This is a genomic window from Streptomyces sp. NPDC047002 (assembly GCF_040704505.1).
Lineage (GTDB): Bacteria > Actinomycetota > Actinomycetes > Streptomycetales > Streptomycetaceae > Streptomyces.
Genome location: NZ_JBEYWC010000003.1, coordinates 168,448 through 283,790 on the forward strand (window position 1 = coordinate 168,448; position 115,343 = coordinate 283,790).

97 protein-coding genes, 4 tRNA genes and 1 pseudogene (2 of these 102 only partly in view) are annotated in these 115,343 nt (G+C 73.1%); 18 read left to right on the forward strand and 84 right to left on the reverse strand.

Going from position 1 to position 115,343, the window contains the following annotated elements; all coding sequences use genetic code 11:
• Positions 1 to 234 carry the 3' portion of an MFS transporter gene (locus AB0910_RS05255; RefSeq protein ID WP_366743162.1) on the forward strand. 1,290 nt of this gene lie to the left of the window's left edge, so 234 of the gene's 1,524 nt are visible here — the last part of the coding sequence; its start codon lies off the left edge, out of view; its stop codon occupies positions 232 to 234.
• A 15-nt stretch (positions 235 to 249) separates the two neighbouring features.
• Here the strand turns inward: AB0910_RS05255 and AB0910_RS05260 are convergent, their stop codons facing one another.
• On the reverse strand, positions 250 to 1,182 hold the full coding sequence (locus AB0910_RS05260) for a helix-turn-helix transcriptional regulator (RefSeq protein ID WP_366743163.1): 933 nt from the start codon (positions 1,180 to 1,182) through the stop codon (positions 250 to 252).
• 102 nt (positions 1,183 to 1,284) lie between these two features.
• Here AB0910_RS05260 and AB0910_RS05265 point away from each other — a divergent pair, with 102 nt between their 5' ends.
• Entirely contained in the window at positions 1,285 to 2,793 is a 1,509-nt protein-coding gene (locus tag AB0910_RS05265) for an MFS transporter (protein ID WP_366743164.1), read from the forward strand.
• 116 nt (positions 2,794 to 2,909) lie between these two features.
• Here AB0910_RS05265 and AB0910_RS05270 read toward each other — a convergent pair whose 3' ends face one another.
• Positions 2,910 to 4,292 (reverse strand): glycine--tRNA ligase, encoded by a 1,383-nt coding sequence (locus tag AB0910_RS05270; protein WP_366743165.1) that lies wholly within the window; start codon positions 4,290 to 4,292, stop codon positions 2,910 to 2,912.
• A 139-nt stretch (positions 4,293 to 4,431) separates the two neighbouring features.
• Here AB0910_RS05270 and AB0910_RS05275 point away from each other — a divergent pair, with 139 nt between their 5' ends.
• The gene (locus AB0910_RS05275) at positions 4,432 to 4,857 is read left to right on the forward strand and encodes a Fur family transcriptional regulator (RefSeq protein WP_366743166.1); all 426 of its coding nucleotides are present in this window, start codon (positions 4,432 to 4,434) and stop codon (positions 4,855 to 4,857) included.
• Positions 4,858 to 4,973: 116 nt separating this feature from the next.
• Here AB0910_RS05275 and AB0910_RS05280 read toward each other — a convergent pair whose 3' ends face one another.
• The gene (locus AB0910_RS05280) at positions 4,974 to 5,585 is read right to left on the reverse strand and encodes a helix-turn-helix domain-containing protein (RefSeq protein WP_366743167.1); all 612 of its coding nucleotides are present in this window, start codon (positions 5,583 to 5,585) and stop codon (positions 4,974 to 4,976) included.
• A 160-nt stretch (positions 5,586 to 5,745) separates the two neighbouring features.
• Here AB0910_RS05280 and AB0910_RS05285 point away from each other — a divergent pair, with 160 nt between their 5' ends.
• Positions 5,746 to 6,480 (forward strand): SDR family oxidoreductase, encoded by a 735-nt coding sequence (locus AB0910_RS05285; RefSeq protein WP_366743168.1) that lies wholly within the window; start codon positions 5,746 to 5,748, stop codon positions 6,478 to 6,480.
• A 33-nt stretch (positions 6,481 to 6,513) separates the two neighbouring features.
• Positions 6,514 to 7,140: an NAD(P)-binding domain-containing protein gene (locus AB0910_RS05290; RefSeq protein WP_366743169.1), complete on the forward strand. Its 627-nt coding sequence runs from the start codon at positions 6,514 to 6,516 to the stop codon at positions 7,138 to 7,140.
• Between the two features lie 46 nt (positions 7,141 to 7,186).
• Here AB0910_RS05290 and AB0910_RS05295 read toward each other — a convergent pair whose 3' ends face one another.
• The 17 genes from AB0910_RS05295 to hrcA form a co-directional block, all read right to left on the reverse strand.
• Entirely contained in the window at positions 7,187 to 8,026 is an 840-nt protein-coding gene (locus AB0910_RS05295; protein ID WP_366743170.1) for an isoprenyl transferase, read from the reverse strand.
• A gap of 91 nt (positions 8,027 to 8,117) precedes the next feature.
• Positions 8,118 to 8,921, reverse strand: coding sequence for a DNA repair protein RecO (gene recO / locus AB0910_RS05300; RefSeq protein ID WP_366743171.1), 804 nt, complete (start codon positions 8,919 to 8,921; stop codon positions 8,118 to 8,120).
• Between the two features lie 60 nt (positions 8,922 to 8,981).
• Positions 8,982 to 9,674, reverse strand: a complete 693-nt coding sequence (locus AB0910_RS05305) for a TerB family tellurite resistance protein (protein WP_366743267.1) — start codon at positions 9,672 to 9,674, stop codon at positions 8,982 to 8,984.
• 233 nt (positions 9,675 to 9,907) lie between these two features.
• Complete coding sequence (gene leuA, locus AB0910_RS05310; RefSeq protein WP_366743172.1) at positions 9,908 to 11,656, reverse strand: 2-isopropylmalate synthase; 1,749 nt, start codon at positions 11,654 to 11,656, stop codon at positions 9,908 to 9,910.
• Between the two features lie 316 nt (positions 11,657 to 11,972).
• Complete coding sequence (era, locus tag AB0910_RS05315; protein WP_366743173.1) at positions 11,973 to 12,932, reverse strand: GTPase Era; 960 nt, start codon at positions 12,930 to 12,932, stop codon at positions 11,973 to 11,975.
• Positions 12,933 to 12,982: 50 nt separating this feature from the next.
• Positions 12,983 to 13,357: a cytidine deaminase gene (locus AB0910_RS05320; protein ID WP_366743174.1), complete on the reverse strand. Its 375-nt coding sequence runs from the start codon at positions 13,355 to 13,357 to the stop codon at positions 12,983 to 12,985.
• Between the two features lie 65 nt (positions 13,358 to 13,422).
• Positions 13,423 to 13,818 (reverse strand): MmcQ/YjbR family DNA-binding protein, encoded by a 396-nt coding sequence (locus tag AB0910_RS05325; RefSeq protein WP_366743175.1) that lies wholly within the window; start codon positions 13,816 to 13,818, stop codon positions 13,423 to 13,425.
• Entirely contained in the window at positions 13,815 to 15,119 is a 1,305-nt protein-coding gene (locus tag AB0910_RS05330; RefSeq protein ID WP_366743176.1) for a hemolysin family protein, read from the reverse strand. The genes AB0910_RS05325 and AB0910_RS05330 overlap by 4 nt, the downstream gene beginning before the upstream one ends.
• The gene (ybeY, locus tag AB0910_RS05335) at positions 15,116 to 15,613 is read right to left on the reverse strand and encodes an rRNA maturation RNase YbeY (RefSeq protein WP_366743177.1); all 498 of its coding nucleotides are present in this window, start codon (positions 15,611 to 15,613) and stop codon (positions 15,116 to 15,118) included. Before ybeY ends, AB0910_RS05330 begins: the two co-directional genes overlap by 4 nt.
• A 22-nt stretch (positions 15,614 to 15,635) precedes the next feature.
• On the reverse strand, positions 15,636 to 17,747 hold the full coding sequence (locus tag AB0910_RS05340; RefSeq protein WP_366743178.1) for a PhoH family protein: 2,112 nt from the start codon (positions 17,745 to 17,747) through the stop codon (positions 15,636 to 15,638).
• Between the two features lie 166 nt (positions 17,748 to 17,913).
• Positions 17,914 to 18,984: a PfkB family carbohydrate kinase gene (locus AB0910_RS05345; RefSeq protein ID WP_366743268.1), complete on the reverse strand. Its 1,071-nt coding sequence runs from the start codon at positions 18,982 to 18,984 to the stop codon at positions 17,914 to 17,916.
• A 183-nt stretch (positions 18,985 to 19,167) separates the two neighbouring features.
• Positions 19,168 to 20,079 carry a ribonuclease Z gene (locus tag AB0910_RS05350; RefSeq protein WP_366743179.1) on the reverse strand — a complete coding sequence of 304 codons (912 nt, stop codon included), beginning with the start codon at positions 20,077 to 20,079 and terminating at the stop codon, positions 19,168 to 19,170.
• Between the two features lie 2 nt (positions 20,080 to 20,081).
• Positions 20,082 to 20,441, reverse strand: coding sequence for a histidine triad nucleotide-binding protein (locus AB0910_RS05355; RefSeq protein ID WP_366743180.1), 360 nt, complete (start codon positions 20,439 to 20,441; stop codon positions 20,082 to 20,084).
• Positions 20,442 to 20,546: 105 nt separating this feature from the next.
• The gene (locus tag AB0910_RS05360) at positions 20,547 to 21,293 is read right to left on the reverse strand and encodes a 16S rRNA (uracil(1498)-N(3))-methyltransferase (RefSeq protein ID WP_366743181.1); all 747 of its coding nucleotides are present in this window, start codon (positions 21,291 to 21,293) and stop codon (positions 20,547 to 20,549) included.
• Complete coding sequence (locus AB0910_RS05365; RefSeq protein ID WP_366743182.1) at positions 21,290 to 22,363, reverse strand: nitronate monooxygenase; 1,074 nt, start codon at positions 22,361 to 22,363, stop codon at positions 21,290 to 21,292. Before AB0910_RS05365 ends, AB0910_RS05360 begins: the two co-directional genes overlap by 4 nt.
• Before the next feature lie 326 nt (positions 22,364 to 22,689).
• Positions 22,690 to 23,823: a molecular chaperone DnaJ gene (gene dnaJ, locus AB0910_RS05370; RefSeq protein WP_366743183.1), complete on the reverse strand. Its 1,134-nt coding sequence runs from the start codon at positions 23,821 to 23,823 to the stop codon at positions 22,690 to 22,692.
• Positions 23,824 to 24,840: a heat-inducible transcriptional repressor HrcA gene (gene hrcA, locus AB0910_RS05375; protein WP_366743184.1), complete on the reverse strand. Its 1,017-nt coding sequence runs from the start codon at positions 24,838 to 24,840 to the stop codon at positions 23,824 to 23,826. It abuts the gene before it with no gap.
• A gap of 352 nt (positions 24,841 to 25,192) precedes the next feature.
• On the opposite strand from hrcA, the gene AB0910_RS05380 reads away from it, so the two are divergent.
• Positions 25,193 to 25,942 (forward strand): MBL fold metallo-hydrolase, encoded by a 750-nt coding sequence (locus AB0910_RS05380; protein ID WP_366743185.1) that lies wholly within the window; start codon positions 25,193 to 25,195, stop codon positions 25,940 to 25,942.
• Between the two features lie 83 nt (positions 25,943 to 26,025).
• Entirely contained in the window at positions 26,026 to 26,859 is an 834-nt protein-coding gene (locus AB0910_RS05385; RefSeq protein ID WP_366743186.1) for a DUF3097 domain-containing protein, read from the forward strand.
• Positions 26,860 to 26,881: 22 nt separating this feature from the next.
• Here AB0910_RS05385 and hemW read toward each other — a convergent pair whose 3' ends face one another.
• The 4 genes from hemW to lepA all read right to left on the reverse strand — a co-directional run bounded on the left by hemW (position 26,882) and on the right by lepA (position 34,623).
• Positions 26,882 to 28,114 carry a radical SAM family heme chaperone HemW gene (gene hemW / locus AB0910_RS05390; RefSeq protein WP_366743187.1) on the reverse strand — a complete coding sequence of 411 codons (1,233 nt, stop codon included), beginning with the start codon at positions 28,112 to 28,114 and terminating at the stop codon, positions 26,882 to 26,884.
• 40 nt (positions 28,115 to 28,154) lie between these two features.
• Complete coding sequence (locus tag AB0910_RS05395; RefSeq protein WP_366743269.1) at positions 28,155 to 29,984, reverse strand: SpoIIE family protein phosphatase; 1,830 nt, start codon at positions 29,982 to 29,984, stop codon at positions 28,155 to 28,157.
• A 613-nt stretch (positions 29,985 to 30,597) separates the two neighbouring features.
• Positions 30,598 to 32,487, reverse strand: coding sequence for an AMP-binding protein (locus tag AB0910_RS05400; RefSeq protein WP_366743188.1), 1,890 nt, complete (start codon positions 32,485 to 32,487; stop codon positions 30,598 to 30,600).
• Between the two features lie 264 nt (positions 32,488 to 32,751).
• Positions 32,752 to 34,623, reverse strand: a complete 1,872-nt coding sequence (gene lepA, locus AB0910_RS05405; RefSeq protein ID WP_366743189.1) for a translation elongation factor 4 — start codon at positions 34,621 to 34,623, stop codon at positions 32,752 to 32,754.
• Positions 34,624 to 34,957: 334 nt separating this feature from the next.
• Between lepA and rpsT the strand changes: the two genes are divergently transcribed.
• A complete protein-coding gene (rpsT, locus tag AB0910_RS05410; RefSeq protein WP_366743190.1) occupies positions 34,958 to 35,224 on the forward strand; it encodes a 30S ribosomal protein S20 in 267 nt (88 codons plus the stop codon).
• Positions 35,225 to 35,667: 443 nt separating this feature from the next.
• Here rpsT and holA read toward each other — a convergent pair whose 3' ends face one another.
• From holA to AB0910_RS05440, 6 genes are all read right to left on the reverse strand, one after another.
• Positions 35,668 to 36,654 carry a DNA polymerase III subunit delta gene (gene holA / locus AB0910_RS05415; protein ID WP_366743191.1) on the reverse strand — a complete coding sequence of 329 codons (987 nt, stop codon included), beginning with the start codon at positions 36,652 to 36,654 and terminating at the stop codon, positions 35,668 to 35,670.
• Positions 36,655 to 36,702: 48 nt separating this feature from the next.
• A complete protein-coding gene (locus AB0910_RS05420; RefSeq protein WP_366743192.1) occupies positions 36,703 to 36,951 on the reverse strand; it encodes a hypothetical protein in 249 nt (82 codons plus the stop codon).
• Positions 36,952 to 37,000: 49 nt separating this feature from the next.
• Positions 37,001 to 37,903, reverse strand: coding sequence for a YceI family protein (locus AB0910_RS05425; RefSeq protein ID WP_366743193.1), 903 nt, complete (start codon positions 37,901 to 37,903; stop codon positions 37,001 to 37,003).
• A 164-nt stretch (positions 37,904 to 38,067) separates the two neighbouring features.
• On the reverse strand, positions 38,068 to 40,563 hold the full coding sequence (locus AB0910_RS05430; RefSeq protein WP_366743194.1) for a ComEC/Rec2 family competence protein: 2,496 nt from the start codon (positions 40,561 to 40,563) through the stop codon (positions 38,068 to 38,070).
• Between the two features lie 44 nt (positions 40,564 to 40,607).
• Entirely contained in the window at positions 40,608 to 41,561 is a 954-nt protein-coding gene (locus AB0910_RS05435; RefSeq protein WP_366743195.1) for a ComEA family DNA-binding protein, read from the reverse strand.
• Positions 41,562 to 42,007: 446 nt separating this feature from the next.
• A complete protein-coding gene (locus AB0910_RS05440; protein ID WP_366743196.1) occupies positions 42,008 to 42,868 on the reverse strand; it encodes an Lrp/AsnC family transcriptional regulator in 861 nt (286 codons plus the stop codon).
• Between the two features lie 57 nt (positions 42,869 to 42,925).
• Here AB0910_RS05440 and AB0910_RS05445 point away from each other — a divergent pair.
• Positions 42,926 to 43,057: pseudogene (locus AB0910_RS05445) on the forward strand (3-oxoacyl-ACP reductase); the annotation flags it as partial.
• A gap of 39 nt (positions 43,058 to 43,096) precedes the next feature.
• On the opposite strand, the gene AB0910_RS05450 reads toward AB0910_RS05445, so the two are convergent.
• From AB0910_RS05450 to AB0910_RS05655, 42 genes are all read right to left on the reverse strand, one after another.
• Positions 43,097 to 43,942: a DegV family protein gene (locus tag AB0910_RS05450; protein WP_366743197.1), complete on the reverse strand. Its 846-nt coding sequence runs from the start codon at positions 43,940 to 43,942 to the stop codon at positions 43,097 to 43,099.
• A 151-nt stretch (positions 43,943 to 44,093) separates the two neighbouring features.
• Positions 44,094 to 44,834 carry a hypothetical protein gene (locus tag AB0910_RS05455; RefSeq protein WP_366743198.1) on the reverse strand — a complete coding sequence of 247 codons (741 nt, stop codon included), beginning with the start codon at positions 44,832 to 44,834 and terminating at the stop codon, positions 44,094 to 44,096.
• 162 nt (positions 44,835 to 44,996) lie between these two features.
• Positions 44,997 to 47,882 carry a leucine--tRNA ligase gene (gene leuS, locus AB0910_RS05460; protein ID WP_366743199.1) on the reverse strand — a complete coding sequence of 962 codons (2,886 nt, stop codon included), beginning with the start codon at positions 47,880 to 47,882 and terminating at the stop codon, positions 44,997 to 44,999.
• A 270-nt stretch (positions 47,883 to 48,152) separates the two neighbouring features.
• Positions 48,153 to 48,225 (reverse strand) — tRNA-Ala (locus tag AB0910_RS05465).
• 117 nt (positions 48,226 to 48,342) lie between these two features.
• Positions 48,343 to 48,516, reverse strand: a complete 174-nt coding sequence (locus AB0910_RS05470) for a hypothetical protein (protein ID WP_366743200.1) — start codon at positions 48,514 to 48,516, stop codon at positions 48,343 to 48,345.
• 62 nt (positions 48,517 to 48,578) lie between these two features.
• Complete coding sequence (locus tag AB0910_RS05475; protein WP_366743201.1) at positions 48,579 to 48,740, reverse strand: hypothetical protein; 162 nt, start codon at positions 48,738 to 48,740, stop codon at positions 48,579 to 48,581.
• Positions 48,741 to 48,953: 213 nt separating this feature from the next.
• Positions 48,954 to 49,026, reverse strand: a tRNA-Ala gene (locus AB0910_RS05480).
• Between the two features lie 73 nt (positions 49,027 to 49,099).
• Complete coding sequence (locus AB0910_RS05485) at positions 49,100 to 49,774, reverse strand: histidine phosphatase family protein (protein WP_366743270.1); 675 nt, start codon at positions 49,772 to 49,774, stop codon at positions 49,100 to 49,102.
• Complete coding sequence (rsfS, locus tag AB0910_RS05490) at positions 49,771 to 50,199, reverse strand: ribosome silencing factor (protein WP_366743202.1); 429 nt, start codon at positions 50,197 to 50,199, stop codon at positions 49,771 to 49,773. Before rsfS ends, AB0910_RS05485 begins: the two co-directional genes overlap by 4 nt.
• 120 nt (positions 50,200 to 50,319) lie before the next feature.
• Positions 50,320 to 52,215, reverse strand: coding sequence for a LytR C-terminal domain-containing protein (locus tag AB0910_RS05495; protein ID WP_366743203.1), 1,896 nt, complete (start codon positions 52,213 to 52,215; stop codon positions 50,320 to 50,322).
• Positions 52,216 to 52,267: 52 nt separating this feature from the next.
• Complete coding sequence (gene nadD, locus AB0910_RS05500; protein ID WP_366743204.1) at positions 52,268 to 52,882, reverse strand: nicotinate-nucleotide adenylyltransferase; 615 nt, start codon at positions 52,880 to 52,882, stop codon at positions 52,268 to 52,270.
• Between the two features lie 37 nt (positions 52,883 to 52,919).
• Complete coding sequence (locus tag AB0910_RS05505; protein WP_345653439.1) at positions 52,920 to 53,069, reverse strand: hypothetical protein; 150 nt, start codon at positions 53,067 to 53,069, stop codon at positions 52,920 to 52,922.
• Positions 53,070 to 53,153: 84 nt separating this feature from the next.
• Entirely contained in the window at positions 53,154 to 53,312 is a 159-nt protein-coding gene (locus AB0910_RS05510) for a hypothetical protein (RefSeq protein ID WP_366743205.1), read from the reverse strand.
• Positions 53,313 to 53,485: 173 nt separating this feature from the next.
• Complete coding sequence (locus AB0910_RS05515) at positions 53,486 to 54,574, reverse strand: hypothetical protein (RefSeq protein WP_366743206.1); 1,089 nt, start codon at positions 54,572 to 54,574, stop codon at positions 53,486 to 53,488.
• Positions 54,575 to 54,673: 99 nt separating this feature from the next.
• Positions 54,674 to 55,312 carry a hypothetical protein gene (locus AB0910_RS05520; protein ID WP_366743207.1) on the reverse strand — a complete coding sequence of 213 codons (639 nt, stop codon included), beginning with the start codon at positions 55,310 to 55,312 and terminating at the stop codon, positions 54,674 to 54,676.
• Between the two features lie 99 nt (positions 55,313 to 55,411).
• Entirely contained in the window at positions 55,412 to 56,695 is a 1,284-nt protein-coding gene (locus AB0910_RS05525; protein WP_366743208.1) for a glutamate-5-semialdehyde dehydrogenase, read from the reverse strand.
• Positions 56,696 to 56,792: 97 nt separating this feature from the next.
• Positions 56,793 to 57,326, reverse strand: a complete 534-nt coding sequence (locus AB0910_RS05530) for a hypothetical protein (protein WP_366743209.1) — start codon at positions 57,324 to 57,326, stop codon at positions 56,793 to 56,795.
• A 154-nt stretch (positions 57,327 to 57,480) separates the two neighbouring features.
• A complete protein-coding gene (gene proB, locus AB0910_RS05535) occupies positions 57,481 to 58,584 on the reverse strand; it encodes a glutamate 5-kinase (RefSeq protein ID WP_366743271.1) in 1,104 nt (367 codons plus the stop codon).
• A 187-nt stretch (positions 58,585 to 58,771) separates the two neighbouring features.
• The gene (rfbC, locus tag AB0910_RS05540; RefSeq protein WP_366743210.1) at positions 58,772 to 59,374 is read right to left on the reverse strand and encodes a dTDP-4-dehydrorhamnose 3,5-epimerase; all 603 of its coding nucleotides are present in this window, start codon (positions 59,372 to 59,374) and stop codon (positions 58,772 to 58,774) included.
• 47 nt (positions 59,375 to 59,421) lie between these two features.
• A complete protein-coding gene (locus AB0910_RS05545) occupies positions 59,422 to 61,431 on the reverse strand; it encodes a glycosyltransferase (RefSeq protein WP_366743211.1) in 2,010 nt (669 codons plus the stop codon).
• A 298-nt stretch (positions 61,432 to 61,729) separates the two neighbouring features.
• On the reverse strand, positions 61,730 to 62,524 hold the full coding sequence (locus tag AB0910_RS05550) for a class I SAM-dependent methyltransferase (protein WP_366743272.1): 795 nt from the start codon (positions 62,522 to 62,524) through the stop codon (positions 61,730 to 61,732).
• Between the two features lie 92 nt (positions 62,525 to 62,616).
• Positions 62,617 to 63,519: a dTDP-4-dehydrorhamnose reductase gene (rfbD, locus tag AB0910_RS05555; protein ID WP_366743212.1), complete on the reverse strand. Its 903-nt coding sequence runs from the start codon at positions 63,517 to 63,519 to the stop codon at positions 62,617 to 62,619.
• Between the two features lie 120 nt (positions 63,520 to 63,639).
• Positions 63,640 to 64,626 carry a dTDP-glucose 4,6-dehydratase gene (rfbB, locus tag AB0910_RS05560; RefSeq protein WP_366743213.1) on the reverse strand — a complete coding sequence of 329 codons (987 nt, stop codon included), beginning with the start codon at positions 64,624 to 64,626 and terminating at the stop codon, positions 63,640 to 63,642.
• Complete coding sequence (locus tag AB0910_RS05565) at positions 64,623 to 65,690, reverse strand: glucose-1-phosphate thymidylyltransferase (RefSeq protein WP_366743214.1); 1,068 nt, start codon at positions 65,688 to 65,690, stop codon at positions 64,623 to 64,625. Before AB0910_RS05565 ends, rfbB begins: the two co-directional genes overlap by 4 nt.
• 290 nt (positions 65,691 to 65,980) lie before the next feature.
• On the reverse strand, positions 65,981 to 68,095 hold the full coding sequence (locus AB0910_RS05570) for a hypothetical protein (protein ID WP_366743215.1): 2,115 nt from the start codon (positions 68,093 to 68,095) through the stop codon (positions 65,981 to 65,983).
• Positions 68,096 to 68,230: 135 nt separating this feature from the next.
• Positions 68,231 to 69,730, reverse strand: a complete 1,500-nt coding sequence (locus AB0910_RS05575; protein WP_366743216.1) for a bifunctional cytidylyltransferase/SDR family oxidoreductase — start codon at positions 69,728 to 69,730, stop codon at positions 68,231 to 68,233.
• A 339-nt stretch (positions 69,731 to 70,069) separates the two neighbouring features.
• A complete protein-coding gene (gene obgE / locus AB0910_RS05580) occupies positions 70,070 to 71,509 on the reverse strand; it encodes a GTPase ObgE (protein ID WP_366743217.1) in 1,440 nt (479 codons plus the stop codon).
• 204 nt (positions 71,510 to 71,713) lie between these two features.
• The gene (rpmA, locus tag AB0910_RS05585) at positions 71,714 to 71,968 is read right to left on the reverse strand and encodes a 50S ribosomal protein L27 (protein ID WP_345653479.1); all 255 of its coding nucleotides are present in this window, start codon (positions 71,966 to 71,968) and stop codon (positions 71,714 to 71,716) included.
• Between the two features lie 14 nt (positions 71,969 to 71,982).
• A complete protein-coding gene (rplU, locus tag AB0910_RS05590; RefSeq protein ID WP_225017587.1) occupies positions 71,983 to 72,303 on the reverse strand; it encodes a 50S ribosomal protein L21 in 321 nt (106 codons plus the stop codon).
• Between the two features lie 293 nt (positions 72,304 to 72,596).
• Complete coding sequence (locus AB0910_RS05595; protein WP_366743218.1) at positions 72,597 to 76,541, reverse strand: Rne/Rng family ribonuclease; 3,945 nt, start codon at positions 76,539 to 76,541, stop codon at positions 72,597 to 72,599.
• Between the two features lie 236 nt (positions 76,542 to 76,777).
• The gene (locus AB0910_RS05600) at positions 76,778 to 77,569 is read right to left on the reverse strand and encodes a TIGR03936 family radical SAM-associated protein (protein WP_366743219.1); all 792 of its coding nucleotides are present in this window, start codon (positions 77,567 to 77,569) and stop codon (positions 76,778 to 76,780) included.
• A gap of 732 nt (positions 77,570 to 78,301) precedes the next feature.
• The gene (locus AB0910_RS05605) at positions 78,302 to 80,227 is read right to left on the reverse strand and encodes a TIGR03960 family B12-binding radical SAM protein (protein ID WP_366743220.1); all 1,926 of its coding nucleotides are present in this window, start codon (positions 80,225 to 80,227) and stop codon (positions 78,302 to 78,304) included.
• A gap of 142 nt (positions 80,228 to 80,369) precedes the next feature.
• Complete coding sequence (locus AB0910_RS05610; RefSeq protein WP_366743221.1) at positions 80,370 to 81,905, reverse strand: CYTH and CHAD domain-containing protein; 1,536 nt, start codon at positions 81,903 to 81,905, stop codon at positions 80,370 to 80,372.
• A 71-nt stretch (positions 81,906 to 81,976) separates the two neighbouring features.
• Positions 81,977 to 83,176 carry a rod shape-determining protein RodA gene (rodA, locus tag AB0910_RS05615; RefSeq protein ID WP_366743222.1) on the reverse strand — a complete coding sequence of 400 codons (1,200 nt, stop codon included), beginning with the start codon at positions 83,174 to 83,176 and terminating at the stop codon, positions 81,977 to 81,979.
• A 3-nt stretch (positions 83,177 to 83,179) separates the two neighbouring features.
• On the reverse strand, positions 83,180 to 85,423 hold the full coding sequence (gene mrdA / locus AB0910_RS05620; RefSeq protein ID WP_366743223.1) for a penicillin-binding protein 2: 2,244 nt from the start codon (positions 85,421 to 85,423) through the stop codon (positions 83,180 to 83,182).
• Positions 85,420 to 86,100: a rod shape-determining protein MreD gene (mreD, locus tag AB0910_RS05625; RefSeq protein ID WP_366743224.1), complete on the reverse strand. Its 681-nt coding sequence runs from the start codon at positions 86,098 to 86,100 to the stop codon at positions 85,420 to 85,422. Before mreD ends, mrdA begins: the two co-directional genes overlap by 4 nt.
• Positions 86,101 to 86,109: 9 nt before the next feature.
• A complete protein-coding gene (gene mreC, locus AB0910_RS05630; protein WP_366743225.1) occupies positions 86,110 to 87,183 on the reverse strand; it encodes a rod shape-determining protein MreC in 1,074 nt (357 codons plus the stop codon).
• Positions 87,184 to 87,328: 145 nt separating this feature from the next.
• Entirely contained in the window at positions 87,329 to 88,348 is a 1,020-nt protein-coding gene (locus AB0910_RS05635) for a rod shape-determining protein (RefSeq protein ID WP_225013313.1), read from the reverse strand.
• Between the two features lie 274 nt (positions 88,349 to 88,622).
• Positions 88,623 to 89,039: a nucleoside-diphosphate kinase gene (ndk, locus tag AB0910_RS05640; RefSeq protein ID WP_366743226.1), complete on the reverse strand. Its 417-nt coding sequence runs from the start codon at positions 89,037 to 89,039 to the stop codon at positions 88,623 to 88,625.
• 136 nt (positions 89,040 to 89,175) lie between these two features.
• On the reverse strand, positions 89,176 to 89,550 hold the full coding sequence (locus tag AB0910_RS05645; protein WP_366743227.1) for a DUF4233 domain-containing protein: 375 nt from the start codon (positions 89,548 to 89,550) through the stop codon (positions 89,176 to 89,178).
• Between the two features lie 9 nt (positions 89,551 to 89,559).
• Positions 89,560 to 91,083 carry a folylpolyglutamate synthase/dihydrofolate synthase family protein gene (locus AB0910_RS05650; protein WP_366743228.1) on the reverse strand — a complete coding sequence of 508 codons (1,524 nt, stop codon included), beginning with the start codon at positions 91,081 to 91,083 and terminating at the stop codon, positions 89,560 to 89,562.
• A 117-nt stretch (positions 91,084 to 91,200) separates the two neighbouring features.
• The gene (locus AB0910_RS05655; protein WP_366743229.1) at positions 91,201 to 93,822 is read right to left on the reverse strand and encodes a valine--tRNA ligase; all 2,622 of its coding nucleotides are present in this window, start codon (positions 93,820 to 93,822) and stop codon (positions 91,201 to 91,203) included.
• 141 nt (positions 93,823 to 93,963) lie between these two features.
• On the opposite strand from AB0910_RS05655, the gene AB0910_RS05660 reads away from it, so the two are divergent.
• Positions 93,964 to 94,977 carry a hypothetical protein gene (locus AB0910_RS05660; RefSeq protein WP_366743230.1) on the forward strand — a complete coding sequence of 338 codons (1,014 nt, stop codon included), beginning with the start codon at positions 93,964 to 93,966 and terminating at the stop codon, positions 94,975 to 94,977.
• A 126-nt stretch (positions 94,978 to 95,103) separates the two neighbouring features.
• On the opposite strand, the gene clpX is transcribed toward AB0910_RS05660, so the two are convergent.
• From clpX to AB0910_RS05685, 5 genes are all read right to left on the reverse strand, one after another.
• Positions 95,104 to 96,396 (reverse strand): ATP-dependent Clp protease ATP-binding subunit ClpX, encoded by a 1,293-nt coding sequence (gene clpX, locus AB0910_RS05665; protein WP_366743231.1) that lies wholly within the window; start codon positions 96,394 to 96,396, stop codon positions 95,104 to 95,106.
• A gap of 210 nt (positions 96,397 to 96,606) precedes the next feature.
• Entirely contained in the window at positions 96,607 to 97,281 is a 675-nt protein-coding gene (locus AB0910_RS05670) for an ATP-dependent Clp protease proteolytic subunit (protein ID WP_366743232.1), read from the reverse strand.
• Between the two features lie 46 nt (positions 97,282 to 97,327).
• Positions 97,328 to 97,933, reverse strand: a complete 606-nt coding sequence (locus AB0910_RS05675) for an ATP-dependent Clp protease proteolytic subunit (protein WP_366743273.1) — start codon at positions 97,931 to 97,933, stop codon at positions 97,328 to 97,330.
• Positions 97,934 to 98,400: 467 nt separating this feature from the next.
• Positions 98,401 to 99,828 (reverse strand): trigger factor, encoded by a 1,428-nt coding sequence (tig, locus tag AB0910_RS05680; RefSeq protein WP_366743233.1) that lies wholly within the window; start codon positions 99,826 to 99,828, stop codon positions 98,401 to 98,403.
• Positions 99,829 to 100,025: 197 nt separating this feature from the next.
• Positions 100,026 to 100,099, reverse strand: a tRNA-Pro gene (locus AB0910_RS05685).
• A 178-nt stretch (positions 100,100 to 100,277) separates the two neighbouring features.
• On the opposite strand from AB0910_RS05685, the gene AB0910_RS05690 reads away from it, so the two are divergent.
• A tRNA-Gly gene (locus AB0910_RS05690) sits at positions 100,278 to 100,348 on the forward strand.
• Between the two features lie 194 nt (positions 100,349 to 100,542).
• Here AB0910_RS05690 and AB0910_RS05695 read toward each other — a convergent pair.
• Positions 100,543 to 100,737, reverse strand: coding sequence for a hypothetical protein (locus tag AB0910_RS05695; protein ID WP_225022957.1), 195 nt, complete (start codon positions 100,735 to 100,737; stop codon positions 100,543 to 100,545).
• A gap of 662 nt (positions 100,738 to 101,399) precedes the next feature.
• On the opposite strand from AB0910_RS05695, the gene AB0910_RS05700 reads away from it, so the two are divergent.
• Entirely contained in the window at positions 101,400 to 102,464 is a 1,065-nt protein-coding gene (locus AB0910_RS05700) for an acyltransferase family protein (protein WP_366743234.1), read from the forward strand.
• A gap of 27 nt (positions 102,465 to 102,491) precedes the next feature.
• Here AB0910_RS05700 and AB0910_RS05705 read toward each other — a convergent pair whose 3' ends face one another.
• Positions 102,492 to 103,649, reverse strand: a complete 1,158-nt coding sequence (locus AB0910_RS05705) for a PP2C family protein-serine/threonine phosphatase (protein ID WP_366743235.1) — start codon at positions 103,647 to 103,649, stop codon at positions 102,492 to 102,494.
• A gap of 209 nt (positions 103,650 to 103,858) precedes the next feature.
• Between AB0910_RS05705 and AB0910_RS05710 the strand changes: the two genes are divergently transcribed.
• A complete protein-coding gene (locus AB0910_RS05710; protein ID WP_366743236.1) occupies positions 103,859 to 104,305 on the forward strand; it encodes an NUDIX domain-containing protein in 447 nt (148 codons plus the stop codon).
• Here AB0910_RS05710 and AB0910_RS05715 read toward each other — a convergent pair.
• Both AB0910_RS05715 and pepN read right to left on the reverse strand, forming a co-directional pair.
• Positions 104,294 to 105,340 (reverse strand): hypothetical protein, encoded by a 1,047-nt coding sequence (locus tag AB0910_RS05715; protein ID WP_366743237.1) that lies wholly within the window; start codon positions 105,338 to 105,340, stop codon positions 104,294 to 104,296. The genes AB0910_RS05710 and AB0910_RS05715 overlap by 12 nt on opposite strands.
• Positions 105,341 to 105,510: 170 nt before the next feature.
• Positions 105,511 to 108,087 (reverse strand): aminopeptidase N, encoded by a 2,577-nt coding sequence (gene pepN / locus AB0910_RS05720; protein ID WP_366743238.1) that lies wholly within the window; start codon positions 108,085 to 108,087, stop codon positions 105,511 to 105,513.
• A 194-nt stretch (positions 108,088 to 108,281) separates the two neighbouring features.
• Here pepN and AB0910_RS05725 point away from each other — a divergent pair, with 194 nt between their 5' ends.
• Together AB0910_RS05725 and AB0910_RS05730 are read left to right on the forward strand one after the other, a co-directional pair.
• Positions 108,282 to 108,914, forward strand: a complete 633-nt coding sequence (locus AB0910_RS05725) for a DsbA family protein (RefSeq protein ID WP_366743239.1) — start codon at positions 108,282 to 108,284, stop codon at positions 108,912 to 108,914.
• A gap of 148 nt (positions 108,915 to 109,062) precedes the next feature.
• Positions 109,063 to 109,653 (forward strand): biotin transporter BioY, encoded by a 591-nt coding sequence (locus tag AB0910_RS05730; protein WP_366743240.1) that lies wholly within the window; start codon positions 109,063 to 109,065, stop codon positions 109,651 to 109,653.
• A gap of 50 nt (positions 109,654 to 109,703) precedes the next feature.
• On the opposite strand, the gene AB0910_RS05735 is transcribed toward AB0910_RS05730, so the two are convergent.
• Positions 109,704 to 110,336 carry a TetR/AcrR family transcriptional regulator C-terminal domain-containing protein gene (locus AB0910_RS05735; RefSeq protein ID WP_366743241.1) on the reverse strand — a complete coding sequence of 211 codons (633 nt, stop codon included), beginning with the start codon at positions 110,334 to 110,336 and terminating at the stop codon, positions 109,704 to 109,706.
• 191 nt (positions 110,337 to 110,527) lie between these two features.
• Between AB0910_RS05735 and AB0910_RS05740 the strand changes: the two genes are divergently transcribed.
• Complete coding sequence (locus AB0910_RS05740) at positions 110,528 to 111,691, forward strand: FAD-dependent monooxygenase (RefSeq protein ID WP_366743242.1); 1,164 nt, start codon at positions 110,528 to 110,530, stop codon at positions 111,689 to 111,691.
• On the opposite strand, the gene AB0910_RS05745 is transcribed toward AB0910_RS05740, so the two are convergent.
• Positions 111,670 to 112,662 (reverse strand): helix-turn-helix domain-containing protein, encoded by a 993-nt coding sequence (locus AB0910_RS05745; protein WP_366743243.1) that lies wholly within the window; start codon positions 112,660 to 112,662, stop codon positions 111,670 to 111,672. The genes AB0910_RS05740 and AB0910_RS05745 overlap by 22 nt on opposite strands.
• Positions 112,663 to 112,877: 215 nt before the next feature.
• Between AB0910_RS05745 and AB0910_RS05750 the strand changes: the two genes are divergently transcribed.
• Positions 112,878 to 113,549, forward strand: a complete 672-nt coding sequence (locus AB0910_RS05750) for a DJ-1/PfpI family protein (protein ID WP_366743244.1) — start codon at positions 112,878 to 112,880, stop codon at positions 113,547 to 113,549.
• A gap of 70 nt (positions 113,550 to 113,619) precedes the next feature.
• Positions 113,620 to 113,937, forward strand: coding sequence for a hypothetical protein (locus AB0910_RS05755; RefSeq protein WP_366743245.1), 318 nt, complete (start codon positions 113,620 to 113,622; stop codon positions 113,935 to 113,937).
• A 55-nt stretch (positions 113,938 to 113,992) separates the two neighbouring features.
• On the opposite strand, the gene AB0910_RS05760 is transcribed toward AB0910_RS05755, so the two are convergent.
• Positions 113,993 to 115,343 carry the 3' portion of an amino acid permease gene (locus AB0910_RS05760; RefSeq protein WP_366743246.1) on the reverse strand. The gene runs 122 nt beyond the window's last position, so only the last 1,351 of its 1,473 coding nucleotides appear in the window; its start codon lies off the right edge, out of view — the gene reads right to left on this strand; its stop codon occupies positions 113,993 to 113,995.

The following is a 115,343-nucleotide window of genomic DNA, read 5'->3' on the forward strand; positions in this document are numbered from 1 at the left end:
CACCCGTCGGCCGCTTACCTCGCCTCGTTCTCCGAGGCGGCGCGGCCCGCCTGGTGGATCCTGACGGCGTGCGGCTTGGCGGTCCTCGTCCTCGGCATCGCCACCAGCGGGGACTGGGCGCGCCGCAGCGCGCAGCGCGCCGCCGCCCTCTTCGAGCAGCCGCAGGACGCGCCGCCGCAGGTGGCAGGGGCCACCGCGGCCCCGGCCCGCACCGGCCCTTCCCACCGCGTCTGACCCGCGGGCCCGGCCTCAGACCTCGGCGTACGCGCGCACCCCGTGCGGGCCGGGGCGCCGGGCGCGCAGGTCGCGCGCGTACGCCTGGAGCCGGCCGAGCCGCTCCCTGGTCTCCTCGTCCACGGGCATGTAACCGAGCAGCACGGGGCCCGCCTTGGGGCCGAGCCACAGCGGCGTCTGCTCCAGTTCGAGCCGCCCGACGACGGCGTTGTCGAAGCTCTTGCGGTAGCCGGTGTTGGTGTCGACCTCGTGCCGGTCCCAGGCCGCGCGGAACTCCTCCGAAGCGCACCGCAGCCGGGCGAGCAGCGCCTTCCACGCCGGGTCGCCGAGGTGCTCGGCCATCGAGGCGCGGAAGCGCGCGGCCATCGCGCGCTGCGCGTTCGCCCGGTCGACGAGCGCGGCGCGCCACGCGTCGTCGGTGAAGGCGAGCCAGAGGCAGTTGCGGTCCTCGGGCGGCAGCGCGTCGAGGTCGCGCATCAGCACGCCGTACGTGCTGTTGTAGGCGAGCAGGTCGTACCTGCTGTTCTGCACGGCGGCCGGGAAGGGTTCGAGCTGTTCCAGCATGCTCCGCAGCGCGGGGGTGACCTGGGGGCAGGGGGTCGTCGGGTCCGGGTCGACGCCGCCTGCCAGCGAGAACAGGTGGGCGCGCTCGACCGGGTCGAGCAGCAGGGCGCGGGCCAGCGCGTCGAGGACCTGCGCCGAGACCTTGATGTCCCTGGCCTGTTCGAGCCACGTGTACCAGGTGACGCCGACCGACGAGAGGTGCGCGACCTCCTCGCGGCGCAGCCCCGGGGTGCGGCGGCGGCTGCCGCGCGCCAGGCCCACCTGCTCGGGGCTGATGCGCTCGCGGCGGCTGCGCAGGAACTCCGCCAGCTCGCGGCGGCGCACGTCCGGGCTCTGGGCCCGGTGCGGCTGCCCGGAGCCGCCCTGGACGGTGGTCGTGGTCATGTGCTTCAGTCTCCCGCAGCGCTCACCCTGTTACCAGGTACTTCTTCTACCAGGATAAAGACACTCTGGTACCTGGCTGCGGGGCGCGCGATCGTCGGTGGCATGACCAAGGCATCCACATCCGCCGCCACGGGGGCGGCAGGGACCGCGACGGCGCAGTCCGCGGCGCCTCAGCCGGCGCCGCCGCGCCCCGGCGACCAGGGGGCGGCCGTCCACCGCCACGGCGCGGCGCTCGGCACGCTCGGCCTGTTCACGGTGCTGCTCGGCGCGGCGCTCCCCCTGATCGACTTCTTCATCGTCAACGTCGCCCTGCCCACCATCGAGCGCGACCTCGACGCGGGCGCGGCACTGCTCGAACTGGTCGTCGCCGGGTACGGCCTGAGCTACGCGGTGCTGCTGGTGCTCGGCGGCAGGCTCGGCGACATGTTCGGCCGCCGCAGGCTGTTCATCGCGGGCATGGCCGCCTTCGGCGCCACCTCGCTCGCCTGCGGCCTCGCGCCCGACGCCTGGTCCCTGGTGGCCGCAAGGGTCGCGCAGGGCGCGGCGTCCGCGCTGATGCTGCCGCAGGTGCTCGCCACCATCCACGCCTCCACGACGGGCCACCGCAGGGCCCGCGCCCTGTCGATGTACGGCGCGACGGCGGGCCTCGCCATGGTCGCGGGCCAGATACTCGGCGGCGTGCTGGTCGCCGCCGACATCGCGGGCTCCGGCTGGCGGGCGATCTTCCTGGTGAACGTGCCGGTCGCGGTCGTCGGCCTGTTCCTCGCCGTGCGCTCGGTGCCCGAGACCCGCTCGCAGGCGCCCGCCCCGGTCGACGTGCCGGGCACGGTGCTCCTCGCCGCGGCGCTCACCTCGCTGCTCGCGCCGCTCACCGAGGGCCGCGCGGCGGGCTGGCCGCTGTGGACGTGGGTGTCGCTCGCCGCGTTCCCGCTCCTCGCGTACGCGCTGTACGCGGTGGAGCGGCGCGCCGACCGCGCGGGCCGTACGCCGCTGGTGCCGCCGAGCCTGTTCGCGCAGGTGTCGCTGCGGCGCGGGCTGGTCCTCGTGGTGCCGTTCTCCATCGGCTTCGGCGGCTTCATGTTCGTCTTCGCCGTCGCCCTCCAGCAGGGCCTCGGGATGGGCGCCGTCGCCGCGGGCGTGGCGCTCGTGCCGCTCGCCGTAACGTTCTTCGCCGCGTCGCTCGCCGGTCCCCGGCTGGTGCGCGGGTACGGCAGCCGCATCGTGCCTGCGGGCGCGGTGGTCCAGGGCCTCGGCCTCGCGCTCATGGCGTACGCGGTGTGGCGCGACTGGCCCTCGGTCGGCACGCTCGCGCTGCTGCCGGGCACGGCGCTCGCGGGCGCGGGCCAGGGACTCCAGCTGCCGGTGCTGTTCCGGATCGTGCTCTCGGACGTGCCGCAGGAGCGCGCCGGCGTGGGCAGCGGCGTGATGGTCACCACCCAGCAGTCGACGCTGGCGCTCGGGGTGGCCACGCTGGGCTCGCTGTTCCTGACGCTGGCCGGCGCGGGCACGGCGCACATGGGCCACGCGCTGGTCGTGACGCTGCTGACGCAGCTGGGGCTCGTGGTGCTCACCGGCCTGCTGGCGCTGCGGCTGCCCCGCGCGATCTCCTGACGCGGCCCCGCGCCCGTACGGAGCCGGACGAGGCGCACACGGTGAAGGGCCCGCCCCCGGTCGGGGGCGGGCCCTTCACCGTGCCGTGCCGCGCGCGGCGCCCTCGGCCGCCGGCCTCAGCAGCCGAGCAGGCGTCCGCCCAGGTACGCCTGGATCTGGTCGAGGGAGACGCGCTCCTGCGCCATCGTGTCGCGCTCGCGCACGGTGACCGCGTTGTCGTCCAGGGTGTCGAAGTCGACGGTCACGCAGAACGGCGTGCCGATCTCGTCCTGGCGGCGGTAGCGGCGGCCGATGGCGCCCGCGTCGTCGAACTCGATGTTCCAGTTGCGCCGCAGGTCCTCGGCGAGGCCCTTGGCCTTGGGCGAGAGCTGCGGGTTGCGGGAGAGCGGGAGCACCGCGACCTTGACCGGCGCGAGCCGCGGGTCGAGGCGCATCACCGTGCGCTTCTCCATGACGCCCTTCGCGTTGGGCGCCTCGTCCTCGTTGAACGCGTCGAGCATGAAGGCGAGCATGCCGCGGCCGACGCCCGCCGCGGGCTCGATCACGTACGGCGTCCAGCGCTCGCCGGCCTCCTGGTCGAAGTACGACAGGTCGTGGCCCGACGCCTTGGCGTGCGAGGACAGGTCGTAGTCCGTGCGGTTGGCGACGCCTTCGAGCTCGCCCCACTCGCTGCCGCCGAACCGGAAGCGGTACTCGATGTCCGCCGTGCGCTTCGAGTAGTGGGAGAGCTTCTCCTTCGGGTGCTCGAACCAGCGCATGTTCTCCTCGCGCATGCCGAGCCCCGTGTACCAGCTCCAGCGCTGTTCGAGCCAGTACTCGTGCCACTTCTCGTCCTCGCCGGGCTTGACGAAGAACTCCATCTCCATCTGCTCGAACTCGCGGGTGCGGAAGATGAAGTTGCCCGGCGTGATCTCGTTGCGGAAGGACTTGCCGATCTGCGCGATGCCGAACGGCGGCTTCTTCCGCGAGGTCTGCTGGACCTGGGCGAAGTTGGTGAAGATGCCCTGCGCGGTCTCGGGGCGCAGGTAGGCGACGGAGCCCGAGTCCTGCGTCGGGCCGAGGTGCGTGGTCAGCAGGCCGGAGAACTGCTTGGGCTCGGTGAAGGTGCCCTTGTTGCCGCAGTTGGGGCAGTTGATGTCGGCGAGGCCGTTCGCCGGAGCCTTGCCGTGCTTCTCCTCGTACGCCTCTTCGAGGTGGTCGGCGCGGAAGCGCTTGTGGCAGTACGTGCACTCGGTGAGCGGGTCCGTGAAGGTCTCGACGTGCCCCGACGCCTGCCACACCTCGGTCGCCAGGATCACCGAGGAGTCAAGGCCGACGACGTCCTCGCGCGAGGTGACCATGGCGCGCCACCACTGGCGCTTGATGTTCTCCTTCAGCTCGACCCCGAGCGGCCCGTAGTCCCAGGCGGCGCGCTGGCCCCCGTAGATCTCGCTGGACGGGTAGACGAAGCCACGGCGCTTGCTCAGGTTGACGATGCTGTCGATCTTGTCGGCGGCCACGGTGCTCTCTTCATTACGATGACGGCGAACGGCGAATACCTCAGATTAGCGGCGGCCGCACCCCCCGGATCAAATCGGCGGCGGCTGGCAGAATGGAGGGAGCCGTGAGCCAGGTACCGATGACGCCGAGGAGGCATCTGTGACGACCGCGCACAGTGACGGACCCGCCGTACGCGGCAGGTCCACCCGCCAGCGTGCGGCGGTCGCGTCCGCGCTGGACGAGGTCGAGGAGTTCCGCAGCGCGCAGGAGCTGCACGACATGCTCAAGCACCGGGGCGACTCCGTCGGCCTGACCACCGTCTACCGCACGCTGCAGTCCCTCGCGGACGCGGGCGAGGTCGACGTGCTGCGCACGACGGACGGCGAGTCCGTGTACCGGCGGTGCGCGAGCGAGTCGCACCACCACCACCTGGTGTGCCGCAGCTGCGGCGCCGCCGTGGAGGTCGAGGGCCCCGCGGTCGAGCAGTGGGCCGAGACCGTCGCCGCCCAGCACGGCTATGTGGGCGTGGCCCACACCCTGGAGATCTTCGGCACCTGCGCGGACTGCGCGGCCCGCGGCAAGTAGCCCCCTCCCCGGCCCGTCGGCCCGCCGGACACGCACGGTGAAGGACCGGCCGGGTGCGGAGTCCCACGCCGGCCCGGCGTCTCCTCCCGTCGTCGGCCCGGCGTCTTCTCACGTCGTCAGCCCGGCGTCTCCTCCCGTCGGCGGTCGTCGCCCGCCGGGGCGGGGAGGGCGTTGTCGACGAGGACTGCGGCGACGGCGGCGGCCGTGGGGAAGGCGTCCGCGTCGAGGACCCGGGTGCGGGCCGCGGCGCCGTCGATGAGCAACGCGAGCTGCTCGCCGAGCTGTTCCGGGTCGGCCGCGCCGGCCTCGCGGGCGGCGTCGGCGAGCCGCGCGGCGACGGCCTTCTTGTAGTCGCGCGCGTACCGGGACGCGGGGTGCCGGGGGTCGTGCAGCTCCACGGCGGCAGCGATGTACGGGCACAGGGGGGTGTCCGGCGAGACGTCGAAGACGGCGAGGAGCCGTTCCCTGGGCGTGAGGTCGGTGCGGTCGAACACGCCGGACAGCACAGCGGGGTCGAACCTGCGCAGGTACTCGGCGACGAGTTCGTCCTTGCCCGCGAAGTGCTGGTAGGCCGTGCGCTTGGACACCTGGGCCGCGGCGCAGAGCTGGTCCATGCCGGTGCGGTTGATGCCCTGCTCGCGGAACAGCTGCTGGGACGCGCCGAGGATGCGCTCACGTGCGCCCCGGCCGCGGCGGCGGCCCGTGGGGCCCTTCTCCAACTCCGTCATGGGGTTCATCGTACCCCGGCGAGGTAACGGCCGGTGTACATAGCTTGCGCCCCGCCCACCCGCTCAGTACCGTGAGGAAACGGAGCGGTGTACATAACACTGTCGCCTCCTCCCCGTTCTCCACCGACCCACACGGCACCACCGACCCGAGGAAACGACCATGGGAAAGCTCGACGGCAAGGTCGCGGTCATCACCGGCGGCACCAGCGGCATGGCACTGGCAGGCGCGAAGCTGTTCGTCGACGAAGGGGCGCACGTCTTCATCACCGGCCGCCGCAGGGACGCCCTGGACGAGGCCGTGAAGCACATCGGCCGCAACGTCACCGGAGTCCAGGGCGACGCCGCCGACCTGGACGACCTGGACCGCCTGTACGACACCGTCAAGCGGGAGAAGGGCAGCATCGACGTGGTGTGGGCCAGCGCGGGAGGGGGCGAGCCCGCCCCGCTCGGCGAGATCACCGAGGCCCAGTTCGACACCTGGTTCGGGCTCAACGCCCGCGGCACCCTCTTCACCGTCCAGAAGGCCCTCCCGCTGCTCAACGACGGCGGCTCCGTCCTCATGACCGGCTCCAACGCCTCCCTCGGTGCCTTCCCCGGCTGGAGCGTCTACGCCGGCAGCAAGGCCGTCCAGCAGGCATGGGCCCGCGTCTGGCTCAACGAGCTCAAGGACCGCCGCATCCGCGTCAACGTCCTGACCCCCGGCCAGGTCGCCACCGCCAAGCAGGAAGAACTCTTCGACGAGGCCACCAAGCGCCACTTCGAGTCCCTCATCCCCCGCGGCCGGATGGGCGGCCCCGACGAAATCGCCACCGCCGCCCTCTTCCTCGCCTCCGACGACTCCAGCTACGTCAACGGCATGGAACTCGTCGCCGACGGCGGCACCACCGCCCTCTGAACCGGCCGGCACACCACCAGAGCGGAACACCTCATGAGCAGCATCAGCATCATCGGCACCGGGAACATGGCCCGCACCATCGGCGCACGGGCCCTGGCGGGCGGCAACACCGTCGAGATCATGGGCCGCGACCGGTCAAGGGCCGCCGACCTGGCCGAGGCCCTCGGCGGTGGCGCCACGACGGGAGCATGGGGCGCCGCCCCTGCCGGGGACATCGTCGTCGTGGCCCTGCTGCACGACGGCGTCGTGCCGGTCGTCGCCCACTACGGGGACGCGCTCGCCGGCAAGGTCGTCGTCGACATCAGCAACCCCTTCAACTCCACGCTCGACGGGCTGGCCCACCGCGGCGAGGAGACCTCGATCGCGCAGGAGGCCGCCAAGGCGGCCCCGGCCGGCGCCGACGTGGTGAAGGCGTTCAACACCGTCTTCCGCCATGTCCTGGAGAAGGGCAGGCCCGACGTCTTCATCGCCGGCGACAGCGCGCAGGCCAAGGCGCGCGTGGAGGCGTTCGTCAAGACCCTCGGGATGCGCCCGCTGGACGTCGGCGGCCTGGCCATGGCGCACTGGCTCGAAGGGGCGGGCGTCCTCACCGTGGGCCTCGCCGGCCACGGGGTGGGGGACGCGGACTTCGCCCTGGGCATCACCGAACTGCCCGCTTGAGCAAGGGGCGGACGCCCTGAGGACCGCGGGCCCGGGCCCGCGGTCCTCAGCCCCGCGGCTCCTCGGCGGTGCGCTCGCGGGCGGGCTTCGGCTCGTTCGGGAGGGCGCCGCCGAAGCGGCGGTCGCGCTGGGCGAACTCCAGGCAGGCGTTCCACAGATCGCGCCTGTCGAAGTCGGGCCACAGCACGTCCTGGAACACCATCTCGGCGTAACTGCTCTGCCAGATGAGGTAGTTGGACGTGCGCTGCTCACCGCTCGGGCGCAGGAACACGTCCACGTCCGGCATGTCCGGGTAGTACATGTACTTGGCGAAGGTCTTCTCGTTGACCTTCGACGGGTCGAGCCGCCCGGCCGCGACCTCCTCCGCGATGGCGCGCGCCGCGTCCGCGATCTCGGCCCTGCCGCCGTAGTTGACGCAGAAGTACAGGGTCATCGCGTCGTTGTCGACGGTCTGCTCCTGGGCGACCTGGAGCTCCTGCACCACGGACTTCCACAGCTTCGGCATGCGGCCGACCCAGCGGATGCGGATGCCGAGCTCGTCCATCTCGTCGCGGCGGCGGCGGATCACGTCGCGGTTGAAGTTCATCAGGAACCGCACCTCGTCGGGGGTGCGCTTCCAGTTCTCCGTGGAAAAGGCGTACAGCGACAGGTTCTTCACGCCCATCTCGATGCACCCCTTGAGGACGTCCATCACGACACCCTCGCCCACCCGGTGGCCCTCGGTGCGCGGCAGCCCGCGCTCCTTGGCCCACCGGCCGTTGCCGTCCATCACGATCGCCACGTGCCGGGGCACCAGCTCACCGGGGATCTTCGGCGGTACGGCACCCGACGGGTGCGGTTCCGGCGTGCTGTACTCGCGGCGGGAGCGCCCCATGAGTCGTGCCATGCCCCGTGATCTCCTGACTTCGCGAAAGGGATGCAACCCCGGAAACCGGCCTGACCTGTGCTTTCTCCATCGCGCACGCGCCGGGGTGCCGTCAGGGTATGTCGCCGCCCGCGCCCCGGGCCACTCGGGGCCCGGCCGTGCGGCCGTGGCCGGTGTCGACGTACTTCAGGGAGCGCAGGCCGCGCTCCAGGTGCCAGTGGAGGTACGCGGAGACCAGGCCGCTGCCCTCCCGCGCGTGCCGGGCCTCGCAGGCGTCGGCGGTGGCCCAGTCGCCGGTCAGCAGGGCGCCGAGCAGGGCGACGGCCTCGGTGGAGGGCACGACGCTGCCGGGGACGCGGCAGTCGCCGCAGACGATGCCGCCCGCAGCGACGGAGAAGAAGCGGTTGGGGCCGTCGAGGCCGCACTTGGCGCAGTTGTCGAAGCTCGGCGCGTAGCCGTTGACGGCGAGGGAGCGCAGCAGGAACGCGTCGAGGATCAGATGCGGCTCGTGCTCGCCCCGCGCGAGGGTCCGCAGCCCGCCGATGAGCAACAGGTACTGCTGCGTGGCGGGTTCGCCCTCGTGGTCGGTGAACCGCTCGGCGGTCTCCAGCATCGCGGTGCCCGCCGTGTAGCGGGCGTAGTCGGTGACGATGCCGCTGCCGTACGGGGCGATGGTCTCACTCTGCGTGCACAGCGGAAGACCCCGGCCCACCAGTTCGCTGCCCCGCGCGAAGAACTGCACGTCGACATGGGAGAAGGGTTCGAGCCGCGCCCCGAACTTCGACTTCGTACGCCGTACTCCGCGTGCGACGGCGCGGACGCGGCCGTGGCCGCGGGTCAGGAGCGTGATGATGCGGTCCGCCTCACCGAGCTTCTGGGTCCGCAGCACGACACCGTCGTCCCGGAACAGACTCATGGGCCCCATTGTCCCGCACGCCACGCCACGCCCCGCACGCGGCACCGGGCCGCGCGGCGGTCAGTACGGGGTGTGGGAGGCCGCGGCGAGCAGCCGCGCCGTGGCGTCGGGCGGCAGCTGGAGCGCGCCGCCGACCGTCGTCAGCACCTCGCGCTCGGCGGGGCTGTACGCGCCGTCGGCGAGCGCCACCCGCGCCGCGTCCAGCACGATCGACTCGCGGCCCGCTGCCGCCAGGTGCGGCGCGAGCGGTTCGAGCGCCTCGTGCAGCTCGATGGCGAGCGCGGCGCCGCAGGGGCCGGGGTCGACCACGAAGCGGCCCGTGTCGGCGGCGAGCGCCTCCACCAGCTCGGTCAGCTGGTCCTCCGTGCAGTCGTCGAACCCGGCCGCCCTGACCGTGACGACGGCGGCCTCCCTGACCGTGCGCGAGCCGGTGCCGCCCGCGGCGAGCACGGCCAGCGTGACGGTGTGGACCGCGTCCCGCAGCATCGCGGAGAACCGTGCGGTGGTGGGGTGGTCGAGGACGTCGAGACCGAAGTGCGCGTGACAGGCGCCGCACTCGACGACGGGGCCGGCGCTGCCGCGCGCCAGCAGGGGCACGCCGAGGAGCGTGAACCGGCAACGGCCCGTACGGCGCCGGTAGTTGCGGTCGCCGCCGCAGTCGGGGCAGAAGAACTCGCCGTCCCCCACGGTCGTCCACGACGTGCGGGTGCCGCAGATGCGCAGTTTCCGGCCGCTGTTTCCCTCAGCTCGCAGCACGTCGCGCACCTCCATAACGGTTCGGCATCGTCGCCGTGGACGTGATGTTAGCCACATCCCCGTAACTACGTCAGTACCCCTGAACCCAGTTCACCAGACATGGCCGAACCCCGCCCACCGGAGCCGGTGGACGGGGTTCGGGAAACCCTCAGGTCAGGGCGGGCGGACGCAGCGTGACAGAGAGGTCACTCACCAGAGTGTCACGGTGGGTGATCACCCGCCGAGTGTGCTCAGCGGCCCGCGCGGTTGACCGCGGAGACCACGGCCTTCAGCGAGGCGCGCGTGGTGTTCGCGTCGATGCCGATGCCCCACATCACCTTGCCGTCGATCGCGCACTCGATGTACGAGGCGGCCTGCGCACGGGCGCCCTCGCTCAGCGTGTGCTCCTGGTAGTCCAGCAGCCTCGCGTCGACGCCCACGGCGGCCAGCGCCTCGAAGAAGGCGGAGATCGGGCCGTTGCCCGTGCCGCGCAGCTCGTGCTCGTCGCCGTCGACCGTCGCCGTCACGGTCAGGGTGTCGCGACCCTCCGTGTCCACCGTGGACTGGCCGGTCCGCAGCTGGATCCGGCCCCACGGGTTGTCCGGATTCGGCAGGTACTCGTCCTGGAAGACCGCCCAGATCTCGGCGGGCGTGACCTCGCCGCCCTCGGCGTCGGTCTTCGCCTGGATGATCCGGGAGAACTCGATCTGCATGCGCCGCGGCAGGTCCAGGTGGTGGTCGTTCTTCAGGACGTACGCGACACCGCCCTTGCCGGACTGCGAGTTGACCCGGATGACCGCCTCGTACGACCTGCCGACGTCCTTCGGGTCGATCGGCAGGTACGGGACATTCCACTGGATGTCGTCGACGGTGACGCCCTGCGCGGCCGCGTCGGCCTCCAGCGCGTCGAAGCCCTTCTTGATGGCGTCCTGGTGGGAGCCGGAGAAGGACGTGTAGACCAGGTCGCCCGCGTACGGGTGGCGCGGGTGGATCTCCATCTGGTTGCAGTACTCGCTGGTGCGGCGGATCTCGTCGATCTGCGAGAAGTCGATCTGCGGGTCGACGCCCTGCGAGAAGAGGTTCATGCCCAGCGTCACCAGGTCGACGTTGCCGGTGCGCTCGCCCTGCCCGAACAGGCAGCCCTCGATGCGGTCGGCGCCCGCCATGATGGCCAGCTCGGCGGCGGCCACGGCCGTGCCCCGGTCGTTGTGCGGGTGCACCGACAGGCACACGTGCTCGCGGCGCGACAGGTTGCGCGACATCCACTCGAACCGGTCCGCGTGCGTCGACGGCGTCGAACGCTCCACCGTGGCGGGCAGGTTGAGGATGATCTCGCGGCCCTCCTCCGGCTGCCAGACGTCCATGACCGCCTCGCAGACCTCCAGGGCGAAGTCCAGCTCGGTGTCGGTGAAGATCTCCGGGCTGTACTGGTAGCCGAAGGTCGTCTCCGGGCCGAGGATCTTCTCCGCGTACTCCGTCACCAGCCGGGTGCCGTCCACCGCGATCTGCTTGATCTGGTCCTTCGTGCCGCCGAAGACGACCCGGCGGAAGGTGGGCGCCGTCGCGTTGTACAGGTGGACCGTGGCCCGGTGCGCGCCGCGCAGCGACTCGACGGTGCGCTCGATCAGCTCCTCGCGCGCCTGCGTCAGGACGGAGATGGTCACGTCGTCGGGGATCGCCTCCGGGTCCTCGATGATCGACCGTACGAACGCGAAGTCGGTCTCGCCCGACGCCGGGAAGCCGACCTCGATCTCCTTGTAGCCCATGCGCACCAGCAGGTCGAACATCTCGCGCTTGCGTGCGGGCGACATCGGGTCGATCAGCGCCTGGTTGCCGTCGCGCAGGTCGGTGGAGAGCCAGCGGGGCGCGACCGTGATCCGGTTGTCGGGCCAGGTGCGGTCGGGGATGTCCACGGCCTCGTACCGGCCGTACTTGTGGATCGGCATCCCGGACGGCTGCTGGGTGTGCGTCGCGTTCGTGATGGGCGTCTTGCGGGGCATGTGCGTGGCTCCTCGTGAGGTCCGCGGAGGTCGGTGGATGACCGGTGTCCGCTCGGGACGGGGACGGCCGACGGGGCGGGGATCACCGCAACACCGAACTCCGCGGGGAGGGGGCCGGCCTACGACAACAGACCCTCACCGCGGCAGCTAAGGAGAAGCAGCCCGTAACGCATGATGACGGAACTGTATCCCACGCCCGGCGCCGGCGGGACGCCCGTATCAGCATGCGGAAGCCGGGCATTGCGTCCGCAGGTCGGCGGCGTGACACGGGTCACCCCGGCGCGCGGCCGACCGGTGCGCGCCCCCGGCGCGCGGCTCAGAAGCCCAGCCTGCGCAGCTGCTTGGGGTCGCGCTGCCAGTCCTTCGCGACCTTCACGTGCAGGTCGAGGAAGACCGGGGTGCCCAGCAGCGCCTCGATGTGCTTGCGGGACTTCGTCCCGACCTCCTTCAGGCGGCTGCCCTTGGGCCCGATGATGATCCCCTTCTGGCTGGGGCGCTCGATGTACACGTTGGCGTGGATGTCGACCAGCGGCCGGTCCGCCGGACGGTCGGCGCGCGGCACCATCTCCTCGACCACCACCGCGATCGAGTGCGGCAGCTCGTCCCGCACGCCCTCGAGCGCCGCCTCCCGGATCAGCTCGGCGACCATGACCTGCTCGGGCTCGTCGGTCAGGTCGCCCTCCGGGTACAGCGGCGGGCTCTCGGGCAGCAGCGGCACCAGCAGATCCGCCAGCAGCCCCACCTGCTGGTCGCCGACCGCGGAGACCGGGACGATCTCCGCCCACGCGAAGCCGAGCTCAGCGGCCAGCCGGTCGACGGCGAGCAGCTGCTCGGCCAGGGTCTTCGAGTCGACCAGGTCGGTCTTGGTGACCACCGCGACCTTCGGCGTCTTCCTGATCCCCGCGAGCTCCTTGGCGATGTACCGGTCGCCGGGGCCGAGCTTCTGGTCGGCCGGCAGGCAGAACCCGATCACGTCGACCTCGGCCCAGGTCGTGCGCACCACGTCGTTGAGCCGCTCGCCGAGCAGGGTGCGCGGCTTGTGCAGCCCCGGCGTGTCCACCAGGATCAGCTGCGCGCCCGGCCGGTGCACGATGCCGCGGACCGTGTGCCGGGTGGTCTGCGGGCGGTTGGAGGTGATCGCCACCTTCTTGCCCACCAGAGCGTTCGTGAGGGTGGACTTGCCCGCGTTGGGGCGGCCGACGAAGCAGGCGAAGCCCGCCCTGTGGGGCGCTTCGGCCGTCTCGGACACTGGGGTGCTGACGCTCATGCCGGCCATTCTCCCCGATCGCCGCTGCCGCGCCGACCACCCGGGTGCCCGCGCCGCCGTCAGCCCGCCGCCACCACCGAGCGCACGGTGCCGTCGGCGGCCGCGAGGATCACCGGTGTGGCGGCGCCGCCCAGGTCGCGCACGGCCGCCAGATCCTCCTCGGCGACGGCGCCGGCCCCCGAGACCACGGCAGCGGCCTCGAGCGACGCCGCGCCACTCGCCACCGCCATCGCGACGGCCGTGCGCAGGGCGCTCAGCCGCAGCGAGTCGAGGGCGACCGTGCCCGCCACGTACGTGCGCCCGGTCTCGTCGCGGACCGCCGCGCCCTCCGGCACGGCGTTGCGGGCGCGCGCGCTGCGCGCCAGGGTGACGATCTTGCGGTCCTCGGGGCCGAGGTCCGCGGCTTCCTGCCCGGCTCCAGTGCTCTGTGTCATGCGCCCGAGCATAGGGAGCCGCCCCACCGGCGCGCTCGGGCGGCCCCGCCTCGGCCGCCGGGGCCTCACGGCCGGTCGAGGCGGAGGCGGGTGGCGCGCGGAAGACCCGCCACCACCAGGTCGTAGGAGTCCTCGACCAGCTCGCGCACCAGGCGCGGCGGCAGGGCGCCGACCATCACCGTGTTCCAGTGGCGCTTGTTGAGGTGCCGGCCCGGCGCGATCGCCGGATACACCTCCCGCAGCCGCAGGGCCTCCTCGGGATCGCACTTCAACGACACCGTCAGCGGCTCCTGCTCGGGCACGCAGAAGGCGAAGATCTTCCCCTCCACCTTGAAGACCACGAGGTCGGGGGCGCGCGGGAAGGGCCGCTCCTCGGCGGCCCCGGCGAAGCCCAGGCAGAAGGCGCGCAGCGCCCGCGCCGTCAGCGCGCCGCCCCCCGCGTCCCCCGGCGCCCGGCTCATGTCGCCACCTGCTCCCCGCGCTCGGCCGCGGCGGGCAGCGGCTCCGCGAGGATGGTGAGGATCTTGTTGCGGCGGCCCGCCGGGTCCTGCGCCGTCAGCCGGAGCCTGCGGCCGTCCGGCAGGTCGATCTCGGCGGTCGCGCCCGCGATCGGCACCCGGCCGAGCGCCTTGGCGAGCAGCCCGCCGACCGTCTCCACGTCCTCGTCGTCGAACGCGTCGAGGCCGAACAGCTCGCCCAGGTCCTCCACGTCGAGCCGCGCCGTCACCCGGTACGAGCCGTCGCCGACCTCCTCCACGGGCGGCAGCTCCCTGTCGTACTCGTCGGTGATCTCGCCGACGATCTCCTCCAGGATGTCCTCGATCGTCACGATCCCCGCCGTGCCGCCGTACTCGTCGATGACGACCGCGACGTGGTTGCGCTCCTGCTGCATCTCCCGCAGCAGGTCGCCCGCGTTCTTCGTGTCGGGCACGAACGCCGCCTGGCGCATCACCGTCGACACCGGGTCGGACTCCGAGTCCCGGTTGACGTGCGTCTTGCGCACCAGGTCCTTCAGATAGACCACGCCGACGATGTCGTCCTCGTTCTCCCCGGTCACCGGGATGCGGGAGAACCCGGAACGCAGCGCGAGCGTCGTCGCCTGCCGGATGGTCTTGTACCGCTCGATCGCCACCAGGTCCGTGCGCGGCACCATCACCTCGCGCACCAGCGTGTCGCCGAGCTCGAAGACCGAGTGCACCATGCGGCGCTCCTCGTCCTCGATCAGCGACTCCTGCTCCGCGAGGTCCACCAGCGCGCGCAGCTCGGCCTCGCTCGCGAACGGGCCCTTGCGGAAGCCCTTGCCCGGGGTGAGCGCGTTGCCCAGCAGGATCAGCAGCGCGGGCACGGGACCCATGAAGCGGGCGAGCGGCAGCAGCACGTACGCCGCGGCCGTCGACGTGTTCAGCGGGTGCTGGCGGCCGATCGTACGGGGCGACACGCCGACCGCCACGTACGAGACGAGCACCATCACGGCGATCGCCACGAGCAGCGCCTGCCAGGTGGAGCGGAACGCCCCCACGCAGGCGTACGTCACCAGCGCGGCGGCCGCCATCTCGCAGGCCACCCGGACCAGCAGCGCCATGTTGAGGTAGCGCGTCGGGTCGGAGGCGACCTGGGCGAGCTTCGCCGCGCCCCTGCGGCCGGTCCGCACGGCCTCCGCGGCCCGGAAGCCGGAGACCCGGGCCAGGCCCGCCTCCGCACAGGCGGCGAGCCAGGCCACCACGACCAGGGCGACCGCGCCGAGGATCAGCGGGGCGCTCACGACACCGTGGGCGCGGGCGAGGGCCCCTCCAGGCCGCGCTCGGCCCGCCAGCCGTCCACGATGGCCGCCTGGAGGCCGAACATCTCGGCCTTCTCGTCGGGCATCTCGTGGTCGTAGCCGAGCAGGTGCAGCACCCCGTGCACGGTGAGCAGCTGCAGCTCCTCGTCCATGGAGTGCTGCGTCGGCGCCTCCTGGCCCTGCTTGAGCGCGACCTCGGGGCACAGCACGATGTCCCCGAGCAGCCCCTGCGGGGGCTCCTCGTCGTCCTTGGACGGCGGGCGCAGCTCGTCCATCGGGAAGGACAGCACGTCGGTGGGGCCCGGGAGGTCCATCCACTGGATGTGCAGCTGCTCGATGGCCGCCTCGTCCACCACGATCAGCGAGAGCTCGGAGAGCGGGTGGATGCGCATGCGGGAGAGCGCGTAGCGGGCGATGTCGAGGATCGCCTGCTCGTCGACCTCGGTTCCTGACTCGTTGTTGACGTCGATCGACATGGTGCGCTGGGATTCTCCCCGGTCAGTGCCGCGGCTCGGTGCCGGTGCGGCTGTCGTACTTCTCGTAGGCGTCGACGATACGGCCGACGAGCTTGTGCCGTACGACATCCTGCGACGTGAGCCGGGAGAAGTGCACGTCGTCGACGCCGTCCAGGATGTCCTGGACCTGGCGCAGACCGCTCTTGGTGCCGCCCGGCAGGTCGACCTGGGTCACGTCGCCCGTGATCACGATCTTCGAGTCGAACCCGAGCCGCGTCAGGAACATCTTCATCTGCTCGGGATTCGTGTTCTGCGCCTCGTCCAGGATGATGAAAGCGTCATTGAGCGTGTTGTGCGTCAGCAGGTAGTTCTCCGTGACGTACAGCGAGTCCTCCGCCGCGACCTGGATGCAGACCGTCTCCTCACGGCCCGCCGGTTCGATGCTGTCGATGAACCGCATGGGCCGGCCGCCGCCACCGCTCGCCTCGTACTTCCGTCGCTTGCGCTCGAGACGGAAGGGATCGACGCCCTCGGGCAGACGGATGTCGACAATGTGCGCGTCGGAGCGGTACGCCACCTCCCGGCCGTTCACGCGGCCCGGCCGGCGCCCCGCTGCCTGCCTGCGGCGTGTGTACGCGACACCGCCGAGCGACTGGACCAGCTCGATGACATCGTCCCTGAGCAGGATCGACGTCGTCGTGTACTGGACGCGGCACGTCCTGTCACGCTGGGCGACAGGCCCCCCGTCGGAGTCCAGCAAGCCTTGGAGGAGGGCGAGGCGGACCGCCGCGGAGTTGTTGCGGTACGCCTCGGGGACGCACTTGGTGTTCGACCTGCTGCCCAGGAGGTCCAGGGCGCGCAGCACGCCGGTCACCGGGTTCTCCAGGGTGATCACGTCGCCAGGGGCCGTCCGCCTGTTGAGCACGTAGTCGACCCCGCCCTTGTGGCGCACGTGCACCCCGGGAAGCGCGGCCTCCAGCGCGGTCGCCAGTTCCGGATCGGCCGTCGAGAAGGAGGGCGTGGTGGAACCGGTGAGGCAGCCGTCGCCGAGGAGCAACCCGAGGGCGTACGGGTCCATCGGCACTTCCCGCTCGGGAAGGCAGACGGGCTGGGTGAGCATCGGCAGCTCGTAACGGCGCGCGTGGGCGGCGCGCAGGCTGCCGATCATCTCCTTGGTCTCCAGGACCCTCCACGGCTTGCCACGGCGCCGGTCGGAGGCCGTCCGGACCGTCCACAGGTGCTCACCGCAGCAGAGCGTCCACGAACCGTCCTGCGCCGTGACGCGGTAGATGTCCTTCTCGCCCTGGGGATAGACCCCCAGCACGGGCGTCGGCTCGCCGTTGGACCCGGTCACCAGGTCACCGACGCGCAGGTCGCCGATCGGCCTGAACCCGGAGGGGGTCATGACCTTGGTGAAGAGAGGCTGGGCCCGGCCGCGCATGTAGGCCAGGGGCGCGACCTCGATGGTGCCCGCGGCCATCAGGCGGGGGATGGAGTCGGGGTCGAGCATGTCGTGGAGGGCGTCGTACAGGGGGCGCAGGTACGGGTCGATCTTCTCGTAGAGCGTGCCGGGCAGGAAGCCGAGGCGCTCGCCCGCCTCGACGGCGGGGCGGGTCAGGATGATCCGCGTGACCTGCTTGGACTGGAGTGCCTGTACGGCCTTGGCCATGGCGAGGTAGGTCTTGCCCGTGCCCGCCGGGCCGATGCCGAAGACGATCGTGTGCTTGTCGATGGCGTCGACGTAGCGCTTCTGGTTGAGCGTCTTCGGGCGGATCGTCCGGCCGCGGTTGGAGAGGATGTTCTGCGTGAGCACCTCTGCGGGCGTCTCCTCGCCGTCCGCGCCGCCGTTCTCGCTCGCTCTGAGCATGGCGATCGAACGTTCCACTGCGTCCTCCGTCATCGGCTGACCGGTGCGGAGCACCAGCATCATCTCGTCGAACACGCGCTGGACCAGTGCGACGTCCGCCGCGCTGCCCGAGGCGCTGATCTCATTGCCCCGTACGTGGATGTCGGCGGACGGGAACGCCTTCTCGATCACGCGGAGGAGGGAGTCCCCGGATCCGAGGACCGTCACCATCGGATGCTTGGCCGGTACGGTGATCCGGGCCGTGGCCCGGTCCTGCGCGGACTGCTGGGCTGTGGGTGTCTGAGTCATGGGCCGGCGCTGTGGCCTGCGCATACCTCCCGTCGCAGGGTTCTCGCTGCTCGACAACCCTTGGACCACCAAGCCTACGACCCCGCACTGACATGGCCGAAGGACTTTTCGACCATGTGCGCGACATACGGGGAGGATTCCGTGGCCGGGCAGCGGGCGGGACGGGTCAGGACGAGCGGCCGAAGCCGATGGTGGGGACGGCGCGGCGCAGGGGTCCCGGGCGGGCGGTGGCGGGCAGCAGGTCGGCGAGGAAGGCGTAGCGGCGCAGGCCGTCCCGGCCCTGGCCGCCGTCGGTGCGGGCGTACGCCCACCAGGCGGCGACCTCGGCCCAGCCGGGCGCGGAGAGGGAGCCGCCGAACTCGCGGACGGAGAGCGCGGCGGTGAGCCCGGCGAAGGCGAGCCGGTCGGCGAGCGGCCAGCCGGCCAGGGAGCCGGTGATGAAGCCCGCGACGAAGACGTCGCCCGCGCCGGTCGGGTCGAGTGCCTCGACGGCGATGGCGGGGACCCGCGCGGTCTCGCCGGTCCTGCCGTCGACCGCGTAGGCGCCGTCGGCGCCGAGGGTGACGACGGCGACGGGCACGTGCTCGGTGAGGGCGTGGGCGGCGGCGCGCGGGCAGTCCGCGCCGGTGTAGCGCATGGCCTCCTGGGCGTTGGGCAGGAAGGCCTCGCAGTGCGCCAGGTCGGACAGGGCGCCGAGGTCCCAGTCGCCGCTGTCGTCCCAGCCGACGTCGGCGAAGACGCGGCCCCCGTTCGCGGCGGCCCTGGCGATCCAGTCCTGGCGGTGGCCGGGGACGAGGGAGGCGACGGCGGCGCGGGCGCGGGGCGGGCACTCGGGCAGGGCGCCCTCGGGCGGCGGGGCCTCGTGGCCGTGGGAGACCATCGTGCGCTCGCCCTCGTAGGCCATGGAGACGGTGACGGGCGAGTGCCAGCCGGCCACGGTGCGCGAGCGGGAGAGGTCGATGCCCTCGCCCTGTTCGAGGGCGTCCCAGCAGTACTCGCCGTAGTGGTCGTCGCCGAAGGCGGCGGAGAGCGAGGTGCGCAGGCCGAGCCTGGCGAGGGCGGTGGCCATGTTGGCGACGCCGCCGGGGCTCGACCCCATGCCGCGCGCCCAGGACTCGGTGCCGCGCACGGGCGCGCTGTCGAGGCCGGTGAAGATGATGTCGAGGAAGACCGTGCCGGTCAGGTACACGTCGCATTCGGGGTCGCCGTGCCCGCGCAGGCCGTCCAGCGGGTCGATCCGCGGCTCGGTGTCCTGGCCGCGTGCGGTGGTCTTCTCTCCGGTGCGTTCTCGTGGGATCACGGCGTGCTCCTGATTGCGTGCGTTGCCGCAAGTCTGCCCGATGCCGCGGCCCTTTTCCGGCCCGACCGGCCGGGCAGCGGCCCGCGGCCCTGGCTCGGGGCGCGGGTCGCCGCACAGGCGTCAGGCCCTGCGCGGGAGGGGGACGCGGGTGAGGTCGGCGGCGACGGTGAGGGTGCCGGTGAAGCCGGCGGCGCGGGCCTCGCGGCCGAAGGCGGCCGGGTCGTCGTAGCGCTGGGAGAAGTGCGTCAGGACGAGGTGGCGCACCCCCGCGTCGCGGGCCGCCGCGCCCGCCTGGCCCGCGGTGAGGTGGCCGAAGTCGGCGGCCATCGCCTCGTCGGCGTCGAGGAAGGTCGACTCGATGACCAGCAGGTCGCACCCCTCGGCGAGCACGGCGACGCCCGCGCACAGGCGGGTGTCCATGACGAAGGCGAAGCGCTGGCCCCGGCGGACGCGGCTGACGTCCTCGGCCCGTACGCCCCGCAGCTCGCCCTCGCGCTGGAGCCGCCCGACGTCGGGGCCCGCGATGCCGTGCGCGGCGAGCAGGTCGGGCAGCATGGTCCTGCCGTCCGGCTCGGTGAGCCGGTAGCCGTACGCCTCGACGGGGTGCGAGAGCCGGTGCGCGGCCAGCGTGTACGCGGGGGTCTCGGCGAGCGTCACGAGCCCGTCGCCCGCGACCGGCACCGTGGCGACGGCCACCGTCTCGCGGTAGGCCGTGGCGTGCGCGAGGCGCTCGTAGAAGTGCTGACCGCTCGCCGGGTAGTGCGCGGTGACCTGGTGCGGGACCCGGTCGAGGTTGATCCGCTGGATCACGCCCGCGAGGCCGAGCGCGTGGTCGCCGTGGAAGTGCGTCACGCACAGCCTGTCGATGTCGTGCGCGGCGACCCCGGCGCGCAGCATCTGCCGCTGGGTGCCCTCGCCGGGGTCGAACAGCAGTCCCTGGCCGTCCCAGCGCAGCAGGTAGCCGTTGTGGTTGCGGCGGCGGGTCGGCACCTGGCTCGCCGTGCCGAGCACGACGAGCTCACGGACGGACACGGTTATCCGGGGGGCCAGTTGAGCCCGCGTCCGCCGAGGACGTGGGCGTGCGCGTGGAAGACGGTCTGCCCCGCGCCCGAGCCGGTGTTGAAGACGATCCGGTAGCCGCCCGCCTCGACCTTGTCGTCCGCGGCGACGGCTCCGGCCTCGCGCAGCACGTCGGCGGCGACCTGGGGCGCCGCGGCTGCGAGTGACGCCGCGTCGGGGTAGTGCGCCCTGGGGATGACGAGGACGTGGGTCGGCGCCTGCGGGTTGATGTCCCGGAAGGCGACGGTGGTCTCGCTCTCGCGCACGACCGTGGCGGGCACGTCCCCCGCGACGATCTTGCAGAACAGGCAGTCGGCCTGTGGTTCTCCCGCCATGGTCGGGGCCCTCATCTCCTCGCGTCCGTACGTCGGGCATCGTAGCGGTCCCGCCCCGCGGGCTGCCGCCTGGCCGCCCGGCGGTGGCCGCCGGGGGCGCCGCGGTCAGGACCAGCGGCCGGTGCGGGCGAGCAGCACGGCGGCCGCCGCCGTGCCCGCGGTGGAGGTGCGCAGCACGCTGGGGCCGAGCCGGTGCGGGGCCGCGCCCGCGTCGGCGAAGGCGGCCAACTCCTCGGGCGAGACGCCTCCTTCGGGTCCGACGACGAGCACCAGGTGCCCGGCGTCCGGCAGTTTCGCGGTGGCGAGGGGCACGGCGACGCCGCCGTCCTCGTGCAGCACGGCAGCGAAGTCGGCGTCCGCGAGCAGCCGCGCGACCTGGCGGGTGGTGGCCGCGTCCGCGACCTCGGGAAAGCGCAGGCGGCGCGACTGCTTGCCGGCCTCGCGTGCGGTGGCCCGCCACTTGGCGAGGGACTTGGCGCCGCGCTCGCCCTTCCACTGGGTGACGCAGCGCGCGGCCTGCCAGGGCACGACCGCGTCCACGCCGGTCTCGGTCATGGTCTCGACGGCGAGTTCGCCGCGGTCGCCCTTGGGCAGCGCCTGTACGACGGTGATGCGGGCCGCGGGCGCGTCCTCGGTGCGTACGGACACGACGTCGACGGTGAGCCGGTCCTTGCCCTCGGCCGCCGCGACGGTGCCGTACGCGCCGGTGCCCGCGCCGTCGGTGAGGACGACCTGTTCGCCCGCGCGCAGCCGCCGTACGGAGACGGCGTGGCGCCCCTCAGGACCTTCGAGCACGACCGTGCCGGGACGCAGCCGGGTGCCGTCGTCCACGACGAAGACCGGTGCGGTCACCGGGTGCCTCCCAGGGTCATCGCGGCGCGTGCCGCCTCGGTCTCGGCGGCGAGCACCTCGACGAGCTGCGCCGCGGGCATGGGCCGCGCCATGCGGTGGCCCTGACCCGCCCAGAGCGCCATGGCCTGGGGGTCGCCCGCCTTGGCCGCGGCCCTGCGCAGCGGCGAGGTGACGTGGTGGACCTCGGGGTAGGCCTGGGGCGCGTAGGGGCCGTGCTCGCGCATGAAGCGGTTGACCAGGCCGCGCGCGGGGCGCCCCGAGAAGGCGCGGGTGAGCTCCGTGCGGGCGAACAGCGGGTTGCTCATGGCCTGCTTGTGCAGGTCGGGGGCGCCCGACTCGTCGGTGACGAGGAACGCGGTGCCGAGCTGCGCGGCCTGGGCGCCGAGCGCGAGCACGGCGGCGATCTGGGGGCCGCGCATGATGCCGCCGGCCGCGAGGACGGGGAGTTCCACGGCGTCCTTGACCTGGAGCACGAGGGAGAGCAGCCCGATGCCGGCGCCGTCGGTCGCCGGGTCGTCGTGGTGGGTGCCCTGGTGGCCGCCGGCCTCGATGCCCTGGGCGCAGACCGCGTCGGCGCCCGACCACTGGGCGGCGCGCGCCTCCTCGGGGGTGGTGACGGTGACGACGGTGTACGTGCCGGCGCGGCGGAAGCGGTCGAGCACGCGGCGCGGCGGGCAGCCGAAGGTGAAGGAGACGACCGGCACGGGCTCGTCGAGCAGGACGGCGAGTTTGGCCTCGTAGTTGTCGTCCCAGCCCGCCTCGGGGTCGCCGAGCGGGGTGTCGTACCAGTCGGCCTCCCCGGCCAGCTGGCTGCGGTAGAGGTCGACGGCGGCGCGGTCGGCGTGCCGGGTCTGCGGGAGGAACACGTTCACCCCGAACGGCGCGGCCGTGAGTCCCCGCAGGCGCTTGATCTCGTCGTACATGCCGTCGGCCGTCTTGTAGCCGGCGGCGAGGAAGCCGAGCCCGCCCGCGTCACAGACCGCGGCGGCCAGCTGGGGGCAGGACGCTCCGCCTGCCATGGGGGCCTGCACGATCGGATACCGACAGAGATCGGTCAGCGTGGAGGACATGCACGCATGGTGCCATGCCCGTACCAGAGCGCAGAATCGCCCTCGCATCCGGCATATACCAAGGGAAGAACCAACGGTCATGGCGGTGCGGAGGCGCTGTTTGACCCGGTTCGTCCGGCGGCAGAACGGAGAGACCAACCGGTATGGAGCGCCCGGCGGCAGGGGCGAGTTCAAGCCCCGGGCGGCGGACCTGGCCTGCGGGCCCCGAGCCGCGCCGCGGACCCGGCCGGTGTCCCACGAGCCGGGCCGCGGCGGCCGCCTAACGCCGTCGGCGCGCGCACCGCGAACGGGTGCGCGCGCCGACGGGCAGCGGTGGTGCCTGACCCCTAACGCCCGTTGAACGCGTCCTTCAGCCGGGAGAACAGCCCCTGCTGGCCGGGCTGGAACTGCCCCGTCGGACGCTCCTCCCCGCGCAGCTTGGCCAGTTCGCGCAGCAGGTGCTCCTGCTCGGCGTCGAGCTTCGCCGGGGTGGTGACCTCGACATGGACGATCAGGTCGCCGCGGCCGCCGCCGCGCAGATGGGTCACGCCCCGGCCGTGCATCGGGATCGACTGGCCGGACTGCGTGCCGGGCCTGACGTCGACCTCCTCCACGCCGTCGAGCGTCTCCAGCGGGCACTTGGTGCCCAGCGCGGCGGCCGTCATCGGGATCGTGACCGTGCAGTGCAGGTCGTCGCCGCGGCGCTGGAAGACGGAGTGCGGCAGCTCGCGGATCTCCACGAACAGGTCGCCTGCGGGGCCGCCGCCCGGGCCGACCTCGCCCTCGCCCGCGAGCTGGATCTTGGTGCCGTCGTCGACGCCCGCGGGGATCTTGACCGTGAGCGTGCGGCGGGAGCGCACCCGGCCGTCGCCCGCGCACTCCGGGCACGGCGTCGGCACCACCGTGCCGAAGCCCTGGCACTGGGGGCACGGGCGCGAGGTCATGACCTGGCCGAGGAACGACCGCGTCACCTGCGAGACCTCGCCGCGGCCGCGGCACATGTCGCAGGTCTGGGCCGAGGTGCCGGGCGCGGCGCCCTCGCCGTTGCAGGTGGAGCAGACGACGGCCGTGTCGACCTGGATGTCCTTGGTGGTGCCGAAGGCCGCCTCGCTGAGCTCGACCTCCAGCCGGATCATGGCGTCCTGGCCGCGGCGGGTGCGCGAGCGCGGGCCGCGCTGGGACGCCGTGCCGAAGAACGCGTCCATGATGTCGGAGAAGTTGCCGAAGCCGCCGGCGCCGAAGCCGCCGGCCCCGCCGCCGTTGCTGGACAGCGGGTCCCCGCCGAGGTCGTAGACCTGCTTCTTCTGCGGGTCGGAGAGCACCTCGTACGCGGCGTTGATCTCCTTGAAGCGCTCCTGCGTCTTCGGGTCCGGGTTGACGTCAGGGTGCAGCTCGCGTGCGAGCCGCCTGAACGCCTTCTTGATCTCGTCCTGGGACGCGTCGCGGCGCACGCCGAGAACGGCGTAGTAGTCCGTGGCCACTTACGACTCCGCCAGGATCTGTCCGACGTAACGTGCCACTGCGCGTACCGCTCCCATCGTTCCGGGGTAGTCCATGCGGGTCGGTCCGACCACGCCGAGTTTGGCGACTGCCTCGTCGCCCGAACCGTAGCCGACGGCTACGACAGATGTGGAAGTGAGGCCCTCGTGGGCGTTCTCGTGCCCGATGCGGACCGTCATGCCCGGCTGCCCCGCCTCGCCGAGCAGCTTGAGGAGCACCACATGCTCTTCCAGGGCTTCGAGCACGGGCCTGATCATCATCGGGAAGTCGTGCCCGAAGCGGGTGAGGTTGGCGGTGCCGCCGATGAGCAGCCGCTCCTCGGTCTCCTCGACCAGGTTCTCCAGCAGGGTCGCGAGGACGGTGGAGACCGTGGGTCTGTCCTCCACGTCGAAGGACTCGGGCAGGTCCTGCACCAGGCGCGGCACGTCGGCGAAGCGGCGGCCCACCACCCGGCTGTTGAGCCGGGCCCGCAGGTCCGCGAGGGCGATCTCGCCGAACGGTGCCGGGCAGTCGATCATCCGCTGCTCGACCCGTCCGGTGTCGGTGATCAGCACGAGCATCAGCCGGGCGGGCGCAAGCGAGAGCAGTTCGACGTGGCGCACCGTGGACCGCGTCAGCGACGGGTACTGCACGACGGCGACCTGCCGGGTCAGCTGGGCGAGCAGCCGGACCGTGCGGCCGACGACGTCGTCGAGGTCGACGGCGCCCTCCAGGAAGTTCTGGATGGCCCTGCGCTCGGGCGAGGAGAGCGGTTTGACGCCCGCCAGCTTGTCCACGAACAGCCGGTATCCCTTGTCGGTGGGGATACGGCCCGCGCTCGTGTGCGGCTGGGCGATGTAGCCCTCCTCTTCGAGTACGGCCATGTCGTTGCGGATCGTCGCGGGCGACACGCCGAGCCCGTGGCGCTCCGTGAGCGCCTTGGAGCCGACGGGCTCCTCCGTGCCGACGTAGTCCTGGACGATGGCGCGCAGCACTTCGAGTCTGCGTTCGCTGAGCACGGCGCACACCTCCAGCGGTCGTCGTTCGTCGTCCCTCGTCGCGCTCTGCGACCCCGTTTGGCACTCGCTCCGCCCGAGTGCCAGCTCCTTCCGAGCCAGTGTACGGCCGGTGGGGGCGCGCCTAGCAAGGCAGTGTTCCACGTGATCGCGCCGCCGGGGCGTGAGAGGTTGCGGGTACGGGCCGGGCCCGCGCGCGGGTACCCGGGCGAAGGCGGGGAAACGGGACAGCGGGACGGGCGGCGGAACAGGAATCCGGCGGGGACAGCAGAACCGCACGTACCGGAAGAGACAGAGTCGCCAAGAGGCCAAGAGGCAAGAGACAGCAGAGACGGAAGAGAGCGGAGGGCGGCGGATGGCCGGGGAGCCGGGGGCGCCGGGCCCGGACGGCTGGCAGCGGCTCGCGCCCGGTGTGCACCGGTGCAGGCTGCCCGGCTGGGACTGCACGGTGGGGCTGGTCGCGGGCGCCGGCGGCGCGCTGCTCGTGGACGCGGGCGGCACCCCGCGCCAGGGCGCGGCGGTGCGGGACGCGGCGCTGCGGCTCACCGGCGGCGCACCCGTGCGGCATCTCGCCCTCACCCACCCGCACTTCGACCATGTGCTGGGCGCGGGCGCGTTCCCCGGTGCCGAGGTGGTGGGGGCCGCGGGCCTCGCCGAGGCGCTGGGCGGGTCGGCGGGCAGGGCCGCGCTGTACGCGGACGCCGTGCGCCACGGCGCGCCCGCGGCCGGGGCGCGGGCCGCGGTGGACGGCCTCGGCCCCGGCGCGCCGCGGGTGCGCGAGGTCGGGGCCGAGCCGTACGGGCTCGACCTCGGCGGCGTGCGGGTGCTGCTGGTCGACGCGGGCCCCGGCCACACCGCCTGCGACCTGGCCGTGCTGGTGCGCCCCGCGGCCGGTCCCGCCGTGCTGTTCTGCGGCGACCTGGTGGAGGAGTCGGGGCCGCCGCAGGCGGGGCCCGACGCGGTGGCGCACCGCTGGCCCGCCGCGCTCGACGGCCTGCTGCGCCTGGCCGGCGAGGACGCGCTGTACGTGCCGGGGCACGGCGCGGTGGTGGACGCCGCGTTCGTCCGCGCCCAGCGCGACGCGCTGGCGCGGGGCGGGGTGTGACGCCGCCCCTCCTGAACGGGCGCGGGGCAGCGCCGGGTGGCGGGGCCGGGACATCGGGCGGCGATCGGCATAGGGTCGGGGCCGTGCGGAGTTACAGCCCTGATCTGACGCCCCCGTGGAAGCGCTCCACGCCCGTGCCCGAGGTTCCCGCGGAGCCCGACCTGGTCGTGGAGGAGGTGTCGAGCGGGTTCTGCGGCGCGGTGATCCGCTGCGAGAAGACCGCGCAGGGCCCCACGGTCACCCTGGAGGACCGCTTCGGCAAGCACCGGGTCTTCCCCATGGAGCCCGCGGCCTTCCTGCTGGAGGGCAGGCCGGTGACGCTGGTGCGCCCGGCGGCGGGCGCGGACCGCAAAGCGCCCGCCCGTACGGCCTCCGGCTCACTCGCCGTGCCCGGCGCGCGGGCCAGGGTGGCGCGCGCCGGCCGCATCTACGTCGAGGGGCGGCACGACGCCGAGCTGGTCGAGCGGGTGTGGGGCGACGACCTGCGGGTGGAGGGCGTCGTCGTGGAGTACCTCGGCGGCGTGGACGACCTGCCCGCGATCGTCGCGGACTTCGCGCCGGGGCCCGACGCGCGCCTCGGCGTGCTCGTCGACCACCTGGTGCCGGGCAGCAAGGAGTCCCGCATCGCCGCCGAGGCGTCGGGCGAAAGCGTGCTCGTGGTGGGCCACCCGTACATCGACGTGTGGGAGGCGGTGAAGCCGTCCTCCGTGGGCATCGGGGCGTGGCCGCGGGTGCCGCGCGGCCAGGACTGGAAGACGGGCGTGTGCCGTGCGCTCGGCTGGCCTGAGAACACCGGGGCCGCCTGGCAGCGCATCCTCGCCTCGGTCCGCTCCTACCGCGATCTGGAGCCCGAACTCCTCGGCCGGGTCGAGGAGTTGATCGACTTTGTGACGATCGGCGGGCCCGCGGGCCCCTGAGCGCACGCGGCCGCCTGCGCGGTCAGTCCACCAGGTCCCTGACGACCGCGTCGGCGAGCAGGCGCCCGCGCAGGGTGAGGACCGCGCGGCCCGCGGCGTAGGGGCCGGCGGCGAGCAGCCCCTCCCGCAGGTGCCGCTCGGCGGCGCGGCGGCCCTCCGGGCGCAGCAGGGCGAGCGGTGCGCCCTCGCGCAGCCGCAGCTCCAGCATGATCCGCTCGACCCTGCGGTCCTCCGCTTCCAGCAGCTCGCGTCCCGCGCCCGGTGAGCGGCCCTGCGCGAGCGCCGCCGCGTACGCGCCGGGGTGCTTCACGTTCCACCAGCGCACGCCCCCGACGTGGCTGTGCGCGCCGGGGCCCGCGCCCCACCAGTCGGCGCCGCGCCAGTACAGCTCGTTGTGCAGGCAGCGCGCGGCGTGAGAGGTGGCCCAGTTGGAGACCTCGTACCAGCCGAAGCCCGCGGCGGACAGCGCCTCGTCCGCGATCAGGTAGCGGTCGGCGTGCTCGTCGTCGTCGGTCATCGGGACCTCGCCGCGGCGGATGCGCGCGGCCAGCCTGGTGCCCTCCTCCACGATCAGCGCGTACGCGGAGACGTGGTCGGGTCCCGCGCCGATCGCCGCGTCGAGCGAGGCGCGCCAGTCGTCGTCGCTCTCCCCCGGCGTGCCGTAGATCAGGTCGAGGTTGACGTGCTCGAACCCGGCGGCGCGCGCCTCGGCGACGCACGCCTCGGGGCGGCCGGGCGTGTGGGTGCGGTCGAGGACGCGCAGCACGTCCTGGCGCGCGCTCTGCATGCCGAACGAGACGCGGTTGAAGCCGCCCTCCCGCAGCGCCGCCAGACAGGCCGGGTCGACGGAGTCCGGGTTGGCCTCCGTGGTGACCTCCGCGTCGTCGGCGAGCCCGAACTCGTCGCGTACGGCGTCGAGCATCCGCACCAGGTCGGCCGGGTCGAGCAGGGTCGGCGTCCCGCCGCCGACGAACACCGTGCGCACCTGGCGCGGGTCGTCGCCCAGCACCTTGCGCGCCAGGCGTACCTCGTCGGCCAGGATGCCCGCGTAGTTGTCCCGGGAGGCGAGCACGCCGCCGGAGCCGCGCAGCTCGGTCGCGGTGTACGTGTTGAAGTCGCAGTAGCCGCAGCGCGAGGCGCAGTACGGAACGTGCAGGTAGAACCCGAGCGGCCGGTCGCCCGCGCCGTCGAGCGCGGACGCGGGCAGCTCACCGGTCTCGGGCACGGGGTCGCCGTCTGGCAGTGCGGAGGGCATGCGCCCATTGTCCCGCACCCGGGAGGGCTCCCCCGCCGCCTCACTCGGCCTGGAAGGCCAGGAGGGCCAGGTCGTCGTCCGGAGGCGCGGTGTCGAAGCCGTGGACCAGGCGGCGGATGTGCTCGGCGACACCCTCGGCGGGCAGCCCCGCGCAGGCGGCGAGGGCGTGGGCGAGGCCGTCGGAGTCGTCGAGCATCCGGCCGCCCGAGCGGCGCTCCGTCACCCCGTCCGTCACACAGAGCAGGGTGTCACCGGGCGCCAGGTCGAAGGTCTGGCTCTCGTACGGGGTGTTCTCCGCGATCCCCAGCAGCAGCTGTGGCTCCGCCGCGGGCCGCACGGTCCCGTCTGGCCGCAGCAGCAGCGGCAGCGGGTGGCCCGCGCTGGCCACCGTGCAGCGGGCGCCGCCGCCCGGCAGCGGCACGAGCTCCCCGTACAACAGGGAGAGGAAGCGCGGGTGGTAGCCCTCGGCCGCGGGCAGTTCCACGGGCGCCCCCGCCGGGGGCAGGCCGGCGGCGACCGCCTCGCCCGCCGCCATGGTCTCCGCCGCGCTCGCCGCCGCCATCGCGGACGCCGCCTCGGCGGCCTCGGTCGCGTCGTCGAGCAGCAGCCGGTTGAGCCGGTCGAGCACCTCGCCGACCCGGTAGCCCTCGCGGCCGAGCAGCCGCAGCCAGGGCCTGGCGAGGCCGGTGACGACGGCCGCCTCCGGGCCGCTGCCCTGCACGTCGCCGAGCATGAAGCACCAGCGGTCGCCCGGGCAGTGGAACACGTCGTAGAAGTCGCCCCCGGCGAGGCCCTCGTCGCTCGGCTCGTACACCAGGGCGCTCGCGACGCCGGGGATCTTCGCGACCCTGCTGGGCAGCAGGCCGCGCTGGAGGACGCGGCTGATGGTGGCCTGGCGGGTGTAGCGGCGTGCCGCGCCGACGGCGAGCGCGACCCGGCGGGCGAAGTCCTCCACGAGGTCGACGATCTCGTCGGCCACCGGCGCCTTGCCGGGTCTGCCGAGCAGCAGGGTGCCGACGGGTCTGCCGTTGGTGACGAGGCGGCAGGAGAGCGCGACGCCCTCCTCGCAGGCGCCCGTGCCGTCCTGCGCCCGCGCGGCGCCGCCGGGCGCGGGGACCTCGACGGGGCCCGGGTACGGCGGATCCGCGGGCCCCGGCGGACCCTTCTCCAGCGCGGCGCGCAGCGCGTCGAGCCGCGCCTCCTGCGCGTGCCAGACCCCGGCGAGCCGCGCCGATGTGCCGCTGCCGTCGAGCCAGACGGCGCACCAGGTCGCGAGCCTGGGCACCAGCAGCTGCCCGGCGAGCGCCGCCACCGTCTCCTCGTCCAGCTGCCCGGCGAGCAGGTCGGACGTCTCGGCGAGGAACGACAGGGCGCCGTGCCCGCGCCACTCGGCCTCGCCGCGGGCGCCTGGCCCGCCACGGGCGGCCTCCCCGCCCGTGCCCTCGGCCGCCTGCCCGGCGTCCTCGGGCCCCGGGCGCGGCGAGAGCCGCGCGGCCGCGCCGGTGCCGTCGAGCGCGATCCTCGCCCACACCGTCTTGAGGCCGGTGCGGTAGGTGACGCCCCACCGCTCCGCGAGCGACGCGACGATCTGCAGGCCGCGCCCGTACTCCGCCGTGTACGGGCCCGAGCGGCGGTACGGCGTGCCGGGGTCGGCGGGCGAGCGCGCGGGGTGGTGGTCGGAGACCTCCACGAGCAGCGCGGGCGACTCCTCCTCGCCGCCCTGCGCCCAGGCGGCGAGGGGCTCCATCAGCCGGCAGCGGACCTCGACGTTCGTGCCCGCGTGCACCACGGCGTTGGTGACCAGCTCGTCGGCGACCAGCGCCGCGTCGTCCGCGAGCAGGTCGGTGCTGTGCCCGCCCGGCGGACACACCGCGCCGCGCCGAGCACCGTCGGCGGCGGCCGCGCCTGCGGCCCCTGAGATGCCTTCCGGCAGGTCGGGTGCGGCGGGCGGTGCCTGGTCCTGTGCCGCCGCGGTGTGCGGGCCCGCGGGTGCCGGGGTCCTGCCGGTGTCCGGCGCCGCGGCCGGGTCCTGGCCGGTCTCGGGCGCGGCGCCGCAGAAGGCGCAGGCGCCGAGCAGGCCGAGCGCGGTCCACTCGGCGAGGGCGGCGCGGACCAGGCGGCGGGCCTCGGCGGGCGCGACCGGGTCGCTCTCCAGGCTGATGCGGACGAACGGCGGCGGCCCTGCCGCCCCTGCAAGCGGCCCGCGCGGGGCGTCGGGGTCGGTCGCACGCTGGATCGGAATGGGCCCCACTGCGGCTCCCGCGTCCGGTTGTCTGCTGCGTGTGCGCGCACCGCCACGGCACGCCCTGCCGGTGTGATGCGGCAAGGGTGGCAGACGGACTCCGCCCGCGTACGTCAAGTCACCGAAAAGGGCGGGGATGCGGCATACCTGACCCGGAAAACACGGAAGAGGGCGGATCCGGGCGGGACATCCGTCCCGCCCGGATCCGCCCTTTGCCTGAGCCCGGGTACGCCCGAAGCGGTCAGCTCTCGCGCGTTCCCGCGTACATGTCCTCGATCAGCTCGGAGTACTCGCGCTCCACCACGGGCCGCTTCAGCTTGAGGCTCGGCGTCAGCTCGCCGTGCTCGATGTCGAGGTCGCGCGGCAGCAGCCGGAACTTGCGGATCGCCTGCCAGCGCTGGAGCCCGTCGTTGAGGCGCTGGACGTAGCCGTCGATCAGCCGCTCCGTCTCCGGCGCCGCCATGACCTCCGCGTACGGCCTCCCGCCGAGGTTGTGCTCGGCCGCCCACTCCATGATCGTGGGCTCCTCCAGGGTGATCAGGGCGCTGCAGAAGTTACGGCCGCCGCCGATCACCAGGATGTTGGAGACGAACGGGCAGACCGCCTTGAACTGGGTCTCCACCTCGGCGGGCGAGATGTACTTGCCGCCCGAGGTCTTGATGAGGTCCTTCTTGCGGTCGGTGATCTTCAGATACCCGTCGGTGGACAGCTCCCCGATGTCGCCGGTGTGGAACCAGCCGTCCTCCTCGAGCACCTCGGCCGTCTTGTCCGGCAGGCCGTGGTAGCCGACCATGACCGCGGGGTTGCGGATCAGGATCTCGCCGTCGTCGGCGATGCGGACCTCGGTGCCCGGCATGGGCTTGCCGACCGTGCCGGTGCGCAGCGCGACCCCCGGGTTGACGAAGCAGGCGGCGCTGGTCTCGGTCAGCCCGTACCCCTCCAGGATGGGCACGCCCGCGCCGGAGAAGAAGAAGCTGATCTCGGGGGCGAGCGCCGCCGAGCCGGAGACCGCGGCGCGCAGCCGCCCGCCGAACGCCTCCCTGATCTTGGCGAAGACGAGGGCGTCGGCGACCTTGTGCTTGGCGGCGAGCGCGAACGGCAGAGAGCTGTTGCCGGTGCGCTGGAAGTTCTCCTGGGAGACCCGCGCGGACTCGCGGGCGACCTCCGCGGCCCACTTGAAGATCCGGTACTTGGCCGCGCCGCCGGCGCGCGCCTTGGCGGCGACGCCGTTGTAGACCTTCTCGAAGATCCGCGGCACGGCGGCCATGTACGTGGGCCTGACGACCGGCAGATTCTCGATGATCTTGTCGACGCGGCCGTCGACCGCGGTGACGTGGCCGACCTCGATCTGCCCGGAGGTGAGCATCTTGCCGAAGACGTGCGCGAGCGGCAGCCACAGGTACTGCACGTCCTCCGCGGAGATCAGCCCCGTGCCCGCCATCGCCTTCGCCATGTACGACCAGGAGTCGTGGCGGAGCCGTACGCCCTTGGGGCGGCCCGTGGTGCCCGAGGTGTAGATGAGGGTGGCGAGCTGGTCGGCCTTGAGGGCTTCGATCCGCTCCCGCACGACCCCGGGGTGCACGGCGAGCTCCTGGTGGCCGAGCTTCTCCACGGAGTCGAGGGAGAGCACCCAGCCCTCGGGGTCGCCGGCCTCGGGCACGGCGTCGACCGCCTCGATCACCACGACATGCGTCAGCTCGGGCAGTTCGGCGCGGTGCGCCCGCACCTTGGCGAGCTGAGCGGCGTCCTCCGCGATCAGCACGCGGCTGCCGGAGTCGGAGAGGATGAAGACGGACTCGTCTGCGTTGGTCGACGGGTAGATGGTGGTCGTGGCGGCGCCCGCGCACATCACCCCGAAGTCGGCGAGGATCCACTCGATGCGGGTGGAGCTCGCGAGGGCGACGCGCTCCTCGGGCTGCACGCCGAGCGCGACGAGCCCCGCGGCGATGGCGTACACGCGCTGGGCGGTGTCACCCCAGGTCAGTGAGTTCCAGGTGTCGGGGCCGTGGCCCGATGCGGGAGGAACCGGGTACCGGAAGGCGTCGGCCTCCGGCGTGGCGGCCACGCGCTCAATGAAGAGGGTCGCCACGGAGGGCGGCCGGTTCTCGATCAAGTTCTGGGTGTCGCTCACGGCTTCCTCCGGAACCGTACGGGTCGTACCGCACGATGCTTCTGATCATGAGACGTATGGCGTTCGACTGATTGACCGACCGACAAGTAGCTACCGATCGGTAATCAGACTAGGGGTCCGGCCCCTACCGCGTAAGAGGGGCGACATTTCCCACACAACCGTGTGCGCCGCCGCGCCCGGACACATCGCAGGACATCCGGACATGGCGGAGGGCCCCCGCCGCGCCCGCGCGCGCCGGAGGCCCTCCGCCGTTCACCCGCCCCGCTACTTCTTCGCCTTGCCCGCGGACGCGTCGTCGCTGGAGAGCACCGCGATGAACGCCTCCTGCGGCACCTCCACGCTGCCGACCATCTTCATCCGCTTCTTGCCCTCCTTCTGCTTCTCCAGCAGCTTGCGCTTGCGGGAGATGTCTCCGCCGTAGCACTTCGCGAGGACGTCCTTGCGGATGGCGCGGATGGTCTCGCGCGCGATGACGCGCGAGCCGATCGCCGCCTGCACCGGGACCTCGAACGCCTGCCGCGGGATCAGCTCGCGCAGCTTGGCGACGAGCCGCACGCCGTAGGCGTACGCCTGGTCGCGGTGGGTGATCGCGGAGAAGGCGTCGACCTTGTCGCCGTGCAGCAGGATGTCGACCTTCACCAGCTGCGCCGACTGCTCGCCGGTGGGCTCGTAGTCGAGCGAGGCGTAGCCGCGCGTTTTGGACTTCAGCTGGTCGAAGAAGTCGAAGACGATCTCGGCGAGGGGCAGGGTGTAGCGGATCTCGACCCGGTCCTCCGAGAGGTAGTCCATGCCGAGGAGGGTGCCGCGCCGGCTCTGGCACAGCTCCATGATCGAGCCGATGAACTCGCTCGGCGCGAGGATGGTCGCCCTGACGACCGGTTCGAAGACCTCGTCGATCTTGCCCTCGGGGAACTCGCTCGGATTGGTGACGGTGTGCTCCTTGCCGTCCTCCATCACCACCCGGTAGACGACGTTGGGCGCGGTCGCGATCAGGTCGAGGCCGAACTCGCGCTCCAGGCGCTCCCGGATCACGTCCAGGTGCAGCAGCCCCAGGAAGCCGACGCGGAAGCCGAAGCCGAGCGCCGCGGACGTCTCCGGCTCGTAGACCAGCGCGGCGTCGTTGAGCTGGAGCTTCTCCAGGGCGTCCCGCAGCTCCGGGTAGTCGGAGCCGTCCAGCGGGTAGAGCCCGGAGAACACCATGGGCTTGGGGTCCTTGTAGCCGCCGAGCGGCTTCTCCGCGCCCTTGGACTGCGCGGTGATCGTGTCGCCGACCTTGGACTGGCGCACGTCCTTCACACCGGTGATCAGATAGCCGACCTCGCCGACGCCGAGGCCGTCGGCCGGCAGCATCTCCGGCGAGTTGGCGCCGATCTCCAGCAGCTCGTGGGTGGCGCCGCTCGACATCATCCGGATGCGCTCGCGCTTGTTGAGCCGGCCGTCGACGACCCTCACGTACGTGACGACGCCGCGGTACGAGTCGTACACCGAGTCGAAGATCATCGCGCGGGCGGGCGCGTCCACGACGCCGACGGGCGCCGGCACCTCGGAGACGACCCGGTCGAGCAGCGCCTCCACGCCGAGCCCGGTCTTGGCCGAGACCTTGAGCACGTCGTCGGGGTCGCAGCCGATCAGGTTCGCCAGTTCCTCGGAGAACTTCTCCGGCTGCGCGGCCGGCAGGTCGATCTTGTTGAGGACGGGGACGATCGTGAGGTCGTTCTCCATCGCCAGGTAGAGGTTGGCGAGGGTCTGCGCCTCGATGCCCTGCGCGGCGTCGACCAGCAGGACCGTGCCCTCGCAGGCGGCGAGCGAGCGGGACACCTCGTAGGTGAAGTCGACGTGCCCAGGGGTGTCGATCATGTTGAGGATGTGGGTCCTGCCCTGGTCCTCGCCGGTACGGGGCGCCCACGGCAGGCGGACCGCCTGGGACTTGATCGTGATGCCGCGCTCGCGCTCGATGTCCATGCGGTCGAGGTACTGGGCGCGCATCTGCCGCTGCTCGACGACGCCGGTGAGCTGGAGCATCCGGTCGGCGAGCGTGGACTTGCCGTGGTCGATGTGCGCGATGATGCAGAAGTTGCGGATCAGCGCGGGGTCGGTACGGCTGGGCTCGGGCACGTTGACGGGGGTCGCGGGCACGCAGGGTCCTGATTCTTGAGGCGCGCCGCCCCGCGGGGGCCGTGCCGCGCGGGCGGTGGTCTTCGCGCGGCTGCCTTCCTCGGGGCGCGTCGTCTCGTCTCGGGTCGACATGTGGATCGGAATCTGGAGCGGATCGATACGCAGGCTCCATCGTCCCACGGCGGACGCCCTGCGACCGATTTGGGCCGGTCATACCGGGGCTGCTAGCCTGAACAGCTGTGTCTCGCTCCGCCGTGCCCTCGTGCGCGCCGGCGCGTGCCGCACCGCCCGGTGGCGCGAGCCGCCGGCCGGTCACCACCATCATCGGCATCACCGGACCTGCAAAGGCTCTTTCGTGGCGAACATCAAGTCCCAGATCAAGCGCAACAAGACGAACGAGAAGGCGCGCCTGCGCAACAAGGCCGTCAAGTCCTCCCTGAAGACCGCGATCCGCAAGACCCGCGAGGCCGCTGCCGCGGGCGACGTCGAGAAGGCCACCGCGGCCGCCCGTGTCGCCTCCCGCGAGCTCGACAAGGCCGCGTCGAAGGGTGTCATCCACAAGAACGCCGCCGCCAACAAGAAGTCGGCGCTGGCGTCGACCGTCAACGGCATCGAGGCCTGACGCTCGTTCGTGCTCGACCTGATCGGCGGGCGGGCCGCGTCGCCGGGCGACGCGCCCAGGACAGGACCCCGGCCGATCGCCTGATCGACCCGGACAGGACCCGGCGGGCCCCTCTCTCCCGCCCCTGCTCCGGCCCCGGAGCCGCACACCGAACTGCGTTCGCCACGCGGGTGCGGTTTCCACAGCTCTCGAAGGCCCCGGCCCCCACGGCCGGGGCCTTCGGCGTGTCCGCTCCCAAGGGGGCGGAGGGATCCGGGCGCCGCCCGGGGCTTGGGCACCCGGGCGGGGGCGGGTCCTACGCCCGGGGCGGGCGGTCCGGCGCCCGGGGTGGATGGGGCTGATGTTCAGGGCAGGCGGGTCCTGCGCCCGGGGCGGGGCCGGCTCAGGGTGGGCGTGGCCTGTGCCCAGGGCCGTGCGGCGTGTGCGTGCGCGGGGCGGCGGGGTCAGCGGTGGGGGCGGGCCGCGCGGGCGATGGCGACGACCGCCTTCTCCAGGGCGTACTCGGGGTCGTCCCCGCCGCCCTTGACGCCCGCGTCCGCCTCGGCGACGGCCCGCAGCGCGACGGCGACCCCGTCGGGCGTCCAGCCGCGCATCTGCTGGCGCACCCGGTCGATCTTCCACGGCGGCATGCCCAGCTCGCGGGCGAGGTCGGCGGGCCTGCCGCCGCGCGCCGACGACAGCTTGCCGATGGCCCGTACGCCCTGCGCGAGCGCGCTGGTGATCAGCACGGGCGCGACGCCCGTCGACAGCGACCAGCGCAGCGCCTCGAGCGCCTCCGCCGCCCTGCCCTCGACGGCCCGGTCGGCGACGGTGAAGCTCGACGCCTCCGCGCGGCCCGTGTAGTAGCGGCCGACGACCGCCTCGTCGACCGTGCCCTCGATGTCGGCGGCCAGCTGCGAGACCGCGCTCGCCAGCTCCCGCAGGTCGCTGCCGATCGCGTCGACCAGCGCCTGGCACGCCTCGGGTGTGGCGGACCTGCCGAGCGCGCGGAACTCCCCGCGCACGAACGTCAGCCGCTCCGCGGGCTTGGTCGTCTTCGGGCAGGCCACCTCGCGGGCGCCCGCCTTGCGCGCCGCGTCCAGCAGCCCCTTGCCCTTGGCGCCGCCCGGGTGCAGCAGCACCAGGGTGATCTCCTCGACGGGCGAGCCGAAGTACGCCTTGATGTCCTTGACGGTGTCCGCGGACAGGTCCTGTGCGTTGCGCACGACGATGACCTTGCGCTCCGCGAACAGCGACGGGCTCGTCAGCTCGGCCAGCGTCCCCGGCTGGACCTGGTCGGCCGTGAGGTCCCGCACGTCGGTGTCGGCGTCCGCGGCCCTCGCCGCGCCCACGACCTGCTGCACCGCGCGGTCGAGGAGGAGGTCCTCCTGCCCCACGGCGAGCGTGACGGGCGCGAGGGGGTCGTCGCTTGCTGCTTTCCTGGTGGCCATCCCCGCCAGCATGGCACGCCCCACCGACAGCGCGGCCCCCGGGCGGCCTCAGGGCCGCTCCGTCCAGCCCTCCCAGGCCGCGGCGTACGCGTCGAGCTCGGCGGGGTCGAGCCGCCCGTCCGGATCCGCCACGAGCACCAGCCACTGGGCGTCCTCGGCGTCGTCCTCGCCCGCCAGGGCGTCCCGCACGATCCGCGGCTCGCCCCCGCTGCCGAACCGGTCGGCGAACCCGGCGGCCGCCTCCTCGGCGGCGTCGCGGTCCGGCAGCACCAGCAGATGTGTCACGTCGTCGTCCATGCGTCCCGCCCGCGCTCCCGGCGGCCGGCCGGCCCCGGTGCACGCCCTCCTACTTGAACTGGAGCTCCGTGCCCTTGGGCACGATCTGGATCTCCAGTTCTATCTTGATGCTCGACCCGACGACGGCGATGCCACGCGCCAGCATCGTCTGCCAGTTGATGGTGTAGTCCTCGCGGTGCAGTTCTGCCGTGGCCCGCACGGCGGCGCGCGTCTCGTTCTCCATGCCGACGCGTACGCCGCCGTAGACCGCTTCGAGGGCGACGGTCCGGGTGACGCCGTGCAGCGTCAGGGCGCCGGTGATCAGCCAGTTGTTGCCGCCCTTGTGCTGGAAGCGGTCGCTGTAGAACTCCATCGTCGGGTAGTTCTCGACGTCCAGGAAGTCGCCGGAGCGGAGGTGGTCGTCACGCATCTGCACGTTGGTGTCGATGGACGCGGCGTCGATCACCACGTGCATCGCGGAGTCCTCGATGGAGTTCCCGAGGCGTATCGCGCCGGCGAAGTTGTCGAACCGGCCGTAGACGCGCGCGAGTCCGATGTGCCGGGCGACGAACCCGATGCGGGAGTGCGCGGGTTCGATCTCCCACTCCCCCGCCGTCGGCAGCGGCAGCGAGGGCGCGGCCTGGAGCGTGATGTCGCCCAGCGAGGCGAGCTTGCTGTCCTCGGTGATCGAGGCGCTGGCCCGGTAGGGGCTGTAGCTCTCGGCGGACACCGCGACCCGGTACTCGCCCACGGGCACCATCGCAGCGACACCGCCGAAGGGGTCGGTCTCCCCGCTGACGACCTTGCGTCCCTGCGTGTCGCTGACCGTGAACTCCGCCTGGCCCACGGGCTCGCTCACAGGGTCGAGGACACGGCAGGTCAGCAGGCCCGCGCCGGGAGGGACGGAGAGTCCGGAGAGCGGGTTGTTCTTCTGGCCCGCGGCCGTCCGCCGACCGAACAAGCGGCTGATCATCTTGGCTACCCCTGTGCGCTGGACACCCCGGGGCCGAACTGCCCGGGGCCCCTGAACGGATTGGCATTCGAACACTGTTGAGCTGTGCAAGGCAAACGTACGGACGAGTAGGAACATCGGATCGTCCGCTCGCTCGACCAGCCCGATGATGGCAGACGCCCCTTTCACGCGACCGACCGGTCCGTCCCCCGGGACACCGCGCGTAGAGCGGGCCCGCTTCCCGTGACGGCGATCTCCCCGTCCGTGTCGGTGCGCAACACCACCGCTCCCCCGCTCCGCAGCGCGCCGATCGTCCGCGCCGACGGATGCCCGTACGGATTGCCGGCGCCGCACGAGACCAGCGCGAGCCGCGGCCTCAACCACCGCAGCAGCGCCGGGTCCTGGAACGAAGAACCATGGTGCGGCACCTTGAGGATGTCGACGGGCGGCAGGCCGCCGCCCCGCAGCAGGGCGCGCTGCGCGGGTGGCTCCAGGTCCCCGGGGAGCAACAGGGTGGGGCCGTGGCGGATCCGCACGAGCAGGGTGACGCTGGAGTCGTTGGGCTCGCCCGTCGCAGGTCCTCGGCCAGGGGGCGGCCACAGCTCACGCCAGGTCAGCGGGCCCACCGCCCTGCGCTCCCCCGGCGCGACGGGCGCCACCGGCACGCCGGCGGCAGCGGCCGTACGCCGGACGAACGCCGCCTCCGCGGCCGGCTCCGCGAACGTCGTCGTCTCGATCGCGGCGACCGCCCGCCCCCGCAACACACCCGGCAGGCCGGTGACATGGTCCGCGTGGAAGTGGGTGAGCACGAGCAGCGGGACCCGTGTCACGCCGAGCCCCCGCAGGCACCCGTCGACCAGTGCGGGATCGGGCCCCGCGTCCACCACGACGGCGCTGCCCGGGCCTGCGGCGAGCACCGTCGCGTCCCCCTGGCCGACGTCGCACATCGCGTACGACCAGCCGGGTGGCGGCCAGCCCGTCACCAGCCGGACGACGGGCGGCGGCCGCAGCAGCGCGAGGAGCAGCAGCACCGCGCACCCGGCGGCCGTCCAGGGCCGGTGCCGCAGTACGCGCAGCGCCACCAGCGCGCCCCCGGTCGCCAGGGCGAGCAGCGCCCCTCCCCACCCGCCGCCAGGCCAGGCCAGTTCGGCGCCTGGCAGCGCGGCTCCCGCCCTCGCCACTCCGGCGATCCAGCCGGCAGGCAGGCCCGCGAGGCGCGCCGCGGCCTCCGCGGCCGACGGGGCGAGGGGCGCCAGTGCGAGCGCCGCGAAGCCGAGCACCGTGGCGGGCGCGACGGCGAGTTCGGCCGCGAGGTTGCACGGCACCGCCACCAGGCCGACCCGCGCGGCGAACACCGCGACGACCGGGGCGCACACCGCCTGCGCGGCGCCCGCCGCCGCAAGCACCTCCGCGAGCCGCGCCGGCGCCCCGCGCGCGACGAGCGCCGCGCACCAGCGGGGGCCGAGGGTCAGCAGCGCGCCCGTGGCGAGAACCGACAGGGCGAAGCCGTAACTCCGCGCGAGCCACGGGTCGTAGAGGACGAGCCCGAGCACGGCGGCGGCCAGGGCCGGGATCAGCGACCTGCGCCGCCCGGTCGCCAGGGCGAGCAGGGTCACCAGGCCGCAGGCGGCGGCCCGCAGCACGCTCGGCTCCGGCCTGCACACCACCACGAACGCCAGCGTGAGCCCGCCGCCGAGCACCGCTGTCGTCCGCAGCGGGATGCCGAGCCCGGCCGCGAGCCCCCGCCGCTCGGCGCGCAGCGCCAGCGCGGGCGGGCCGATCAGCAGGGCGAGCACCACGTTCAGATTGCCGCCGGACACGGCCACGAGGTGCGTCAGGTCGGTGGCCCTGAACGCCGCGTCGAGATCGGGCGGGACGCGCGAGGTGTCCCCCACGACCAGGCCGGGCAGCAGGGCACGCGCGTCGGGCGGCAGCGGGTCCGTGGCGCGCCGCAGCCCCGCGCGCAGCGCACCGGCGACGCGCTGCGGCCAGGACGGCGGCCCCGCCACCGCGGGCGGCAGGTCCGCGGACACCGGACGCACCAGCGCCGCATGCGCCGGGTCGTCGGCGAACGGCGGCGCGAACCCGGCGGTCAGGCGCAGCCTGGTGGAGGGCAGCAGTGCCCGCCAGGCGCTCCGGCGCGCTCCCGGGTCGACGAACACGAGGACGGGCGTCCTGGTCTCCGTGGCGGGGCCGCCCCGGGACGCCACCCGCACCACGTCGGCCTCGAACATCAGCTGCGCCGCCGTGAGATGGTCACCACTGACCTTCTGGCGCACCGGCCGCGGGTCGGACCTGACGGCCAGCTCGACCTCGGCCCTCCCGTACCGCTCCGCGAGCCGTGGGACGGGCCCGCGCCGCACGTCGGCCGCGTGCAGCGCAGCGGAGACGGTGCCCGCCGCGGCGCAGCACAGGGCGGCGACGGCGACCATGGCCCACGCACGCCCCGGCCTGCGCCGCATCGCGAGCACGGCCGCCACGGCCAGCAGCCCGGCAGCTCCGGCCGCCGCCCACCGGCCGGGCACGGCGAGCGCGACGCCCGCAGCGCCCCACGTGGCCAGCGCGGGCGGCACGAGCCGCAGGTCCATGGGCCCCTCGGGCCGCGGATTCCCGTCCCCGAGCCGGTGCCGCTGCCCCGCTTCCTGGGGCGGCCCCGCCGCGAGGGCGCCGGTCCCCGGCACTCCTGCGCCGCTCCGCGCGGCGCCGGGGGCGCCCGCCCGGCGGGTCACGGCCGCACCAGCTTTTCGAGGTCGGCGAAGCGGCGGTCGCCGATGCCGCCGACCTCGCGCAGCTCGTCGACCGACCGGAAACCGCCGTTCTGCGCGCGGTAGTCGAGAATGTGCTGCGCCAGCACGGGGCCGACCCCCGGCAGGGTGTCGAGCTGGTCGGCGGTGGCCGTGCTGAGGCTGAGCGGCTGGCTTCCTGGGGCTCCCGGCACGCCGGGGGCGCCGGAGCCCGCGGGCGGCGCGGGAACGGCGCCCTGCGGCGCGCCCACGACCACCTGTTCGCCGTCGGTCAGCACCCGCGCCCTGTTCAGCCCGGTGAGGTCCGTGCCCTCCTCGGGGCCGCCCGCCGCGCGCAGCGCGTCCTCCACCCTCGACCCCGCGGGCAGCCGCAGCACCCCGGGGTGGCGTACGGCCCCGGCCAGGTCGACCACGACCCTGCCGCCACCCGGCCCCGCCGAGGGCGCCGCGGGCGGCGGCCCCGGGGCGGGCGCGGGCCCGGTATCCGGCGGGCCGGCGGGACGCCCGGCGGACGCGTCGTGCGCGGCGCCCACGGTCACCGGCGCGCTCACCGCGCGGGGGCGGCCGAGCCAGAAGTGCTGGACGGCGAGGAGCGCCGCGGTCACGAGCACGGCGCCGAGCGCGGCCACGGCCCTCGGCCTCAGCCCGAAGCGGGGCAGCGCCCACGGCGGCAGCCGGTCCCGCAGGGCGGGCAGCAGGCGCCCGCGCAGGGACAGGGGGAAGGAGGGAGAGGGGGAGGGCGTAAGGGGCGGGGGCAGCGGCCGGCGGGCGCCGTCGTCCGCCGCACGGTCGGCCTCTCCCGGAGCCGGCCCGGACTCCGGCGGGTCTCGCGGGGCGGGGTCCGGCTCCTGCGGCCGCCGCGGTCCGTTCCCGAACAGGGCGGCGGCCCGGTCCCGCACCGCGCCCGGCAGGGGGTCGCCTCCGGCCGTGGACACCGGGCCGCCCTCCGCGTACAGGGTGCGCCCGGCGGCTCGCCGCGCCCGCGCGAGCGCGCGGGGACCCGGCGCGCGGACGCCGGGAAGCCGCACGGCGGGACGGCGGGCGCCGGGGCCGCGGCCGGGGTCACGTTCGCGGTCACGGAGAGGACGCGGCGCACGGACGGCGGAGGGACGGGGGCGGGGGCGGACACGGAGCGTGGTCATGCCTCCACGCTAGGGATTTCCCCACCCCCGCGATGATCTTGGTCGACCTCCTGTGGACAACCCGCCGACTGTGGACAACCCCGCCACCCGTACGAGCGAACGCCCGCGCCAGAACCGCTCTCCCGGCCCCGTACACACCCCGCCGCCCGGCCACCCCGGCGTCAGCGGCCCCGGCGGCCCCGGCGGCCCCTCGCCCGGCGCCGCCGTCACCCGCCACCCTCGCCCGGCGTCCCGCCGCCTCACCCCCGTCTGCGCGGCGGCTCCGCCAGCCGGTCGCCGGACAGCAGCGTGCCCGCCTGCTTGACGTGCTGGAGCACGGGTGAGACCTCCACGCTCTGGAGCCCGGCGAGCGAGCCGATGCACTCCGAGGTGAACTCGAAGAGTTCGTCGAGGTCCCGGCAGTGGGCGACGGCGTGGACGTTGGAGGGACCGGAGACCGCGGCGGCGAAGGCGATCGACGGCTCGCGCGCGAGGGCGCGCCCGACGTCCTTCACCGCCGACGGGTGGACCCGCAGCCAGAGGTTCGCCCGGGTGCGGTAGCCGAGCGCGGCCGCCGCGATCTCCACGTCGACGGTGACGACGCGGCTCAGCAGCAGCGCGTGCAGGCGGCGCGACACCCGCCCGGGGGTCGAATCGGCCGCGGCGGCGAGCGCCACGAGCCCCGCGCGGCCGTCGGCGGCGAGCGCGCCGAGGATCGCCTCGTCCTCCGTGCCGAGCCGCACCGGGGCCCGGGCGACGACGGGCGCCTCGGTGAACGGCGTGCCCGCGCTCCCGAGCGCGGCCTCCTGCTCGGCGGTGAGCACACCGTCAAGCGCGGCCCAGTAGTGGCCGCGGCCACCCATGAACTGCCGCAGCATCGCGAAGGAGTTGATGTCGAGCACCGCCGCCGTGCGCGGGAGCCGCCGGCCGAGCAGGTCCTCGCGCTGCTCCTCGCTCCGCGACTGGGTCGCGCAGGTGATCTCGCAGCCCGCGGCGCTCACCGCCACCCAGTTGACGTCGTCGCGCCGCGCGAGCGCGTCGGCGATCGCCGTGGCGCTGCCGGGGCGGCAGCGCAGCCGCACCAGCCACCGGCTCTGGCCCAGCGCGCCGGGGTCGACCACGCCTGCGACACGGATGACGCCGTCCGCGCGAAGGCGCCGGTAGCGGCGGTTGACGGCGCTCTCGGCGGGCCCGAGGCGCCGTACACCGTCGAGGAGAGCGCCCCGCTGCTGGTGGACGTCCTGCTGTCGAGGATCGGCACGCCGGGGCTCGCGTACCTGAACCGCACCGGCGGCACCGTGCCCTGGTGAACAGGACGCCGTACGGCGGACAGCGGAGCGCGGAACTGCTCAGCGCGGTGACACCACAGCGCCGAGCAGCCCGGGCCCTGTGTGCGCGCCGATCACCGCGCCGACCTCGCTGACGTGCAGCTCTCCCAGACCCGGCACCCGGTCCCCCAGTTGCTCGGCGAGGGCCGCCGCGCGCTCCGGGGCCGCCAGGTGGTGCACCGCGATGTCGACCTCGCCCGCGCCCGCGCGCTCCACGACGATGTCCCGCAGCCGCCCGATGGCCTTGGACGCGGTGCGCACCTTCTCCAGCAGCTCGATCCGCCCCTCGTCGAGGTGGAGCAGCGGCTTGACCGCGAGCGCCGACCCCAGCAGGGCCTGCGCGGCGCCGATCCGGCCGCCGCGCCGCAGGTAGTCGAGAGTGTCGACGTAGAAGTAGGCGGAGGTCGCCCTCGCGCGCTTCTCCGCGGCCGCGACCGCCTCGTCGAGCGTGCCGCCGGTCTCCGCGACCTGGGCCGCCTCCAGCGCACAGAAGCCGAGCGCCATCGCCACCACACCGGTGTCCAGGACCCGTACGGGCACGGGCGCGTCCCTTGCGGCCAGCACCGCCGCGTCGTACGTGCCGGAGAACTCGGCGGACAGGTGCAGCGACACCACTCCCGTCGCGCCGGACCCGGCGGCCGCGCGGTAGGCCGCGGCGAAGGTCTCGGGGCTCGGCCTCGACGTGGTCACGGAGCGGCGCTTGCGCAGCGCCTCGGCCACCGCGCCCGCGGAGACCTCGCTGCCGTCCTCCAGCGCCTCGTCGCCGAGCACGACGGTCAGCGGCACCGCCGTGATGCCGTGCCGCCGCATCGTCTGAGGGGGCAGGTAGGCCGTGGAATCGGTGACGATGGCGACATGGCGGGACATGCCCCGGAGGTTACCCGCAGCCGCTCCCCCCAGACGGCCCAGGGCCCCGCAGAACCGGCCCGCAAGGACCCTGCCCGGCCCCGGGGGCCCGGCCCCCCGCGCCCGCGGGGTCAGCAGCCGGCCCGCGCCACGGCAGGCGGCCGCCGCGCCCTCAGTTCGTCGCTTCAGGGCCGGGCTGCTCGGCCCGCTTCACCCGCTCGCCCCACGGCGCCCCGCGCCGCCGCCGGGCACTCCCGCCGCCGAACCGGTCCGGATCGGCGGCGTCGAGCGCCTCGGGCCCGGGGCCCTGCGCCGCCGCTGCCCCGCCCGCCGCTGTCGCGTCCCCCGGCGCGCCTCCGTCCCCCTCGACCGGTGCCCAGTGCCGCAGCGCGCCGGACTCGACGTCGATGTCGGCGCTGAGGGCCGACAGGTCGTCGCTCGCGAACCGGTGCGCGCGGTCCCTGACCGCCCAGCGCAGCGAGTCCGCCGCGTGCGTGATCTGCTCCGTGCGCTCCCGCAGTTCCGCCATGCGGCTGCCGACCCTGGCGCGGTCCGGGTCGCGCTCCGCCTGCCGCAGGTGCTCCTCCAGATCGCGGCCGTGGGCGCTGAGCCGCTCGAACAGCCGCACCGACTCCTCCAGCGAGGCGTCCACCGCCACGCCCCCGTACAGCGCCTCCTGGGTGGCCCGCATGGAGGTGCGCAGCCGCAGCCGCAGCTGGGCCAGCTCGCCCTGCGCGCCGGGCTGCCCGAGGCTCTTGGCACGCAGCGCGGTGTCCTCGACGGAGCGCCTGGCCTGCGCGATGGTGCGGTCCACGCCGCGCTTGGCCGCGCCGACCGCCTTCACCGTGGCGTACGCGCCGAACGCGACGGCGGCGACGAAGAGGAGCAGCACGATCAGCAGCACGGCTTCCACGGTCGGCCTCCGAACGGTCGCGGGTCTCAGCGGTCCCTTCCACGGTAAACGCGGCGGGGCGGCCGCGGGTTCCCTCCGAACCCCCAACCGCCCCGCAGGGGAAGCCCCGGGCACCGGGCCCGAGCCCGGCGCCCCGGGGCCCGCGGCCCCGGCGCCTCGCGGCTACGCCGGCACGATGTTGACGAGCTTCGGCGCCCGGACGATCACCTTCCTGATGCCCCCTCCGCCGAGCGCGGCGACCACGCCGGGCGAGGCGAGCGCCAGCGCCTCCAGGTCCGCGTCGGAGACCGAGGGCGAGACCTCGATCCTGGCCTTCACCTTGCCCTTGACCTGCACCACGCACGTCACCGTCTCGTCCACGACATACGCCGGGTCCGCCACCGGGAAGTCCTGGTGGACGACCGTGTCCTCGTGGCCGAGCCGGTGCCACAACTCCTCGGCGATGTGCGGCGCGAACGGCGCGACCAGCAGCACCAGGCGCTCGGCGACCGGCCTCGCGAGGGGGCCCTGGGCCTTGGTGAGGTGGTTGTTCAGCTCGGTGATCTTGGCGACGGCCGTGTTGAAGCGCAGGTCCTCCAGGTCCTGGGTGACCCCGTCGATGGCCTTGTGCAGGGCGCGCAGGGTGTCCTCGTCGGGCTCGGCCTCGACGACGGTGACCTCGCCCGTCGCCTCGTCGACCACATTGCGCCACAGCCGCTGGAGCAGCCGGTACTGGCCGACGACGGCGCGCGTGTCCCAGGGCCTCGACACGTCGAGCGGCCCCATCGCCATCTCGTACAGGCGCAGTGTGTCGGTGCCGTACTCGGCGCTGATCTCGTCGGGCGTCACCGCGTTCTTCAGCGACTTGCCCATCTTGCCGAGCAGCCTGCCGACCTGCTCGCCCTGGTGGTAGTACGCGCCGTCGCGCTCCTCCACCTCGGCCGCGGGCACCGCGATGCCGCGCTGGTCGCGGTAGACGAACGCCTGGATCATGCCCTGGTTGTAGAGCTTGTGGAACGGCTCGGACGCCGAGACGTGCCCCAGGTCGTGCAGCACCTTGATCCACATGCGCGAGTACAGCAGGTGCAGCACGGCGTGCTCCGCCCCGCCCACGTACAGGTCGACACCGCCCTGCGGCGCGCCCTCGCGCGGCCCCATCCAGTACCGCTCGATGTCGGGCGCGACGGCCTGCTCGGTGTTGTGCGGGTCCAGGTAGCGCAGCATGTACCAGCAGGAACCCGCCCAGTTGGGCATGGTGTTGGTCTCGCGGCGGTAGCGCCTGACGCCCCGTCCGTCGCCGAGGTCGAGGTCGACGTGGACCCACTCCGCGTTGCGGGACAGCGGGGTCTCAGGCTCGGTGTCCGCGTCGTCGGCGTCGAAGGTGCGCGGCGAGTAGTCGTCCACCTCGGGGAGTTCGAGGGGCAGCATCGACTCGGGCAGCGCGTGGGCGGTGCCCTCCTCGTCGTAGACGATCGGGAAGGGCTCGCCCCAGTACCGCTGGCGGCTGAACAGCCAGTCCCGCAGGCGGTAGTTGACAGTGCCCTCGCCGATGCCGCGGGCGCTCAGCCAGTCGGTGATGCGGGCCTTGGCCTCGGTGACGCCCAGGCCGTCCAGGGTGATGCCGTCGCCCGCCGAGTTGACGAGGACCGCGTCGTACGAGGCGAAGGCGTCGTCCCACCCGGCCGGGTCGAGGCCGCGGCCGTCGGTGGGCCGCACCACGCAGCGCATGGGCAGTTCGAAGGCGCGGGCGAAGGCGAAGTCGCGGCTGTCGTGCGCGGGCACGGCCATGATCGCGCCGGTGCCGTACCCCATCAGGACGTAGTCGGCGATGAAGACGGGCACCCGCTCGCCGCTGACCGGGTTGACCGCGTACGCGCCGGTGAAGACGCCGGTCTTGTCCTTGGCCTCGGCCTGCCGCTCGACGTCGGACTTGGCCGCCGCCTGCTTGCGGTAGGCGTCGACGGCGTCGGCGGGGGTGGCGTGGCCGCCCGTCCACACGTCGTGCGTGCCCGCGGGCCAGGCGTCGGGGACGATCTTCTCGACCAGCTCGTGCTCGGGCGCGAGCACCATGTAGGTGGCGCCGAACAGGGTGTCCTGCCGGGTGGTGAAGACGGTGATGGCGTCGCCGCCGTCCCCGACGGGGAAGTCGACGCGTGCGCCCTCGCTGCGGCCGATCCAGTTGCGCTGCTGGAGCTTGATGGCCTCCGGCCAGTCCAGCGTCTCCAGGTCGTCGACCAGGCGGTCCGCGTACGCGGTGATCCGCATGTTCCACTGGCGCAGCTTCTTCTTGAAGACCGGGTAGTTGCCGCGCTCGGAGCGGCCCTCCGCCGTGACCTCCTCGTTGGCCAGGACGGTGCCGAGCCCCGGGCACCAGTTGACCGGCGCGTCCGAGGCGTACGCGAGCCGGTGGCCGCCCAGCACGTCGGCGCGCTCGGCGCTGCTCAGTTCCGCCCAGGGCCGCCCGTCGGGGGTGGCGCGCCTGCCGGTCTCGAACTGCTCGACCAGCGTTTCGATGGGACGCGCCCTGTTCTCCTCGGGGTCGTACCAGGAGTTGAAGATCTGTACGAAGATCCACTGGGTCCAGCGGTAGAACTCCGGGTCGATCGTGGCGACCGAGCGGCGCTTGTCGTGGCCGAGCCCCAGCCTGCGCAGCTGCCGCTTCATGTTCTCCATGGCGGCCTCGGTGGAGACCCTGGGATGGGTGCCGGTGGCCACGGCGTGCTGCTCGGCGGGCAGGCCGAAGGCGTCGAAGCCCAGGGTGTGCAGGACGTTGTGGCCCGTCATGCGCTGGTGCCGTGCGTAGACGTCGGTGGCGATGAAGCCCAGTGGGTGGCCGACGTGCAGGCCCACACCCGAGGGGTACGGGAACATGTCCATGACGAACTTCTCGGGCAGCGCGACCACCGCGGGGTCACCGGCGAGGTCACCGCTCGGGTTGGGCGCCTCGTACGTGCCCTCGGCGTCCCAGAAGTCCTGCCAGCGCGCCTCGATCTCGGCGGCCATGGCAGCCGTGTAGCGGTGGGGCGCGGAGTTCTCCGCACCGGCGGCAACCGGGTTCGTCTCGCTCATGTCCTCAGAAGCTCCATCGGTCGTCTCTGCACGCGGGAATGAAAAAACCCCTCACACAGGAGGGGACGCCGCGCCGGCTCCGACCGGATCTCTCATCCGTCGGCACTGATCAGCGCGGCTCGCTAAGCAGAAGGCGTACGGCACGCATGGGGACAGGTTACCGCAGGCCGCTCGGGCACCGCACCGCACATGCGCGAGGGCCCGTCCCCCCGGCGAGCGGGAGGGCGGGCCCTCGCGGAATCCCTGTGACGCGTGTCACGCGGAACACTGTGGAGCTAAGGAGAATTGAACTCCTGACCTCCTGCATGCCATGCAGGCGCTCTACCAACTGAGCTATAGCCCCGTGCGATGCGCCAACAGTAGCGGCGACCAGCGGGGATCACCAAATCCATTCCCCGGGAGCACCGGCTCCCCTGCGCGCCCGAACCCCGCGAAGAAGCTCAGGCCCCAGCGAAGGAGCTCACGCCCGCGCGAAGGAGTAGAAGCGCTTCAGCGTGCAGTGCTCGTCGAGCAGCCGACCGTAGATCGGCTCGCCCTCCAGCTCGCGGTACGTCTCGATCGGGTCGCCTTTTATGATCAGCGCCCGCGCGCACTCCTCGCACCAGTACTGGAAGTCCGCGTTGAGGGGGTCCATGTCCCTGACAATGGGCGTACCGCTGCCGCACCAGTCGCAGGTACGCCTGTGTGCGCCCATCTCTAGCTCCAGCTGTGGCCGCAGGCCGTGCACACGTAGGAAACTCCACCGTTGTCGCCGAGCACTTGTGCCACATGGGACGAGCCGCACGCAGGGCAGCTGAGGCAGTCGACCAGGTCCGCCGCGCCACCGCCCGCATCGCCTGCGATGCTGCTGGCGGACATCGTGCTCCTCCCGTCCCTGACCGTCCGTCCCCTCCGGCCGTCCCGATTCTGCCATGGCGGGGGCTGGGGGGTCAGCCGTAAAGGCGGGCCCTTGGGCCGCTCGCGGCCGGGTCGTTACCAAGCGGCTGCGGGAGCGGCAGCGGCCCGGCACGCAAGCCGCCCCCGGTCCTGTGCGGACCGGGGGCGGCTGTCCGGGTCTTCCCGGAAAGGCTGTGGAGCTAAGGAGAATTGAACTCCTGACCTCCTGCATGCCATGCAGGCGCTCTACCAACTGAGCTATAGCCCCGCGTGTTCTCGGCGCTTGTGCTCCGCGCTGCGAACAAGAAGAACTTTAGCCTGCGCGCCGCCGGAAAGTGAAATCAGTCGTCGTCGCCGAGCGCGAGCTCAGGCAGGCTGCCCGCGTTGTGCTCCATCAGCCGCCAGCCGCGGATGCCCTCGGCGAGGACCGACCAGAAGCAGTTGGCGAGGCCGCCAAGGCCCTCCCAGTGGCGCGGTTCGAGCCCGAGCAGCCGGCCGATGGTGGTGCGGATCGCCCCGCCGTGGCTGACGACCACCAGCGTCCCGCCGTCCGGCAGCGCGTCCGCGTGCCGCAGCACCACGGGCGCCGCCCGGTCGGCGACCTCGGTCTCCAGCTCGCCGCCACCCCTGCGCACCGGCTCGCCGCGCTTCCAGGCGAGGTACTCGTCGCCGTGGCGCTCGCCGATCTCGGTGTGCGTCAGGCCCTGCCAGTCGCCCGCGTACGTCTCCCGCAGGCCCGGGTCGTGCACCACGTCGAGGCCGGTCAGGGCGGCCAGCTCGGCGGCGGTCGCCGCGGCCCTGCGCAGGTCGGACGAGACGATGGCATCGGGTTCGAGCCCCGCGAGGCGCCGGGCGGCCCGCCTGGCCTGCCGGACGCCCGTGCCGGTCAGCTCGATGTCCGTGGTGCCCTGGAAGCGGCCCTCGACGTTCCACGCCGTCTGGCCGTGGCGCCAGAGGACGATCCGCCGCTCGCGCGGCGCGGGGGCCCCGGCCACCGCGCCCGCACCGGCGGTCAGCTCGCGTCCCCTTCCGCGGCGGCGCCCTCGGCGTGCTCCTGGCCCCTGCCCTTGGTGAGCACGGCGTCCTCGGGCAGCGGCAGCTCGGGGCAGTCCTTCCACAGCCGCTCCAGGGCGTAGAAGACCCGCTCCTCGTTGTGCTGGACGTGGACGACGATGTCCACGTAGTCGAGGAGGATCCAGCGGGCGTCGCGGTCGCCCTCGCGGCGGACCGGCTTGGCGCCCAGCTCCTTCTGGAGCCGCTCCTCGATCTCGTCCACGATCGACTTGACCTGCCGGTCGTTGGGCGCCGAGGCGAGCACGAAGGCGTCGGTGATCGACAGGACGTCGCTCACGTCGTAGGCGATGATGTCGTGCGCCAGGCGGTCGGCGGCCGCCTGGGCGGCGGTCTGGACAAGCTGGATGGCGCGGTCCGTAGCGGTCACGAGCAAGCTTTCGTCGGCAGTGATGGAGAGGTCCAGGATCTCACGGCCGCCCGCCGTGCCGCGCCCGCGTCGCGGGCCCGCCTCCCCAGAGGGCAGGGGGCGCGGGCCGCGACGCGCCGGTCAGCCGGTGCCCTCGCCCTTCGGCGGGGTGAAGTCGGCGCCGAGCACGACCGCGATGTCCGCGCTGCCCGCGGAGCCCTTCCGCACGGCGGAGCCGGGCAGGCCGAGGGTCTTGGCCACCTCGGTGGCCTGCGCCTTGTCCTGGGCGTCCGCGTAGGCCACCGAGGAGGACGGCGCCGCGGCGCCTGTGCCGTTGTCGATCACGGTGTACCCCGCGTTGACCAGCGCGACCCTGGCCGCCTCGGTCGCGGACGAGCCGCCCGTCGCGTTCTTCACACCGATGCGGGGCACGCCGTCCGCGTCCGGGGCGCTGACCGAGCCGCCGAGGTACTGCTCGACCTCGCTCTCGCCCTGCTGTCCGAGCGTGCCGTCGGCGCCCACGGGCAGGACGACCGTCTTGTAGCGGTCGTCCTTGGCGTGGTCGGCGAGCTTGGCGAGCGCGGCGCCGAGGTCCTTGTCGGTCAGCGAGGGGTCGAGGATCTGCGCGAGGGTCTGCACGGTGAGCGTGGCGGCCTTCGGGTCGCTGGACATCTTCCGCAGGGTCGCCTGGAGCACCTGCCCGAACCGGGCGAGCTGCTTGTCCTCGCCCTCCCCCGGGGCGCGGTACGTGGCGTAGGCGACGGCCATCTTGCCGCTGAGGGTCTGGTCGCCGCCCCGGTGCACGACGGGTGCGTCGCCCTTCTTCGCGCCCGGCACGTCGGTGTCGGTGTCCACGTCGACGGTGCCGACGAGGTCGACGAGGTTCTCCAGGTACGGGGTGTCGAGCCGCCAGGTCCCCGCGACCTTGGTGCCGAGCAGGTTGCCGAGGGACTCGCGGGTGCCGTCCGAGCCGTCCTCGTCGACCGACTTGGCGAGCGTGGTGACGGTGCCGTCGTCGTTGGTGACGGTCAGCGAGTTCGGCAGCAGCACGGTGCTGCCCTCGCCGGTGGTCTCGTTGTTGACGAGCAGGGCGGTGGAGGTCGACTTGTCGGCCGTGTCGTGCAGGTGGACGACGATGACGTCGCGCTTCTGCGCGCCGACCGGCACCCCCGACGCCTGCTTCTTCGCCGGGGCGCCGACGCCGGGCAGCTTCCCCGCGTACCAGAGGTAGCCCGCGCCGCCGACGACGGCGAGGGCGAGCACGACGACGAGGGCGACCAGCCGGTTCTTGCCGCGCCGCCTGGCCTCCTCGCGGCGCTCGGTGCGGCTCTCGGTGAACTTGAGCCAGTCGATGACGTCCTGCGAGTTCTCGTCGGGCTCCTCGATGAACGCGAACTGCTCGGTGTGGTAGCTCTCTTCGGGCGCGGGCCGCTGTCCGGGCACGCTCGGCTGCCGCTGCTGCGCCGACGCGTCGGCCGGCGCCTGCTGCCGGGGGATGTCCCACTGCTGCGTGGTGTCGACGGCCGCCGGCTGCTGCCCGGTGTCCTGGCCGTACCCCTGGGCCCCCTGCCCGTACGGGTCGTAGCCGCCCGGTGCGGGCCGCTGGGGCGCGGGCTGCCGCTGCCCGTAGGGGTCGTAGCCGTAGCCCTGGCCGTCGTCCTGGACGGGCGGCAGCTGCCCCGTGTCGTACGCGCCGGGGCCCTGTTGCCCGCCCCCGTACGGGACGGCGTCCTGCTGCCCGGTGTCGTACCCGCCGTCCGCGCCCGGCCCCTGCGGGTACCTGCCGTACTGCCCCTGCTGGTCGTGCCGGCCGTACTGGCTCTGCCGGCCGTGCTGGTCGTACCGGCCCGGCTGCTGCCGGGTGTCCGCGTCGTACGGGCCGGTGCCGTAGCCGCCCCCCTGGCCCTGCTCCGGTGTCTGCGCGCCGGGCTGCTGCTCGTACACCGGCCGGCCGTACTCGTCGTAGCCGACGATCCGCGGCCCGCCGCGGTACGGGTCGTAGGGCCCTTGACCGTACGGCTGCTGCTGGTCGTTCACCGGTGCCCCTCTTCGTGGGTGACGTGCCTCGGGCGCTGCGGCGCCCTGTCGCTCACGCGCGGTACAGCTGGCGCTTGTCGATGTACCGCACGACGCCGTCCGGTACGAGGTACCAGACGGGGTTGCCCTTGGCCACGCGTTCCCTGCAGTCCGTGGACGAGATCGCCAGGGCGGGCACCTCCACCAGGGAGACGCCTCCCTTGGGCAGCCCGTCGTCGGTCAGATCATGCCCCGGCCGGGTGACCCCGATGAAATGCGCGAGGGAGAACAGTTCCTCGGCGTTGCGCCAGGTGAGGATCTGGGACAGCGCGTCGGCGCCCGTGATGAAGAAGAGGTCGGCGTCGGTGTGGACCGCCCGCAGGTCCCGGAGCGTGTCGATGGTGTACGTCGGCCCGCCGCGGTCGATGTCGCTGCGGCTGACCGAGAACTGCGGGTTGGACGCCGTGGCGATGACGGTCATCAGATAGCGGTCCTCCGCGGGAGAGACCGCCTTCTGACTCTTCTGCCACGGCTCGCCCGTCGGGACGAACACCACCTCGTCGAGGTGGAAGAGTGCCGCCACCTCGCTCGCCGCCACCAGGTGGCCGTGGTGGATCGGATCGAACGTCCCGCCCATCACGCCCAGTCGGCGCCTGCCCGACCCGGCGGGCCCTCGCTGCTCTCCCATGCGCGTAGAGCCTACTGGCACGTGGGTTCGACCCCGCTCAGCGGTCGCGGTTGAAGCGCGTGGTGATCCACAGCAGCAGGAGCAGGCCGAACAGCGCGCCGCCGCCGGTCAGGTACGGGCTGAGGCTCTCGTGGTTGCCGCCCTCCGCGAGGGTGGCGAGGCTTGCGGCGGTACCGGAGGCAATCATCTTCAACAGGACCTATCGATCGGGAATCGGATCGGTGACTTCGGGCACATCGTATGCGGGCCCGTCGGACGCGCTCATGCCGACTCAGTCGTTGTCGCCCTTGTCCCCGTAGCCGCGCAGCAGGAACCAGGCGAGGAAGACGGCGCCGACCACCGCGACGACCAGCAGGATGCGCAGGACGGGGCCTGCGCCCGGCTGGCCGGACGCGGCTGCCGTGACGGCGAGTGCGGTGGCTGCGTGCATGACGGGTGCGCTCCTCGGTCTCTCACCACCGGCCGCAGGGAAGGTGCCCCGGCGGGCGGTTCCTGCCCCCTCGGCCCACGGTAGCGCCCGTGTTCCCTGCGGGCTGCGGCAGGGGCACGGGCCGGGGCGCGGCGCCCGGACGGGCTTTTTGACGCCACGGTCGACGCCACGGCCTACGGCGCGGCCGTGGCGAGCACCCCGCACAGCGCGCCCGCGAGGTGTCCGGTGGCGAACGGGTCCACGCCCCGGGGGCCGCCGGCCGGCGGTCTCGCGCCCGCGAGCAGCGGCGCGAAGGCCTTGCCCGCGCCCGTACCGCACGCCTCGGGGCCCGCGCCCACCTCGCTCTCGACCAGCTGCACCTGGCCCCTGGCCAGGTGTTCGCGGTCGAAGCGGAAGCGCAGTTCCCGCCGCACGGTGAAGAGTGACGCCGCGTCGGCGGCCGCGGGCCCCGCGGGCCGCAGCGCGTAGACGAAGGTGTGGTCCGATGTCACTTCCAGGGCCTGGTCCGCGGTCTCCTGGAAGGCGAGCGAGCCCCGCACCCGCACGTCGCCCGTCGCCTGCCGCACCCGCGCGGCGTCGAAGGAGACGAGCCAGCCTGCCGGGTCGTGCAGCCCGTCGGCCGTCGGCGCCGCGAAGGACCGGTCGAACTGCGCGGTCTGGTTCGGGGCGAGCAGCCGCCTGACGGCGCCGCGGTCGCGGCCCGCGAGGACGTCGCGGTCGAGCGAGGACGCCACGAGGTACGCCTTCACCAGGTTGAGCGCGGCGCCGACCTGGCCGCGGGAGAAGTCGTCCGTGCGCGCGGGCGCGGGGAGCCGGATGCCGACCCCGCCGCTGCCGAAGCGTGCCGCGGGGCTGTGCGCGAGCAGGGCGGCGGGCGTGCCGCCCTCGACGGTCCTCGCGGGGACGAGCGGCACCACCGTCATGCGCAGCGGCAGGGCGGGCGCCGAGGCGCCCGGGGCCCGGTACGGCTGGCGGAAGCCCAGGTAGACGGCGGTGCCGAAGGCCAGCGCGATCAGCACGAAGAGGGCGAGGAGCTGCCGGGGGCCGTTGCGGAAGGCGCCCGGCACCGGGCCGGGGTGCCGGGGGCGCGCCCGTACGGCGTGCTCGCGGTCGGTCATGCGCTCGTGCGCGGAGAGCTCCTGGAGGCGGGCAGCACGTACGAACGATTCGTCGAACACGACCGATCGGTACTCGTCGTCGCCCTGCGGCCCCTCGGGTGTCCCCTCGGGCGTGCCGTCAGGCGGGTCTCCGCGCCCTGCCATGTCTTCAGAGTAGGCCGTGGCCGACCGGGGCGGACGGCGCGCTACCGGTCAACTTGCGACAGAACCGGCCATAAAAGATCACGGAGCGGACGGGTCGCGTCACGGCGTCCTCGGCACGGCCGACACCGGCGGCGGCGTCGCGTCCTGCCGCCCGTCGCGCCGCGCGTCCGGCCGGTCCTCCGCCGTGCGGTCACCGCGCGGCGCGTCTATCCCCGTCGACGCGGGCTGCGGCACCTGGTCCTCGCGTCCGCCGCCGCCCGCGCCCCGGTAGACCGCGGAGAAGGCGAGCGCCACCATGCCGATGCCCATCAGCAGCGCGAGCAGCCAGGCCACCGGCCGGTGCCAGCGCGCCCGGCCCCGGTAGGGCCGCAGGGCCCCGCCGTGCCGGCCGTACGGGTACGGGTCGTACGCGCCGTCGCCCGCGTAGTCGTCGTCATCGTCTTCGTATCCGGCGCGGTCGTCGGCGCCGGCGTACGGGTGCCTGCCGCGGTACAGCTCGTCCCAGAGCTCGTGCTCCTCCTCGGGGACCTGCCTGCGGCCGCGCGCGCGGGCCGCGTCGGCCTCGGCGCGCGCCTGGGCGGCGGCGAGCAGCCGCTCGACGGCGGTGGGTTCGTGGAAGGCGGCCGACCGTACGAAGTCCTCGTCGAACACCACGGTCGCGAACTCCTCGTCCGCTCCGCGGTCGTCGTCGGGCTCCCGGCCGTCCTTGAACGGCCTGCCCCCCACGTCGTCCGGCACCACTCCAGGGTAGACCTGCGGGGTCGCTTTGGGCAGGGAGAGCCGGCGTTCTTCCCGCCGCCCTGCGCTATGAGCCGCACCACTCGCCCGCCCGGACAGTCACCGTGTGTGACCGTCGCCGGTGACGATGTACTTGGTCGACGTCAGCTCGGGCAGCCCCATCGGGCCCCGGGCGTGCAGCTTCTGCGTGGAGATGCCGACCTCGGCGCCGAAGCCGAACTCGCCGCCGTCGGTGAAACGGGTCGACGCGTTCACCGCGACCGTCGTCGAATCCACCAACTGGGTGAACCTGCGGGCGGCCGCCTGCGAGGTGGTGACGATGGCCTCCGTGTGGCCCGAGGACCAGAGCCTGATGTGCGCCACCGCCGCGTCGAGCGAGTCGACCACGGCCGCCGCGATGTCGTACGAGAGGTACTCGGTCTCCCAGTCCTCGGCCGTGGCGGGGACGACCTTCGCCGCGCTCCCCTCCCCGTACGGCAGGACGCGCTCGTCGGCGTGGACCGTGACGCCCGCGTCCGCGAGCGCGTCCAGGGCGCGGGGCAGGAAGTCCGCGGCGACGTCCTGGTGCACCAGCAGCGTCTCCGCCGCGTTGCACACGCTCGGCCGCGACGCCTTGGCGTTGACGAGGATGGACACCGCCATGTCCAGGTCCGTCTCGGCGTCCACGTAGACATGGCAGTTGCCGGTGCCGGTCTCGATGACCGGCACCGTGGACTGCTCGACGACCGTGCGGATCAGGGCAGCGCCGCCGCGCGGGATCAGCACGTCCACCAGGCCGCGGGCCCGCATCAGCTCGCGCGCAGAGTCCCGGTCCTCGCCCGGGACCCGCTGGACGGCGTCGGCGGGCAGCCCGGCGCCGCCGACCGCGTCCCGCACCACCCGCACCAGCGCCTCGTTGGACGCCGAGGCCGACGACGAGCCGCGCAGCAGCGCGGCGTTGCCCGACTTCAGGCAGAGCGCCGCGGCGTCGACGGTGACGTTGGGGCGCGCCTCGTAGATGATGCCGACGACGCCGAGCGGCACCCTGACCTGCCGCAGGTCGATGCCGTTCGGCAGGGTCGAGCCGCGCACCACCTCGCCGACCGGGTCGGGCAGCGCGGCCACGTCCCGCACGCCGGCCGCCATGGCGCGCACCCGCTCCGGGGTGAGGGTGAGCCGGTCGACGACGGCGGCCTCGGTGCCGGCCTGCCCGGCCCGCTCGACGTCCTCGGCGTTGGCCGTGACGATCTCGTGCGTGCGCACCTCGAGCGCGTCGGCGATCGCGAGCAGCGCGTCGTCCTTGGCGGCGCGCGGCAGCGGCGCGAGGTCCGCCGCGGCCGCCTTCGACCGGTAGGCGGCCCGGGCGACCGGGGAGAGGTTGTCGTACGGCGAGAGCGAGGTCATGCCCCGCAGGGTAGTGGGCGGCGGGCGGCCGCCCTGCCGGTATCCCGCACTCCGAGACGCCCGCTCCCGGACACCGGGGCGCGGCCGCGGCGGCCCGTCAGAACGGGTGGACGCCGACGCGCGCGGCGGGTGGCGGCCCGTACCCCTCGGCGATGCGCTGGTGGTAGGTCTCCCGGTCGATCACTTCGAGTCCGACGATCTCCCAGGGCGGCAGCTTCGCGCTCGATCGGTGCTCGCCCCACAGCCGCAGCGCCACAGCGGCCGCGTCGTGCAGGTCCCTGGCCTCTTCCCAGTACCTGATCTCCGCGTGGTCGACCGCGTACCTGCTGGTGAGCAGGAACGGGTGGTCGTGCGCGAGCTGTTCGAGCGCCCTGCGGACGTCGGCGAGGGGTGCCTCGCCGCCGGAGACGCTCAGCGTGACGTGCCAGAGACGGGAGGCGGGGCGGCCGCCGCCCGCCGCCTCCGCCGCGCAGGACGGCCGCTCCCCCGCGCCGGGCGTGTCGTCGGTGCGGCCGTCGAAGTCCTCGCCCGCGTCGACGCTCGTGAGGACCGAGTCCGCGCCCGCCGACCGCCGGGCGTGCGTGCCCGGTCCCGTCCCGCGGATCGCCCTGCCTGGACGCACTCGTCCCACCGGCGGCCTCCTGTTGATCCGTTGTGCTGCTCTGCCCCGTCCTTGTCCCCACGACAAAGTTGACCAGTCCTGGGCCGGTCTTGGGGGCGTTTTGGCGAACCTCTGCGCCACCGGACGCGGATCGGCACATTTCTCAGCCCATTGGGGGGCGGGGTCAGCGCTGGAGCACCACCAGATCGTCCTTGTGTACGACTTCCCGCTCATAGGCGGGGCCGAGTTCCCTCGCCAGCTCCCGCGTGGAGCGGCCGAGCAGCTGCGGAAGCTCCTTGGCGTCGAAGTTGACCAGGCCCCTGGCGACGGCGCGGCCCGCGGTGTCCCGCAGCTCCACCGGGTCGCCCGCCCCGAACTCGCCCTCCACCGCGGCGATCCCCGCCGCGAGCAGCGAGGTGTGCCGCTCCACCACCGCGCGCACCGCGCCGTCGTCGAGGGTGAGCGCGCCGCGTGGCGCCGAGGCGTGCGCGAGCCACAGCAGCCGGCCGCGCGACCTGCGGCCCGTGGGCCTGAAGTAGGTGCCGGTGTCCCGCCCTGCGAGCGCGTCGGCCGCGCGGCTCGCCGAGGTGAGCACGACCGGGATGCCCGCGCCGGTCGCGATGCGCGCCGCCTCGACCTTGGTGACCATGCCGCCGGTGCCGACTCCCGCGCGGCCCGCGCTGCCGATGGTGATCCCCGCGAGGTCCCCGGGGCCCGCGACCTCGCCGACGCGCGCGGTGCCGGGGGTCGCCGGGTCGCCGTCGTAGAGCCCGTCCACGTCGGAGAGGAGCACCAGCAGGTCGGCGCGGACCAGGTGGGCGACGAGCGCGGCGAGCCGGTCGTTGTCGCCGAAGCGGATCTCGTCGGTGGCGACGGTGTCGTTCTCGTTGACGACGGGCAGCGCGCCCATCCGCAGCAGCTGCTCCAGCGTGCGGTACGCGTTGCGGTAGTGGCTGCGCCTGCTGGTGTCGTACGAGGTCATCAGGACCTGCCCGACGCGCACGCCGTAGCGGGCGAAGGAGGCGGTGTAGCGGGCGATCAGCAGGCCCTGGCCGACGCTCGCCGCGGCCTGCTGGCGCGCCAGGTCGCGCGGGCGCCGCTCCAGGCCGAGCGGGGCGAGCCCGGCGGCGATGGCGCCGCTGGAGACGAGGACGACCTCGCGCTCGCTGTCCCTGGCCGCGGCGAGGACGTCGACCAGGGCGTCGACCCGGTCGGCGTCGAGGCCGCCCGCAGCGGTGGTCAGGGAGGACGAGCCGACCTTGACGACGATCCTGCGGGCCGCCGCCACGGCGTCCTGCCGTGCGGCGCCCGCCGCCGTGCCGGCCGCCGCCCCAGCCGCCCCCGCTGCCTCTGCTCCCGCCGCTGCCACGTGCTGTGCCCCTGCTCTCGCCGTCCGCCGCCTCGCGCCGGTCAGCGTACGCGGCGTCCGCGGGCCCGCGGACGCCCTTTCACCTGCTGGACAGGGGCCGCGCCCGTCACTCGCCCGCGGTGCGCAGGCTCGCGCGGAACGCCGCGGCCTCCTCGTACGACGGCAGCAGCCCGCGGCGCTCCGCCTCGGCGAGGGAGGGCGCCTCGGCGTCCTTCGCCGACAGCAGCGGCTCGATCCCCTCGGGCCACTCGATGGCGAGGTCGGGGTCGAACGGGTCGATGCCGTGCTCGCGCTCCGGCGCGTACCCGGCCGAGCACAGGTAGACGACCACCGCGTCGTCGCTGAGCGCGAAGAAGGCGTGCCCCAGGCCCTCGGAGAGGTAGACGGCGTGGTGGGTGGCGTCGTCCAGGCGCACGGCCTCCCAGCTGCGGTAGGTGGGCGATCCCGTCCTGATGTCGATGACGAAGTCGATCACGGCGCCGCGTACGCACTTCACGTACTTGGCCTGGCTCGGCGGCACGTCCGCGTAGTGGATGCCGCGCAGGGTGCCGCGCCGTGAGACCGAGCAGTTGGCCTGCGCGAGCTCCAGGCCGTGCCCGTCGGCCTCGCGCAGGTCGTCGGCGCGGAACCACTCGTGGAAGGAGCCGCGGTCGTCGGGGAAGACCTTCGGCTCGTGGATCCAGGCACCTTCGATGGACAGGGGTCGCATGGCTCTGCTCTCTCGCTCGCTGCTTCGCTGGGGTACGGGTGCGCGCGTCACGCCTTGGCGAACGCGCGCCGTACTCTCCTCATGATCCGCCGTGCCAGCGAGGCGCGGCCACCGGTCCGCCGCGCCCGGGGCGCGGGGACGGAGACGGGCTCGACCACGGCCCGGCCGTCCGCGTGCACCTTCACGCCCACCGGCAGCGGCGTCCAGCGGGGCCCTGCGCGCCGCGCCGAGGGCACGCCGAGCTCCATCGTCCAAGCGGCGCCCGCGAGTTCGGCGCCCGGCAGCGCGGCGGTGAGGACCGCGCCGCCGTCGCCGGGGGCGAGCACGGCGGGGACCTCGCGGCGCTCCGCGCCCTTGCGCACGGGCACGAAGCGCAGCGCGGCCGCCTCCTCGCCCGCGACGTGCAGCGGCACGGGCAGGGCGAGCGCGCCGTCGGCGAGGGTGGCGTCCTGCGGGGTGAGCGGCGCCAGGTCCTTGGTGATCCAGCTGGTCGCGCAGTCGACGTCGAGGGAGAGGTTGCCGTGGCCCTCGGTCCAGTACGGCATGACGAGGCGGCGCGGGTCGCCGCTCAGGGCGGCCCTGCGCGCCTTGTCGACGGTCTCGTCGCGCAGGGAGCCGAGGCGCGTGGCCTTGGACCAGCCGCAGGCGTTGATCCGCACGTACACGTCCCAGATGCCGGGCCCGAGGGGGCCACCGCCGGCCGCCGTGCCCGGGTCGACGGTGCCGAGGCCGCGCAGCACCATGCGGAAACCGCCGTCCGCCTCCGCTGCCTCGTCCGCGCCGTCGCGCACCACAGGGACGCGGTCGACCGTGAAGTCGATGGGCTGGTAGAACTCCGCGGCGCTGGAACGCTCGCGCACGACGAGGCCGACGCGCGCCTTGTCGACGGTGGCGCGTGTGCCGGCGCCCGCCGCGCGCAGGGCGTCGGCGGTCTCCGTGCCGAAGGGCAGGTCGAGCTGCGGCTCGCCGCCCTCCGTGCGGAACGCGAGCGGTGCGCCGTCGAGCTGGAACTCCGCGGTCAGGCCGACCGCGAGCCGGCCGCGCTCGTCCCACTCCAGGCTCTCCAGGCGCCCGGTGGGCTTGATCGTGGCCTCCCAGCGCGCGTACTCCTCCAGGTCCTCGAAGCGACCCGTGGTGATCAGCGCGGCGACGACCTGCTGGGTGGGCTGGAGGCCTGCGGCGACGCCGGGTCCCATGCGCTCGGTGACCACGGCGCGGATCTCGTCGTACAGCTCCCTGCGGTAGTCCTCGGGCAGGTTGAGGAACCGCCTGGCGCGCAGCCGCTCGACCATCTCGTTGCGCAGCCAGCGGCGGTAGAGCTTGTCGCGCAGCCTGCCGGGCTCGGTGTTGCGCTCGACGACGTCGAGGGCCTCGCGCAGGTTCGTGAAATAGCCGACCGGGTCGAAGCGCTGGAAGCCCGCATTGGAGGCGTCGTCCCGCTTGACGTGGTAGTAGCACACGTAATCGCTGAGGACGGAGACGTTCGACGCGAGCAGAAATGCCTCCGCGACGAAGACGTGGTCCTCCAGCCTTCGCCTGCCTTCCTTGAAGCGAATGTGGTGCTTTTCGAGGAAGTCTTTGCGGAACATTTTGTGCGGCGTGAGGCTGTCGATCAGCGGGGCGTTGTCGACGGTGGCCTTCGGGCGGTTCGTCCGGAACAGTTCGAGCGGCACGGGCCTGCCCTTGCCCGCCATCTTGCCGACGACCACGTCGGCGCCGTTGGCGACGCCGTAGTCGTACATCCGCTCAAGGGCCTCGTCGCCGAGCCAGTCGTCGTTGTCGACGTACATCACGAACTCACCGCGGGCTCGGGCCGTTCCGACGTTGCGCGGGCGGCCCGACCAGCCGGAGGGCTCCTCGTGCACGACGTGCATGTGCGGATGCTCGGCGGCCAGCCGGTCGAGCCGCTCCCCCGTGCCGTCGGTCGAGCCGTCGTCGACGAAGACCGCCTCGTACTCGTCGTCGGGCAGGCTCTGGCGCAGCAGCGAGGCAATGCAGTCCTCGATGTAGGGCCCGGGGTTGTACACCGGAATGATCACACTGACCTTGACGGACATGCACCAAGCCCCAACTCGTCGCTAAAGGCCCCGCCGTACGGGGCATCCGCGCCAAGGATATAGGCATCGTTGATGCGATTAATCCGCGGTCTATGCGTATGGGGCAACAGAATGATGTCTTCCGTTTTTCGGTCGCGTTTCCCCCGGTCTCCCGCAGCCCCCTGCGGCCTCCCGCGCTCATCTGTGTTCCCGCGTGTTCCCGCGTGTTCCCCGTGTGACCTGTGCCGCCCCGGCCCGCGCGCGCCGGCGGCGGGGAGGGCGGGCCGCCGGGCCCTCCCCGCAGCCGGCCGCCGTGCGGTCAGCTGCCGACCGCCTCGATCCGCCGGCGGATCGGCGCGAAGGCAGCCCGGGACTTGCGCAGGTCGCGGGCGCGCGCCAGGTCGTGCCAGAAGCCGGCGCGCAGGAGCGCCTCGGGCGAGACCGCGGTCTTGCGGGTGAGCACCTCGTCGGGGACGTCCTGCGGGTCCTCGACCGCGTACTCCGCGAGGATCGCGTCGTAGTTGTGGCGCAGGACCGTGCTCGAAGGGTCGAGGCCGAAGACCGCCACGACGCCGGTCGGCGCCGTGTCGACCTCCACCACCGCGAGGTCGGGGCGGAACCGCCGCAGGACCTGCGCGACCTTGTACACGTCGCCGGTCCACGCGTCGGTGTGCCGGTCACGCGCCGCCTCGTCCACGTTGCGCGGCAGCATGTCGTCGAGGACGACGACGCTCGACCACTGCGCGTGCTTCTCGACGTTCATGAAGTCGCGCAGCGCGAACTCGAAGATGTGCATGCCGTCGATGAACGCCAGCTCCAGCTTCGGGTCGCCGCCGAACAGGGCGAGCGGGTCGCGCCGCGCCAGCGCCCTGAACGGGTTGCGGCCGTACCGCAGGTGGAGCAGCGGGTCCTTGCGCGCGAAGAAGTCGTCGCTGGTCTGCCTGACCAGGTGGACGTCGCAGGCGATCTCCGTGACGACCTTGAACGCCGGGTCGACGGCGATGGACGGGACGCGGGAGAGGGTCAGGCTGCGGCCGTCGTTGACGCCGATCTCGAAGTAGTTCCGGGGTTTGTACACGCGGTGCAGCTGGCGGAGGAAGCCGTGGCGGTCCACTGTGGTGCCCTTCACTGGGAAACACGAAGATTTGCCTTGATTCCGAGTGAAGTTAGTGCCTTCTCGGACGGCTCGTAAACTCCCGCGCCCGGCTAGGGACGGGGGTGTGTCGCGACGCGTTCGGCGGCGAGGACCGCGGGGAAGGCATCGGCGAGCGCGTCCTTCCAGTTCCGCAGGGGTGCGAGGCCGGCCGCGTGCCACCGGTCGTGGCCGAGGACGCTGTACGCGGGCCGCGGCGCGGGCCGCACGAATGCCTCACTCGTCGTGGGCCGCACCCGCCCGGGGTCCGCGCCGAGCAGCCGGAAGATCTCCCGGGTGAGCCCGTACCAGGTCGTCTCGCCGCCGCCGGTGCCGTGGTAGACGCCGGCCGGCGCGGTGCCCGCGAGGGCGCCCCTGCCGAGGCCGACGAGGAGCCCTGCAAGGTCGGCGCTCCACGTCGGCTGGCCGCGCTGGTCGTCCACCACGTCGAGGGTGTCCTTGACGCCTTCGAGGCGGATCATGGTCCGCACGAAGTTGCCGCCGCCCGCCCCGTACAGCCAGGCGGTGCGCACCACGTAGCCGGTGTCGGGCAGCGCGGCGAGGACGGCGCTCTCGCCGACCGCCTTGGTCCTGCCGTACGCGGAGCGCGGCGCCAGGGGCGCGTCCTCGGCGTACGGCGCCTGCGCGTCGCCGGCGAAGACGTAGTCCGTGGAGAGGTGCAGCAGCACGGCGCCGGAGGCGCGGCACGCCTCCGCGAGGATCCTTGGCCCCTCGCCGTTGACGGCGAGCGCCTGGTCCTCCTCGGCCTCCGCGTCGTCCACGGCCGTCCAGGCCGCGCAGTTGACGACCACGGAGGGGCCGTGCGCGGCCAGCGCGCCGCGTACGGCGCCCGCGTCGGTGATGTCCAGGTCGGCGCGGCCGAGGCCGGTCGCCTTCTCCCCGCAGGCGGCGAGTGCCGCGAGCAGGTCCTGCCCCAGCATGCCGCCCGCACCGGTGACCAGCCAGCCGCCGTCCATGTCGCTCCCGTCCGCTCACGGTGCCGGGCCCGCCGCCCGGCACCTCTCGTCACATCCGCTTGCCTGCGCGTCCGCGTGTCTGCGTGTACGCGTGTCCGCCCGCCCGTGCGGGGGCGCCCGTCAGAGCGCGGCGCGCTCCTTCAGCGGCTCCCACCAGGCGCGGTGGTCGCGGTACCACAGGACCGTCTCCGCGAGGCCCGTCGCGAAGTCCTTGCGGGGCTCGTAGCCGAGCTCGTCGCGGATCTTCGCGCAGTCCACCGAGTAGCGCCGGTCGTGGCCCTTGCGGTCGGTGACGTACTCGACGCTGGTGTCCCAGTCGGCGCCGCAGGCCTCGAGCAGCAGGCCCGTGAGCTCCTTGTTGGACAGCTCGGTGCCGCCGCCGATGTTGTAGACCTCGCCCGCGCGGCCGCGGGTGCGCACCAGCTCGATGCCCTGCACGTGGTCGTCGATGTGCAGCCAGTCGCGGACGTTGCCGCCGTCGCCGTACAGCGGCACCTTCTTGCCGTCGAGCAGGTTGGTGATGAACAGCGGGATGACCTTCTCGGGGAAGTGGTGGTGCCCGTAGTTGTTGGAGCAGCGGGTCACCCGCACGTCGAGGCCGTGGGTGCGGTGGTACGAGAGCGCGATCAGGTCGCTGGACGCCTTGGCCGCCGAATAGGGCGAGTTGGGCGCGAGCGGGTCGGTCTCGGGCCAGGAGCCCTCGTCGATCGAGCCGTACACCTCGTCGGTGGAGATGTGCACGAAGGTGCCGATGCCCGCCCGGTGCGCGGCGTCGATCAGCGTGTGCGTGCCGACGACGTTCGTACGGACGAACTCGGCGCCCCCGTCGATGGAGCGGTCGACGTGCGACTCGGCGGCGAAGTGCACCACCTGGTCGTGCTCGGCCATCAGCTTGGCGACCAGCTCGGGGTCGCAGATGTCGCCCTGCACGAAGCCGAAGCCGGGGTGGTCGCGCACCTCGTCGAGGTTGGCCGGGTTGCCGGCGTAGGTGAGCTTGTCGAGGACCGTGACAAAGACGTCGCCCGGGCCTGCGGGGCCGAGGACCGTGCGGACGTAGTGCGAGCCGATGAAGCCGGCGCCGCCGGTCACCAGGATGCGGGTGGTCATGAGGAGATCTGCACCTTGCTGTGGTCGCCGAGGACGAGACGGTGGACGGACGGGTTGCGGGGCGCCGGCGTCACCTCGACGTCGCGCCCGATGAGGGAGGTCTCCACGCGGCGCACACCGCAGATGGAGGAGTTGCGCAGGACGATCGAGTACTCGATCTCGCTGTCCTCGATCCGGCAGCCTTCACTCACAGAGGTGAACGGGCCGACGTACGCGTCCTTGACGACGGTGTCCCTGCCGATCACCGCGGGCCCGACGATGCGGCTGCCGGTGATCACCGCGCCCCGCTCGATCCGTACCCGGCCGACGATCTCCGTGGCGTCGTCGGCCGTGCCCTCGCAGACCGGCTCGACGCTCTCCAGGACCAGCCGGTTGACCTCCAGCATGTCGGTGACGTTGCCGGTGTCCTTCCAGTAGCCGGAGATCGTGGTGGAGCGCACGTCGCGGCCCTGGTCGATCAGCCACTGGAGGGCGTGGGTGATCTCCAGCTCGCCGCGCCAGGACGGCTCGATGGAGCGGACCGCCTCGTGGACGGCCGGGGTGAAGAGGTAGACGCCGACGAGCGCGAGGTCGCTCTTGGGCTCCTTCGGCTTCTCCTCCAGGTTCACCACGGCGCCGGACGCGTCGAGCTCGGCGACGCCGAAAGCGGTCGGGTTCGGCACCTTCGTCAGCAGGATCTGCGCGGCGGGGCGCTCCGTGCGGAACTCCTCGACCAGGCCGGTGATGCCGCCGACGATGAAGTTGTCGCCGAGGTACATGACGAAGTCGTCGTCGGCGAGGAAGTCCCGCGCGATCAGCACCGCGTGGGCGAGCCCGAGCGGCGCCTCCTGCTGGAGGTAGGTGACCCGGATGCCGAACTGCGAGCCGTCGCCGACCGCCTCGCGGATCTCCTCGGCCGTGTCGCCCACGATGACGCCGACCTCGGTGATGCCGGCCTCCGCGATGGCTTCGAGCCCGTAGAACAGCACGGGCTTGTTCGCCACCGGGACCAGCTGCTTGGCCGAGGTGTGCGTGATGGGCCGCAGACGCGTGCCCGCGCCTCCGGAAAGTACGAGAGCCTTCACTGTGCGTATCCCCTGCCGACACGTCGATGCGGTACGGGCTCAACCCGACGTTGTGACTCTACCCACGCACGCGGTGCGCGCGCGGGGCTTGTGGCCCCGCGGCGACCGCCGCGGTCAAGACCGTTCATGTGAAGGTAAGAGTCCGTACGGGCCCCGATGGTTGCGCGCTCGGGCCAAGACGGTACGTGGGATGGGCCACTGCGGCACCGCGCAGGCGTACGCCGGGAGGCCGGCGGCAGTGCCGCCGGCCTCTCGGTCGCTCTTTCGTGTGCGCGGCGTGCCGCGCGGTGTCAGCCCCGTACGGGCGAGTCGTGCGCGTCGCGCTCGGGGTCGCCAGGGCCGGGCGCGGAGTCGTCGAGCCCTGCCGCCTCCTCCGGCTCGGCGAGCCGCTTGGCGACGCCCGCGTTGCGCGCCTCGGCCTTGGCAGCCAGCGCGTCGATGGCCGCGTTGAACTGCTCGATGGAGGTGGGCTCGTCGGGCCCGAGCAGGTAGTGCTTGAGCTCGGCGCGGCGCTCCCGCAGCCGGTCGGCGGCCGGGTCGGCGACCGCGGCGAGCAGCTCGTCGATGCCCCGGGCGTCGTTGGTGAGTATCACCGCGGCCCGCACGGCGGTGTTCTGCCGCCTGAACTCGGCCTCGCCGATGCCCGCCGAGTCGGTGACCGCGTACGGCTTGCCGCTCGCGATGAAGTCGGACACCACGCTGGAGATGTCCGAGACCATGGCGTCGGACTCGTTGAAGCAGTCGTAGAGCCGGGGCTCGGCGCCCGTCACGGTCCTGTGCTCCCACCAGCCGAAGGAGCGCCAGTACGCCTCGTTCCACTCGGCGCGCAGCCGCTTGGTCTCGTCGAGACGGTCCTGGTCGGCGACGGAGAGGCGGGAGACCTCCGCCTCGTCGCGGCCCGCACGGCCGGAAGCGGCGAGCGTGTCGAGCCTGGCCTGCACGCGCGCCATGGTCTCGGCGGCCGTCTGCCGCTCGGCGCGTGCCGCGGCCGCTGCCTCCTTCCACCGGGGGTCGGCGGCGCGGGCCGCCGTGTCGGCTTCGAGCAGCTCGGTGATGCGCTGGTGCACGGCCTTGGCGCGCTTGTCGCGAATGCCGGTGAAGGGGTGCGGCTTGTAGACGACCCGGACGGGCGAAGGGGCTTCGAGCAGCCTCTTGACGATGTTCTCGCCCGCGAGCAGCAGGGAGGTGTTGCCGGGGTTGTCGTCCCAGCCCTCCCAGGTCGGCGCGTACAGGACGGTCGGCACGGGGTTCTTCTGCGCGCCGGTCCAGGGCGTGATCGGCGCCAGCTGCGGGCGGCCCACCTCGACGATGTCGTCGTCGCGCACGCCCACGTCGGCGAGCGCGTACCGGTCGCGGCCCGCACGGCCCGCCGTCCACACCTCGTCGTACACCTTGGAGTACGGGTTGACGCTGGCGATCTTGTCGCTGTCGCCGTGGCCGATGAAGACGTGCTTCATGGTGGGCACGCGCAGCAGGTGGATGTTCTTGCCGACGTTGGCCGCGTAGAGCGCGACCCGCACCGTGGAGAGCTCCAGGTTCATCAGGTGGGTGCCACCCGGCACGCAGACCACCGGCACCGACGTGGGCGCGAGCTGGCCTGCGATGCCGCGCTCACGCAGCACGACGAGCGGGCGCTCGACCTGCTCCATCGTCTCCAGCCACATGTTGACCTGGTACGCGGACTCCTTGGAGCCGGAGAAGTACAGGACCGTGCGCGGCCGGTAGGCGCGCAGCCAGTCGTCGATCGCCGCGAGCACCTTGGGGGCCGGAGGAACGATCCGGCGGCGGCGCAGGCTCGGCGCGAGCAGCAGGATGTAGAGCAGGCCGAGCCCGGTGGAGATCGCGGCACCTGCGTACCCGTAGAGGAAGGTACCGGTCGCCGCGGCGGCGAACACACCGATCTCCATGGGCAGGTCGAGGTGGAGCATCTTCGCGACCGACTGCGCCATCAGGAACCGCCGCGGCGCCGGCGCGATGTGCAGCGCGCTCAGGTCGACGTTGCGGGTGACCACCGGCATCGAACGGCGCTTCCTGATCAGGGTGACCAGGGCGCCCTGCACGGTGTTGAGCGCGTAGAAGATCAGGAACGCGGCGACGGCCACGTACGTCAGCGTCCTGCTGCTCAGGCCCATCCGCGCCAGCAGCAGGATGAGCAGCAGCTGCCGGGCGAGGAAGCGGATGGCGATACCCGCGCGCACCTTCTCCAGGCGGTTTATCAAGTAGCTGCCGCGCTGGTGGAGATAGCGGTCGGCGACATAGGTGACGATGGCCGACACGGCGAAGAACCACAGGTTCGGGATGAGTGCGGCAAGCATGACGCACGGGTAGCCCAGTCCCATGAGGACTGCCGCGGCCAGCTCTGACCGGCTGCCTACACGAGCCAGTCGGATGGCGGTCGAAAACACGGGGAACCTGCTCCATCGGTGCCGTTTACTACACGGTATGCGGAAAATGTGAACAAGGAATTCACGCACTCGGGCCTCTGTGATCGCGGGGCAGCGGTCACAGAGGCCCGTTAGTTACAGCTTTGGCTGGGATTATTACACATCGCCATGGCGGTCGAGCACGGCGGCCAGCGCCTGCTCGAAGCCGGACGCCTCGGAGGCGCCGCGCGTCGGGTCCTGCTGCCGCACGTCGATGACATGGCCGGTCAGCTCGGACAGCAGCACGTCGAGCGAGGTGCGCGCGACGGCCTCCGACGACAGCAGGCTGCCCGCGGGCTCCTCGCCGAACGCCTTCGTGCGCATCGGGGTCGCCGTGCGCTCCGGGTTCACGCAGTTCACCCGGATCCCCTCGCCCGCCCACTCGTCGGCGAGCGCCTGGGTGAGGTTGACCATGGCGGCCTTGGTGGACGAGTAGAGGCTGTACTCGGCGCGCCCGCGCGTGTAGCTGCTCGACGTGTACAGCAGGAGCTGGCCCTTGGTCTCGACCAGGTACTTGTACGAGGCGCGGGCGATCTGGACCGGCGCGAGGTAGTTGACGTTCAGCGCTTCCTGGATGGTGCTGTTGTCCGTCTCGGCGAGCTTGCCGATGCGCAGCACGCCCGCGGTGTTGACCACGTAGTCGATGCGCCCGGTCTCCGCGTACGCCTTGGAGAGGGCGTCGTCCACGTGCTCGGGGTCCTCCACGTGCGTGCCCGTGGTGGAGCGGCCGAGCGCGTACACCGTGGCGCCGTAGCCCTCGGCCATCTCGGCGATGTCGGCGCCGATCCCGTACGAGCCGCCGAAGACGACCATGGTCTTGCCGGAGAGCAGTTCGCGGTACGCGGCCTCGTCGGCCTGCGCGGGCGCGGCGGTGGAGGCAAGCTGGAACAGCTTGTCGGCGATGAACACGTCGACGGGCTGGGTGACCTTCATGTTGTACTCGTCGCCCGCGACGACGTGCACGGGCACGTCGGGCAGGTACTTCAGCACGACGGAGCAGTCGTCCGTCGCCTGGAAGTTGGGGTCGCTCGCCGCCACCTCGTAGGCCCTGCGGATGGTGGAGAGCTTGAACGCCTGCGGGGTCTGGCCGCGGCGCAGCCGGGAGCGGTCGGGGATGTCCGTGATGAACTCGCCGTCGTCGCCGTGCGTGCGCGTCACGATGATCGTGTCGGCCGAGGGGATGGCGACGTCCACCGCCTGGTAGCGCTCCAGCGCGTCGACGCACCCGGCGATCACGTGCTCGGAGAGCAGCGGGCGCACCGCGTCGTGGAAGAGGACGTTGCGGTCCTCGCCCTCGGCGAGGCCCTCGCCGAGCAGCGAGATGGCGCGCTCGGTGGTCTCGTTGCGGGTGGCGCCGCCCTCGACGACCCGGGTGACCTTCGTGAACCCCGCCTTGGCGACGATCTTCTCCACGTCGGGGACGTACCCGGGCGCCATCAGCACGACGATGTCGTCGATGCACGGGGCCTGCTCGAAGACGGCCAGGGTGTGCTCGATGACGGCTTTGCCCGCGATCTTCAACAACTGCTTGGGGATCGAGAGCCCCACACGCTGACCGGTGCCGCCGGCGAGGACGACTGCCGTGGTTCGGGTACGAGCGTCACGCGGCGCAGACACAGAGGAACCTACCTAGCGAAGAATGGTGGAGCGGCACGATGGTTGCACTCTCAGTGACCGGTGCGCAAGGCGCAAGCAGTCGGCCGCGGGCTTCCGTGCACCCCAACTTAACCCGTCCATTGGGAAAACAATCAATGCGGTGGAAAGGGCAGCGTGAGCATGACGACATTCCGCCGCACAATCCCTGCACAGGCGCCGGGAACACCCGGCCGATTTCCCGCCATACCCGCGTGAATCGCCGCGCGCTGTCGCGCCGGGTGCGGGGGCCGTGCCCGCCCGTCTGCCACCGGGCCGGAGGTCGCTGCGGGCCCGCGGGGCGGGCCCGCAGCGGCCGGCGGGTCAGTCGAAGGGGTCGAAGTCGCGGTACTCGCGGGCCGCCTCGTCCCGCTCTGCGTCGCGGTCGCGGCGGCGCTGCGACGCGGGCCGCGGCGCGTCGAAACGGTGGTCCTCGCCGCGCCTGCCGAGCATCTCGGCGCCCGCGGCCATCGAGGGCTCCCAGTCGAAGACGACCGCGTTCTCCTCGGGGCCGATCGCGACACCGTCGCCGGGGCGTGCGCCCGCCTTCAGCAACTCGTCCTCCACACCGAGGCGGTTGAGCCGGTCGGCGAGGTAGCCGACGGCCTCGTCGTTGTTGAAGTCGGTCTGGCGCACCCAGCGTTCGGGCTTCTCGCCACGCACCCGGTACAGCCCGTCGTCCTCCAGCGTGACCCGGAAGCCCGCGTCGTCCACGGCCTTGGGCCTGATGACCACGCGCGTCGCCTCCTCCTTCGGCCGGGCGGCGCGCGCCGCCGCGACGATCTCGGCGAGCGCGAACGACAGCTCCTTGAGGCCGATGTGCGCGACGGCCGACGCCTCGAAGACGCGGTAGCCGCGCGCCTGGAGGTCGGGCCTGATCATCTCGGCGAGCTCGCGCCCGTCGGGGATGTCGACCTTGTTGAGGACGACGACGCGCGGCCGGTCGTCGAGGCCGCCGTACTGCTTCAGCTCCTCCTCGATGATGTCGAGGTCGGAGAGCGGGTCGCGGTCGGACTCCAGGGTCGCGGTGTCCAGCACGTGCACCAGCACCGAGCAGCGTTCGACATGGCGCAGGAACTCAAGGCCGAGGCCGCGGCCCTGGCTCGCGCCCGGGATGAGACCCGGCACGTCGGCGACGGTGAAGACCGTCGAACCCGCCGTGACGACACCGAGGTTGGGGACCAGCGTGGTGAAGGGGTAGTCCGCGATCTTCGGCCGGGCCGCGGAGAGCACGGAGATCAGCGAGGACTTGCCCGCGCTCGGGTAGCCGACCAGCGCGACGTCCGCGACGGTCTTCAGTTCGAGGACGATGTCGCCACCGGTGCCGGGCTCGCCCAGGAGCGCGAAGCCGGGCGCCTTGCGGCGGGCCGAGGCGAGCGCCGCGTTCCCCAGGCCGCCCCTGCCGCCCTGCGCCGCCACGTACGTGGTGCCGTGGCCCACCAGGTCGGCGAGGACCTCGCCGCTCTTGTCGAGCACGACGGTGCCGTCGGGCACGGGCAGCACGAGGTCCTGCCCGTCCTTGCCCGAGCGGTTGCCGCCCTCGCCGGGCTTGCCGTTGGTGGCGCGCCGGTGGGGCACGTGGTGGTAGTCGAGCAGCGTCGTGACGGACTGGTCGACCACGAGGACGACGTCGCCGCCCCGGCCGCCGTTGCCGCCGTCGGGGCCGCCGAGCGGCTTGAACTTCTCCCGGTGGACGGAGGCGCAGCCGTGGCCTCCGTTACCCGCGGCGACGTGCAGTTCGACGCGGTCCACGAAGGTGGTCATGGTGGGCTTCCTCCCAGAAGAAGACGGTGGAGCGGGAAAGCTGAAAAGGAAAAAGGGAAAAAGGGAAAAACGGGGAAACGAGAAAACGGGGAAGAGGCGGCCTCGGGTGCCGTTGCTCCCTGGGTAACACGCAAAGGGCGGACCCGCTTCCCGTCCGGGAAGGGGGCCCGCCCTGAGCGCAGAACTGGTGTACCGCCGTCGTCGTCAGGCGACGGGGACGATGTTCACGACGCGGCGGCCGCGGCTGGTGCCGAACTCGACCGCGCCGGCGTTGAGCGCGAACAGGGTGTCGTCGCCGCCGCGGCCGACCCCGGTGCCGGGGTGGAAGTGCGTGCCGCGCTGGCGGACGATGATCTCACCGGCGCCGACGACCTGGCCGCCGAAGCGCTTGACGCCGAGCCGCTGGGCGTTGGAGTCGCGCCCGTTCCTGGAGGACGAAGCGCCCTTCTTGTGTGCCATGAATCCTCAGTCCCTTACTTCGCAGCCGCGGGGATACCGGTGACCTTGATCGCCGTGTACTGCTGGCGGTGACCCTGGCGACGGCGGTAGCCGGTCTTGTTCTTGTAGCGCAGGATGTCGATCTTGGCACCCTTGTGATGGTCCACGACCTCGGCCGTGACCTTGATGCCGTCCAGCACCCACGGGTCGCTGGTGACGGCTTCCCCGTCGACCACGAGCAGGGTCGAGAGCTCGACCGTGTCGCCCACCTTGGCAGTGGAAATCTTGTCAACCTCAACGATGTCGCCGACAGCAACCTTGTGCTGGCGGCCACCGCTGCGCACGATGGCGTACACGCGGATCTCACTCTCACTCGGAACGGGAACCTCTGACGCCAGCCGCCCGCACGGCCAGGGGCCGTGGCAGTCCGGAATGGATGAGCGGCCTCCCCCGGGGACCGGGAGGTGGGTGCTCAGAGGCGGGCATGCACACAGACACGCCGAGGGGAAGAATACGGGCGGGCGGCCCGGAGGGTCAAACCGGCCCCTGCCACCCGCCCGCGGACCGCGCGGGCGCGGGCGGCGGCGGGCGCCGCCCGTGCCGCGCAGCGGCCCGGCCGGGAAGCGCCCGGCCGGACCAGGACCGCGGGTCAGGCGTCCGTGTCCGCCTGGGAGACCACGCCGGACGGCGCGGACTGCTCGGCCGCCGCCGTCTTCTTCGCCGACGACTTCTTGGCGGTCTTCTTCGCCGTCGACGACTTCGCCGCCGTCGACTTGGCCGCCGTCTTCTTGGCCGCGGTCTTCTTCGCCGTCGTCGCCTTCTTGGCGGGCGCCTTCTTCGCCGGGGCCTTCTTGGCGGCCTTGCGGGCCGTCTTCTTGGCCGCGGGCGCCTCGGACGCCTCAGCGGACTCGCCGGGCTCGCCGGACTCGCCGGACCCTGCCGCCTCGGACGCCGTGGCCTCCCCGGCGGCGACGGCCGCCTCGGACGCAGCCGCGGGTACCTCGGACTCGGCCTCGGCTGCCCCTGCGGGGGACTGCGCCTCCTCCTTCTGCGCACCGGAGACCACCACGACCGTGCCGCCGTCGCCGGACGGCGGGCCCGCAGGCGCGCTGACCTTGCGGGTCGCCCTGCGGCGCTCGCGCGGCGGCGCCGCGACCCGGGCGGGGGCGGGCTCGGGGGCCTGCTCAGCCGCGGGCTCGGACTCGCCGGCCCCGGACGCGGCCGCGGGCACCACGACCTCGGCGGGCGCCTCGTCCGCCGTACGGGGCGAGCCGGCGGGCGCCGACACCTTCCGCGTCACCCTGCGCCGCGAGCGGCCGCCGCGGCCGGTGGCCGCCGCCTCCGCCTCCGCGACGCTGCTGTACAGCTCCTCGTCGGGTGTGAACTCGGGCGAGGGCAGCGCCGTCGGAGCGGCCGCCTCAGCGGCCACCTCGGCCGCCGTCTCGCCGGTCTGCGCGGCGGCCGAGGGCACCGGCTCGCGCGCCTCGTCCTGCCCTGCGCCGTGGTCGTGCTCGTGGTCGGCGCCGCCGGAGCCGCCGCGGCGCTTCTTGCCACGCTTGCCGCTCCCGCCGCCCGCCTGGGCGGCCGGCTGCTCCATGTGGACGATCACACCGCGGCCGTTGCAGTGCACGCAGGTCTCGGAGAACGACTCCAGCAGGCCCTGGCCGACCCGCTTGCGGGTCATCTGCACCAGGCCGAGCGAGGTGACCTCGGCCACCTGGTGCTTGGTCCTGTCGCGGCCCAGGCACTCCAGCAACCGCCGCAGCACCAGGTCGCGGTTGGACTCCAGCACCATGTCGATGAAGTCGATGACGACGATGCCGCCGAGGTCGCGCAGCCGCAGCTGGCGCACGATCTCCTCGGCCGCCTCCAGGTTGTTCCTGGTGACGGTCTCCTCCAGGTTGCCGCCCTGGCCGGTGAACTTCCCGGTGTTGACGTCGACCACGACCATGGCCTCGGTCTTGTCGATCACCAGGGAGCCGCCGCTCGGCAGCCAGACCTTGCGGTCGAGCGCCTTCATCAGCTGCTCGTCGATGCGGTACGTCGCGAAGACGTCCACCTCGCTCGTCCAGCGCTGGAGCCGGTCGGCGAGGTCGGGCGCCACGTGCGAGACATAGCCGTGGATCGTCTCCCACGCCTCTTCGCCGCTGACGATGACCTTCGAGAAGTCCTCGTTGAAGATGTCGCGGACGACGCGCACCGTCATGTCGGGCTCGCCGTACAGCAGCGTCGGCGCGTTCGACGAACCGCTCGCCTTGGACTTCTTCTTGATCTCCTCCCACTGCGCCTGGAGGCGCTCCACGTCGCGGCGCAGCTCGTCCTCACTCGCGCCCTCGGCCGCGGTGCGCACGATGACGCCCGCGTCCTCGGGGACGACCTTCTTGAGGATCGTCTTGAGGCGGGCGCGCTCGGTGTCGGGGAGCTTGCGGCTGATGCCCGTCATGGAGCCCTCGGGCACGTACACGAGGTAGCGGCCGGGCAGCGAGACCTGGCTGGTGAGGCGGGCGCCCTTGTGGCCGATCGGGTCCTTCGTGACCTGCACGAGGACCGACTGGCCCGACTTGAGCGCGGTCTCGATGCGGCGCGGGCCGCCGGAGTGGCCGAGCGCGTCGAAGTTGACCTCGCCCGCGTACAGGACCGCGTTGCGGCCCTTGCCGATGTCGACGAACGCGGCCTCCATGGACGGCAGCACGTTCTGCACCTTGCCCAGGTACACGTTGCCGACGTACGAGGTGGCCTGCTCCTTGTTGACGTAGTGCTCGACGAGCACGTCGTCCTCAAGGACGCCGATCTGGGTGCGCTCGCCGTGCTGCCGTACGACCATCACGCGCTCGACGGCCTCGCGGCGCGCGAGGAACTCCGCCTCGGTGATGATCGGCACCCGGCGGCGGCCCTGCTCGCGGCCCTCGCGGCGGCGCTGCTTCTTCGCTTCGAGGCGCGTGGAGCCCTTGATCGACTGGACCTCGTCGGAGCCGGTGCGCTCCTCCTTCTTGCGCGGCTCGCGGACCTTCACGACCGTGCGCTCGGGGTCGTCGCCGCCCGCCGCCTCCGCGTCCGCGCCGGAGTCGCCGCTGCGGCGGCGACGCCTGCGGCGGCGACGGCTGCTGGACGAGCCGCCTCCCTGGCCGCTCTCGCCTTCGTCGGCGTCGTGCCCGTCTGTGTCGTGCCCGTCGTCGGCCTGCCCGTCGTCGGGACCCGCGGCGCCCTCGCGGTCGTCGGCCGCGCCGCCGTCCCGTGCGTCGCCCGCGCCCTCGTCCTGGGCGTCGCGGTCGCCGTGCGCCGACTGCGTCTCGTCGCCCTCGTCCGCCGCGTCGCCGCGGCGGCGCCTGCGACCGCCCCTGCGGCGGCGGCGCGACGGCCGGTCGTCCGCCGCCTCGTCGTCGGCGCCGTCCTCGGCGGCCGTGTCCTCGGCGGCGGCCTCGTCGTCGGTGTCGGTGGCGGGGGCCGGGATGGCGGCGGCCGGGGTGGCGGCGGCAGCGGGCCGCTGGGCCGTGGCGGCCTCCTGCTCGGCAGGCTCGCCGCGGCGGCGGCGCCGCCTGCGCGCCTGGCCCTGGTCCTCCGCCGCGCTCTCCGCCTCGTCGGTCCCCGCGGGGGCGTCAGCGGTCTGCGCGCCGCCCGCAGCGGCGGCGGCAGCGGCGGTCTCGGGGGTCTGGAACATCGGCTCCGTGAAGACGGGCGCCTGGAAGACGGCGACCGCGGGGCGTGCCGTCCTGCGGCTGCCGCGCGCGGGGGCCGCGCTCTCCTCGACCACCTCGCCGGTGCCGGTCTCTGCGACCCTGCGGCGGCCGCGGGAGCGCGCCGGGCGCTCCGCCTCGGGCGCCTCGGCGGGGGACGCGGTCTCCGCGGACTCGGGGGCCGCGCCCTTGCGGGTGGCGCGGCGGCGTGCACGCGGCGCGGGCTCGGGCTCCGCCTCCTCGGACACGGCCACGGCCTCCGCCTGGGCCTCCTGCGCCGGCTCCGGCGCAGCGGCCTTGCGGGTCGCGCGGCGGCGTGCACGCGGCGCGGGCTCCGCCTCCTCGGAGACGGCCACGGCCTCGGCCTCCGTCTCCTCCTGTGCGGTCCCGGCCGCCCGCTCCTCGGCCGGCTCGGGCGCCGTGGCCTTGCGGGTGGCGCGGCGGCGTGCACGCGGCGCGGGCTCGGGCTCCGCCTCCTCGGACACGGCGGCGGCCTCGGCCTGCTCGGATCCGGTGGCCGCGGGCTCGGGCGCCGCGGCCTTGCGGGTGGCGCGGCGCCTGGCGCGCGGCGCGGGCTCCGCCTCCTCGGCGGCGGTCGGCGCCGCGGCCGGCTCCTGCTCCTGCTCGCTCTGGGGCGCGCCCGCGGGGGCGGTGGCCCTGCGGGTGGCGCGGCGGCGCTGGCGCGGTGCGGCCTCGGCCTCGGGCTCCGGCGCACCGGCCTCGGGGGCGGGCGCCGCGCTGGGCGCGGCCGGGGTCTCGGCCGTGACCTGCGCGGACTCGCCGCTCTCGGCTCCGGTGGGCGGGCCCGCGGGGCGCGAGGCCACGCGGCGCCTGCGGCGCGGCGGCAGCGTGTCGCTGGGGCTGTTGTTCTCTTCCGGGTTCTCTCCGGCCGTGCCGGAGGACAAGGTCTCGTTGGACATCCGGGCGTTTCTCCCGTCACGTTCCCGGGCGCCGCGCCTGGTTCCGGTCCGGCGGCGGTCCGCGCGCTGCGCGTCCGCCACCGCCCGGGGCGCGGGCGCCGCACGGGAACTCTGTGTCTGGCTCGCCGGTTCCCTACCCGCTTGTCCCGCGGGTACGGCCTGGCGAAAGTCTTCTGGTCTGTGCGCTGCCCGATCCAGGTGGCTCCCGGATTCGAGGGCGGCGCGCGACGACGGTCCTACGCGGGGACCGGGTCCCCTCCCGCCGTCGCGGCGGCGGTCCCCGGGGCCGTGGTGCGGCCCGCGGGCTCCGCCTCGCGGTCGGGCGCGAGCGGGTCGGTCACCGTGCCGGACTCCTCGTCGAGGGGCCCCTGCGCCAGCCTGGTCACCGCTGCGGGGACCGGCGGCGCCAGGTCGGCCACAGCTCGGAGACCGGACAGGACGTCGTCGGGTCGTACGGCGGGTGTCGCGTGCCGAACAACCAGCCGCAGTATCGCACAGGGGGACGTACCCGCGGAGCCGCCGCCCTGGCGGGGCTCCGCGACGACCCGCAGGTCGACGACGGCGGCGCGGGCGTCGAACGCCCGCATGCCGTTCTTGGTGCGGCGCTCGACCTCGACGCTCTCCGCGGCGAGGAACGCGTCGACCGCGCCCTGGGCGGTGGCGTCCGCGACGCCGTCGAGGCGCAGCTCCCACACGGAGGCGGTCAGCCGCTCGGCGAGCCCGGGGACCCTGGCCTCCACCGCGTCGACGACGTCGAGGCCCGCGGGCAGCGACGCGTCGAGCAGGTCACGCAGCGCGCGCGGGTCGCGCGGCTGTGTCAGCGCGATCTCCAGGAACTCGGCCTCGCTGCCCGTGCCGGTGGGTGCGGCATTGGCGTACGACACCTTCGGGTGCGGTGTGAACCCCGCCGAGTACGCCATGGGTACCTCGGCGCGGCGCAGCGCCCGCTCGAAAGCGCGCTGGAAGTCGCGGTGGCTGGTGAACCGGAGGCGGCCGCGCTTGGTGTAGCGCAGTCGGATGCGCTGCACCGCGGGTGCGGGCGGCGGGCCTTCGGGCTGTCGCTTGCCCAGTGGTTTCTCTCCTCGGTGCGGGGCCGCGCGGTCAGGCGCGGCCCTCGGGGCCCTCCCCCTCGGATCGCGCCGGCCCTGATGGTCCGGCCCGGTCCGAACGCGGGACCCCGGGCGTGCGGTGGGCTCCGTCTCCCGGCGTCGGTCCTGATCGCTCAGGACGACTTCGGGTGCGGGCGCCGCGCCGGGGACAGTCGTTGTACTACCCAGAGTACGCGCACGGCCCCCGTTCGGTTCCCCGGCCTCCCGCGCCCGGCCGTACGCCCGCCTCACCCGCCTCCGGCGCACCCCTCGCGCCGCGCACACCGCGGGCCTCGCGGAACACACCGTCGCACGCCGGTCACACCGACACCACCCTCCGGCATCCACTCCTCAACACACCGCGCACGAAGCGGAGTTGGCGCAGGGAAACACACCGAGGGGCCGCCGCCCCGCCCCGGCCGCCCGGGGGTGGGGGGCGGCCGGGCCTGAGCGCGGGCCTGCCCCGGCGGCGGGGCGCGCCAGGGGACGCCGACGCTCCCCGGCCGGGCCCAGGCCCGCGCACCGACCGTAGGCCCACGGCGGCGCCCCGCACACGCCGCGGCCCGGCCCTTCACGCGACGCGGTGGCGCGCCGTGGCCGCAGTGCCGCGCGTGGCGCACGGACGCCCGGCCCCCGCACACGCGAGCGACCGGGCGGCCCTTCGGCGCGGCCCTACTTGACGACCGTGAGCGGCAGCAGCTTCTTGCCCGTGGGGCCGATCTGGATCTCGGTGTCCATCTGCGGGCACACGCCGCAGTCGAAGCACGGGGTCCAGCGGCAGTCGTCGACCTCGGTCTCGTCGAGGGAGTCCTGCCAGTCCTCCCAGAGCCAGTCCTTGTCGAGGCCGGAGTCCAGGTGGTCCCAGGGCAGGACCTCCTCGTAGGAGCGCTCGCGGGTGGTGTACCAGGCCACGTCGACCCCGTAGGCGGGCAGGGTGCGCGCGGCCGCGTCCATCCAGCGGTCGTACGAGAAGTGCTCGCGCCAGCCGTCGAAACGGCCACCGTCCTCGTAGACGGCGCGGATCACCGCGCCGACGCGGCGGTCGCCGCGCGAGAGCAGGCCCTCGACGATGCCGGGCTTGCCGTCGTGGTAGCGGAAGCCGATGGAGCGACCGTACTTCTTGTCGCCGCGGATGCGGTCCCGCAGCTTCTCAAGACGGGCGTCGGTGTCCTCGGCCGACAGCTGCGGCGCCCACTGGAAGGGGGTGTGCGGCTTGGGCACGAAGCCGCCGATCGACACCGTGCAGCGGATGTCGTTGGATCCCGAGACCTCGCGGCCCTTCTGGATGACGTTCATCGCCATGTCGGCGATCTGCAGGACGTCGTCGTCCGTCTCGGTCGGCAGGCCGCACATGAAGTACAGCTTCACCTGGCGCCAGCCGTTGCCGTACGCGGTGGCGACCGTGCGGATCAGGTCCTCCTCCGAGACCATCTTGTTGATGACCTTGCGGATGCGCTCGCTGCCGCCCTCGGGCGCGAAGGTGAGGCCGGAGCGGCGGCCGTTGCGCGTCAGCTCGTTGGCCAGGTCGATGTTGAACGCGTCGACCCGGGTGGACGGCAGCGAGAGGCCGATCTTGTCCTCCTCGTACCGGTCGGCGAGGCCCTTGGCGATGTCGCCGATCTCCGTGTGGTCGGCGGACGACAGCGACAGCAGGCCGACCTCCTCGAAGCCGGTCGCCTTGAGGCCCTTGTCGACCATGTCGCCGATGCCGGTGATGGAGCGCTCGCGCACCGGCCGGGTGATCATGCCGGCCTGGCAGAAGCGGCAGCCGCGGGTGCAGCCGCGGAAGATCTCCACCGACATCCGCTCGTGCACGGTCTCGGCGAGCGGCACGAGCGGCTGCTTCGGGTAGGGCCACTCGTCGAGGTCCATGACGGTGTGCTTGGAGACGCGCCACGGCACGCCCGACCTGTTCGGCACGGTGCGCGCGATGCGGCCGTCCTGGAGGTACTCCACGTCGTAGAAGCCCGGCACGTAGACGCCGCCGGTGCGCGCGAGCCTGAAGAGGACCTCGGCGCGGCCGCCGGGGCGGCCCTCGGCCTTCCAGCCGCGGATGATGTCGGTGATGGTGAGGACGGCCTGCTCGCCGTCGCCGATGACGGCGGCGTCGATGAAGTCGGCGATCGGCTCGGGGTTGAACGCGGCGTGCCCGCCGGCCAGCACGATCGGGTGGTCCTCCGTGCGGTCGGCCGCGTTCAGCGGGATGCCGGCGAGGTCGAGCGCGGCGAGCATGTTGGTGTAGCCGAGCTCGGTGGAGAAGCTCAGCCCGAACACGTCGAAGGCGGAGACCGGGCGGTGGCTGTCGACCGTGAACTGGGGGACGCCGTGCTTGCGCATCAGCTCCTCCAGGTCGGGCCAGACGCTGTACGTGCGCTCGGCGAGGACGCCCTCGCGCTCGTTGAGCACCTCGTAGAGGATCATGACGCCCTGGTTGGGCAGGCCGACCTCGTACGCGTCGGGGTACATCAGCGCCCAGCGCACGTCGCACTCCTCCCACGGCTTGACCGTGGAGTTCAGCTCGCCGCCGACGTACTGGATCGGCTTCTGTACATGCGGGAGCAGAGCTTCGAGCTGCGGGAAGACCGAATCGGCAGGCATCGCGGATCTTTCGTGGGCCGGCTGGGTGGTACGCCCGCCGAGCGGGCGGCTCGCCCGCACGGCGGCAGGGGCCGCGCCGGGGCGATTAACCAGCGTACCGCGCGCGGCGGACCCGGCAGGCCGCCCCGGGGGCCTGCCGGGCTCAGCCGGCGGGCGCCCCGCGCTTCGCCACCGTGCGCCACACCCGCGGCAGCTCGCGCTCGCAGGCGCGGGCCCGCGCGTCCTCGCCCGCGTAGAGCAGCCCCCAGGTGAAGGACGGCTCCCCCGCCGCGTGGGCCTGGACGGCGAGTTCGCGCAGGGCGGCGCGGGCGACGACGGCGTCCTGGTGCTCGCCGAGGAGGCGCTGCACCTTCTTGACGCGCTGCGCGAACCGCGCCGCCGGCCTCCCGATACCCGGCGCCGCCGCCTGCGCCGCGTACCTGACCCGCTTGGCCGCCTTGCGCGCCGCGTGCAGCGCCAGGTCGCGCTCGTCGCCCGGCGGGAGGGCGAGCGCATGGTCGACGCGCCCGGCGAGCCTGCGGTACTCCTTGGCCAGCGCCTTCGCCAGCGGCTTGCGCGGCTTCTTGGCAGCGGCCCCGCGCAGCGGCAGGTCGGCGAGCAGCGCGGCCAGCGCTTCGAGGAGGGCGAGGTGGCGGTCGCCGTCCAGGGTGGCGAGGCTGAGGTCGCGGGCGTGCGCGCCGCGCGCCGCGCTCCACAGCCGCAGCCGCGCCTCGACCGGGCCGAGCAGCAGGGGCGCGGGCAGGGCCGCGATCCGTTCGCGCAGATGCCCGGTGAGCACCTCGGTGTCGCGGTCGGCGGCGAGCGCGGCGCCGAGGTGGCGCAGCTCCGCCTCGACGGGCCGGGTGGCGTCCCGGTCGAGCAACGAGCCGTACGTGCGCAGCACGGAGCGCAGGCGGCGGGCCGCGACGCGCAGTCGGTGCACGGAGTCGGGCAGGCCGCGGCGGACGGCGGGGTCGAGCGCCCGGATCGCCTCGACCTGCTCGCGCAGGTGGGCGAGGAGGTGGTCGCCCGCGGTGCGGGGCGGTGGACTGTCCTCGCGCGGGGGCGCGGGCGGCCCGGTCTCGGCGAGCGCGCGGGCCAGCTTCGACGGGGAGGGCGCCCCCACGAGGCCGGCCCTGCGCAGCCGCTTGTCGACGCGGCGCAGGACGTCCGGGTCCGCGCCGGGGGCGAGTTCGGCCTCCGCCTCGGTCCACGAGGTGACGGTGAGCCGGTCGCCGAGGCGTTCCGCGCGCACGTCGTCGACGGCCAGATCCACGAGCGGCCTACCGCCCTTGCCGAGCAGCCGGGTCACCGTGCGGGAGGTGACGAGCCGTACGACGGGCGCGAGGCCCGCGCCCCTGGTGCGCGAGCGCACCAGCGCGGCCAGCTCGTCCGGCAGCTCGGCGGAGAGCGGCGCGTGCAGCTCGTCCCGTACGCCGGGGGCGACGGGGAACTTCAGGTGCCAGCCCGCGTCGTGGCCGCCCTCGCGGCGCCGCAGGGTGACCTGGTCCGCGGCGAGCCGCAGGTCGGCCGTGTCGTGGTAGACGGCGTCGAGGGTGACCGTGCCCCCGGCGCGCGCCTCGGCGACGCCGGGGACGCCGGTCAGGTCGGGCAGGGCGGCGGGCGGGCCGCCGGCCGCGCCGCCCGGGGAGTCGGGGAGCACATACTTCCGTTCGACCTCGCGCAGGGTGTCCGTCATACCTTCCGGGTAACCGGAAAGGGCCGCCCCCAAGCCAGGGACGGCCCTTCGCGCGGTGGTGCGGGCGCGGGTCAGACTCCTATCGGCCGCTGCACCTTGATCGACTGCAACAGCCCGACCGCCATCCACACGGCGAACATGGAGCTGCCGCCGTAGGAGACGAACGGCAGCGGCAGGCCGGCCACCGGCATGATGCCGAGCGTCATCCCGACGTTCTCGAACGCCTGGAAGGCGAACCAGGCGATGATGCCCGCGGCGACGACCGTGCCGTACAGCTCGCTCGACTCGCGGGCGATGCGGCAGGCGCGCCACAGGACGACGCCGAGCAGCAGCAGTATGAACCCGGCGCCGAGGAAGCCGAGTTCCTCGCCCGCGACGGTGAAGACGAAGTCGGTCTGCTGCTCGGGCACGAACTGCCCTGTGGTCTGCGAGCCGTGGAAGAGGCCCTTGCCGAGCAGGCCGCCAGAACCGATCGCGATGCGCGCCTGGTTGGTGTTGTAGCCGACGCCCGCCGGGTCGAGGTCCGGGTTGGCGAACGCGGCGAACCGGTTGATCTGGTACTGGTCGAGGATGCCGAGCGCGGTCACGGCGACGGCGCCGACGACGCCCGCGCCGATCAGCCCGAGGATCCACCGCTTCGGCGCGCCGGACGCCAGCAGGCAGCCGAGCACGATCACCGCCATCACCATGACGGAGCCCAGGTCGGGCATGAGCATGACGACGGCCATCGGCACCAGCGCCAGGGCGAGGGCCTTGGCGACGGTGCGGTGGTCGGGGTGCTCGGTGTCGCCCGCGTCGACCCGGGAGGCGAGGATCATCGCCATTCCGAGCAGGATGGTGATCTTCGCGAACTCCGAGGGCTGCACGGAGAATCCGCCGCCGATGACGATCCACGAGTGGGCGCCGTTGATGGTGGAGCCGAGCGGCGTGAGGACCGCGAGCATCAGCAGGATCGAGATGCCGTAGAGGACCGGCACCGCGCCCCGCAGGGTGCGGTGGCCGAGCCACATGACGCCGGCCATCAGGGCGAGCCCGATGCCGGTGTTCATCAGGTGGCGGACGAGGAAGTAGTACGGGTCGCCGCCGTTGAGCGCGGTGCGGTTGCGGGTCGCCGAGTACACCAGCATCGAGCCGATGAGGGAGAGGGCGACCGCGGAGAGCAGCAGCGGCCAGTCGAGCTTGCGCAGGGCCGAGTCGCGGGCCGCGAGCCGCGCCCAGCCGGTACGGCGCGGGCCGTAGCCGGAGACGGAGAAGCCACTGGTACCGGCCATCGCTCAGTCCCTCCGGGTCAGGGTCGCGAGCGGTCCCGCGGCCACCTGCTGGGTGCCGCCGCCGGTGTCGGCGGGCTCCGCCGGCTGCTCTGAGGCGTTCGGGTCCGCCGGTGCGCTCGGGTCCACCGGCTCCTTCTTCTTCGGCGCCTTGTACGGCTTGAGCTCCGGCGCGTCGATCGACCCGTCGGACTGGATCTTCGGCAGCGCGGAGACCGGCTTCGGCAGGATGCCCGCCTTCGGGTCGATGGAGCCGTCGGCGCCGATGCCGTACATGGCCTCGTAGATCTTGCGGACGGCGGGCCCCGCGCCGCCCGAGCCGGTGCCGCCCTGCGAGATCGTCATGATGACCGCGTAGTCCTTGGTGTACGTGGCGAGCCAGGCGGTGGTCTGCTTGCCCGCGACCTCGGCCGTACCGGTCTTGGCGTGCAGAGTGATCTTGTTCTGCGGCCAGCCGCCGAACTGCCAGGCCGCGGTGCCGCTCGTGACCACGCCCTGGAGCGCCTTGTTGATGTACGAGATGGTCTTCTTGCTGTCGGGCAGGTGCCCGGAGACCTTCGGCGCGATGGGGGTGACCTTCTTGCCGTCGGCGCTGACGACGGCCTTGCCGATGCTGGGCTGGTACATCGTTCCGCCGTTGGCGATCGCCGAGTACATGACGGCTTCCTGGACCGGCGTGAGCAGCGTGTCGCCCTGCCCGATCGCGTAGTTCAGCGAGTCACCCGGGCGGATCTGGTAGCCGTCCTTGCAGTTCTCGAACTCGATCTGCTGGACGTACGAGCCGCCCTTCTTGCCGTCCTTGCACCACGCGGCCTTGTTGGCGTCCCAGTAGGCCTGCTTCCACTGGCGGTCGGGGACCCGCCCCGAGACCTCGTTGGGCAGGTCGATGCCGGTCTTCTTGCCGAGGCCGAACTGGTGGGCCGTCTTGAAGAACCAGTCCTTCGGGTGCTTCGCGTTGATCCCGCCGTCCTTCTTCCACTGGTCGTAGGCGACGTTGTAGAAGACGGTGTCACAGGAGACCTCGAGCGCCTTCGCGAGGCTGATGGCGCCGAAGTTCTCGCCCTCGAAGTTCTTGAAGACGCGGCCGCCCACGGTCATCGACGAGGTGCAGGGGTAGCCGCCGTCCGGGTTGTACCCGGCGTTGACCGCGGCGCTCGTGGAGATCACCTTGAAGGTCGAGCCCGGCGCCGACTCGCCCTGGGTGGCGCGGTTGAGCAGCGGGTAGTTCGACTTCTTGTTGGTGAGGTTCGTGTACTGCGCCGACGAGATACCGCCGGTCCACACGTTCGGGTCGTACGTGGGGTTGCTCGCCATCGCGATGACCCGGCCGGTGTGCACGTCCATCACGACGGCCGCGCCCGAGTCGGCCTTGTAGTTCTCGCCGGTGACGGAGTCGTACTGCTTGCGGAGGTTCTTCTCCGCCTCGGCGAGCTCCTTCTCGGTGACCGCCTGGACGCGGGAGTCGATGCTGGTGACCAGGTTGCTGCCGGCCTGCGCGGGGGTGGCGCCCGCCTTGCCGATGACGCGGCCGAGGTTGTCGACCTCGTAGCGCGTGACGCCCGACTTGCCGCGCAGCTGCTGGTCGTACTGGCTCTCCAGACCGGCGCGGCCGACGCTGTCGGAGCGCAGCAGCGGGTTGTCGGTCTTCTCGGAGGCGGCGACCTCCTTGTCCGTCACCGGGCCGAGGTAGCCGAGGACCTGGGCGGCGTTGACGCCGACGGGGCCGGGGTAGCTGCGGACCGCGGTGGGCTCGGCGGTGATGCCGGGGAAGTCCTCGCGGCGCTCCATGATCTGGAGCGCCTGCTGGGTGGTGGCCTTGTCGGTGATCGGGATGGGCTGGTACGGGGAGCCGTTCCAGCACGGCTTGGGCGTCTTCGCGTCGCACAGCCTGACCTTGTCGACGGCGTCCTGCGGCTTGATGCCGAGGACGCCGGCGAGGCGGGTGAGGACGGCCTTGCCGTCGTCGGGCTGCTTCAGCAGCTCGGTGCGGCTCGCGGAGACCACGAGCCGGGTCTCGTTGTCGGCGAGGGGCACGCCACGGTCGTCGACGATGGAGCCGCGCACCGCGGGCTGCACGACCTGCTGGACGTGGTTGTTGTCGGCTTCCTGCGTGTACTGCTGGCCGTTGCGGATCTGGAGGTACCAGAGCCTGCCGCCGAGCGTGAGCAGCAGGGAGAAGACGAGGACCTGGATGACGATCACCCGGATCTTCACCCGGGGCGTCCTGCCGGTCTCGGGAATGTTGCTCACAGCCGCTTGACCCCCTTGATACGTCCCGCCTTCGCCGCCCTGTTGCGGGCGGCCCGCACGCGCAGCCCGCCGCGTTGACCGCCGATCCGCAGCCCCGTGCCGTAACCGGTCCAGCCGGCCGCGACGTCGGCGCCCGCGCCACCGCCGCCGGACTTCTGCGACTCGGCCAGCGGATCGTTGTCGGCCTTTCTCGCGAGCGCCATGATCCAGGGCACGGTGAACGGCGCGAGCAGCAGGTCGTACACGACGGCCGTGAACAGCAGCCCCCCGAGCCCCACATGGCGGGCGGCCGTGTCCCCGACGAGCGCGCCGACGCCCGCGTAGAGCAGGGTGGAACCGAGGGCGGCGCAGACGACCGCGAACATCGGCACCAGCGCCGAGCGGACCTGGCCGTTCTCCGGGCGTACGAGCCCCGCCACATAGCCGATCACGCAGAGCACCAGCGCGTACCGCCCGGCCGCGTGGTCGGCGGGCGGCGCGAGGTCCGTCAGCAGGCCGGCGCCGAAGCCGACGAGGGCGCCGCCGACGTGCCCGTACACGAAGGCGAGCGCGAGGACGACCAGCAGCATGAGGTCGGGCACGGCGCCGGGCAGGTGGAGTCTCGCGAGGACGGAGACCTGGAGGACCAGGGCGACCACGACCAGCGCGGCCGAGAGCAGAATCCGGTTGATGCGCATGGAGCGGCTCTATTCCTGATTGTCGTCGGCGGTGCCGGCGTTCGCGTTCGGATCGGGCACGGCGTCCCCGCCGTCGCCCGCGTCCTGCCCGGTGTCCTGCCCGGTCCCCTGGCCCTCGCCCGCCGCGTCGTCCTGGCCGGTGCCCTGGTCTTCGCCCTGGCCCTGACCGGCGTCGGCCGACGGGCTGACCGTGACGGTGACGGTCGGGGTGGGCTTCGCCTGCGGCTTCGGCGGCAGGACCGTGTCGCGCGGGTCCTGGTGCGGCGCCTGGACAACGACGCCGACCACGTCGAGCTTGGTGAAGCCGACGAACGGCTTCACGTACACCGTCCGCGTCAGGCCGCCCGCCGAGGGGTCGACCCGCTCGACGGTGCCGACGGGCACGCCGGGCACGAACGGCTTGTCCTTGCTCGACCCGAAGGTGACCATCCGGTCGCCCGCCTTGACCTTCGCCTTGGCGTTCAGCAGCTGCACGGAGATCGGCCGGTCGCCCTGGCCGGTGGCGAAGCCCAGCTCCCCGGTGCGCTCAAGACGGGTGCCGACGGTGAAGTCGGGGTCGTTGGCCAGGAGCACCGTGGAGGTGGTGGGTCCGACGGTGGTGACCCGGCCGACGAGCCCGTCGCCGTTGAGCACGGTCATGTCCCGCTTGATGCCGTCGCGGGAGCCGATGTCGAGGGTGACCGTCCAGGAGAAGCCCTGCGCCGCTCCTATCCCGACGACCTGGGCCCCCTTCACCCCGTACTGCCCCGCGCCGGCGACCCGCAGGATCTTGTCCAGCTCCTTGGCCTTGGCGCGGTTCTGGTCGTCGCTGCCGAGCTCGCGCTTGAGCTGCGCGTTCTGCTGTTCGAGTACGGTGATGCGGTTGTGCCGGGTGTCCGAGTCCCGTACCGCGCTTATGGCGTTGCCCACCGGGTTCACCGCGCCCGCCACGCCGTTCTCCACGGGCCCGAGCGCGGCGGCCGCCGCGTGTCGCGCGCCGTCGACGGGGGAGTTCTCTCCCCCGCGGATGTCCACGGTGATCAGGGCGAACGCGACGACGATCAACAGCACCAGGAGCAGCCGGCTCTCCTTTGTGTCCCTCACGTGCGGCGGCCGTGCCTTCCTCGTAGGAATGTCTCTGCCTGTGTGTCAACGAGCCGCCGTGCGGAACGGCAGCGGCCGCGCGGCGGGTTTCCGTCGGATGCCGGACACCCGGCCGTCCGCTTCGGGGGACGCCGCCGGCGGCCGGTCAGCGGCGCGGCTGGGCGTCCAGCACCTGCTGGAGCGCCTCGAACTCCTCGACGCACTTGCCCGAGCCGAGCGCCACGGAGTCCAGCGGGTTCTCCGCGATGTGGATCGGCATGCCCGTCTCGCGGCGCAGCCGCTCGTCGAGGCCGCGCAGCAGCGCGCCGCCGCCGGTGAGGACGATCCCGCGGTCCATCACGTCGCCCGAGAGCTCGGGCGGGCACTTGTCGAGCGTCGTCTTGACCGCGTCGACGATGGCGTTGACGGGCTCCTCGATGGCCTTGCGCACCTCGGCGGCGGAGATGACCACGGTCTTCGGCAGCCCGGAGACCAGGTCGCGGCCGCGGATCTCGGTGTGCTCGTCCTTCTCCAGGTCGTAGGCGGAACCGATGGTGATCTTGATGCTCTCGGCGGTCCGCTCGCCCAGCAGGAGCGAGTACTCCTTCTTGATGTGCTGGATGATCGCGTTGTCCAGCTCGTCGCCCGCGACCCTGATGGACTGGGCCGTGACGATGCCGCCGAGCGAGATCACCGCGACCTCGGTGGTGCCGCCGCCGATGTCGACCACCATGTTGCCGGTGGCCTCGTGGACGGGGAGGCCCGAGCCGATGGCCGCTGCCATGGGCTCCTCGATGATGTGCACCTGGCGGGCGCCCGCCTGCGTCGACGCCTCGATGACGGCGCGGCGCTCGACCCCGGTGATGCCGGAGGGCACGCAGATGACGACACGGGGCCGGGCGAGGTAGCGCCGCTTGTGGATCTTCAGGATGAAGTACCTGAGCATGCGCTCGGTGATCTCGAAGTCGGCGATCACACCGTCCTTCAAGGGCCGTACCGCCACGATGTTGCCGGGCGTGCGCCCGATCATCTTCTTCGCCTCAGCGCCTACCGCGAGAATGCCGCCGGTGTTGGTGTTGATGGCGACGACGGACGGTTCGTTGAGGACGATCCCCCGGCCTCTGACGTACACCAGCGTGTTGGCGGTCCCGAGGTCGACAGCCATGTCACGGCCGATGAACGACATGTTGTTCCCCATGAGGATGCGTCTGGCCTTCCCAATCGAAGCGTTGATGGCTTTTCAGGACGGCGAGGTGGGTGGTGGAGCGCGCGCGAAGCCCCAGGCTTGCCCGGCTTGGGCTCATCGTAGTGCCGTCAACCCCTGATCGGCGCGGTGGCCCACCTCAGTATGGGTGACGAAGTGTCTCCGCGATGCGTTCCCGCACGGGCACGGAGCAATCCCTCGGGCGACCGAATTCCTCCGGTCGCCCCAGGCCACAGGCTATTCGGCTGACACCCGGTCAGGAAAGTCCGGGAAAGAAAATCTTCAGTTCCCGAATGGCGGACTCCGCGGAGTCCGACGCGTGGATCAGGTTTTCCCGGACAATGGTGCCGAAGTCCCCCCGGATGGAGCCGGGCGGCGCGGCGATCGGGTCGGTCGGGCCCGCGAGGCCGCGCACCCCCTCGATGACCCGCTCGCCCTCGACGACGAGCGCGACGACGGGGCCTGACTCCATGAACGCGACCAGCGGCTCGTAGAACGGCTTGCCCTGGTGCTCCCCGTAGTGCTGCTCCAGGGTCTCCCGGTCGAGGCCGCGCAGGTCCATGGCGGCGATGCTCCAGCCGTCCTTGCGCTCGATCCGTCCGATGATCTCGCCCACGAGGCGGCGGCGCACGGCGTCGGGCTTGAGGAGGACAAGGGTGCGCTGGGTCGTCATGGGTGCGGCTCCTTGGGTGACGGTGACGGTGAGCGAAACGGTGGTGTGAGGCTACCGGTGCCGCTCGCGCCGTCCGCACTCGGCCGTGCGGGTGACGTGCGGCGGGACCGGGCCCGCGCCCCGTACCCGTGGACGCCTACTCCCCCGGCACGGTTTCGCCCGTGGCGCCCTCCGGCCGCTCGGCGAGCGCGGCCCAGCGGGCCTTGTGCGCGTCGACGATGCGGCCGTAGTGCACGGACGCCCACCACAGGGCGGCGAACGCCGCGCCCAGGATGAACATCATCGGCACCGCGAAGCCGCTGAGCAGCAGCGCGGCCTGGAGGACCCAGCCGAGCTGCACCCCGCCCGGGCGGGTGATCACACCGCACAGCGCGAGCGAGAGGAACATCGCGATGCCGCAGACCGTCCAGACGGCCGCCGTGGACAGCGAGGCCGACTTCATGGCGACCAGACCGGCGAAGCCGATCACGAAGAACTCGGCGAGCAGCGTCGATGAGCAGAGCGTACGCATGGCCGTGTGTCAGCCCCTCCTGAGCAGCAGCCGGGCCTCGCCGACCGTCATGACGGACCCCGTCACGAGCACCCCGGCGCCCGCGAACTCGCCCTCTTCCTCGGCGAGCGTGATCGCCGCCTCCAGCGCGTCGTCAAGCCGCGGCTCCACCTGGACCCGGTCGTCGCCGAAGACCTCGACGGCGACGGCGGCGAGCTCGTCCGCGTCCATCGCGCGATAGTTGGAGTTCTGCGTGACGACCAGCTCGGCGCAGATCGGTTCGAGCGCTTCGAGCAGCCCCCGCACGTCCTTGTTGGCGCTGGTGCTGACGACGCCGATCAGCCGGCTGAAGTCGAACGCCTCGCTGACCGCGTCGGCGGCGACGCGCGCGCCCGCCGGGTTGTGCGCCGCGTCGAGCACCACGGTGGGCGAGCGCCGCACGACCTCCATGCGCCCCGGCGACGAGACCGCGGCGAACGCCTTGCGCACGGTGTCCGCGTCCAGCGGCTCCGGCCGCGCCGAGCCCACCCCGAAGAACGCCTCGACAGCGGCGAGCGCGACCGCGGCGTTGTGCGCCTGGTGGGCGCCGTGCAGCGGCAGGAACACCTCGCCGTACTCGCCGCCGAGGCCGCGCAGTGTCATCAGCTGCCCGCCGACGGCGACCTCGCGGGAGAGCACGCCGAACTCCAGGCCCTCCCGTGCCACGGTGGCACCGCGCTCCGCGGCCTTCTTCAGCACGACCTGCGCGGCGTCCACGGGCTGCTGGGCGAGCACCACGGTCGCGCCTTCCTTGATGATCCCCGACTTCTCCCCCGCGATCTCGCCCGGCGTGTTGCCGAGGCGGTCGGTGTGGTCGAGGGAGATGGGGGTGATCACGGCGACGCCCGCGTCGATCACGTTGGTGGCGTCCCAGGTGCCGCCCATGCCGACCTCGACCACGGCCGCGTCGACCGGGGCGTCGGCGAAGGCCGCGTACGCCATGCCGGTGAGCACCTCGAAGTAGGAGAGCCGGTGCTCCTGGTCGGCGTCGACCAGGTCGACGTACGGCTTGACGTCCCGGAACGTCTCCACGAACCGCTCGGCGGAGACGGGCGCGCCGTCCAGGCTGATGCGCTCGGTGACGGACTGCACGTGCGGGCTGGTGTAGCGGCCGGTGCGCAACTCGAAGGCGCCGAGCAGCGCCTCGATCATGCGGGCCGTGGAGGTCTTGCCGTTGGTGCCGGTGATGTGGATCGACGGGTAGCCGCGCTGCGGGTCCCCGAGCAGGTCGAGCAGGGCGCGGATGCGCACCGTAGACGGGTCGAGCCTGGTCTCCCCCCAGCGGTCCGCGAGCTCCGCCTCGACGGCCCGCAGCGCCGCGTCGACCTCCGGGTCCTGGGGACGCCCCGGGACGTCCCCCTCGGGGGGCCCTGCCTGGGCACGCAGCGTGCGGCTGCCCGCCTCGATCACGGCGAGGTCGGGGTCGCGGGTGGTCTCGTTCGCGACGATGGCCTCGAAGTCGTCCTCGTGGTCGTCGGGGCCTTCGTGCGCGTCGTGCTCGGGGGTGTCACTCACGCGTCCCAGTCTACGGAGCCGCCCGGGCCCCCAGGGCCGCGGGCGGGGGGCCGCAGCGCGCGAAGGGGGCCGGGCCCCCTCCCGGCCCCCTTCACCGCACGTGCCTGCGCCCCGGCGTCACGCCCGGGGCAGCGCCGCCAGCTGCGCGGTGATGCGGGCGATGTCCGCCTCGGCCTTCGCGAGACGGCCCCTGATCTTGTCGACCACCTGGTCGGGGGCCTTCGCGAGGAACGCCTCGTTGGCGAGCTTCGCCTCCGCCTGCGCCTTCTCCTTCTCGGCCGCGCCGAGGTCCTTCGTGAGGCGCTTGCGCTCGGCCGCCACGTCGATGGTGCCCGACAGGTCGAGCGCGACCGTGGCGCCCGCGACGGGCAGCGTCGCCGTCGCCTGGAAGCCGTCTCCCTCGGGCTGGAGCCGCAGCAGCGCGCGGATCGCGGGCTCGTGCGCGGCGAGCGGGGTGCCGGAGAGGCCGAGGCGCGCGGGCACCCGCTGGCCCGGCTGGAGCCCCTGGTCGGCGCGGAAGCGGCGCACCTCGGTGATGACCTCCTGGAGGTGCTCGATCTCCCGCTCGGCCGCCTCGTCGCGGAAGCCGCCGTCGGCGGGCCACTGCGCGACGACGACGGACTCGCGCCCGGTGAGCGTCGTCCACAGCGTGTCCGTGACGAACGGGATCACCGGGTGCAGCAGCCGCAGCGTGACGTCGAGGACCTCGCCGAGGACCCGGCGGGAGACCGCGGCCCCCTCGCCGCCCGCCGCGAACGTCGTCTTCGAGAGCTCGACGTACCAGTCGAAGACCTCGTCCCACGCGAAGTGGTAGAGGGCGTCGCTGAGCTTCGCGAACTGGTAGTCGTCGTAGTACGCGTCGACGGCCGCGACCGTGCGGCCGAGCCGGGACAGGATCCACCGGTCGGTGGCGGAGAGCCGCTCGGGGGGCGGCAGCTCGCCCTCGACGGTGGCGCCGTTCATCAGGGCGAAGCGGGTCGCGTTCCACACCTTGTTGGCGAAGTTGCGGGACGCCTGGACCCAGTCCTCGCCGATGGGCACGTCGGCGCCCGGGTTGGCGCCGCGCGCCAGGGTGAAGCGCACCGCGTCGGCGCCGTAGGTGTCCATCCAGACCAGCGGGTCGACCACGTTGCCGAAGGACTTCGACATCTTCTTGCCGTGCTCGTCGCGGACGAGGCCGGTGAGCGCGATGGTGTGGAAGGGGGCGGTGCCCTCCATCGCGTACAGGCCGAACATCATCATCCTCGCGACCCAGAAGAAGATGATGTCGTGGCCCGTGAGCAGGACGTCCGTCGGATAGAACTTCTCCAGCGACGGGGTGCGCCCGGGCCAGCCCAGGGTGGAGAAGGGCCACAGCGCCGAGGAGAACCATGTGTCGAGGACGTCGGTGTCCTGGGTCCAGCCCTCGCCCGTGGGGGCCTCGTCGTCCGGTCCGACGCACACCGTCTCGCCGTTCGGGCCGTACCAGACGGGGATGCGGTGGCCCCACCACAGCTGGCGCGAGATCGTCCAGTCGTGCATGTTGTCGACCCAGTCGAAGTACCGCTTCGACATGTCCTCGGGGTGGATCTTGACCCGTCCGTCGCGGACCGCGTCGCCCGCCGCCTTCGCCAGCGGTTCGACCTTGACCCACCACTGGAGGGAGAGCCGCGGCTCGACGGTGGTCCCGCAGCGCGAGCAGTGGCCGACGCTGTGGACGTAGGGCCGCTTCTCCGCGACGACCCTGCCCTGCTCGCGCAGCGCCTCGACGATCGCGGAGCGCGCCTCGAACCGGTCGAGCCCCTCGAAGGGCCCGGGGACGGTGATCACACCGCGCTCGTCCATGATCGTGAGCGACTCGAGGTCGTGGCGGCGGCCGATCGCGAAGTCGTTGGGGTCGTGCGCCGGGGTCACCTTGACCGCGCCCGTGCCGAACTCGGGGTCGACGTGGGCGTCGGCGACGACCGGGATCGTGCGGTCGGTGAGCGGCAGCTTGATCCGCCGGCCGACGAGGTGTGCGTACCTGGCGTCGTCGGGGTGGACCGCGACGGCCGTGTCGCCGAGCATCGTCTCGACCCGGGTGGTGGCGACGACGACGGTCTCGTCGCCCTCGCCGTACGTCAGCGAGACCAGCTCGCCCGCGTCGTCCTGGTACTCGACCTCGATGTCGGAGATCGCGGTCAGGCAGCGCGGGCACCAGTTGATGATGCGCTCGGCGCGGTAGATCAGGCCGTCGTCGTAGAGCCGCTTGAAGATCGTGCCGACGGCCTTGGAGAGGCCCTCGTCCATGGTGAAGCGCTCGCGCGTCCAGTCGACGCCGTCGCCGAGGCGGCGCATCTGGCCGAGGATGCGGCCGCCGTACTCCTCCTTCCACTGCCAGGTGCGCCGGACGAACTCCTCGCGTCCGATGTCCTGGCGGGAGGTGCCCTCCTCGGCGAGCTGCTGCTCGACCTTGTTCTGCGTGGCGATGCCCGCGTGGTCCATGCCGGGCAGCCAGAGGGCCTCGTAGCCCTGCATGCGCTTGCGGCGGGTGAGCGCGTCCATCAGCGTGTGCTGGAAGGCGTGCCCGAGGTGGAGCGAGCCGGTGACGTTGGGCGGCGGGATGACGATCGTGTACGGCGGCTTGTCGCTCGCGGCGTCCGCCTCGAAGTAGCCCGCCTCCACCCAGCGCTCGTACAGCTTCCCCTCTACCTCCGCCGGCGCGTACTGGGTCGGCAATTCACGGGGAGCTGGTGGCTGCTGCGCTGAGTTCTCGGTCACGCGACCAGTTTAGAGGTGTCCCCGGGCCGCCCCGAAACGGATTGCCCGGCGTAACGGTGTGGCCCCGGGGGCCCCGTGCCGTGCCCCCATCCGTCAGGATGTGGGGCAGCTACATCCCTAATGGGAGGGGAACGGACCGCAATGAGTGACAACCAGCTCGGGCCTTACGGGGGGCCGCAGCAGCAGCCGCAGCAGCCCGGGTACGGCTATCCGCAGCAGCCGGGCCCCTACGGGCAGCCGCCGCAGCCCGGCGTCCCGCCGCAGCAGCAGCCGGGGTACGGCTATCCGCAGCAGCCCGGCCCCTACGGGCAGCCGCCGCAGCAGGGCGGCCCGGCCGGCGCCCCCAACCCGTACGCGCAGCCGGGACCTTACGGACAGCCGGGGCAGCCGCCGTACGGGCAGAACCCCTACGGCGGGCCGGGACAGCCGCCCTACGGGTCCGGCCCCTGGGGCGCCGGACAGCCGGGCGGGCCGCAGAAGAAGAAGCGGACGGCGCTCGTCGTCACCGCCGTGGTGGTGGCGTGCGCCGTGATCGCGGGCGGCGTGTACTTCCTGACCTCGGGCGGCAGCGGGTCCGACATCGCCGACGACGGGCCGCACAAGCTGATCGCACCGGCCCGGGTTCTCGACGGGCAGTTCGCCAAGAAGCCCGGCAGCGGCGGGAGTTCGGCCTCCGGCGACCTGGAGGACGCCAGGAAGGCCGGTGTCGAGGATCCCAAGGACGTCTCCGCCGAGTACACCAAGGGCGACAAGAGCAACCCGCTCACCGAGGTGGTGCTCGACTTCGGCGGTGTCTACGGCACGATCGACGACCCCGAGAAGACGCTCGACACGTTCTTCGCCGGCCTGAAGAAGGAGTCCTCGTCCGACAAGGAGGGCAAGGGCGAGCTGGTCGGCAGCCCGCAGGCGGTCACCCCCGCGGGGCTCAAGGGCGCGGTCATGAAGTGCCAGAACCTCAAGGTGCAGGGCGACACCTCGGGCACCGCGGGCCCCAAGGAGATCACCCTGCCGATCTGCGTCTGGGCCGACCACAGCACGCTGGGCTTCGCCACCTCGACCGATGTGGCGTCCGTGCTCGCGGGCAAGCCCACCACGATCGCCGACGTCGCCGCGACCACCACGAAACTCCGCGACGACGTCCGCGTCGCGTCCTGACCCGCGGCCCGTACGCCGGGAGGCACAGCAGGCCGGGGCAGCACAGAGCACCGCACAGCGGCACAGAGGCGCCCGGCAGGTCGATCGCTCGACCTGCCGGGCGCCTCGTGCGTGCGGTGCCGTGCGTCAGGCGGACTTCTCGTGCCGCCCGTCGTTCTTCACGATCCTGGGCTCGCGGGGCACCAGGGTCGGGTTCACATGCGAGTGGACGACCTCCTCGGTGATGACCACGCGGGCCACGTCCTTGCGGGACGGGACCTCGTACATCACCGACATCAGGACCTCTTCGAGGATGGCCCGCAGGCCGCGCGCGCCGGTGCCGCGCAGGATCGCCTGGTCCGCGATGGCTTCGAGCGCGGACTCCTCGAACTCCAACTCGGCGCCGTCGAGTTCGAACAGCCGCTGGTACTGCTTGACCAGCGCGTGGCGCGGCTCGACCAGGATGCGCTTGAGCGCCTCGCGGTCGAGGTTGTGCACGGAGGTGATGACCGGGAGGCGGCCGATGAACTCCGGGATCATCCCGAACTTCACCAGGTCCTCCGGCATGACCTCCTGGAACATGTCGCGCGCCTCGATCTCGCGCTTCGAGCGGATCGTCGCGCCGAAGCCGATGCCCTTCGCGCCCGCGCGCGCCTCGATGATCTTCTCAAGACCGGCGAAGGCACCGCCCACGATGAACAGCACGTTCGTCGTGTCGATCTGGATGAACTCCTGGTGCGGGTGCTTCCTGCCACCCTGCGGCGGCACCGAGGCGGTGGTGCCCTCCAGAATCTTCAGCAGCGCCTGCTGCACGCCCTCGCCCGAGACGTCCCGGGTGATCGACGGGTTCTCGCTCTTGCGCGCGACCTTGTCGATCTCGTCGATGTAGACGATGCCCGTCTCGGCCTTCTTGACGTCGTAGTCGGCGGCCTGGATGAGCTTGAGGAGGATGTTCTCGACGTCCTCGCCGACGTACCCGGCCTCCGTCAGCGCCGTCGCGTCGGCGATGGCGAACGGCACGTTGAGCATGCGCGCGAGCGTCTGCGCGAGGTGCGTCTTGCCCGAGCCGGTGGGGCCGAGCAGCAGGATGTTGGACTTGCCGAGCTCGATCGCGTCCTCACGGCCCGAGCCACCGCCGTTCTCGCCCGCCTGCACCCGCTTGTAGTGGTTGTAGACGGCGACCGAGAGGGCCTTCTTCGCGGGCTCCTGTCCGACGACGTAGCCCTCGAGGAACTCGTAGATCTCGCGCGGCTTCGGCAGTTCCTCCCACCGCACCTCGGAGGTCTCGGCGAGCTCCTCCTCGATGATCTCGTTGCAGAGGTCGATGCACTCGTCGCAGATGTACACACCGGGCCCTGCGATGAGCTTCTTCACCTGCTTCTGGCTCTTGCCGCAGAACGAGCACTTGAGCAGGTCGCCGCCATCACCGATGCGTGCCACGAGGTGCTTCCCCTTCGCCTGGGAGCAGCTTGGTTCAGCGGCTCCTGTGCCTCATATCCGACGGTACCTTGCCCGGCCCGGTGTCCGGGCCCCTCTTGGCGCGGTTCGCCGTGCTCCCCGGACGACCGTACGACATCCGTACGGCCGCCGTAACGGCCCCGGTCGTACCGGGCGGGTGCGCGACGCGACCGCGCCAAGGGCGCGCGCCGGTCAGGCCGCTGCGGCGGCCGTGGTCTTGCGGGTGGAAACGATCTGGTCGATCAGGCCGTACGCGAGCGCGTCGTCCGCGGTGAGGATCTTGTCGCGCTCGATGTCGTCCCTGATCTTCTCGATCGGGGTGGTGGAGTGCTTCGCCAGCATCTCCTCCAGCTGCGTGCGCATGCGCAGGATCTCGTTGGCCGCGATCTCCAGGTCGGAGAGCTGCTCCCGGCCGGTCTGGCTGGACGGCTGGTGGATCAGGACGCGCGCGTTGGGCAGCGCGAGCCGCTTGCCCGGGGTGCCGGCGGCGAGCAGCACGGCGGCGGCGGAGGCGGCCTGGCCCATGCAGACGGTCTGGATGTCCGGCTTCACGAACTGCATCGTGTCGTAGATGGCCGTCAGGGCCGTCATCGAGCCGCCGGGGCTGTTGATGTAGATCGAGACGTCGCGGTCGGGGTCCATGGACTCCAGGCACAGCAGCTGCGCCATGACGTCGTTGGCCGAGGCGTCGTCGATCTGCACGCCGAGGAAGATCACGCGCTCCTCGAACAGCTTCGCGTACGGGTCGTACTCGCGGACGCCCTGGGAGGTGCGCTCGACGAAGCGCGGGACGACGTAGCGGTTGTCCACCTGCGGGCCCGTGTAGAGGCCGCTCGCGGAGTAGTCGTTCATGTCGGTGTTCACCATTCCTGTGACCTGGGAGACCTTCGGGGGACGGACCGGGCGCGGACGCTCAGGCCCCGGTGCCGCCGCCGCCCGGGACGCCCGAGGCAGCGGAGATGATCTCGTCGATGATGCCGTAGTCCTTGGCCTCCTCGGCGGTGAACCAGCGGTCGCGGTCGCCGTCGCGGATGATCGTCTCCTCGGTCTGGCCGGTGTGACGAGCGGTGATCTCGGCCATGCGCTTCTTGGTGCGGAGCAGCTGCTCCGCCTGGATCTTGATGTCGGAAGCGGTGCCGCCGAGGCCCGCGGAGCCCTGGTGCATGAGGATGTCGGTGTTCGGCAGTGCGAAGCGCTTGCCCGCGGCGCCGCCGGTCAGCAGGAACTGGCCCATGGAGGCGGCGAGGCCCATCCCGATGGTGACCACGTCGTTGGGGATGTACTGCATGGTGTCGTAGACGGCCATGCCGGCCGTGACGGACCCACCGGGGCTGTTGATGTAGAGGTAGATGTCCTTCTCGGGCTCGGCCGCGAGAAGGAGGAGCTGCGCGGTGATCCTGTTGGCGATGTCATCGTCGACCTGCTGGCCGAGGAAGATGATCCGCTCGCCGAGCAGCCGACTGTAGACCTGGTCGCCGAGGCCCCCACCGATGGACGGGTCTCCTGCGGCGGAAGGCATCAGATTCGTCACGTGTCCACCTGCTCGTCTCTGACGGCCTCGGCCGTCTCAGCGTCTTCGTCCCGAGATGTGGAGGCCGGGCCGTACCGCGCCCGGACGACTTCTCCGGCTCTCGTACTCATGGACCCTAACCCCCAGGTCGGCGGGCGCCATCCTGGTTCCGCAGCTGTTCGCTCGGAGCGCAAGGTAGTTGGACCCCGGCGAAAGGTGCCGCCGACCGTACCGCGTGCCGCGCCGGCGCCGGGGACCGGGGGCCGCTTCGGCGGCTGACCGGCCGGGACCTGGGCGGCGGCGCGCGCGGCGGCCCGCGCCGCGGGGGCGCGCGGCCGGACGCGGGCGCGGGGGCGTGCGCGCGGGCGGTCCGGGGCGTGCGTACGGGCGCTCCAGCGGGCGGCCCGGGGCGGGGAGCGCGGCGGGCCCCGGGCGCGGTCTGCGTCCGGGGCCCGCCGTCGGTGCGCGGTCCGCGATCAGGCGGTCGGCTTGCCGTCCTCGCCCTCGGCGGGGGTCTCGGCGCCCTCGGCCGCCTCCGCGGTCTCCGTGACGGCCTCGGCGGCGGCGTCGCCGGACTCGGCGGACTCCTCCTCCTCGTCGTCCAGGTCGACCGTCTCGCCGTTGGTGTCGACGACCTTCGCCGCCTCGACGACCACCGCGAGCGCCTTGCCGCGGGCGACCTCGCCGACGAGCATCGGCACCTGGCCGCCCTCGACGACGGCCTGCGCGAACTGGTCGGGGCTCATGCCGGAGGACTGCGCGCGGCGCATGAGGTGCTCGGTGAGCTCCTCCTGGTTCACGTTCAGCTTCTCCTTGTTGACCAGCTCGTCCAGGATGAACTGGGTCTTGATGCCCTTGACCGCCTGCTCGGAGGTCTCGGCGTCGAACTCCTCCTGGGTCTTGCCCTGGATCTGGAGGTACTGCGCGATGTCGATGCCCATCTGCGGGAGCTGGTGGTGCTCCAGGTTGTGCTTGCGGGTCTCGACCTCGTCGGCGAGGAGCTTCTCCGGGATCGGCACCTCGACGAGCTTCAGCAGCTCGTCCAGGACGCGCTCCTGCGCCTGCGTCGCCTGGTCGTACCGCTTCATCGACTCCAGGCGCTTGCGGCTGTCGGCGCGCAGCTCCTCAAGGGTGTCGAACTCGCTGGCCATCTGGGCGAAGTCGTCGTCGAGCTCGGGCAGCTCGCGGGTCTTGACCTCGGTGACCTTGACGGTGACCTCGGCCTCCTTGCCCTCGGCCGAGCCGCCCTTGAGCACGGAGGCGAAGGTGGCCTCGCCGCCGGCCTCGAGGCCGGTGACGGCGTCGTCGATGCCCTCGATGAGGTCGCCGGAGCCGATCACGTAGTCGATGCCGCTCGCGACGCCGTCCTCCAGGACCTCCCCGTCGATCTTCGCCTCGAGGTCGACCGTCACGACGTCGCCGTCGGCGGCGGCGCGCTCGACCGCGGTGGTGGAGGCGAAGCGGTCGCGGAGCTGCTCGACGGACTTGTCGATGTCCTCCTCGCCCACCTCGGCCGCGTCCACGGTGACCTCGATGCCGGAGTAGTCCGGGATCGTGATCTCGGGGCGGATGTCGACCTCGGCGGTGAAGGAGAGCAGCTCGCCGTCCTTCAGCTCCTTGATGTCGACCTCGGGCTGGCCGAGGACGTTCAGCTCACCCTCGTTGACTGCCTCGGTGTAGAACTTCGGGAGGGCGTCGTTGACGGCCTCCTCCAGCACAGCACCGCGGCCGAAACGCTGGTCGATGACGCGGGCCGGGATCTTGCCCTTCCGGAAGCCCTTCACCGTGACCTGCTCGTTGATCTTCTTGTACGCCGCGTCGAGGCTGTCCTTGAGCTCCTCGAAGGGCACCTCGACAGTGAGCCGAACCCGGGTCGGGTTCAGGGTCTCCACGGCGCTCTTCACGGTTCGGTCTCCTTGGTGGCTGATTCCTGGATGTGCCGGCCGCGCGCTGATGACGAGATCTGCGGCGGCCCGCTGATCGGCCCGGCTCCTGGGGTCCTCGGAGACACGTCAGACACGCGGGCACGCAGCTTGCATAGTAACCGCAAGCAGGAAGCGCCCCACAATGCGATCCCGGGTGCGCGCGAGAAGGCGACTTGTCGGGGTGGCCGGATTCGAACCGACGACCTTCCGCTCCCAAAGCGGACGCGCTACCAAGCTGCGCCACACCCCGTCGGTGCGACACGTAGGGTACATGCCCGGGGGCGCTGCGTCGGACCTCGTCCGCCGCCTGGGCGGCGGACGCCGGGAGCGCGGTGCGCGCGGCACCGGCGTGCGGGAGGCGCCCGGGAACCGCTACGATGCTCTGCGTACGCGCTCGGACGGTCCCTCGCGGGACGGGCCGGGCTCGCGCGGGCGTAGCTCAATGGTAGAGCCCTAGTCTTCCAAACTAGCTACGCGGGTTCGATTCCCGTCGCCCGCTCCGGTGCCATGGCGGCACCTCACGCACGGCAGCACGGACGACGGCCCGGCAGGCGCACAGCGCGCCTGCCGGGCCGTCGTCCTTCGCACCGGGTCACGAGCCGGGGCCTCAGGCACAGGCCGGTGCCGGGGTCGCGGGCCAGGTGCCCGGCACCGGCCAGGACGGCCTGGCGGCGCCGGGCACGGGGACCGGTCTCAGAAGTGGATCTGGCTGATCGTGTCCCCTATGGAGTTCATGAACCTGTTCACCGACGGCGCGATGTCCGTCGAGGCCAGGAAGAAGCCGAAGAGGATCGCCACGATGGCGGGTCCGCCCTTGATGGACTTACTGCGGATCATCAACACCAGGATGATCGCCAACACCACCGCCACGGACACTGAAACGGCCATAACTGATCACACCCTCGGTCGGTCCGCCTAGCCGGCCGCGGGACCGCGCTCCGTCTCGCACCCCGCTGGTCACCATCGTGCCATCAACCTCTGGGTGCGCGCTGCAGCGTGACGAATCATCGACGGCGAGAACGCGCCATCCCTCCACCTCCGCAAACCGTCGCAACTGCAACGATCCGCCACGGCACGCCGGATGAACGGCCCCTCGCGGACTGGGGATCGGGGGATTTCTGAGGAATCCTCGAAATGCCAAGGACACGGAAAACGATCTCCTGCGATCGTTTCAGGACCCGCACAGGGAATGCACAGCAGGTGTGCGGCGCCCGCTCCCGGGCAGTCGGAGTCCATCGGAGGACCGCCACAAGGAGCCGGAGGACGAGGCGAAATGCCCGCTTGAAGGTGGATTAATCGGGGCATAGTGCACGGTTGTTGTCGGTTTCACGTTCCAGCGGACCGATGGCCGGGTGGTTTTACGAAATCCATTGGGCGGGTCTAGGGTGCGTCAAATGGTTCAGGCGTCACAGGGATATGAGAAGACCGCCCGGCCGCGCGACGGGCAACAGGAATCTGGCCCTCCGGCCGTCGCGAACGCATCGACCGCGGTGGCCGACACGCCGCAGGACGACACCGGCGGGTCTTCCCGGCAAACGGCCGCAGGGCATGTGACGTCCGCCATCCCCCGCTCCCCCGGGGCGGGTTCGGACGCCGGGCGGGCGGCGGCGCCGAAGAAGCGCGAGGCGTTCTTCGACAACGCGAAGTACCTGGCGATCGTCCTGGTCGCGGTGGCCCACTCCTGGGAACCGGTCATGGACGGCAGCCGCGCCACCAAGGCGCTGTACATGGTCGTCTACACCTTCCACATGCCGGCGTTCATCGTGATCTCCGGCTACTTCTCCCGCAGTTTCGCGGCCAAGCCGCACCAGGTGAAGCGGCTCGTGACCGGCGTCGCCGTGCCGTACGTCGTCTTCGAGACGGCGTACTCGCTGCTGAAGTGGGTCGGCGAGAAGCCGCACGAGCTGAGCATCAGCCTCCAGGACCCCTGGTTCCTCACCTGGTTCCTGATCGCGCTGTTCGTCTGGCGGCTGACCACGCCGCTGTGGCAGGCGATCCGGCACCCGCTGCCTGTCGCCCTCGTGGTGGCCGCGCTCGCGTCCTTCTGCCCGTCGATCGGCAACGACCTCGACCTCCAGCGGGTGCTGCAGTTCCTGCCGTACTTCGTGCTGGGTCTTTGCCTGAAGCCCGAGCACTTCCAGCTGGTGCGGCGGCGCGAGGTGCGGCTGCTCTCGGTGCCGGTGTTCCTGTGCGCGCTGGCCTTCTCGTACTGGATCGCGCCGAGCTTCGCGTCCGCCTGGCTGTTCCACAACACCAGCGCGCAGCAGCTCGACCACGCGTGGTGGACCGGGCCGGTGATGGAACTGGGCCTGTTCTGCTGCTCGCTGGTGCTGACGGCGTGCTTCCTCGCCTGGGTGCCCGGCCGCTCCATGTGGTTCACCGTGCTGGGCACCGGCACGATCTGCGGCTATCTGCTGCACGGCTTCGTGATCAAGACCGCCGGGTTCGCCGGGGTCTTCGACGACCACCCGTGGCTGAGCGCGCCCGCGGGCGAGGCCGTGGTGTCGGTGACGGCGGCCGTCGTGGTGACGCTGCTGTGCACGCCGCCGGTGCGGCGGGCGTTCCGCTGGGCCGTGGAGCCCGAGATGGCGTGGGCGTTCCGCGGCGCGAAGTGACCGCGGGTCCGGCAGGCGGGCCCGGCGTCAGGCCGGGGCGTCGGCGTCGCGGGTGACCAGGAGGAGCGCCCGGTCGTCGTTGACGTCCTTGGCGACGGCCTCGATGAGATGCCAGGCCGCGCCCTCGAACCCCGCCTTGACATAGCGGTCGGCCGCGCCGGTGAGGCGGTCGATGCCCTCCCCGAGGTCGCGGCCGGGCGCCTCGACCAGGCCGTCGGTGAACAGCATCAGCACGTCGCCGGGGCGCAGCGCGCCCTTCACCGGGTCGAACTGGGCGCCGTCGTACACCCCGAGGAGCGGGCCCTCGCCCGACTTCTCCTCCCACAGCCCGGTGCCCGCGTGCAGTTGCAGGGCGGGAAGGTGGCCTGCGGAGAGGAGTTCGTAGTCGCCGGAGTCGAGGTCGAGCACGAGGTGGATGGAGGTGGCGAAGCCCTCGTCCCAGTTCTGCCGCAGCAGGTAGGCGTTGGCCGCGGGCAGGAAGCCGTGCGGCGGCAGGGAGCCGAGCAGGCCGCCGAACGCGCCGGAGAGCAGCAGCGCCCGCGAGCCCGCGTCCATGCCCTTGCCCGACACGTCGGTGAGGACGACCTCCAGGGTCCTGCCGCCGTTGGTGCGGGCGGCGACGACGAAGTCGCCGGAGAAGGACTGGCCGCCTGCGGGGCGCAGGGACCACTCGCGGTACCAGCCCTTGGGCAGGCTGGGCAGCGCGCTCTGCACGCGGATCCGCTCGCGCAGGTCGAACAGCATGGTCCCGCCGCGCCGCCACGGCACTCCGACGCGCGCCCTGAACTGGGCGAGCAGCAGCCCGAAGAGGCCGCAGGCGGCGACCACGAGGACCGCGCCAGGGGTGACGCGCCCCGGGCCCTCGTTGTACGGGCCGAGCACGATCGCCTCGATGATCAGGGCGGCGGCGGACGCCGCGTACAGGCCGAGGAGGCTCGCGGGCCGCAGCAGCAGCCCGCCGGCGACGATCGGCACGGCCAGCGCGGTCGGCGCGCACCACAGGGGGATCGCCAGGGTGGTGACGGCGATCGCGGGGACGAGCAGCAGCAGCCCCGCCATGGCGATCCAGTCGGAGCCGTCGCCGCGGAAGTAGTCGACGCCTGATCGGCGCAGGGCCATGCGGACCCGGTGCAGTCTCCTGCGCATCCGGGCCGCCTGCGATTCCGCTCCCGCAACACCGGCCATGGTGGTTGGACCCTATCGATCTGTACGCCCGCCGTGCAGAGGGGGCCCATTGTGTTCGATATCGGGGCGCCGCGGCAGACGGCGGCCGTCACTGGCCGGTACTGCGGCGGTCCTGGCCGGTACGCACGGGTCCAGGTCCTGGCCCGCGGGTGCGGTCGGGGCGGGAAAGGCGCGGGCGGGCGGTGGTGGCGCGTGGGTACGCTGCGGCGATGCGCACCCGACTCCGCTTGGCCGCCTATGCCGTCCTGGTGAGCGACGGCCGGATACTGCTCTCGCGGCTCGTGCCGCACCTGCGTGACCGGTCGGCCGCGGGGCTGTGGACCCTGCCGGGCGGCGGGGCCGACCCGGGCGAGGACCCGTTCGACGCGGTCGTGCGCGAGGTCGAGGAGGAGACGGGGCACAGGGCGCGGATGACGGCGCTCCTCGGCGTGGACTCCCTGGTGCGCGACGGCCTGCACAGCGTGCGGGTGCTGTACGAGGGCGAGATCACCGGCGGCGGACTGCGGGCCGAACCCGACGGGTCCACGGACCTGGCGGCCTGGCATCCGCTGGACGCGCTGGCGGAGCTGCCGCACGTCCCGCTCGTCGACGCGGGGCTGCGGCTGTGGCGCGAGCGGCCGCCGACGGGGCACCTCGGGCAGGGCTCACCGCGGTAGCACGACGACATGGGCGGCGGGCTCCCGGTCGTCGGCCGCCATCAGCGCGGTGCGCACCACCACGGCCTGCTGCTCCGGCGCCTCGCGCAGGCCGCGCGGCGTGAGGTGGACGACGGTGATGCCGAGCCGCTCCAGGTGCTCGCGCTTGGCCGCGCCCGCCTCGAAGCGCGCGTCGTCCTCGAAGCTGCCGCAGAACCGCGGTGCGCGGGTGTCGAGTTCGACGGCGAGGCCCTGCTCGGGCCAGTAGGCGTCCACGCCGCCGAGGTGCGGTCCCCCGGGCAGCCTGAGGTCGACGTTCCACACCGGCTCCGGCAGGCCGTGCCCGCGCACCAGCGCGTAGAGCCGCTCCTCGGCGCGCGCCCTGCCCTCGGCGAGCAGCGCGTCGACGGCGCCGACGACATGGGGCAGCGCGAGCAGTCGGGCGCGCGCCAACTCGGCGACGATCACGCCGGGTTCGCAGTGCCCGTCGCGTACGGCCTCGGTCAGCACGCGGCGTACGGCGCCGGTGCCGGGCAGCGTGGCGACGGCGTCGGCGAGAGCGCGGGCGACGGGCGCGACGGCGAGCCCCGCGATGTGCTCGGGCTCGGGCAGCGCCGCGGCGCGCAGCAGCCGGACGAAGGCGGTGGAGCGCAGCCGCCTGGTGCACGGCACGAGGACGTCGAACGCCTCCTGCGAGGGCAGCGGGGGCACCGAGTCGAAGCCGTGGACGGCGAGCGCCGCGAGCCCCGTGAGCAGCGCGGGCGGCCGGTCGCTCCCCCGGCCGCGCTGGGCGGGCACGGCGCGGCCCGCGTACAGCAGCGCGGCCCTGAGCCGGTCGTCCTGCGTGGCCGCGCCCCGGTGCAACAGGTAGACGCCGGGCAGCAGTTGCTGCCAGGGGCCGCCGGGGCGGCAGTGCGCGGACGCGGTGGAGGCGGGGATGCCGCGCTCCCGCAGCTGGGCCGACGTGAGCAGGCGCGGGACGGGTGTGCCCGCGATCTCGCCGGGGGCGGGCGCTGCGGTGCGGGCGGGGGTGAGGCGGGCGCTGTTGTTGTTCATGCAACCGGTTCTCCCCCGTCCCGTCCTCCTCGGTAACCCCTGTTACAAGGGCGTTGCCCAAACCGGACAAGCCCGTCCTAAAGTACGGGCGTTCGAATGCCGAGGTAGCCATCACCCGTTCGGGGTAAGGGCGTTGGCGCGCCCCGCCGGGCGGCGGGGCGCGCCTGCGCTCAGGCGGCCGCGTCGCACTCCTGGGCGCGCAGGGCGCGGGCGAGGTCGTCGGCGGCCTCCGCGACGAGGCGGCGCAGCGCGGGCGCGGCCTTCTCGTGTCCTGCGAGCCAGTCGTGGGCGGCGGCCAGCGTCTCCGGGTCGTCCCGCAGGTCGGGGAAGAGGCCGCGCACGACGAGCATGCCGATCTGGATCGACCGCTCGGCCCAGACCCGCTCGATGGCGGCGAAGTACTTCTCGGCGTAGGGGGCGGTCAGCTCGCGCTGGCCGGGCTGCGCGAACCCGGCGATGGTCGCCTCCACCAGCGCGTTGGAGAGGGTGTCCGACTCGACGAGGGCCTCCCAGGCGGCGGCCTTGACCTCGGCCGAGGGCCGGGAGGCGAGGCAGCGCACCTTGTGGCGCTCGCCCGAAGCGGTGGCGTCGCGGGCGAGTTCGGCCTCGACCGCGGCCTCGTCGGCCCGGCCGTGTGCGGCGAGCGGGCCGAGGAGGGCCCAGCGCAGCTCCTGGTCGACGTCGAGGCCCTGGACCTTCTCCGTCCCGTCGAGCAGGGCCTGGCACAGCGCCAGTTCCTCGTCGGACGCGGCGGTCCTCGCGAAGAAGCGTGCCCAGGTGAGCTGGTGCTGGCTGCCGGGCTCGGCGGCGCGCAGCTCGCGCAGCGCGCCCTGGGCGAGCAGCCGGCCGCCCTCGGCGCGCCAGGCGGGCGCCGCGTAGTGCACGAGCGCGGACTCGGCCCAGGCGTGCAGCATCTGGAGCACGCCGATGTCGCTCTCGCGGCCCGCGTGGGCGAGCACCAGCGCGATGAAGTCGCGGGCGGGCAGCAGCGCGTCGCGGGTCATGTTCCACAGCGCTGACCAGCACAGCGCCCGCGCCATCGGGTCGGCCACGGAGCCGAGGTGGGCGCGGAGCGTGTCGAGCGAGGCGGCGTCGAGGCGGGTCTTGCAGTACGTGAGGTCCTGGTCGTTGACGAGCACCAGGTCGGGGCGCTCGGCCCCGGCGAGCGCGTCGACGACGGTGCGGGGCCCCGACACGTCCGCCTCGGTGTGCGCGTAGGCGGTCAGCCCGCCCTCGGGGGAGCGCCGGTAGAGGGCCACGGCCACGCGGTGCGGGCGCAGTTCGGGGTACGACTCGGGCGCGTCCTGGACGACCGCGAGCTCCTGGACGCGGCCTTCGGCGTCGTAGAGCACCTGCGGCGTCAGGGAGTTGACCCCGGCGGTCTGGAGCCACGAGCGCGCCCAGCCCGCCATGTCGCGGCCCGAGGTCTCCTCCAGCACGGCGAGGAGGTCGCCGAGTTCGGTGTTGCCGTAGGCGTGCCGCTTGAAGTAGCGCCTGGCGCCTTCGAGAAACGCGTCGCGGCCCACGTACGCCACCAGCTGCTTGAGCACGGAGGCGCCCTTGGCGTAGGTGATGCCGTCGAAGTTGAGCTTGGCGTCCTCCAGGTCCCGGATGTCCGCGGTGATCGGGTGGGTGGAGGGCAGCTGGTCGGCGCGGTAGGCCCACGCCTTGCGGTTGTTGGCGAAGGTGATCCAGCCGTTGGTGAAGCGGGTGGCCTCCACCATGGAGAACGCGCCCATGAAGTCGGCGAAGGACTCCTTCAGCCACAGGTCGTCCCACCAGCGCATGGTGACGAGGTCGCCGAACCACATGTGGGCCATCTCGTGCAGGATGACGTTGGCGCGGCGCTCGTAGGACGCCTGGGTGACCTTGCCGCGGTAGATGTACTCCTCGCGGAAGGTGACGAGGCCCGGGTTCTCCATGGCGCCGAGGTTGTACTCGGGCACGAACGCCTGGTCGTACTTGCCGAACGGGTACGGGTAGTCGAAGTGCTCGTGGAAGAAGTCGAGGCCCTGCTTGGTGACGAGGAAGACGTCGTCGGCGTCGAAGTGCTTGGCGAGGCCCTTGCGGCACATCGCGCCGAGCGGGATCTCCAGCTCGGAGCCGTCCTGCAGGGTGCGCCGGTAGGTGTCGGTGACGTAGTGGTACGGGCCGGCGACGACGGCCGTGATGTACGAGGAGATCGGCTTGGTCTCGGCGAAACGCCACACGCCGTCGGCGTCCAGGGCGCCCGCGCCGTTGTTCCACACCTGCCAGCCGTCGGGCGCCGTCACCTCGAAGCGGTAGGGCGCCTTGAGGTCGGGCTGCTCGAAGGTGGTGCAGACGCGGCGGGCGTCGGCGGGCTCGTACTGCGTGTAGAGGTAGACCTCGCCGTCCTCCGGGTCGACGAAGCGGTGCATGCCCTCGCCAGTCCTGCTGTACGCGCACTGCGCGTCCACGACGAGGGTGTTGTCGGCGGCGAGGCCGTCGAGGGCGATGCGCGCGCCGTCGAAGACGGCGGCCGGGTCGAGGGAGCGGCCGTTGAGCGTCACGGCCGTAACGGACGGCGCGATCAGGTCGGCGAACGTGGCGGCGCCCGGCCGCGCGCAGGTGAAGCGGAGCGTGGTGACGGAGCGGAACGTGCGCGGGCCGTCCGCCGGGCCCTCTCCGACGGCGGACCTCAGGTCGAGGGCGACCTCGTAGCCGGTCACGGAGAGCAGTTCTCCCCGCTCACGGGCCTCGTCGCGGGACAGGTTCTCACCAGGCACGGGGCAGCAGCTCCTTCACGGCGCGGACATCGCGGAAACAGCCCGATCCTCGCATGGCGGTGCCGGGTGACCGGCATGCGGTCATCTCTGCCATTCCCGTGCGGGCCGCGCGGCCCGCACGGGAATGGCGGGGGCCGCCGGGTACGTTCCTGCTCCGTCGGGGTGTGCCCGTACGGAGCTTTTCGAGGAGAGACATGTCGGAGAAGACGCCGGTCGACTTCTGGTTCGACCCGCTGTGCCCGTGGGCGTGGATGACCTCCCGCTGGGTGCTCGAGGTCCAGCAGGCCCGCGACCTGGACATCCGGTGGCACGTGATGAGTCTTGCGGTGCTCAACGAGCCGCGGCTCGTTGAGATGCCCGAGGAGTACCGGGAGCTCATGGAGACCAAGGCGTGGGCGCCGGTGCGGGTGGTCGTCGCGGCGCAGCAGAAGCACGGCGACGAGGTCGTGGGGCCCCTCTACACCGCGCTCGGCACCCGCTTCCACAACAAGGGCGAGGGCCCGACGCGCGAGGCCGTCGCGGGCGCGCTCGCGGACGCGGGGCTGCCCGCCGAGCTGATCGAGTACGCCGACTCGGACGCGTACGACACGGAGCTGCGCGCCTCCCACAAGGAGGGCATCGACAAGGTCGGCCAGGAGGTCGGCACGCCGGTCATCGCGGTGCCGGGCGCCGACGGCGGCCAGATCGCGTTCTTCGGCCCGGTCGTGACCCCTGCGCCCAAGGGTGAGGAGGCGCTGAAGCTGTGGGACGGCACGCTGATGGTGGCGTCGGTCAAGGGCTTCTACGAGATCAAGCGGACGCGCACGCAGGGCCCGGTCTTCGACTGAGGCACCGCGGCGCCAGGGGCGGCCGGCGACAAGGGGCGGGGGCGGGGTTTGTGGGGCTCCGACGAACGGGGTGCCGGGGTCCGTGGGTTACGGTCGGAGCGCATTCGAGAATGCGACCAGTTGTCCGATCTCACTCCGCGGAGCCCCCATGAGCACCGTCGCACCCACAGCGGCCGCCTCCCGCGCCGGCGTACTCGCCGACCTGATCCCCGCAAGCCGCAGCCGCGACATCGCGCTCGTCGCCGGGGGCGCCGTGCTCACCGGGCTCGCCGCGCAGCTCTCCGTGCCCGTGCCGGGCTCCCCGGTGCCGGTGACCGGGCAGACCTTCGCCGCGCTGCTCGTCGGCACCGCGCTCGGGGCGCGCCGCGGGTTCCTCTCGCTCGCGCTGTACACCGTGCTCGGCATGGCGGGCCTGCCGTGGTTCTCCGGCGGCACGTCGGGCGCCGGCGGCGCCTCCTTCGGCTATGTGCTCGGCATGCTGGCGGCGTCCGCCGTCGTCGGCGCGCTGGCGCGGCGCGGCGGCGACCGCTCGGTGCTGCGCACCGCGGGCACGATGGCGGTCGGCTCCGCGGTCGTGTACGCGATCGGCGTGCCGTACCTCGCCCTGTCGGCCGGGATGTCGGCGGGCGCGGCGATCGCCGCGGGCCTCGTGCCGTTCCTTGTCGGGGACGCGCTCAAGGCGGCCCTCGCGATGGGCGCCCTGCCCGGCTCCTGGAAGCTGGCGGGCCGCCGCGGCTGACCCGCTCCTGGACCCCGACGAGGCCCCGCTCCCCCACCGGGGGCGGGGCCTCACGCGTGCCCGGCGCCGCCCGCCGCGCGCGTCCTGGCCCCTTCGAGGATCGCGCGGAGGCCCTCGCCGAAGCGCTCGTCGGGCGGTGTGGCCTCGAAGTCGGCGAGGGCCGCGGCCAGTTCGGGGAAGGCTCCGGCGGCGGCCACCGCGCGCCCGGGGTTCCAGCGGCCCGCGGCGCGCAGCTCGTCGCGCGCCTGCTCCTCGATGGTGTGGCCGAGGACGAAGTGCAGGGTCGCGAAGGCCGTGCTCATGGCGCGCGGGCGCGGCAGGCCCGCGTCGGTGTAGGCGGCGAGCAGGGCGTTGCCCACGCGCAGGGTGTGGGCGCCGTCGACGAAGGTGCCCGCGTGCAGCCGCGCGCCGTCGCGGTGGGAGCGCAGGGCGTCGCGCAGGCCGCGGGCGAGGGCCGCGGCGCGCTCGTCCCACGGCAGGGAGGCGTCCGGCTCCGGCACCCCGGAGACGAGTTCCTCGGCCATGGCGTCGAGCAGGGTGCGCTTGTCGGCGAAGTGCCAGTACAGCGCGGACGGCCGGACGTCGAGCGCGGAGGCGAGCCGGCGCATCGTGAGGCCGGCGAGCCCCTCCTCCTCCAGGAGCCGCATGGCTCCGTCGAGCACGTCGGACCGCCGCAGCCGCATGGTGTCTCCGCCTTCCTCTTCCGGATGGTTCCCGCCTTGACAGTAATACTTAGGCGCACCTAACTTGAACACTGTTCTACTAGAACGGTGTTCAAGTACTTCGCCCACGAAGGGACCTCGCATGCCCAGAACACGGCTCACCCCAGGGAACCCGCAGGGGACCGCCCCCGCAGCGGACGGGAGGCGCCGCCATGGCTGAGACCTCACCGCGCGTCGCCGTGGTGGGCGGCGGGCCTGGGGGCCTGACCCTCGCCAGGGTGCTCCAGACGCACGGGGTGGACGTCACGGTCTTCGAGCGCGACGCCTCGCCCGCGGCGCGTCCCCCGGGCGGGACGCTCGACCTGCACCCCGGCACCGGGCAGGCGGCGCTGGCCGCCGCCGGCCTGACCGAGGGCTTCCTGGCGCTCTCGCGCCCCGAGGGCGAGGAGGTGCGGGTGTCGGGCGCCGACGGGCAGGTGCTCGTGCACCACGAGCCCACGCCCGGGGTCGCCGCACGGCCCGAGATCGACCGGGGCGACCTCAGGTCGCTGCTGCTCGACTCGCTGGCCGCGGGGACCGTCCGCTGGGGGCGGGCGCTCACCGGCATCGCGGCAGCGCCCGACGGCCGCAGCAGGCCGGTGTTCGCCGGGCGGGGCGCCGCAGCGGATGCCGCGGACGACGCGGCGTTCGACCTGGTCGTGGGCGCGGACGGGGCCTGGTCGAAGACCCGGGCGCACCTGGGCGGCGCGGCGCCCGCCTTCTCCGGGGTGCACCTGGTGGAGGCCCGCATCGAGGGCCCGGGCACCCGCGCGCCCGCGGTCGCCGCGCTGGTGGGCGACGGCAGCCTCTACGCCTTCGACGGCGGCCTCGGCATCATGGCGCAGCGCAACACGCACGGCGTGGTCCGCGTCTACTTCACCCTGCGCGAGCCCGAGGGCGGCGCGCTGTACACCGGTGGCGCGCTCGACCGGCCCGGCACGGCGAGGGCCGCGCTGCGGGAGCGCTTCGCCGGCTGGTCGCCCGGCCTGCTCGACCTGCTCGACCTGTGCGGCGACTCCTTCGTCCACCGACCGCTGTACACACTGCCGCCCGGCCGCACCTGGCCCGCCCACCCCGCCATCACGCTGATCGGCGACGCCGCGCACCTGATGACACCGTTCGCCGGCATGGGCGCCAACCTCGCCATGCTGGACGGCGCAGAACTGGGCCTCGCCGTCGCACGCGAGGCGTCCGTACGGGAGGCGGTGGAGCGGTACGAGCGGGACGCCGTCCCCCGCGGCTCACGCGGCATCGAGGCGTCGGAGCGCGGCCTCGCCGCGTGCATGGCCCCCGAGGCACCGGCCAGCGCGGTCGCCTACCTGTCGGCACTGGCCTGACGGGTCCCGTCCGCTTCACCGGGCGCCGTGCGCCGCCCGGTGAAGCTCCTGCGGTAGGCGTGCGGGGAGAGGCCGACGCGGCGGCGGAAGTGGTCGCGGAAGCTGCTGGGGGCCGCGAAGCCGCTCAGGCGGGCCACGCGGTCGACGCCGTGGTCGGTGGTCTCCAGCAGCTCCTGGGCGTGGCGCACCCGCACCCCGGTGACCCACTCCATCGGGCTCTGCCCCGTCTCCGCGTGGAAGCGGCGGTTGAGGGTGCGCACGCTCATCCGCGCCGCACTCGCCAACTCGGTGAGGGTCAGCGGGCGGTGGGCGTTGCGCTCGATCCACGCGAGCACGGTTTCGAGCGACGCGGTGGCAAAGGCCGGCGGGTTGCGCACGACGAAGGGCGCCTGCCCGCCGTCGCGGTGCAGGGGCGCGACGGCGAGCCGCGACGCGTCGGCGGCCACGGCCCTGCCGTGGTCGGCACGGATCATGTGCAGGCACAGGTCGAGTCCGGCGGCCGCGCCCGCCGAGGTGAGGACGGGGCCACCGTCGACGTAGAGGGAGTCCGGGGCGACCTCGACGGACGGGTAGCGCCTGGCCAGCAGGTCGGCGGCGAGCCAGTGTGTGGTGGCGCGCCGCCCGTCGAGCAGCCCGGCCTCGGCGAGCACGAAAGCGCCCACGCAGATCGAGGCGATGCGCGCCCCGGCGGCGGCCGCGCGGCGCAGCGCGTCGAGCGCCTCCGGCGGCGCCGGGGCGTCGGCGGTGTTGCGGCCCGGCACGACGACCGTGTCGGCGCGCTCCAGCTCGTCGAGCCCGCTGTCCGTGCAGATCCGCATCGGCCCCGCCTCGACCATGGGGCGGGTGCCGCACACCAGCACCCGGTAGCCGCCCCGCCCTTGGGAAAGGCGCACCCGGCCGAAGGCCTCCACAGGGGTGGCCAGGTCGAACGCGATCACGTCGGGCAGCGCGAGAACGGCGACAGTGTGCACGCGGGCAGCGTACGCGCGGGGCCCGCGGGCCCCTGCCGCGAGGGGCGGCCCGGCCGCCCGCACCCGCCCGCGCGGCACGGGCCGCGCGTGGCGCCGGGAACGCCCGTGGCCAGATCCCGGCGGAGTGCGGCACCGCGGCCGGTTACGCGCTCCCTCACGCGGCGCGAGGATGCCGTGGACGGCGCGCTGTCCCGCGCCGGAAGGAGAACAGCCCCATGCCCTCACCTGCCGCGCAGATCGTGCTCTTCGACGGCTTCGATCCGCTGGACGCCGTCGCGCCGTTCGAGGTGCTCGCCGCGGGCGGCGACGCCGCCGCCGCCGAGCTGCCGGTCGCGTTCGTCTCGGCCGAGGGGCCGCGCCGTGTCGTCTCCGGCACCCGCGGCCTCGCGCTGGAGGCGACCGCCGCGCTCGACCCGGAGCGCCCCGGCTATGTCGTGGTGCCCGGCGCGTCAGGACCGGTCGACGGCGACCCGGACGAGGTGGACACGGTCCCCGTGCTGCTCGCCCGGTTCGCGGGCGGCGCGGCGGCGCCGCTGCTGCGCCGCGCCCTGGAGAACCCCGCCGTGACCGTGGCGACGGTCTGCGGCGGCTCGCTGGCCCTCGCGATGGCCGGGCTGATCGGGGGCAGGCCCGCGGTGACGCATGTGCTGGGCATGGACGTCCTCGACGCCACCGGCGCCCGCGCGGTGCGCGCCCGCGTCGTCGACGACGGCGACCTGGTGACCGCGGGCGGCGTCACCTCGGGGCTCGACCTCGGCCTGCACCTGCTGGACCGGGACTTCGGCCCGGCGGCCGCGCTCGCTGTGGAGGAGCTGTTCGAGTACCGGCGGCACGGGACCGTCTGGCGCGCCCACGCGCCGGCCGCGCCCGCCGCAGGGGCCCCGTAGCCCCGCGGCCGGAGAGCCGGGAACCCACGCACCCACGCACCCACGCAGCCGAGACGAAGGAACCCGCACCGTGAACGCCCTCACCGGAACCTGGGACGTGTCCCTGAGGACCCCCATCGGCACGCTCACCGTCCAGTACCTCTTCGAGGAGACGCCCGACGGGCTGCGCGGCACCGCGCGTGGCCGGGACGAGACCGTGAAGCTGCGCGGCCTCGCCACCGGGCCGGCGGACGGCGGCATCCGCGCCACCTGGAGCCGGCGCGTCACCAGGCCCCTGCGCCTCGACCTCGGCTTCGACGTCGTGGTCACCGGTGACGAGCTGACAGGCCACTCGCGCGCCGGCCGGCTGCCCCGTACCCGGGTCACCGGCCGGCGCGTGGCCGCCTGACGGGCTCCGCGGGGCGCGCCCCGCGTGCGGCGCCACCCCGCGGGGCCCGTACGGGCTACGGCCGGGCGTCCGGCGCGGGCACCCCCTCGGCCGGGGTCTCGCGGCCCACCGCGCGCCGCACCAGGGCGATCGCCACGACGATCGCGGCGACCAGCAGCGAGAGCAGCATCTCGTCGCGCGCGGAGTCGTCGGTGAGCATGTAGCCGACGACGAAGACGATGACCGCCGCCGTCAGCCACGTCAGGTACGGGAACAGCCACATCCGCACGACCAGCTTCTCCGGCGCCTCGCGCAGGATGATCCGGCGCATCCGCAGCTGCGTCAGGCAGATCACCAGCCACACGAACAGGGCGACAGCACCAGAGGAGTTCAGCAGGAACTGGAAGACGGTGTCGGGCCACTGGTAGTTGAACCACACCGCGAGGAAGCCGAACGCCACCGACGACAGGATCGCCACGTGCGGCACGCCGCGGCTGCTGGTGCGGTGGAAGGCGCGGGGCGCGTCGCCGCGCCGCCCCAGCGAGAACGCCATCCGCGAGGCCGTGTACAGGCCGGAGTTGAGACAGGACAGCACCGCGGTCAGCACGATCACGTCCATCACGGTGCCCACGTGCGGGATGCCTATCGTGTCGAGCGCGGCGACATAGCTGCCGTCCTTGGTGACGGCGGCGGAGTTCCACGGCACCAGCGCGAGCACCACGAAGATCGAGCCCAGGTAGAACACGCAGATGCGCCAGATCACGCTGTTGGTGGCCTTGGAGACGGCGCGGCGCGGGTCGGCGGACTCGCCGGCCGCGAGGGTGACGATCTCGCTGCCCATGAACGAGAACACCACGAGCAGCACCCCGGTGAGGATCGCGCCAGGACCCTTCGGCAGGAACCCGCCCGCGTCGGTGAGGTGCGAGAAGCCGGAGCCCGGGTGGTCGGAGCCGGGCAGCACGCCGAACGCGGCCAGCAGCCCGATGACGATGAACGCGCCGATCGCGACGACCTTGATGCCGGCGAACCAGAACTCGAACTCGCCGTAGGAGGCGACCGACGCGAGGTTCGAGCCGGTGAGCACGAACATCACGATCAGCGCCCACGCCCACTGCGGGACCGCGGGCACCCAGCCGTTGAGGATGGTGGCGCCCGCGGTCGCCTCGACGGCGAGCACGACGACCCAGAAGAACCAGTAGAGCCAGCCGATGGAGAACCCGGCCCAGCGGCCGAGCGCCCGGTCGGCGTAGGCGGAGAACGACCCGGAGCGCGGGTCGGCCGCCGCCATCTCGCCGAGCATCCGCATCACGAGGACGACGAGCAGGCCGACGAGGGCATACGAGACGAGGATGGCGGGGCCGGCGGCGGCGATGCCGGACCCGGAGCCCACGAAGAGGCCCGCGCCGATCACACCGCCGATCGCGATC

Excerpts from the sequence above, each read along its gene's own strand:
- AB0910_RS05260 (WP_366743163.1), bottom strand. The coding sequence starts at position 1,182 with ATGACCACGACCACCGTCCAGGGCGGCTCCGGGCAGCCGCACCGGGCC.
- AB0910_RS05265 (WP_366743164.1), top strand. The coding sequence starts at position 1,285 with ATGACCAAGGCATCCACATCCGCCGCCACGGGGGCGGCAGGGACCGCG.
- AB0910_RS05280 (WP_366743167.1), bottom strand. The coding sequence starts at position 5,585 with ATGACGGAGTTGGAGAAGGGCCCCACGGGCCGCCGCCGCGGCCGGGGC.
- AB0910_RS05285 (WP_366743168.1), top strand. The coding sequence starts at position 5,746 with ATGGGAAAGCTCGACGGCAAGGTCGCGGTCATCACCGGCGGCACCAGC.
- AB0910_RS05290 (WP_366743169.1), top strand. The coding sequence starts at position 6,514 with ATGAGCAGCATCAGCATCATCGGCACCGGGAACATGGCCCGCACCATC.
- AB0910_RS05295 (WP_366743170.1), bottom strand. The coding sequence starts at position 8,026 with ATGGCACGACTCATGGGGCGCTCCCGCCGCGAGTACAGCACGCCGGAA.
- recO (WP_366743171.1), bottom strand. The coding sequence starts at position 8,921 with ATGAGTCTGTTCCGGGACGACGGTGTCGTGCTGCGGACCCAGAAGCTC.
- leuA (WP_366743172.1), bottom strand. The coding sequence starts at position 11,656 with ATGCCCCGCAAGACGCCCATCACGAACGCGACGCACACCCAGCAGCCG.
- era (WP_366743173.1), bottom strand. The coding sequence starts at position 12,932 with ATGGCCGGCATGAGCGTCAGCACCCCAGTGTCCGAGACGGCCGAAGCG.
- AB0910_RS05320 (WP_366743174.1), bottom strand. The coding sequence starts at position 13,357 with ATGACACAGAGCACTGGAGCCGGGCAGGAAGCCGCGGACCTCGGCCCC.
- AB0910_RS05325 (WP_366743175.1), bottom strand. The coding sequence starts at position 13,818 with ATGAGCCGGGCGCCGGGGGACGCGGGGGGCGGCGCGCTGACGGCGCGG.
- ybeY (WP_366743177.1), bottom strand. The coding sequence starts at position 15,613 with ATGTCGATCGACGTCAACAACGAGTCAGGAACCGAGGTCGACGAGCAG.
- AB0910_RS05340 (WP_366743178.1), bottom strand. The coding sequence starts at position 17,747 with ATGACTCAGACACCCACAGCCCAGCAGTCCGCGCAGGACCGGGCCACG.
- AB0910_RS05355 (WP_366743180.1), bottom strand. The coding sequence starts at position 20,441 with ATGGCGGGAGAACCACAGGCCGACTGCCTGTTCTGCAAGATCGTCGCG.
- AB0910_RS05365 (WP_366743182.1), bottom strand. The coding sequence starts at position 22,363 with ATGTCCTCCACGCTGACCGATCTCTGTCGGTATCCGATCGTGCAGGCC.
- AB0910_RS05380 (WP_366743185.1), top strand. The coding sequence starts at position 25,193 with ATGGCCGGGGAGCCGGGGGCGCCGGGCCCGGACGGCTGGCAGCGGCTC.
- hemW (WP_366743187.1), bottom strand. The coding sequence starts at position 28,114 with ATGCCCTCCGCACTGCCAGACGGCGACCCCGTGCCCGAGACCGGTGAG.
- holA (WP_366743191.1), bottom strand. The coding sequence starts at position 36,654 with ATGGCCACCAGGAAAGCAGCAAGCGACGACCCCCTCGCGCCCGTCACG.
- AB0910_RS05420 (WP_366743192.1), bottom strand. The coding sequence starts at position 36,951 with ATGGACGACGACGTGACACATCTGCTGGTGCTGCCGGACCGCGACGCC.
- AB0910_RS05425 (WP_366743193.1), bottom strand. The coding sequence starts at position 37,903 with ATGATCAGCCGCTTGTTCGGTCGGCGGACGGCCGCGGGCCAGAAGAAC.
- AB0910_RS05450 (WP_366743197.1), bottom strand. The coding sequence starts at position 43,942 with ATGTCCCGCCATGTCGCCATCGTCACCGATTCCACGGCCTACCTGCCC.
- leuS (WP_366743199.1), bottom strand. The coding sequence starts at position 47,882 with ATGAGCGAGACGAACCCGGTTGCCGCCGGTGCGGAGAACTCCGCGCCC.
- AB0910_RS05470 (WP_366743200.1), bottom strand. The coding sequence starts at position 48,516 with ATGGACCCCCTCAACGCGGACTTCCAGTACTGGTGCGAGGAGTGCGCG.
- AB0910_RS05475 (WP_366743201.1), bottom strand. The coding sequence starts at position 48,740 with ATGTCCGCCAGCAGCATCGCAGGCGATGCGGGCGGTGGCGCGGCGGAC.
- nadD (WP_366743204.1), bottom strand. The coding sequence starts at position 52,882 with ATGGGAGAGCAGCGAGGGCCCGCCGGGTCGGGCAGGCGCCGACTGGGC.
- AB0910_RS05505 (WP_345653439.1), bottom strand. The coding sequence starts at position 53,069 with ATGATTGCCTCCGGTACCGCCGCAAGCCTCGCCACCCTCGCGGAGGGC.
- AB0910_RS05510 (WP_366743205.1), bottom strand. The coding sequence starts at position 53,312 with ATGCACGCAGCCACCGCACTCGCCGTCACGGCAGCCGCGTCCGGCCAG.
- AB0910_RS05515 (WP_366743206.1), bottom strand. The coding sequence starts at position 54,574 with ATGGCAGGGCGCGGAGACCCGCCTGACGGCACGCCCGAGGGGACACCC.
- AB0910_RS05525 (WP_366743208.1), bottom strand. The coding sequence starts at position 56,695 with ATGACCTCGCTCTCGCCGTACGACAACCTCTCCCCGGTCGCCCGGGCC.
- rfbC (WP_366743210.1), bottom strand. The coding sequence starts at position 59,374 with ATGCGACCCCTGTCCATCGAAGGTGCCTGGATCCACGAGCCGAAGGTC.
- AB0910_RS05545 (WP_366743211.1), bottom strand. The coding sequence starts at position 61,431 with ATGTCCGTCAAGGTCAGTGTGATCATTCCGGTGTACAACCCCGGGCCC.
- rfbD (WP_366743212.1), bottom strand. The coding sequence starts at position 63,519 with ATGGACGGCGGCTGGCTGGTCACCGGTGCGGGCGGCATGCTGGGGCAG.
- rfbB (WP_366743213.1), bottom strand. The coding sequence starts at position 64,626 with ATGACCACCCGCATCCTGGTGACCGGCGGCGCCGGCTTCATCGGCTCG.
- obgE (WP_366743217.1), bottom strand. The coding sequence starts at position 71,509 with ATGACCACCTTCGTGGACCGCGTCGAACTGCACGTCGCCGCGGGTAAC.
- rpmA (WP_345653479.1), bottom strand. The coding sequence starts at position 71,968 with ATGGCACACAAGAAGGGCGCTTCGTCCTCCAGGAACGGGCGCGACTCC.
- AB0910_RS05595 (WP_366743218.1), bottom strand. The coding sequence starts at position 76,541 with ATGTCCAACGAGACCTTGTCCTCCGGCACGGCCGGAGAGAACCCGGAA.
- AB0910_RS05605 (WP_366743220.1), bottom strand. The coding sequence starts at position 80,227 with ATGCCTGCCGATTCGGTCTTCCCGCAGCTCGAAGCTCTGCTCCCGCAT.
- AB0910_RS05610 (WP_366743221.1), bottom strand. The coding sequence starts at position 81,905 with ATGACGGACACCCTGCGCGAGGTCGAACGGAAGTATGTGCTCCCCGAC.
- rodA (WP_366743222.1), bottom strand. The coding sequence starts at position 83,176 with ATGGCCGGTACCAGTGGCTTCTCCGTCTCCGGCTACGGCCCGCGCCGT.
- mreD (WP_366743224.1), bottom strand. The coding sequence starts at position 86,100 with ATGCGCATCAACCGGATTCTGCTCTCGGCCGCGCTGGTCGTGGTCGCC.
- AB0910_RS05635 (WP_225013313.1), bottom strand. The coding sequence starts at position 88,348 with ATGTCGTTCATCGGCCGTGACATGGCTGTCGACCTCGGGACCGCCAAC.
- ndk (WP_366743226.1), bottom strand. The coding sequence starts at position 89,039 with ATGACGACCCAGCGCACCCTTGTCCTCCTCAAGCCCGACGCCGTGCGC.
- AB0910_RS05645 (WP_366743227.1), bottom strand. The coding sequence starts at position 89,550 with ATGCGTACGCTCTGCTCATCGACGCTGCTCGCCGAGTTCTTCGTGATC.
- AB0910_RS05660 (WP_366743230.1), top strand. The coding sequence starts at position 93,964 with ATGAGTGACAACCAGCTCGGGCCTTACGGGGGGCCGCAGCAGCAGCCG.
- AB0910_RS05670 (WP_366743232.1), bottom strand. The coding sequence starts at position 97,281 with ATGGTGAACACCGACATGAACGACTACTCCGCGAGCGGCCTCTACACG.
- AB0910_RS05675 (WP_366743273.1), bottom strand. The coding sequence starts at position 97,933 with ATGCCTTCCGCCGCAGGAGACCCGTCCATCGGTGGGGGCCTCGGCGAC.
- AB0910_RS05695 (WP_225022957.1), bottom strand. The coding sequence starts at position 100,737 with ATGGCCGTTTCAGTGTCCGTGGCGGTGGTGTTGGCGATCATCCTGGTG.
- AB0910_RS05705 (WP_366743235.1), bottom strand. The coding sequence starts at position 103,649 with ATGGCCGGTGTTGCGGGAGCGGAATCGCAGGCGGCCCGGATGCGCAGG.
- AB0910_RS05710 (WP_366743236.1), top strand. The coding sequence starts at position 103,859 with ATGCGCACCCGACTCCGCTTGGCCGCCTATGCCGTCCTGGTGAGCGAC.
- AB0910_RS05715 (WP_366743237.1), bottom strand. The coding sequence starts at position 105,340 with ATGAACAACAACAGCGCCCGCCTCACCCCCGCCCGCACCGCAGCGCCC.
- AB0910_RS05725 (WP_366743239.1), top strand. The coding sequence starts at position 108,282 with ATGTCGGAGAAGACGCCGGTCGACTTCTGGTTCGACCCGCTGTGCCCG.
- AB0910_RS05730 (WP_366743240.1), top strand. The coding sequence starts at position 109,063 with ATGAGCACCGTCGCACCCACAGCGGCCGCCTCCCGCGCCGGCGTACTC.
- AB0910_RS05735 (WP_366743241.1), bottom strand. The coding sequence starts at position 110,336 with ATGCGGCTGCGGCGGTCCGACGTGCTCGACGGAGCCATGCGGCTCCTG.
- AB0910_RS05740 (WP_366743242.1), top strand. The coding sequence starts at position 110,528 with ATGGCTGAGACCTCACCGCGCGTCGCCGTGGTGGGCGGCGGGCCTGGG.
- AB0910_RS05750 (WP_366743244.1), top strand. The coding sequence starts at position 112,878 with ATGCCCTCACCTGCCGCGCAGATCGTGCTCTTCGACGGCTTCGATCCG.